Source organism: Enterobacter sp. PL_is379 (genome assembly GCF_055817355.1).
In genome coordinates this window covers 56881-171141 of the sequence record NZ_JBVPGT010000026.1, presented here as the reverse complement: position 1 = coordinate 171141, position 114261 = coordinate 56881, and the positions used below count along the sequence as shown (strand labels likewise).

112 protein-coding genes and 1 pseudogene (2 of these 113 cut by a window edge) are annotated in these 114261 nt (G+C 53.6%); 44 read left to right on the top strand and 69 right to left on the bottom strand.

Translation table 11 applies throughout. From position 1 onward, the window contains the following. The 7 genes from ampG to AC0TOY_RS08735 form a co-directional block, all read left to right on the top strand. A protein-coding gene (ampG, locus tag AC0TOY_RS08765; protein WP_473721724.1) for a muropeptide MFS transporter AmpG crosses the window boundary here: on the top strand, positions 1-1438 show its 3' portion. 38 nt of this gene lie to the left of the window's left edge; the window shows 1438 of its 1476 coding nt (coding positions 39-1476); the start codon falls outside the window, past its left edge; its stop codon occupies positions 1436-1438. 477 nt (positions 1439-1915) lie between these two features. Next, positions 1916-2863, top strand: coding sequence for a cytochrome o ubiquinol oxidase subunit II (cyoA, locus tag AC0TOY_RS08760; RefSeq protein WP_014882770.1), 948 nt, complete (start codon positions 1916-1918; stop codon positions 2861-2863). A 16-nt stretch (positions 2864-2879) separates the two neighbouring features. Beyond that, positions 2880-4871 carry a cytochrome o ubiquinol oxidase subunit I gene (gene cyoB / locus AC0TOY_RS08755; RefSeq protein WP_014168864.1) on the top strand — a complete coding sequence of 664 codons (1992 nt, stop codon included), beginning with the start codon at positions 2880-2882 and terminating at the stop codon, positions 4869-4871. Beyond that, positions 4861-5475, top strand: coding sequence for a cytochrome o ubiquinol oxidase subunit III (locus AC0TOY_RS08750; RefSeq protein ID WP_023334703.1), 615 nt, complete (start codon positions 4861-4863; stop codon positions 5473-5475). The genes cyoB and AC0TOY_RS08750 overlap by 11 nt, the downstream gene beginning before the upstream one ends. Next, positions 5475-5801 (top strand): cytochrome o ubiquinol oxidase subunit IV, encoded by a 327-nt coding sequence (locus AC0TOY_RS08745; RefSeq protein WP_006176899.1) that lies wholly within the window; start codon positions 5475-5477, stop codon positions 5799-5801. Before AC0TOY_RS08750 ends, AC0TOY_RS08745 begins: the two co-directional genes overlap by 1 nt. 11 nt (positions 5802-5812) lie before the next feature. After that, entirely contained in the window at positions 5813-6700 is an 888-nt protein-coding gene (cyoE, locus tag AC0TOY_RS08740; protein WP_157188686.1) for a heme o synthase, read from the top strand. A gap of 149 nt (positions 6701-6849) precedes the next feature. Next, positions 6850-8211, top strand: a complete 1362-nt coding sequence (locus AC0TOY_RS08735) for an MFS transporter (protein WP_069720231.1) — start codon at positions 6850-6852, stop codon at positions 8209-8211. A 31-nt stretch (positions 8212-8242) separates the two neighbouring features. On the opposite strand, the gene AC0TOY_RS08730 is transcribed toward AC0TOY_RS08735, so the two are convergent. Then, complete coding sequence (locus AC0TOY_RS08730; RefSeq protein ID WP_023334701.1) at positions 8243-8734, bottom strand: YajQ family cyclic di-GMP-binding protein; 492 nt, start codon at positions 8732-8734, stop codon at positions 8243-8245. Between the two features lie 121 nt (positions 8735-8855). Between AC0TOY_RS08730 and panE the strand changes: the two genes are divergently transcribed. Together panE and yajL are read left to right on the top strand one after the other, a co-directional pair. Continuing rightward, positions 8856-9767: a 2-dehydropantoate 2-reductase gene (panE, locus tag AC0TOY_RS08725; RefSeq protein ID WP_090418037.1), complete on the top strand. Its 912-nt coding sequence runs from the start codon at positions 8856-8858 to the stop codon at positions 9765-9767. Further along, positions 9730-10320 carry a protein deglycase YajL gene (yajL, locus tag AC0TOY_RS08720; protein ID WP_248272978.1) on the top strand — a complete coding sequence of 197 codons (591 nt, stop codon included), beginning with the start codon at positions 9730-9732 and terminating at the stop codon, positions 10318-10320. The genes panE and yajL overlap by 38 nt, the downstream gene beginning before the upstream one ends. Before the next feature lie 69 nt (positions 10321-10389). Here yajL and thiI read toward each other — a convergent pair whose 3' ends face one another. Beyond that, a complete protein-coding gene (gene thiI / locus AC0TOY_RS08715; protein WP_024906813.1) occupies positions 10390-11838 on the bottom strand; it encodes a tRNA uracil 4-sulfurtransferase ThiI in 1449 nt (482 codons plus the stop codon). A gap of 191 nt (positions 11839-12029) precedes the next feature. Here thiI and xseB point away from each other — a divergent pair, with 191 nt between their 5' ends. The 4 genes from xseB (at position 12030) to AC0TOY_RS08695 (ending at position 16098) form a co-directional block, all read left to right on the top strand. After that, the gene (xseB, locus tag AC0TOY_RS08710; RefSeq protein WP_008503331.1) at positions 12030-12272 is read left to right on the top strand and encodes an exodeoxyribonuclease VII small subunit; all 243 of its coding nucleotides are present in this window, start codon (positions 12030-12032) and stop codon (positions 12270-12272) included. Further along, on the top strand, positions 12273-13172 hold the full coding sequence (ispA, locus tag AC0TOY_RS08705; protein WP_008503332.1) for a (2E,6E)-farnesyl diphosphate synthase: 900 nt from the start codon (positions 12273-12275) through the stop codon (positions 13170-13172). Positions 13173-13196: 24 nt separating this feature from the next. Further along, entirely contained in the window at positions 13197-15059 is a 1863-nt protein-coding gene (gene dxs / locus AC0TOY_RS08700; RefSeq protein WP_024906812.1) for a 1-deoxy-D-xylulose-5-phosphate synthase, read from the top strand. Between the two features lie 64 nt (positions 15060-15123). Continuing rightward, on the top strand, positions 15124-16098 hold the full coding sequence (locus AC0TOY_RS08695) for an aldo/keto reductase (protein ID WP_048992550.1): 975 nt from the start codon (positions 15124-15126) through the stop codon (positions 16096-16098). Between the two features lie 54 nt (positions 16099-16152). Here AC0TOY_RS08695 and thiL read toward each other — a convergent pair whose 3' ends face one another. The 5 genes from thiL to nrdR form a co-directional block, all read right to left on the bottom strand. Beyond that, positions 16153-17124 carry a thiamine-phosphate kinase gene (gene thiL / locus AC0TOY_RS08690; RefSeq protein ID WP_024906810.1) on the bottom strand — a complete coding sequence of 324 codons (972 nt, stop codon included), beginning with the start codon at positions 17122-17124 and terminating at the stop codon, positions 16153-16155. Positions 17125-17201: 77 nt separating this feature from the next. Further along, positions 17202-17621 (bottom strand): transcription antitermination factor NusB, encoded by a 420-nt coding sequence (gene nusB, locus AC0TOY_RS08685; RefSeq protein WP_024906809.1) that lies wholly within the window; start codon positions 17619-17621, stop codon positions 17202-17204. Positions 17622-17642: 21 nt separating this feature from the next. Then, positions 17643-18113 (bottom strand): 6,7-dimethyl-8-ribityllumazine synthase, encoded by a 471-nt coding sequence (ribH, locus tag AC0TOY_RS08680; RefSeq protein ID WP_006176874.1) that lies wholly within the window; start codon positions 18111-18113, stop codon positions 17643-17645. An 87-nt stretch (positions 18114-18200) separates the two neighbouring features. Next, on the bottom strand, positions 18201-19304 hold the full coding sequence (ribD, locus tag AC0TOY_RS08675; protein WP_024906808.1) for a bifunctional diaminohydroxyphosphoribosylaminopyrimidine deaminase/5-amino-6-(5-phosphoribosylamino)uracil reductase RibD: 1104 nt from the start codon (positions 19302-19304) through the stop codon (positions 18201-18203). Between the two features lie 4 nt (positions 19305-19308). Next, positions 19309-19758 (bottom strand): transcriptional regulator NrdR, encoded by a 450-nt coding sequence (nrdR, locus tag AC0TOY_RS08670; protein WP_008503337.1) that lies wholly within the window; start codon positions 19756-19758, stop codon positions 19309-19311. A gap of 152 nt (positions 19759-19910) precedes the next feature. Between nrdR and AC0TOY_RS08665 the strand changes: the two genes are divergently transcribed. Both AC0TOY_RS08665 and AC0TOY_RS08660 read left to right on the top strand, forming a co-directional pair. Beyond that, positions 19911-20450, top strand: a complete 540-nt coding sequence (locus tag AC0TOY_RS08665) for a SadB/YajI family lipoprotein (RefSeq protein ID WP_024906807.1) — start codon at positions 19911-19913, stop codon at positions 20448-20450. A gap of 267 nt (positions 20451-20717) precedes the next feature. Further along, positions 20718-21581: a nucleoside-specific channel-forming protein Tsx gene (locus AC0TOY_RS08660; RefSeq protein WP_024906806.1), complete on the top strand. Its 864-nt coding sequence runs from the start codon at positions 20718-20720 to the stop codon at positions 21579-21581. A gap of 88 nt (positions 21582-21669) precedes the next feature. Here AC0TOY_RS08660 and AC0TOY_RS08655 read toward each other — a convergent pair whose 3' ends face one another. The 7 genes from AC0TOY_RS08655 to queA all read right to left on the bottom strand — a co-directional run bounded on the left by AC0TOY_RS08655 (position 21670) and on the right by queA (position 28337). After that, positions 21670-22350 (bottom strand): helix-turn-helix transcriptional regulator, encoded by a 681-nt coding sequence (locus tag AC0TOY_RS08655; RefSeq protein WP_048992545.1) that lies wholly within the window; start codon positions 22348-22350, stop codon positions 21670-21672. 14 nt (positions 22351-22364) lie between these two features. Further along, positions 22365-22730, bottom strand: coding sequence for a VOC family protein (locus AC0TOY_RS08650; protein WP_032646150.1), 366 nt, complete (start codon positions 22728-22730; stop codon positions 22365-22367). Between the two features lie 143 nt (positions 22731-22873). Further along, entirely contained in the window at positions 22874-23845 is a 972-nt protein-coding gene (secF, locus tag AC0TOY_RS08645) for a protein translocase subunit SecF (RefSeq protein WP_024906803.1), read from the bottom strand. A 10-nt stretch (positions 23846-23855) separates the two neighbouring features. Next, positions 23856-25703, bottom strand: coding sequence for a protein translocase subunit SecD (gene secD / locus AC0TOY_RS08640; RefSeq protein ID WP_473721723.1), 1848 nt, complete (start codon positions 25701-25703; stop codon positions 23856-23858). A gap of 27 nt (positions 25704-25730) precedes the next feature. Continuing rightward, positions 25731-26063 (bottom strand): preprotein translocase subunit YajC, encoded by a 333-nt coding sequence (yajC, locus tag AC0TOY_RS08635; RefSeq protein WP_003859109.1) that lies wholly within the window; start codon positions 26061-26063, stop codon positions 25731-25733. Between the two features lie 22 nt (positions 26064-26085). Continuing rightward, positions 26086-27213 carry a tRNA guanosine(34) transglycosylase Tgt gene (gene tgt / locus AC0TOY_RS08630; RefSeq protein ID WP_003859110.1) on the bottom strand — a complete coding sequence of 376 codons (1128 nt, stop codon included), beginning with the start codon at positions 27211-27213 and terminating at the stop codon, positions 26086-26088. Between the two features lie 53 nt (positions 27214-27266). Further along, the gene (gene queA / locus AC0TOY_RS08625) at positions 27267-28337 is read right to left on the bottom strand and encodes a tRNA preQ1(34) S-adenosylmethionine ribosyltransferase-isomerase QueA (protein ID WP_148769542.1); all 1071 of its coding nucleotides are present in this window, start codon (positions 28335-28337) and stop codon (positions 27267-27269) included. 92 nt (positions 28338-28429) lie between these two features. On the opposite strand from queA, the gene acpH reads away from it, so the two are divergent. After that, a complete protein-coding gene (gene acpH, locus AC0TOY_RS08620) occupies positions 28430-29011 on the top strand; it encodes an ACP phosphodiesterase (RefSeq protein ID WP_024906800.1) in 582 nt (193 codons plus the stop codon). A gap of 127 nt (positions 29012-29138) precedes the next feature. Then, complete coding sequence (locus AC0TOY_RS08615; protein ID WP_008503347.1) at positions 29139-29741, top strand: peroxiredoxin; 603 nt, start codon at positions 29139-29141, stop codon at positions 29739-29741. 43 nt (positions 29742-29784) lie between these two features. Here the strand turns inward: AC0TOY_RS08615 and AC0TOY_RS08610 are convergent, their stop codons facing one another. From AC0TOY_RS08610 to phoB, 7 genes are all read right to left on the bottom strand, one after another. Further along, positions 29785-31170 (bottom strand): DUF3999 domain-containing protein, encoded by a 1386-nt coding sequence (locus AC0TOY_RS08610; RefSeq protein ID WP_024906799.1) that lies wholly within the window; start codon positions 31168-31170, stop codon positions 29785-29787. Further along, positions 31167-33788, bottom strand: a complete 2622-nt coding sequence (locus AC0TOY_RS08605; RefSeq protein ID WP_473721722.1) for a DUF2339 domain-containing protein — start codon at positions 33786-33788, stop codon at positions 31167-31169. Before AC0TOY_RS08605 ends, AC0TOY_RS08610 begins: the two co-directional genes overlap by 4 nt. An 88-nt stretch (positions 33789-33876) precedes the next feature. Beyond that, complete coding sequence (gene malZ, locus AC0TOY_RS08600) at positions 33877-35694, bottom strand: maltodextrin glucosidase (protein WP_473721721.1); 1818 nt, start codon at positions 35692-35694, stop codon at positions 33877-33879. Positions 35695-35856: 162 nt separating this feature from the next. After that, complete coding sequence (gene proY / locus AC0TOY_RS08595; protein ID WP_024906796.1) at positions 35857-37230, bottom strand: proline-specific permease ProY; 1374 nt, start codon at positions 37228-37230, stop codon at positions 35857-35859. 81 nt (positions 37231-37311) lie between these two features. Beyond that, positions 37312-38631 (bottom strand): branched-chain amino acid transporter carrier protein BrnQ, encoded by a 1320-nt coding sequence (brnQ, locus tag AC0TOY_RS08590; RefSeq protein WP_024906795.1) that lies wholly within the window; start codon positions 38629-38631, stop codon positions 37312-37314. 409 nt (positions 38632-39040) lie between these two features. After that, complete coding sequence (gene phoR, locus AC0TOY_RS08585; RefSeq protein ID WP_090418053.1) at positions 39041-40336, bottom strand: phosphate regulon sensor histidine kinase PhoR; 1296 nt, start codon at positions 40334-40336, stop codon at positions 39041-39043. Positions 40337-40357: 21 nt separating this feature from the next. Further along, entirely contained in the window at positions 40358-41047 is a 690-nt protein-coding gene (gene phoB / locus AC0TOY_RS08580; protein ID WP_008503265.1) for a phosphate response regulator transcription factor PhoB, read from the bottom strand. A 187-nt stretch (positions 41048-41234) separates the two neighbouring features. On the opposite strand from phoB, the gene sbcD reads away from it, so the two are divergent. Both sbcD and sbcC read left to right on the top strand, forming a co-directional pair. Continuing rightward, positions 41235-42440: an exonuclease subunit SbcD gene (gene sbcD, locus AC0TOY_RS08575; RefSeq protein ID WP_473721720.1), complete on the top strand. Its 1206-nt coding sequence runs from the start codon at positions 41235-41237 to the stop codon at positions 42438-42440. Beyond that, positions 42437-45568, top strand: a complete 3132-nt coding sequence (gene sbcC / locus AC0TOY_RS08570; RefSeq protein ID WP_473721719.1) for an exonuclease subunit SbcC — start codon at positions 42437-42439, stop codon at positions 45566-45568. Before sbcD ends, sbcC begins: the two co-directional genes overlap by 4 nt. Before the next feature lie 66 nt (positions 45569-45634). Here sbcC and mak read toward each other — a convergent pair whose 3' ends face one another. Then, positions 45635-46540 carry a fructokinase gene (gene mak / locus AC0TOY_RS08565; RefSeq protein WP_061715887.1) on the bottom strand — a complete coding sequence of 302 codons (906 nt, stop codon included), beginning with the start codon at positions 46538-46540 and terminating at the stop codon, positions 45635-45637. Between the two features lie 123 nt (positions 46541-46663). On the opposite strand from mak, the gene rdgC reads away from it, so the two are divergent. Next, positions 46664-47578, top strand: a complete 915-nt coding sequence (gene rdgC / locus AC0TOY_RS08560) for a recombination-associated protein RdgC (RefSeq protein WP_023310540.1) — start codon at positions 46664-46666, stop codon at positions 47576-47578. Between the two features lie 48 nt (positions 47579-47626). Here rdgC and ppnP read toward each other — a convergent pair whose 3' ends face one another. The 5 genes from ppnP to AC0TOY_RS08535 form a co-directional block, all read right to left on the bottom strand. Next, positions 47627-47914 carry a pyrimidine/purine nucleoside phosphorylase gene (gene ppnP, locus AC0TOY_RS08555; protein WP_008503270.1) on the bottom strand — a complete coding sequence of 96 codons (288 nt, stop codon included), beginning with the start codon at positions 47912-47914 and terminating at the stop codon, positions 47627-47629. Positions 47915-47985: 71 nt separating this feature from the next. Further along, on the bottom strand, positions 47986-48663 hold the full coding sequence (locus AC0TOY_RS08550) for an AroM family protein (protein ID WP_024906791.1): 678 nt from the start codon (positions 48661-48663) through the stop codon (positions 47986-47988). 237 nt (positions 48664-48900) lie between these two features. Continuing rightward, on the bottom strand, positions 48901-49092 hold the full coding sequence (gene yaiA / locus AC0TOY_RS08545; RefSeq protein WP_023334675.1) for a protein YaiA: 192 nt from the start codon (positions 49090-49092) through the stop codon (positions 48901-48903). Positions 49093-49136: 44 nt separating this feature from the next. Next, positions 49137-49661, bottom strand: a complete 525-nt coding sequence (gene aroL, locus AC0TOY_RS08540) for a shikimate kinase AroL (RefSeq protein ID WP_024906790.1) — start codon at positions 49659-49661, stop codon at positions 49137-49139. 143 nt (positions 49662-49804) lie between these two features. Then, positions 49805-50263: a YaiI/YqxD family protein gene (locus AC0TOY_RS08535; protein WP_010428006.1), complete on the bottom strand. Its 459-nt coding sequence runs from the start codon at positions 50261-50263 to the stop codon at positions 49805-49807. 97 nt (positions 50264-50360) lie between these two features. Here AC0TOY_RS08535 and proC point away from each other — a divergent pair, with 97 nt between their 5' ends. After that, the gene (proC, locus tag AC0TOY_RS08530) at positions 50361-51170 is read left to right on the top strand and encodes a pyrroline-5-carboxylate reductase (protein WP_024906789.1); all 810 of its coding nucleotides are present in this window, start codon (positions 50361-50363) and stop codon (positions 51168-51170) included. Positions 51171-51186: 16 nt separating this feature from the next. On the opposite strand, the gene adrA is transcribed toward proC, so the two are convergent. From adrA to AC0TOY_RS08500, 6 genes are all read right to left on the bottom strand, one after another. Further along, positions 51187-52290 (bottom strand): diguanylate cyclase AdrA, encoded by a 1104-nt coding sequence (gene adrA / locus AC0TOY_RS08525; RefSeq protein ID WP_473721718.1) that lies wholly within the window; start codon positions 52288-52290, stop codon positions 51187-51189. Between the two features lie 102 nt (positions 52291-52392). After that, the gene (gene psiF / locus AC0TOY_RS08520; protein ID WP_023334671.1) at positions 52393-52713 is read right to left on the bottom strand and encodes a phosphate starvation-inducible protein PsiF; all 321 of its coding nucleotides are present in this window, start codon (positions 52711-52713) and stop codon (positions 52393-52395) included. Positions 52714-52802: 89 nt separating this feature from the next. Next, positions 52803-54218, bottom strand: coding sequence for an alkaline phosphatase (phoA, locus tag AC0TOY_RS08515; protein ID WP_473721717.1), 1416 nt, complete (start codon positions 54216-54218; stop codon positions 52803-52805). Positions 54219-54317: 99 nt separating this feature from the next. Then, positions 54318-54578, bottom strand: coding sequence for an anti-adapter protein IraP (gene iraP / locus AC0TOY_RS08510; protein ID WP_024906786.1), 261 nt, complete (start codon positions 54576-54578; stop codon positions 54318-54320). A gap of 210 nt (positions 54579-54788) precedes the next feature. Next, positions 54789-56003, bottom strand: a complete 1215-nt coding sequence (locus AC0TOY_RS08505; RefSeq protein ID WP_024906785.1) for a multidrug efflux MFS transporter — start codon at positions 56001-56003, stop codon at positions 54789-54791. A 168-nt stretch (positions 56004-56171) separates the two neighbouring features. Further along, on the bottom strand, positions 56172-56855 hold the full coding sequence (locus tag AC0TOY_RS08500) for an extensin-like domain-containing protein (RefSeq protein WP_148768967.1): 684 nt from the start codon (positions 56853-56855) through the stop codon (positions 56172-56174). A 103-nt stretch (positions 56856-56958) separates the two neighbouring features. Here AC0TOY_RS08500 and ddlA point away from each other — a divergent pair, with 103 nt between their 5' ends. Continuing rightward, complete coding sequence (ddlA, locus tag AC0TOY_RS08495; protein ID WP_024906783.1) at positions 56959-58059, top strand: D-alanine--D-alanine ligase; 1101 nt, start codon at positions 56959-56961, stop codon at positions 58057-58059. Here ddlA and AC0TOY_RS08490 read toward each other — a convergent pair. Then, positions 58056-58292 carry a DUF2754 domain-containing protein gene (locus AC0TOY_RS08490; RefSeq protein WP_023334666.1) on the bottom strand — a complete coding sequence of 79 codons (237 nt, stop codon included), beginning with the start codon at positions 58290-58292 and terminating at the stop codon, positions 58056-58058. The two genes, ddlA and AC0TOY_RS08490, sit on opposite strands and share 4 nt — an antisense overlap. A gap of 247 nt (positions 58293-58539) precedes the next feature. Here AC0TOY_RS08490 and AC0TOY_RS08485 point away from each other — a divergent pair, with 247 nt between their 5' ends. Then, entirely contained in the window at positions 58540-58839 is a 300-nt protein-coding gene (locus AC0TOY_RS08485) for a DUF2755 family protein (RefSeq protein ID WP_024906782.1), read from the top strand. Here AC0TOY_RS08485 and AC0TOY_RS08480 read toward each other — a convergent pair. The 3 genes from AC0TOY_RS08480 to AC0TOY_RS08470 all read right to left on the bottom strand — a co-directional run bounded on the left by AC0TOY_RS08480 (position 58836) and on the right by AC0TOY_RS08470 (position 61816). Beyond that, entirely contained in the window at positions 58836-59933 is a 1098-nt protein-coding gene (locus AC0TOY_RS08480) for a DUF1615 domain-containing protein (protein WP_090418075.1), read from the bottom strand. The two genes, AC0TOY_RS08485 and AC0TOY_RS08480, sit on opposite strands and share 4 nt — an antisense overlap. A 14-nt stretch (positions 59934-59947) precedes the next feature. Then, positions 59948-61168, bottom strand: a complete 1221-nt coding sequence (gene sbmA, locus AC0TOY_RS08475) for a peptide antibiotic transporter SbmA (protein WP_157188670.1) — start codon at positions 61166-61168, stop codon at positions 59948-59950. 114 nt (positions 61169-61282) lie between these two features. After that, positions 61283-61816, bottom strand: coding sequence for an isochorismatase family protein (locus AC0TOY_RS08470; RefSeq protein ID WP_290095296.1), 534 nt, complete (start codon positions 61814-61816; stop codon positions 61283-61285). Positions 61817-62020: 204 nt separating this feature from the next. Here AC0TOY_RS08470 and ampH point away from each other — a divergent pair, with 204 nt between their 5' ends. Next, positions 62021-63181 carry a D-alanyl-D-alanine-carboxypeptidase/endopeptidase AmpH gene (gene ampH / locus AC0TOY_RS08465; protein WP_024906778.1) on the top strand — a complete coding sequence of 387 codons (1161 nt, stop codon included), beginning with the start codon at positions 62021-62023 and terminating at the stop codon, positions 63179-63181. 2 nt (positions 63182-63183) lie between these two features. On the opposite strand, the gene AC0TOY_RS08460 is transcribed toward ampH, so the two are convergent. Next, positions 63184-63807 (bottom strand): helix-turn-helix domain-containing protein, encoded by a 624-nt coding sequence (locus AC0TOY_RS08460; protein ID WP_024906777.1) that lies wholly within the window; start codon positions 63805-63807, stop codon positions 63184-63186. Between the two features lie 96 nt (positions 63808-63903). After that, a pseudogene (locus AC0TOY_RS08455) lies at positions 63904-66678 on the bottom strand (autotransporter outer membrane beta-barrel domain-containing protein). Between the two features lie 451 nt (positions 66679-67129). Here AC0TOY_RS08455 and hemB point away from each other — a divergent pair. After that, positions 67130-68104: a porphobilinogen synthase gene (gene hemB, locus AC0TOY_RS08450; protein ID WP_023334658.1), complete on the top strand. Its 975-nt coding sequence runs from the start codon at positions 67130-67132 to the stop codon at positions 68102-68104. Between the two features lie 72 nt (positions 68105-68176). Beyond that, positions 68177-69901 (top strand): bifunctional ornithine lipid synthase OlsF, encoded by a 1725-nt coding sequence (gene olsF, locus AC0TOY_RS08445; protein ID WP_473721716.1) that lies wholly within the window; start codon positions 68177-68179, stop codon positions 69899-69901. Positions 69902-69970: 69 nt separating this feature from the next. On the opposite strand, the gene tauD is transcribed toward olsF, so the two are convergent. The 6 genes from tauD to mmuP all read right to left on the bottom strand — a co-directional run bounded on the left by tauD (position 69971) and on the right by mmuP (position 75915). Then, on the bottom strand, positions 69971-70822 hold the full coding sequence (gene tauD, locus AC0TOY_RS08440) for a taurine dioxygenase (RefSeq protein ID WP_473721715.1): 852 nt from the start codon (positions 70820-70822) through the stop codon (positions 69971-69973). After that, a complete protein-coding gene (tauC, locus tag AC0TOY_RS08435; protein WP_473721714.1) occupies positions 70819-71646 on the bottom strand; it encodes a taurine ABC transporter permease TauC in 828 nt (275 codons plus the stop codon). The genes tauD and tauC overlap by 4 nt, the downstream gene beginning before the upstream one ends. After that, on the bottom strand, positions 71643-72410 hold the full coding sequence (tauB, locus tag AC0TOY_RS08430) for a taurine ABC transporter ATP-binding subunit (protein ID WP_473721713.1): 768 nt from the start codon (positions 72408-72410) through the stop codon (positions 71643-71645). The genes tauC and tauB overlap by 4 nt, the downstream gene beginning before the upstream one ends. 10 nt (positions 72411-72420) lie before the next feature. Next, positions 72421-73383, bottom strand: coding sequence for a taurine ABC transporter substrate-binding protein (gene tauA / locus AC0TOY_RS08425; RefSeq protein WP_473721712.1), 963 nt, complete (start codon positions 73381-73383; stop codon positions 72421-72423). Between the two features lie 212 nt (positions 73384-73595). After that, positions 73596-74528: a homocysteine S-methyltransferase gene (gene mmuM, locus AC0TOY_RS08420; RefSeq protein ID WP_473713227.1), complete on the bottom strand. Its 933-nt coding sequence runs from the start codon at positions 74526-74528 to the stop codon at positions 73596-73598. Continuing rightward, positions 74515-75915 (bottom strand): S-methylmethionine permease, encoded by a 1401-nt coding sequence (gene mmuP / locus AC0TOY_RS08415; RefSeq protein ID WP_008503244.1) that lies wholly within the window; start codon positions 75913-75915, stop codon positions 74515-74517. Before mmuP ends, mmuM begins: the two co-directional genes overlap by 14 nt. Positions 75916-76278: 363 nt before the next feature. On the opposite strand from mmuP, the gene AC0TOY_RS08410 reads away from it, so the two are divergent. Continuing rightward, positions 76279-77388, top strand: a complete 1110-nt coding sequence (locus AC0TOY_RS08410; RefSeq protein WP_024906767.1) for an AI-2E family transporter — start codon at positions 76279-76281, stop codon at positions 77386-77388. 120 nt (positions 77389-77508) lie between these two features. Further along, on the top strand, positions 77509-79293 hold the full coding sequence (locus tag AC0TOY_RS08405) for a GGDEF domain-containing protein (RefSeq protein WP_473721711.1): 1785 nt from the start codon (positions 77509-77511) through the stop codon (positions 79291-79293). A 31-nt stretch (positions 79294-79324) separates the two neighbouring features. Here AC0TOY_RS08405 and AC0TOY_RS08400 read toward each other — a convergent pair whose 3' ends face one another. Beyond that, positions 79325-79834 (bottom strand): hypothetical protein, encoded by a 510-nt coding sequence (locus AC0TOY_RS08400; protein ID WP_148769524.1) that lies wholly within the window; start codon positions 79832-79834, stop codon positions 79325-79327. A gap of 16 nt (positions 79835-79850) precedes the next feature. Next, on the bottom strand, positions 79851-80750 hold the full coding sequence (locus tag AC0TOY_RS08395) for a LysR family transcriptional regulator (protein WP_473721710.1): 900 nt from the start codon (positions 80748-80750) through the stop codon (positions 79851-79853). A gap of 109 nt (positions 80751-80859) precedes the next feature. Here AC0TOY_RS08395 and AC0TOY_RS08390 point away from each other — a divergent pair, with 109 nt between their 5' ends. After that, the gene (locus AC0TOY_RS08390) at positions 80860-82065 is read left to right on the top strand and encodes an L-dopachrome tautomerase-related protein (RefSeq protein ID WP_473721709.1); all 1206 of its coding nucleotides are present in this window, start codon (positions 80860-80862) and stop codon (positions 82063-82065) included. 37 nt (positions 82066-82102) lie between these two features. Here AC0TOY_RS08390 and AC0TOY_RS08385 read toward each other — a convergent pair whose 3' ends face one another. Beyond that, positions 82103-82465, bottom strand: a complete 363-nt coding sequence (locus AC0TOY_RS08385; protein ID WP_248275605.1) for a helix-turn-helix domain-containing protein — start codon at positions 82463-82465, stop codon at positions 82103-82105. Positions 82466-82589: 124 nt separating this feature from the next. Then, the gene (locus AC0TOY_RS08380) at positions 82590-83234 is read right to left on the bottom strand and encodes a TetR/AcrR family transcriptional regulator (protein WP_032646111.1); all 645 of its coding nucleotides are present in this window, start codon (positions 83232-83234) and stop codon (positions 82590-82592) included. 179 nt (positions 83235-83413) lie between these two features. Between AC0TOY_RS08380 and AC0TOY_RS08375 the strand changes: the two genes are divergently transcribed. The 8 genes from AC0TOY_RS08375 to catA all read left to right on the top strand — a co-directional run bounded on the left by AC0TOY_RS08375 (position 83414) and on the right by catA (position 93388). Further along, on the top strand, positions 83414-84910 hold the full coding sequence (locus tag AC0TOY_RS08375; RefSeq protein ID WP_473721708.1) for an efflux transporter outer membrane subunit: 1497 nt from the start codon (positions 83414-83416) through the stop codon (positions 84908-84910). Between the two features lie 48 nt (positions 84911-84958). Then, positions 84959-86101, top strand: a complete 1143-nt coding sequence (locus AC0TOY_RS08370) for an EmrA/EmrK family multidrug efflux transporter periplasmic adaptor subunit (protein WP_473721707.1) — start codon at positions 84959-84961, stop codon at positions 86099-86101. Between the two features lie 13 nt (positions 86102-86114). Beyond that, the gene (locus tag AC0TOY_RS08365) at positions 86115-87659 is read left to right on the top strand and encodes a DHA2 family efflux MFS transporter permease subunit (RefSeq protein ID WP_228117533.1); all 1545 of its coding nucleotides are present in this window, start codon (positions 86115-86117) and stop codon (positions 87657-87659) included. Between the two features lie 489 nt (positions 87660-88148). Next, complete coding sequence (locus tag AC0TOY_RS08360) at positions 88149-89222, top strand: catalase family peroxidase (RefSeq protein ID WP_473721706.1); 1074 nt, start codon at positions 88149-88151, stop codon at positions 89220-89222. Continuing rightward, entirely contained in the window at positions 89219-89806 is a 588-nt protein-coding gene (locus AC0TOY_RS08355; RefSeq protein WP_473721705.1) for a cytochrome b, read from the top strand. The genes AC0TOY_RS08360 and AC0TOY_RS08355 overlap by 4 nt, the downstream gene beginning before the upstream one ends. A 397-nt stretch (positions 89807-90203) precedes the next feature. After that, a complete protein-coding gene (locus AC0TOY_RS08350; RefSeq protein WP_024909477.1) occupies positions 90204-90698 on the top strand; it encodes a putative pterin-binding protein in 495 nt (164 codons plus the stop codon). Between the two features lie 17 nt (positions 90699-90715). After that, positions 90716-92647 (top strand): putative bifunctional diguanylate cyclase/phosphodiesterase, encoded by a 1932-nt coding sequence (locus tag AC0TOY_RS08345; RefSeq protein ID WP_290094505.1) that lies wholly within the window; start codon positions 90716-90718, stop codon positions 92645-92647. A 63-nt stretch (positions 92648-92710) separates the two neighbouring features. Beyond that, positions 92711-93388 carry a type A chloramphenicol O-acetyltransferase gene (gene catA / locus AC0TOY_RS08340; RefSeq protein WP_473721704.1) on the top strand — a complete coding sequence of 226 codons (678 nt, stop codon included), beginning with the start codon at positions 92711-92713 and terminating at the stop codon, positions 93386-93388. Positions 93389-93706: 318 nt separating this feature from the next. Here the strand turns inward: catA and AC0TOY_RS08335 are convergent, their stop codons facing one another. The 10 genes from AC0TOY_RS08335 to AC0TOY_RS08290 all read right to left on the bottom strand — a co-directional run bounded on the left by AC0TOY_RS08335 (position 93707) and on the right by AC0TOY_RS08290 (position 101289). Next, positions 93707-94483, bottom strand: a complete 777-nt coding sequence (locus tag AC0TOY_RS08335; protein WP_069733304.1) for a hypothetical protein — start codon at positions 94481-94483, stop codon at positions 93707-93709. Beyond that, a complete protein-coding gene (locus tag AC0TOY_RS08330; RefSeq protein WP_473721703.1) occupies positions 94484-95311 on the bottom strand; it encodes a hypothetical protein in 828 nt (275 codons plus the stop codon). Positions 95312-95914: 603 nt separating this feature from the next. Then, positions 95915-96424, bottom strand: a complete 510-nt coding sequence (locus AC0TOY_RS08325) for a DNA-binding protein (RefSeq protein ID WP_473721702.1) — start codon at positions 96422-96424, stop codon at positions 95915-95917. A 35-nt stretch (positions 96425-96459) separates the two neighbouring features. Continuing rightward, on the bottom strand, positions 96460-97245 hold the full coding sequence (locus tag AC0TOY_RS08320; protein ID WP_473721701.1) for a hypothetical protein: 786 nt from the start codon (positions 97243-97245) through the stop codon (positions 96460-96462). Continuing rightward, entirely contained in the window at positions 97242-97415 is a 174-nt protein-coding gene (locus AC0TOY_RS08315) for a hypothetical protein (protein WP_014830800.1), read from the bottom strand. The genes AC0TOY_RS08320 and AC0TOY_RS08315 overlap by 4 nt, the downstream gene beginning before the upstream one ends. Before the next feature lie 413 nt (positions 97416-97828). Next, on the bottom strand, positions 97829-99592 hold the full coding sequence (locus AC0TOY_RS08310; protein WP_427032577.1) for a DNA primase family protein: 1764 nt from the start codon (positions 99590-99592) through the stop codon (positions 97829-97831). Beyond that, positions 99589-99903 (bottom strand): DUF4222 domain-containing protein, encoded by a 315-nt coding sequence (locus AC0TOY_RS08305; protein WP_473721700.1) that lies wholly within the window; start codon positions 99901-99903, stop codon positions 99589-99591. The genes AC0TOY_RS08310 and AC0TOY_RS08305 overlap by 4 nt, the downstream gene beginning before the upstream one ends. A gap of 10 nt (positions 99904-99913) precedes the next feature. Next, entirely contained in the window at positions 99914-100117 is a 204-nt protein-coding gene (locus AC0TOY_RS08300) for a hypothetical protein (protein WP_473721699.1), read from the bottom strand. Between the two features lie 115 nt (positions 100118-100232). Beyond that, entirely contained in the window at positions 100233-101108 is an 876-nt protein-coding gene (locus AC0TOY_RS08295) for a tyrosine-type recombinase/integrase (protein WP_473721698.1), read from the bottom strand. Continuing rightward, positions 101101-101289 (bottom strand): host cell division inhibitor Icd-like protein, encoded by a 189-nt coding sequence (locus AC0TOY_RS08290; protein ID WP_071531908.1) that lies wholly within the window; start codon positions 101287-101289, stop codon positions 101101-101103. Before AC0TOY_RS08290 ends, AC0TOY_RS08295 begins: the two co-directional genes overlap by 8 nt. 129 nt (positions 101290-101418) lie before the next feature. Here AC0TOY_RS08290 and AC0TOY_RS08285 point away from each other — a divergent pair, with 129 nt between their 5' ends. Then, positions 101419-101598, top strand: coding sequence for a hypothetical protein (locus AC0TOY_RS08285; RefSeq protein ID WP_163426418.1), 180 nt, complete (start codon positions 101419-101421; stop codon positions 101596-101598). Between the two features lie 48 nt (positions 101599-101646). Here the strand turns inward: AC0TOY_RS08285 and AC0TOY_RS08280 are convergent, their stop codons facing one another. The 4 genes from AC0TOY_RS08280 to AC0TOY_RS08265 all read right to left on the bottom strand — a co-directional run bounded on the left by AC0TOY_RS08280 (position 101647) and on the right by AC0TOY_RS08265 (position 104659). After that, complete coding sequence (locus AC0TOY_RS08280; RefSeq protein ID WP_473721697.1) at positions 101647-102219, bottom strand: BRO-N domain-containing protein; 573 nt, start codon at positions 102217-102219, stop codon at positions 101647-101649. Positions 102220-102239: 20 nt separating this feature from the next. Continuing rightward, positions 102240-102452: a helix-turn-helix transcriptional regulator gene (locus AC0TOY_RS08275; RefSeq protein ID WP_071891605.1), complete on the bottom strand. Its 213-nt coding sequence runs from the start codon at positions 102450-102452 to the stop codon at positions 102240-102242. Between the two features lie 180 nt (positions 102453-102632). After that, positions 102633-103298 carry a hypothetical protein gene (locus tag AC0TOY_RS08270; protein ID WP_063137843.1) on the bottom strand — a complete coding sequence of 222 codons (666 nt, stop codon included), beginning with the start codon at positions 103296-103298 and terminating at the stop codon, positions 102633-102635. A gap of 146 nt (positions 103299-103444) precedes the next feature. Further along, the gene (locus tag AC0TOY_RS08265) at positions 103445-104659 is read right to left on the bottom strand and encodes a tyrosine-type recombinase/integrase (protein WP_320741426.1); all 1215 of its coding nucleotides are present in this window, start codon (positions 104657-104659) and stop codon (positions 103445-103447) included. A 303-nt stretch (positions 104660-104962) separates the two neighbouring features. Between AC0TOY_RS08265 and AC0TOY_RS08260 the strand changes: the two genes are divergently transcribed. From AC0TOY_RS08260 to AC0TOY_RS08250, 3 genes are read left to right on the top strand one after another with little or no spacing between them, the layout of a single operon-like run. Further along, positions 104963-106036 (top strand): site-specific integrase, encoded by a 1074-nt coding sequence (locus AC0TOY_RS08260; protein ID WP_000201381.1) that lies wholly within the window; start codon positions 104963-104965, stop codon positions 106034-106036. A gap of 10 nt (positions 106037-106046) precedes the next feature. Then, complete coding sequence (locus AC0TOY_RS08255; RefSeq protein ID WP_267217165.1) at positions 106047-106994, top strand: hypothetical protein; 948 nt, start codon at positions 106047-106049, stop codon at positions 106992-106994. Between the two features lie 13 nt (positions 106995-107007). Continuing rightward, positions 107008-107208 (top strand): antitoxin VbhA family protein, encoded by a 201-nt coding sequence (locus AC0TOY_RS08250; RefSeq protein WP_064589656.1) that lies wholly within the window; start codon positions 107008-107010, stop codon positions 107206-107208. Positions 107209-107240: 32 nt separating this feature from the next. Here the strand turns inward: AC0TOY_RS08250 and AC0TOY_RS08245 are convergent, their stop codons facing one another. The 6 genes from AC0TOY_RS08245 to AC0TOY_RS08220 all read right to left on the bottom strand — a co-directional run bounded on the left by AC0TOY_RS08245 (position 107241) and on the right by AC0TOY_RS08220 (position 110897). Further along, positions 107241-107453 carry a hypothetical protein gene (locus tag AC0TOY_RS08245; RefSeq protein ID WP_023338107.1) on the bottom strand — a complete coding sequence of 71 codons (213 nt, stop codon included), beginning with the start codon at positions 107451-107453 and terminating at the stop codon, positions 107241-107243. 69 nt (positions 107454-107522) lie between these two features. Then, positions 107523-108917, bottom strand: a complete 1395-nt coding sequence (gene trbL / locus AC0TOY_RS08240) for a P-type conjugative transfer protein TrbL (RefSeq protein WP_074428595.1) — start codon at positions 108915-108917, stop codon at positions 107523-107525. A 2-nt stretch (positions 108918-108919) separates the two neighbouring features. After that, a complete protein-coding gene (locus AC0TOY_RS08235; RefSeq protein ID WP_165761718.1) occupies positions 108920-109093 on the bottom strand; it encodes a hypothetical protein in 174 nt (57 codons plus the stop codon). An 11-nt stretch (positions 109094-109104) separates the two neighbouring features. Further along, positions 109105-109899 (bottom strand): P-type conjugative transfer protein TrbJ, encoded by a 795-nt coding sequence (trbJ, locus tag AC0TOY_RS08230; protein WP_001373492.1) that lies wholly within the window; start codon positions 109897-109899, stop codon positions 109105-109107. A gap of 81 nt (positions 109900-109980) precedes the next feature. Beyond that, the gene (gene traJ, locus AC0TOY_RS08225; RefSeq protein WP_000218774.1) at positions 109981-110334 is read right to left on the bottom strand and encodes a conjugal transfer transcriptional regulator TraJ; all 354 of its coding nucleotides are present in this window, start codon (positions 110332-110334) and stop codon (positions 109981-109983) included. A 281-nt stretch (positions 110335-110615) separates the two neighbouring features. Then, on the bottom strand, positions 110616-110897 hold the full coding sequence (locus AC0TOY_RS08220; RefSeq protein ID WP_000843928.1) for a hypothetical protein: 282 nt from the start codon (positions 110895-110897) through the stop codon (positions 110616-110618). Between the two features lie 728 nt (positions 110898-111625). Between AC0TOY_RS08220 and AC0TOY_RS08215 the strand changes: the two genes are divergently transcribed. From AC0TOY_RS08215 to AC0TOY_RS08205, 3 genes are all read left to right on the top strand, one after another. Further along, positions 111626-111883 (top strand): HigA family addiction module antitoxin, encoded by a 258-nt coding sequence (locus AC0TOY_RS08215; protein WP_001575470.1) that lies wholly within the window; start codon positions 111626-111628, stop codon positions 111881-111883. A 668-nt stretch (positions 111884-112551) separates the two neighbouring features. Then, positions 112552-114069 (top strand): AAA family ATPase, encoded by a 1518-nt coding sequence (locus tag AC0TOY_RS08210; protein WP_000402610.1) that lies wholly within the window; start codon positions 112552-112554, stop codon positions 114067-114069. Then, positions 114069-114261, top strand: the beginning of a protein-coding gene (locus AC0TOY_RS08205) for an HNH endonuclease (protein WP_097751240.1). It continues 665 nt past the right edge of the window; 193 of the gene's 858 nt are visible here — the first part of the coding sequence; the start codon lies at positions 114069-114071; its stop codon lies off the right edge, out of view. The genes AC0TOY_RS08210 and AC0TOY_RS08205 overlap by 1 nt, the downstream gene beginning before the upstream one ends.

Below are 114261 nucleotides of genomic sequence, written 5' to 3'. Positions count from 1 at the left end.
ATCAGCGATTCTGCTGATCCTCGGCTTTGCCTCGGGTTTACCCCTCGCACTCACTTCCGGCACGCTTCAGGCGTGGATGACGGTCGAGAACATCGATCTGAAAACCATTGGCTTCTTCTCGCTTGTGGGCCAGGCCTACGTCTTTAAGTTCCTGTGGTCTCCGGTCATGGATCGCTACACGCCGCCTTTCCTCGGGCGTCGTCGCGGCTGGCTGGTGATGACGCAGATCCTCCTGCTGCTGGCCATTGCGGCGATGGGCTTTCTTGAACCTACCACGCAGCTTCGCTGGATGGCGGCGCTTGCGGTGGTGATTGCCTTCTGTTCCGCCTCTCAGGATATCGTGTTCGATGCCTGGAAGACGGACGTGTTACCTGCGGAAGAGCGTGGCGCCGGTGCGGCAATCAGCGTGCTGGGCTATCGCCTCGGGATGCTGGTCTCCGGTGGGCTGGCGCTGTGGCTTGCCGACCGTTACCTCGGCTGGCAGGGCATGTACTGGCTGATGGCCGCCCTGCTGATCCCCTGCATTATCGCGACCTTATTGGCGCCCGAACCGAGTGACGTTATCCCGGTTCCCCGCTCGCTGGAGCAGGCCGTCGCCGAACCGCTTCGTGACTTCTTTGGCCGCAACAACGCCTGGCTGATCCTGTTGCTCATCGTCCTTTATAAGCTGGGCGATGCCTTTGCCATGAGCCTGACCACCACCTTCCTGATCCGCGGTGTCGGTTTTGACGCCGGTGAAGTGGGTGTGGTGAATAAAACGCTGGGGCTGTTTGCGACCATTGTCGGGGCATTATACGGTGGCGTGCTGATGCAGCGCCTGACGCTGTTCCGCGCGCTGCTGATTTTCGGCATCCTTCAGGGCGCCTCTAACGCAGGCTACTGGCTGCTGTCGATTACCGATAAACATACTATCAACATGGCCGCGGCGGTGTTCTTCGAAAACCTCTGCGGCGGTATGGGCACAGCGGCGTTTGTCGCCCTGCTGATGACCCTGTGCAACAAGTCATTTTCCGCCACGCAGTTCGCTCTGCTCTCGGCGCTCTCTGCCGTAGGCCGCGTGTACGTTGGCCCGATTGCCGGCTGGTTCGTGGAAGCCCACGGTTGGCCAACATTTTATCTCTTTTCTGTCGTGGCCGCCGTGCCGGGGATTTTATTGTTGCTGGTGTGTCGCCAGACGCTGGAATATACCCAGCGGACAGAACACTTTATGCCGCGCACCGAATATCACCGCGCCTACCGTTTTGCGTTACGTCTGTTAATGGTGGGCTGCCTTGCTCTGGCACTGTGGCTGGTGGTGCTCATTATTAATGCCAGCACGTCACTGGCACTCCCCTTCGAAGCCCTTCTGCTGGACGCAGGCGCCCTGCTGGCTATCGCCGGGATCCTGACCGGGGGCCTGCTCGATTTCATGGCCTTGCGTAAAACGCAGATGACCTGAAGAAAAATGCGAAAGGTTATTTCCCGTTGTAATCACTAACCGAAATTATAACGGCGAAATAGCCATCAACCGCAAAAAAAATATTTGTTGTTTTGTGCGGGATAGGATTTGGAAATTATTGGCTCCCATTTCAAAACGCTATTTTTCATTAAACGATTCAGCATGCGAGAGTTTGATTTTTCGTTTTTTAGATGTCTTTTTATTGATAATTAATTGTTAATTTTTTGTTTATTTTCAACAATGGTTATACCAATTGCCCCTTTTAGGGTATGCTTGGGGGTCCTTTCGTTATAAAGCCCATGCCATGCGGCTTCGGTCATAAAAACCGACATAATTTGCAACACTTGTGACACGTGCGGCAGAACCCGGTAACACCTTCCTGACACAGGCCTAATGATGTTTACAGTAATGTAACCTTCCCGTAAAATGCCCGCACACTTTAAACGCCACCAGACTCCGTGGAATTGAGGTCGTTAAATGAGACTCGGGAAATACAATAAAAGTTTGGGATGGTTGTCATTATTCGCGGGCACTGTATTACTCAGTGGCTGCGATTCTGCACTACTAGACCCCAAAGGACAGATTGGACTGGAACAACGTTCACTGATATTGACGGCTTTTGGCCTGATGTTGATTGTGGTTATTCCTGCCATTTTGATGGCTGTTGGTTTCGCCTGGAAGTATCGTGCGAGCAATAAAGATGCGAAGTATAGCCCTAACTGGTCACACTCCAATAAAGTGGAAGCTGTGGTCTGGACGGTACCTATTCTGATCATCCTGTTCCTTGCCGTACTGACCTGGAAAACCACTCACGCACTTGAGCCAAGCAAACCGCTGGTTCACGATGAGAAACCTATTACCATTGAAGTGGTCTCCATGGACTGGAAATGGTTCTTCATCTATCCAGAGCAGGGTATTGCTACCGTGAATGAAATCGCCTTCCCGGCGAACACTCCGGTTCAGTTCAAAGTGACCTCCAACTCCGTAATGAACTCCTTCTTCATCCCACGTCTGGGTAGCCAGATTTACGCGATGGCCGGTATGCAGACCAATCTGCACCTGATCGCGAATGAAGCAGGCACCTATGATGGTATCTCCGCCAGCTATAGCGGCCCGGGCTTCTCAGGTATGAAGTTCAAAGCTATTGCGACGCCGGACCGTGCCGCTTTCGACCAGTGGGTTGAAAAAGCGAAGCAGTCTCCAAACACCATGTCTGACATGGCGGCGTTCGAAAAAGTGGCTGCACCTAGCGAATACAACAAGGTGGAGTACTTCTCTAATGTGAAACCAGATTTGTTCAAAGACGTTATTGGCAAATTTATGGATCACGGCAAGAGCATGGACATGACCCAGCCTGAAGGCGAGCACAGCGCGCATGAAGGTATGGAAGGCATGGACATGAGCCACGCGGAAACCGCTCACTAAGGGGCCGAGGAAGAAAATGTTCGGAAAATTGACACTGGATGCAGTGCCCTACCATGAACCGATTATCGTGGTTACGGTGGCTGCAATTATCATTGGTGGCGCGGCCTTACTGGCCCTGATCACTTACTTCGGTAAGTGGAGCTACCTGTGGAACGAGTGGCTGACTTCGGTTGACCACAAAAAACTCGGTATCATGTACTGCATCGTCGGTATCGTCATGTTAATTCGTGGCTTTGCGGATGCGATCATGATGCGTAGCCAGCAGGCACTCGCTTCTGCGGGTGAAGCCGGCTTCCTGCCGCCGCACCACTACGATCAGATCTTTACCGCTCACGGCGTTATCATGATCTTCTTCGTGGCGATGCCGCTGGTTATCGGTCTGATGAACGTTGTCGTTCCGCTGCAAATCGGCGCACGCGACGTGGCGTTCCCGTTCCTGAACAACCTGAGCTTCTGGTTCACGGTTGTCGGCGTTATTCTGGTTAACCTGTCACTGGGTGTGGGCGAATTCGCGCAGACCGGCTGGCTGGCTTACCCGCCGCTGTCAGGAATTGAGTACAGTCCGGGCGTTGGCGTCGACTACTGGATTTGGGCGCTTCAGCTCTCCGGTGTCGGTACTACCCTGACCGGTATCAACTTCTTCGTGACCATTATCAAGATGCGTGCCCCTGGCATGACCATGTTCAAGATGCCTGTATTTACCTGGGCATCTCTGTGCGCCAACATCCTGATTATTGCATCCTTCCCAATTCTGACCGTCACCATCGCGCTGCTGACCCTGGACCGCTACCTGGGCACCCATTTCTTCACGAATGATATGGGTGGCAACATGATGATGTACATCAACCTGATTTGGGCCTGGGGTCACCCGGAAGTGTACATTCTGGTTCTGCCTGTGTTCGGTGTGTTCTCCGAAATCGCGGCAACCTTCTCGCGTAAACGTCTGTTTGGTTACACCTCTCTGGTGTGGGCAACCGTGTGTATTACCGTTCTGTCGTTCATCGTTTGGCTGCACCACTTCTTCACCATGGGTGCGGGCGCGAACGTAAACGCCTTCTTCGGTATCACCACTATGATTATCGCCATCCCTACCGGGGTGAAGATCTTCAACTGGCTGTTCACCATGTACCAGGGCCGTATCGTGTTCCACTCAGCGATGCTGTGGACCATCGGCTTCATCGTGACCTTCTCCGTAGGTGGGATGACCGGTGTACTGCTGGCGGTACCAGGTGCTGACTTCGTTCTGCACAACAGTCTGTTCCTGATTGCGCACTTCCATAACGTTATCATCGGTGGCGTGGTCTTCGGCTGCTTCGCTGGCGTAACCTACTGGTGGCCAAAAGCGTTCGGCTTCACGCTGAACGAGAAATGGGGTAAACGCGCGTTCTGGTTCTGGATCATCGGCTTCTTCGTAGCATTTATGCCGCTGTACGTGCTGGGCTTCATGGGTATGACCCGTCGTCTGAGCCAGCAGATCGATCCGCAGTTCCACCCAATGCTGATGGTTGCAGCGGGCGGTGCCGTGCTGATTGCCTGTGGTATCGCGTCTCAGCTGATTCAGTTCTACGTGTCTATTCGCGACCGCGACCAGAACCGTGACCTGACCGGTGACCCATGGGGTGGCCGTACGCTGGAGTGGGCAACCTCTTCTCCACCGCCTTTCTATAACTTTGCCATCGTGCCGCAGGTTCATGAACGCGACGCATTCTGGGAAATGAAAGAAAAAGGTGAAGCGTACAAGCAACCTGCTCATTACGAAGAGATCCACATGCCGAAAAACAGCGGTGCGGGCATCGTGATTGCCGCCTTCGCAACGGTATTTGGTTTCGCAATGATCTGGCACATCTGGTGGATGGCGATTGTTGGCTTCGCCGGCATCGTAATCAGCTGGATTGTGAAGAGCTTTGACGAGGACGTGGACTACTACGTACCAGTCCGTGAAGTTGAGAAGCTGGAAAATCAGCATTTCGACGAGATTTCTAAAGCGGGGCTGAAAAATGGCAACTGATACTCTGGCGCACTCAACTGCCCACGCGCATGAACATGCGCACCACGATACAGGACCGACCAAAGTCTTCGGTTTCTGGATCTACCTGATGAGCGACTGCATTCTGTTCTGCTGTCTGTTCGCGACCTATGCCGTTCTGGTGAACGGCACGGCGGGCGGCCCGGCTGGCAAGGATATCTTTGAACTGCCGTTCGTTCTGGTTGAAACCGCACTGCTGTTATTCAGCTCCATCACCTACGGCATGGCGGCTATCGCCATGTACAAAAACAACAAGAGCCAGGTTGTGTCCTGGCTGGCGTTGACCTGGTTGTTTGGTGCTGGATTTATCGGGATGGAAATCTATGAATTCCATCACCTGATTCTGGAAGGTTTCGGTCCGGATCGCAGTGGCTTCCTGTCCGCGTTCTTCGCGCTGGTAGGTACCCACGGTCTGCACGTTACCTCTGGTCTGATCTGGATGGCGGTACTGATGTTCCAGGTATCCCGTCGCGGCCTGACCAGCACTAACCGTACCCGTATTATGTGCCTGAGCCTGTTCTGGCACTTCCTGGACGTGGTGTGGATCTGTGTGTTCTCTGTTGTATATCTGATGGGGGCGATGTAATGAGTCATTCAAACGATCATGGCGCTTCCCACGGTAGCGTAAAAACCTACATGACAGGTTTCATCCTGTCGATCATCCTGACGGTGATCCCGTTCTGGATGGTGATGAGCGGTTCTGCGTCTAAGCCGGTTATTCTGGGTGCAATCCTGGTGACCGCGGTGATTCAGATTCTGGTGCATCTGGTTTGCTTCCTGCACATGAACACCAAGTCCGATGAAGGCTGGAATATGACCGCCTTTATCTTTACCGTGATTATCATCGCTATCCTGGTAGTCGGTTCCATCTGGATTATGTGGAACCTCAACTACAACATGATGGTTCACTAAGAGCGGCGAGTATGTTTAAGCAATACCTGCAAGTAACGAAACCAGGCATCATCTTTGGCAACCTGATCTCCGTGATCGGAGGGTTCCTGCTGGCCTCTAAGGGCAGCATTGATTACACCCTCTTTATCTACACGCTGGTCGGTGTGTCACTGGTTGTTGCGTCCGGTTGTGTATTTAACAACTACATCGACATGGATATCGACAAGAAGATGGAAAGGACCAAAAATCGGGTGCTGGTGAAAGGCCTGATCGCCCCTTCCGTCTCGCTGGTGTACGCCACCTTGCTGGGTATTGCTGGCTTTATGCTGCTGTGGTTTGGTGCTAACCCGCTGGCCTGCTGGCTGGGGGTGATGGGGTTCGTGGTGTATGTGGGCGTCTACAGCCTGTATATGAAGCGTCACTCCGTCTACGGCACGCTGATTGGTTCTCTCTCCGGCGCTGCGCCGCCGGTGATTGGCTACTGCGCGGTCACGAATGAGTTCGACAGCGGTGCGGCTATCCTGCTGGCTATCTTTAGCCTGTGGCAGATGCCGCACTCCTATGCCATCGCGATTTTCCGCTTTAAGGATTATCAGGCAGCGAACATCCCGGTTCTGCCGGTCGTGAAAGGCATCTCCGTTGCCAAGAACCACATCACGCTGTACATCATCGCCTTTGCCGTGGCAACGCTGATGCTCTCTCTGGGTGGTTACGCTGGATACAAATATCTGGCGGTAGCGGCTGCGGTGAGCGTCTGGTGGCTCGGCATGGCGCTGCGCGGTTACAAAGTGGAAGATGACAAAGTCTGGGCGCGCAAGCTGTTTGTGTTCTCGATTGTAGCCATCACCTCGCTGTCCGTGATGATGTCCGTGGACTTCATGGTGCCAGATTCACATAACCTGCTGACTTACGTCTGGTAAGCCACAACAGGTGAATAAAGGGGTGCTTCGGCACCCTTTTTTATTCATAAAATCCATTAATAACGCATGTAATATTTGTTAAATAACCCTTTATTTACCCCGCCCCTTCCCCGCACTACACTATGGCCTGCTTTTGAACTGAGGTGGTAATGAACGATTATAAAATGACGCCAGGCGAGCTACGCGCGACCTGGGGCTTAGGGACTGTCTTCTCGCTACGGATGCTTGGCATGTTTATGGTCCTGCCTGTTCTGACCACGTACGGTATGGCGCTGCAGGGGGCCAGCGAGGCACTGATTGGCCTCGCCATTGGCATTTATGGTCTGGCGCAGGCGGTGTTCCAGATCCCGTTTGGCCTGCTCTCTGACCGGGTGGGCCGCAAGCCGCTGATTGTCGGCGGGTTGCTGGTCTTTGTGCTCGGGAGCGTTATTGCCGCCCTCTCCCATTCCATCTGGGGGATTATTCTTGGCCGCGCTCTGCAGGGCTCCGGCGCGATTGCCGCTGCGGTGATGGCGCTGCTGTCAGACTTAACCCGCGAGCAGAACCGTACCAAAGCGATGGCGTTCATCGGCGTGAGCTTTGGCGTGACGTTTGCGATTGCGATGGTGCTCGGCCCCATCATTACGCACACATTGGGTCTGCACGCCCTGTTCTGGATGATTGCCGTGCTGGCGACCATCGGTATAGCCTTAACCCTGTGGGTGGTTCCGGACAGCAAAAACCACGTCCTCAACCGTGAGTCGGGGATGGTAAAAGGCTGCTTCAGCAAAGTGATTGTCGAGCCGCGCCTGCTTAAGCTGAATTTTGGCATTATGTGTCTGCACATTCTGCTGATGTCGACCTTTGTTGCCCTGCCCGGCCAGCTTGCTGCAGCGGGTTTCCCGGCGGCTGAGCACTGGAAAATCTATCTGGTTACGATGCTGATTTCGTTTGTCTCCGTTGTGCCGTTCATCATCTACGCCGAAGTGAAGCGCAAAATGAAGCGCGTCTTCGTGGGCTGCGTGGCGGTCCTTCTGATTGCCGAGATCGTGCTCTGGGGTGCCGGCCCGCACTTCTGGGAGCTGATTGCCGGCGTGCAGCTGTTCTTCCTGGCATTTAACCTGATGGAAGCCCTGCTACCGTCGCTGATCAGCAAAGAGTCCCCCGCCGGTTACAAAGGCACGGCAATGGGCATTTACTCCACCAGCCAGTTCCTCGGCGTGGCGATCGGCGGCTCGCTTGGCGGCTGGGTGGACGGACTCTTTGATTCACAAACCGTGTTTCTCGCGGGGGCGCTGCTGGCGACAGTCTGGCTGCTGGTCGCCGGTACCATGAAAGAGCCGCGCTACGTGAGCAGTCTGCGCGTAGAAATTCCGGATGATGTGGAGATTAGCGATGTGCTGAAACAGCGTCTTGAAGCTAAAGACGGGGTCACAGAGGTGCTGATTGTTCCCGAAGAGCGCAGCGCTTACGTCAAAATTGACAGTAAGGTGACCAACCGTTTCGAGGTCGAGCAGGCGCTCAAGGCGTGAAAAAAAGCCCGGTTAAACCGGGCTTTTTATATTAATCGCGGAAGTTTTTAAACTGGAACGGCTGCCCCAGATCGCCGCCGCGCACCAGCGCCATCACGGACTGGAGGTCGTCGCGGGACTTACCGGTCACGCGAATCTCTTCGCCCTGGATCTGCGCCTGCACCTTCAGCTTGCTGTCTTTGATGAGCTTCACAATCTTCTTCTGCACCGCGCTCTCAATGCCCTGCTTCAGCTTGGCTTCCACAAACCAGTTCTTACCGCTGTGCACAAACTCTTCCGGCACATCCAGAGACGTCCCTTCGATGCCGCGCTTTAACAGCTTGGCGCGCAGAATGTCGAGCAGCTGATTTACCTGGAAATCAGACTCGCTCAGCACCTTAATGGTCTTATTTGCGTCGTTCAGCTCAAACGACGCCTCAACGCCACGAAAATCGAAACGTGACTCAACTTCGCGGGTTGCGTTCTCAACGCCGTTGCGAACTTCCTGGATATCAACTTCGGAAACAATATCGAAAGATGGCATCTTTTCTTCTCCCTTCACTTTTGTTGCGTTGCATAATACCCGCTACGAGGCATAACTCAACAGAAGCTTAGCTGTATAATTAAGCTGTAACACCTGGCGCAGTTGCAGGTGAGGAGGAACAATGAAAATTACAGTGCTCGGATGTGGAGCCCTTGGTCAGCTATGGCTGACCGCGCTGTGCAAGCACGGACATGAGGTTCAGGGCTGGCTGCGCGTGCCCCAGCCCTATTGCAGTGTAAACCTGATTGGTGAAGACGGAAGCATCTTTAACGAATCCCTCACCGCGAACGATCCTGATTTCCTGGCGCAAAGCGACCTTTTACTGGTGACGCTCAAAGCGTGGCAGGTCTCAGACGCGGTAAAGACGCTGTCCGCCCAGCTCCCCCCCACTTCGCCCATACTGCTGCTGCATAACGGCATGGGGACCCTTGACGAGCTGAAAAGCGTTCCGCAGCCCCTGCTGATGGCGACGACCACGCACGCTGCCCGTCGCGACGGTAACATCATCGTGCATGTCGCCAGCGGGGTGACGCACATTGGACCCGCCAGAACGCAGGATGGCGACTATAGCTATCTGGCCGATGTGCTGCAGAAGGTGCTGCCGGACGTGGCCTGGCATAACCATATTCGTCCTCAACTCTGGCGCAAGCTGGCCGTAAACTGCGTGATCAATCCGCTGACGGCGCTGTGGAACTGTCCGAACGGAGAGCTGAAAAATCATCCACAGGACGTTGCGGTGCTGTGTGCAGAAATCGCGGCGGTCGTTGAGCGGGAAGGCCTGCACACGTCGGCGGACGATTTGCGCTGTTATGTCGATCAGGTCATTGAAAGCACGGCAGAAAACATCTCCTCGATGCTGCAGGACGTTCGGGCATTACGCCACACGGAGATCGACTATATCACCGGTTATCTGCTAAAACGCGCCCGCGCGCACGGCATCGCGGTGCCGGAAAACGCCCGTCTGTATGACCTGGTTAAACGTAAGGAGAGTGAATATGAGCGCGTCAGCCCTGATCTGCCTCGCCCCTGGTAGCGAAGAGATGGAAGCGGTCACCACCATTGATTTGATGGTGCGCGGCGGCATTAAGGTGACCACCGCCAGCGTCGCCAGCGACGGCAGCCTGGCGATTACCTGCTCGCGCGGCGTGAAGCTGCTCGCGGATGCCCCGCTCGTGCAGGTAGCCGACGGGGATTACGATATCATCGTTTTGCCCGGTGGCCTGAAAGGCGCGGAATGTTTTCGCGACAGCCCGCTGCTGGTCGAGACCGTGCGTCAGTTTCATTTATCCGGCCGTATCGTCGCCGCTATCTGTGCCGCCGCCGGCACGGTGCTGATTCCGCACGATATCTTCCCTATCGGCAACATGACCGGCTTCCCGGGGCTTAAGGATACGATCCCGGAAGAACATTGGGTGGATAAACGCGTGGTCTGGGACCCGCGCGTCAACCTGCTGACCAGCCAGGGACCCGGCACCGCAATTGATTTTGGCTTAAAGATTATTGACCTGCTGGTCGGGCGCGAGAAGGCGTACGAAGTGGCGTCATCGCTGGTGATACCGGCGGGGATTTATAATTATTACGAATAGGTGTTTTCTCCCTCTCCCTGTGGGAGAGGGCCGGGGTGAGGGCATCAGGCCGCACTCCCCGGCGAGAAACTACGGGCGATACACCTTCACATTCGCAAAGCCCTGCTCGCGCAGATACAGCGCCTGCAGGCGGCTCATCACCCCGCGCTCACACCACAGCAGGTACGTTTTGCTCTGGTCGAGATCGCCAAACTTCGTGCTCAGCTTGTAGAACGGCAGAGAAACCACGTCGACGCCTTCAACCTGCAGCGGCTTGTCATCCTGCTCATCAATAGAGCGGATATCCAGAATCGCATCGTTAGCGCCGAAACCGCTCACGGTTTCCACTTCTACCACTTCCTGCTCGGTCTGCTGGGCAATCTCGCGGATATCAATGTTGGACGCTTCCGCCACCACTTTTTCCAGAATGCTGAAATCGAAGTGCTCTTCTTCCGCTTCGATCTTCGCCTTCACCGCTTTCACCGTTGGGCTTTTTGAGATCACGCCGCAGTATTCCGGCATGGTGCGGGCAAAATCTTCGGTGCCGATTTCGCGCGCCAGATCGATGATGTGCTCTTTATCGTGGGAGATCAGCGGACGCAGGATCAGCGTATCAGACACGTTGTCGATCAGACGCAGGTTGGTCAGCGTCTGGCTGGAAACCTGGCCCAGCGCTTCGCCGGTGACCAGCGCCTGCACGCCGTAGCGTTCAGCCACTTTGGACGCCGCGCGCACCATCATGCGCTTCAGGATGACGCCCATCTGGCCGTCGTCCACTTTCTCCAGAATCTCGCCGACCACCGGTTCGAAATTAATTGCCACGAAACGCACGCGGTGGGAGCTGCCGAAGCGGTTCCACAGGTAATGCGCGACCTGACGAACGCCGATCTCGTGCGCCGCGCCGCCCAGGTTGAAGAAGCAGTAGTGTACGCGGCAGCCGCGGCGCATCAGCATATAGCTGGAGACGCCGGAGTCGAAGCCGCCGGAGATCAGGGACAATACGTCTTCCTGGGTGCCAATCGGGAAGCCGCCGATACCTTCATAGCGCCCTTTCACCAGCAGCAGGCGATCGTTTTCGATCTCCAGATTGACGGTTACGTCAGGGTTGGTCAGGCGCACGCGCGCAGACTCGACGTGCTGGTTCAGACCGCCGCCGACGTAACGTTCCACTTCAATGGAGCTGAACTCGTGCTTGCCGCGACGCTTTACGCGCACGCAGAAGGTTTTGCCTTCGATCTGGTCGCGGTACTGGACCAGCGCTTTCTCGAAGATGTCGTGCATATCGCTGAACGGGACATCTTCCACTTCCAGGATATGGTGGATACCCGGAATACGGGTCAGGGCGTCGCGAATATCCTGACGTTTGTTTTCGTCTTTGGCACGGACCTCAACGTGGTCCCAGTGGCGCACCACGGCGAGGGTTTCGTCGTAGTGCTTTAATACGTTTCGAATGTTCCCGGTGAGAATTTTAATAAAGCGCAAACGCACAGATTGGCTTTTGATGGTGATTTCAGGGAACAATTTAATGATAAACTTCATGGCGGCAATGTTTCTTAGGCAAGCGTATTAAGGCTTGTAATGGAAAAGAGTACAGCAGCCCACACCCGTGGCTGCATCCAGGCGCGCAAGTATACCACCATCGCGCCGCTCCTGTGCACATTGCGCGTTATTTGATAATTGCCCTGAGTCCGTTACCATGTCGGGGCTGAGAATATAAGAGTCAATTCACTATGCCGAAGAAGAACGACGCACCGGCCAGTTTCGAAACTGCGCTGAGTGAACTGGAGCAAATTGTTACCCGCCTTGAGAGCGGCGATCTCCCGCTGGAAGAGGCGCTCAACGAATTCGAGCGTGGCGTGCAGCTGGCGCGCCAGGGGCAGGTCAAGCTGCAGCAGGCCGAGCAGCGCGTGCAGATCCTGCTTTCCGACAGCGAAGACGCGAAAACCACGCCTTTCACACCGGACGCCGAGTAAATGGATTTTGCCAATGAGCTTCAGGCGCGTGTCGTACGCGCCAACGACGCCCTGCGCCGTTTTATCGCGCCACAGCCTTTTCAGAACACTCCACTGGTTGAAGCCATGCACTATGGCGCACTCTTGGGTGGAAAGCGCCTGCGCCCGTTCCTGGTGTACGCCACGGGCAATATGTTTGGCATCAGCGATAACACGCTGGACGCCCCGGCAGCCGCCGTTGAGTGCATCCATGCCTACTCGCTGATCCACGACGATCTCCCGGCCATGGACGACGACGATTTACGTCGGGGTCAACCCACCTGCCATATCAAGTTTGGCGAGGCGAATGCCATTCTGGCGGGTGATGCCCTGCAAACGCTGGCGTTCTCGATTTTGAGCGACGCGCCGATGGCGGAAGTGGCTGACCGTGACCGCCTGGCGATGATCTCCGAGCTGGCAATGGCCAGCGGCGTAGCCGGCATGTGCGGCGGACAGGCGCTGGATCTTGAAGCTGAAGGACGTCAGGTTAATCTGGAACAGCTGGAGCGTATTCATCGCCATAAAACAGGGGCGTTGATCCGTTCCGCCGTTCGCCTGGGCGCGCTGAGCGCGGGTGAACAAGGGCGCAAAGCCCTGCCGATTCTGGACAGATACGCAGAAAGTATCGGTCTGGCATTCCAGGTTCAGGATGACATTCTGGATGTGGTGGGCGATACTGCAACATTGGGTAAACGTCAGGGTGCGGACCAGCAGCTTGGCAAAAGTACCTACCCCGCCCTGCTGGGCCTTGAGCAAGCCCAACGTAAAGCCCGGGATCTGATTGACGATGCCCGCCAGTCGCTAAATGAACTGGCCGCGCAATCGCTGGATACCTCGGCACTGGAAGCGCTAGCGGACTATATAATCCAGCGTGATAAATAAACTATATATCTCGATGAGCCTTTGATGAGTTTTGATATTGCCAAATACCCGACACTGGCGTTAGTTGACTCCACCCAGGAGTTACGTCTGCTGCCGAAAGAGAGCCTGCCGAAGCTGTGCGACGAGCTGCGTCGCTACCTGCTCGACAGCGTTAGCCGCTCCAGCGGCCATTTCGCCTCCGGGCTTGGCACGGTAGAGCTGACCGTGGCGCTGCACTATGTCTATAACACGCCGTTCGATCAGCTCATCTGGGACGTGGGCCACCAGGCCTATCCGCACAAAATTCTGACCGGACGTCGCGATAAAATTGGCACCATTCGTCAGAAAGGCGGCCTGCACCCGTTCCCGTGGCGCGGTGAGAGCGAGTACGACGTGCTGAGCGTTGGCCACTCCTCTACCTCCATTTCGGCGGGCATCGGGATTGCCGTTGCCGCCGAAAAAGAGAACAAGCAGCGCCGCACCGTCTGCGTGATTGGCGACGGTGCCATCACCGCCGGTATGGCCTTTGAGGCCATGAACCATGCGGGCGACATCAAGCCGGACATGCTGGTTATCCTTAACGATAACGAAATGTCGATTTCCGAGAACGTCGGCGCGCTGAACAACCATCTGGCGCAGCTGCTCTCCGGCAAGCTTTACTCCTCGCTGCGTGAAGGCGGCAAGAAAGTCTTCTCCGGCGTACCGCCGATCAAAGAGTTGCTCAAGCGTACCGAAGAACACATCAAAGGCATGGTCGTGCCGGGCACCCTGTTTGAAGAGCTGGGCTTTAACTATATCGGCCCGGTTGACGGCCATGACGTGCTCGGTCTGGTGACCACGCTCAAGAACATGCGCGACCTGAAAGGCCCGCAGTTCCTGCACATCATGACCAAAAAAGGGCGTGGCTACGAACCGGCGGAAAAAGATCCGATCACCTTCCACGCGGTACCGAAATTTGACCCGTCCAGCGGCTGTCTGCCAAAAAGCAGCGGCGGCATGCCGAGCTATTCAAAAATATTCGGCGACTGGCTGTGCGAAACCGCCGCGAAAGACAACAAGCTGATGGCGATCACCCCGGCCATGCGTGAAGGCTCCGGCATGGTGGAGTTCTCCAGAAAATACCCTGACCAGTATTTTGACGTTGCCATTGCCGAGCAGCATGCGGTTACGTTTGCGGCGGGCCTGGCCATTGGCGGCTACAAGCCGGTTGTCGCGATCTATTCCACCTTCCTGCAGCGCGCCTACGATCAGGTGATCCACGACGTGGCGATTCAGAAGCTGCCGGTGCTGTTTGCTATCGATCGTGCAGGCATCGTCGGTGCCGACGGCCAGACGCACCAGGGCGCGTTTGACCTGTCGTTCCTGCGCTGTATTCCGGACATGGTCGTCATGACGCCAAGCGACGAGAACGAATGTCGTCAGATGCTGTTTACCGGCTACCACTATCAGGATGGCCCAAGCGCCGTTCGCTACCCGCGCGGCAATGCGGTGGGCGTTGAGCTCCAGCCGCTGGAAAAACTGCCGATCGGTAAAGGTCTGGTGAAGCGTCGCGGTGAAAAAGTGGCGATCCTGAACTTCGGCACGCTGATGCCAGAGGCGGCGAAAGCGGCTGAAGCGCTGAATGCCACCCTGGTGGACATGCGCTTTGTGAAACCGCTCGACGAATCGCTGATCCTGAGTATGGCGGAGACGCATGACGTGCTGGTCACGCTGGAAGAAAACGCCATTATGGGCGGCGCGGGCAGCGGCGTGAACGAGGTGCTGATGGCAAATCGTAAAGCCGTGCCGGTGCTAAACCTCGGCCTGCCGGATCATTTCATTCCTCAGGGTACCCAGGATGAAGCCCGTGCGGCGATTGGCCTGGACGCTGCCGGTATCGAAGCTAAAATCCGCCGCTGGCTGGACTGACCCCTTCCCCCTTTTCCGCTCCTGCTATGCTTAAACCTGGTGTTTAAACAGCAGGAGCGGAACCGTGCAATACACTACGTTAGGAAAAACGGACCTTAAGGTTTCCCGACTTTGTCTGGGATGCATGACCTTTGGCGAACCCGATCGGGGAAACCACGCCTGGACGCTGCCGGAAGAGAGCAGCCGTCCGATTATCAAACGCGCCATCGAGGGCGGCATTAACTTCTTTGACACCGCCAACAGCTACTCCGACGGCAGCAGCGAGGAGATTGTTGGCCGCGCCCTGCGCGATTTTGCCCGTCGTGATGACATCGTCGTCGCCACCAAGGTCTACTATCCGGTAGGCGACCTGGCTGAGGGCCTTTCTCGCGCACAGATCCTGCGCTCCATTGATGACAGCCTCAGACGCCTGAACATGGATTACGTCGACCTGCTGCAAATTCACCGCTGGGATTACAACACGCCAGTCGAGGAGACGCTTGAAGCGCTGAACGACGTGGTCAAAGCCGGTAAAGCACGCTACATCGGCGCGTCGTCTATGCACGCGTCGCAGTTTGCTCAGGCGCTGGATCTCCAGGCGCAGCACGGCTGGGCGCGCTTCGTCACCATGCAGGATCACTACAACTTGATCTATCGTGAAGAAGAGCGCGAGATGTTGCCGCTGTGCCATCAGGAGGGCGTGGCGGTGATCCCGTGGAGCCCGCTGGCGCGCGGTCGTCTGACCCGTCCGTGGGGAGAAACCACGGCCCGTCTGGTATCGGATGAAGTGGGAAAAAATCTGTATGGCGGTACGGAAGCCAGCGATGCGCTAATTGCCGAACGCTTAGCCGGAATTGCCGACGATACCGGGGCAACCCGCGCCCAGGTGGCGCTGGCCTGGCTGCTGGGTAAACGCGGCGTCGCGGCGCCGATTATCGGCACATCCCGGGAAGAGCAGCTTGACGAACTGCTGAATGCGGTGGATATCACGCTGACGCCGGAGCAGGTTGCCGAGCTGGAGACGCCGTATCAGCAGCATCCGGTTGTGGGATTTAAGTAAGCACGTAGGCCGGGTAAGGCGGAGCCGACACCCGGCAATACAGAGCGCACAACATCACGCGAAGTGATCGTACCCTTTCCAGTCCAGCGTAACCGGCTCACCGTCTTTCACAAACTTCAGCCCTTCACTCTCCGGCATGATCTGACCGATGCAGGTAAATTTCGCGCCGAGATGCGCTAACGCCACATCCAGCGTTCCGCGATTGAGCTCAGGCACCGTGAAGCACAGTTCGTAGTCTTCACCACCGGACAGCGCCCAGCGCAGGGCCAGCTCAGGCTCTACATGGCGAAGCAGTTGCTCAGACAGCGGGAACAGGTCCAGGTCAACGCGCGCGCCGACGCCGCTAGCCTTCAGAATATGGCCGAGGTCCGAGATAAGCCCGTCAGAGAGATCGATAGCCGAGCTCGCCCGTTCGCGCAGCGCCTGGCCGTGCAAGATACGCGGTGTTGGCCGCAGATGGCGTTTTACCAGATATGCCGCATCATCAGCATCTTCAACCGTTAAACGGTTCTGAAGGATCGCCAGCCCTGCCGCACTGTCGCCCGGCGTACCGGTCACGTAGATCCAGTCACCGGGTTTTGCGCCTGAGCGCTTCAGCGCGCGGCCAAGCGGCACATAGCCGTGGATCGCCAGCGTCATCGACAGCGGACCGGCAGTGGTATCACCGCCAATCAGCTGCATATCGTAGTAGCTAAGCTGCTCAAACAGCGCATCGCTAAAGGCTTCCAGCCAGGCTTCATCCACCTCTGGCAGGGTCAAAGCCAGCGTCAGCCACGCAGGATCGGCACCCATCGCCGCCAGATCGCTGACGTTCACCGCCAGCGCTTTATACGCCAGATCGGCAGGATCGATATCCGGTAAGAAATGACGGCCGCACACTAAGGTGTCGGTGCTGATTGCCAGCGTCTGTTTTTCGGGAATATTGAGAAGTGCACAGTCATCGCCAATGCCGGTTTCAACATCAAGACGAGAGGTTCTGACACGGTCGAAATAACGGGCAATCAGGGAGAATTCGCCGCATGCCATACGTTATGCCTCAGCAAATAAAAGAAAAAACCGGAGCCGCACTGCCCGTCAGGCAATGCAGGACTCCGGTTTGCGGATCACTTTTTGTGGGGACGGATCGCAGGTGCTGCTTTATCAAGTACGCCGTTTACAAACTTGTGGCTGTCTTCAGCGCCGAAGGTTTTCGCCAGTTCGATCGCTTCGTTGATGGCCACTTTATACGGCACATCATCACGTTTAGACAGCTCAAACAGCGCAATACGCAACACTGCTTTTTCTACCTGGCCCAGCTCTTCGAGCAGACGGGACAGGTAAGGCTTCATCAGACCATCGAGATACGCGCTATTAGTCGCCACTCCCGACAGCAGTTCACGGAAGTACAGAACGTCAACGTCTTTCACGTCCTGTTCTGACAGGAACTGGTATTCAACATCAGAGATGTCGTTCTGGGACAACTGCCAGGAGTAAAGTGCCTGGACGGCACATTCACGGGCGCGGCGACGAGCAGCAGGTTTCACGGAATTCCCCTTACAAAAAAATCAGGCCTTGATGGCTTTCAATACATTGATCATTTCAAGCGCGGTCAGTGCAGCTTCTGCACCTTTGTTACCGGCTTTGGTGCCAGCACGTTCGATGGCTTGTTCAATACTTTCGGTGGTCAGCACGCCGAACGCGACAGGAATTTCAGCATCCTGCGCAACGTGTGCCAGACCGTTGCTTGCACCGCCCGCAACGTATTCGAAGTGCGCAGTGCCGCCACGAATAACGGTACCCAGTGCAATCACCGCGTCATATTTACCGGTTTTCGCCAGCGCGCCCGCCGCCAGTGGCAGTTCGTAAGCGCCTGGAACCCAAACAACGGTAATATTGTCATCTTTAACCTGGCCGATACGTTTCAGGGCGTCAATAGCACCTTCCAGCAGGCTGTCGTTGATGAAGTTGTTGAAACGCGCAATGGTGATGGCGACGCGAGCGTCCGGGGTAGCTACAGCAGCTTCAATAATGTTCATACTCTTCCTTTACGGGTTCATTTGGCCCCGCAGGGGGGCGGATCTTATCATAATACTTTGCGCACTGCTTCCCTATTTCAGGAGCAATTACGCTGTCGTTAAGTGGAGGCAGACATCCGGACCTACCGGACGAATCTCGCTAAATTTGAGTTGCGGTGCGTCGGCCAGTTTTTCAAGGCCAGGCAGCACAAACAGGCCGCGCGCATCGTGACCTAACAGTTTAGGCGCAACGTAAACAATCAATTCATCCACCAGTCCGGCCTGTAAGAGCGCACCGGCGAGCGTTGGCCCGGCTTCGACCCAGATGCTGTTCACCTGCTGCTTGCCGAGCAGCATCATCAGCACCACCAGATCCAGATGACCGTTATGCTCCGCCACCATAATGCTGCGCACGCCTTCCGGCCATTCGCGCGTATCTTCTTTAGTACGGGCAATCCAGGTTTCACCCGGCTGCTGGACGATGCGGTGCTCCGGCGTCACCCGGTTCTGGCTATCAATGACAATACGCAGCGGCTGACGCAGGTTCTCCTGCGGGTAAAGCGCCTGAGTATCGGCATTCAGTTCGTCCCAGCGCACGGTCATAGCCGGATCGTCAGCCAGAACGGTTTCACTGCTGGTGAGAATAGCATGGCTTTGCGCGCGCAGACGTTGCACATCGCGCCTTGCCTGTGGCGACGTGATCCACTGGCTTTCGCCGTTTGCCATCGCCGTACGACCGTCCAGCGAGGCGCCCAGCTTGAGCTGAATATACGGGAACCCCGTGCGCATGCGCTTCAGAAAGCCTTTGTTGAGCGCTTCCGCGTCCTGCATCATCAGGCCATGGCTGACGTCAATGCCTTCCTGCTGCAGGCGATACAGACCGCGTCCGGCTACCTGCGGATTCGGATCCTGCATCGATGCGACCACGCGCGAAACACCTGCCGCGATAAGCGCTTCGCAGCACGGCGGCGTACGCCCGTGATGGCTGCAGGGCTCCAGTGTGACGTAGGCCGTAGCACCGCGCGCCTTCTCGCCGGCCATGCGCAGCGCATGAACCTCAGCATGCGGTTCGCCGGCACGATAGTGAAACCCCTCCCCCACGATCTCGCCATCTTTGACGATAACGCACCCGACGTTCGGGTTAGGATGGGTAGTAAAACGACCGCGCTGCGCCAGCTTCATGGCTCTCGCCATGTAAATCTCATCCTGCATGAGCTTAATCCTGTAAGCGGGCGATCTCTTCGCCAAACTCTTTGATATCTTCGAAACTGCGGTAGACCGAAGCGAAGCGGATATAGGCGACCTTATCGAGCTTTTTCAGCTGCTCCATCACCAGGTTGCCGATCATTTTGCTCGGCACTTCACGCTCACCCAAACCACGAAGGTAAGATTTTATGTGGTTTAACGCCATTTCAACGTCGTCCGCGCTGACGGGACGTTTTTCCAGGGCCTTCAGCATCCCGCTGCGCAGTTTCTCTTCGTTAAACGGCTCTCGCACGTCGTTGCTTTTTACCACGCGCGGCATTACCAGCTCAGCAACCTCAAAGGTCGTGAAACGCTCGTTGCACACCAGACATTGCCGACGACGGCGTACGGATGACCCTTCGCCCACAAGACGAGAGTCGATGACTTTGGTATCCACAGCGGAGCAGAATGGGCAATGCATACGGTATCCCTGTTATCCGGTTAACTAATTTTCATTTTACCCTGATCTGGCCTGACAACAAAGGAAGAGCTTTTTGAGACAAAGGATCTATGTCTGACACGATGATGCTGGCTACCATTAGGACGATCCGTTATTTCAAGGAAATAAACGCAATGACAAGACGTTACCTGAAAATTTTGCTGGTGGGGAGCCTCTTCACCCTTAGCGCCTGTGCACAGCAAACCGAAGTCCGTCAGATGAAACAGAGCGTGAATACGCTCAATACGGCGATGGACAAACTGAACAAAGAAACGGTGAAGATCACCCAGCAAAACGCGCTGAATGCTAAATCCAGCAGCGGGGTTTATCTGCTACCGGGGGCGAACACGCCCGCGCGGCTCAATAGTCAGATTGGCACGCTAAAAATGTCTCTGGTAAACGTGGCGGCGAATGCAAATGGTACTCGCGCAACATTACGCATCCAGGGAGAATCCAACGATCCGTTGCCAGCCTTCAGCGGCACCGTCGAATGGGGACAGATCCAGGGCACCACGGAGAGCTACCAGGAGGTGAATGTTAATCGTCAGCTGTTCACCGCACCGGCCAGCGTGCTGGCTCCGAGCGATGTTGACATTCCACTGCAGCTTAACGGACTGACTCCGGATCAGTTAGGTTTCATCCGCATTCACGATATCCAGCCCGCCGCTCAGTAACCCCTCTTTTAGCGGAGTGAAATGTCACTCCGCTAACATTTACATTTAGTATGGATTGGCAACATAAATGATTGCCGCTACAATCCCGGCCGTTTAAAGTACGCAAACGTGAACGCAATCGATTACGTGTGTGAGAGATATGTGAAACAACACATATTTTTGTGAGCAGGGATTCCTATAATAGGCACCGCAGAAACACGAAATATTTAGAAACGCAATTCGCGCATTTTTCACTCCCGGAAGGGAATTTCAATCAGTGGCATGATTATGAAAAAAACATTACTCGCAGCTGGCGCCGTGCTGGCACTTTCTTCCTCTTTCACTGTTAACGCAGCGGAAAACGATAAACCACAATACCTCTCCGACTGGTGGCACCAGAGCGTTAACGTGGTCGGCAGCTACCACACGCGCTTTTCTCCGAAGCTGAACAACGACGTTTATCTGGAATACGAAGCGTTTGCTAAAAAAGACTGGTTTGATTTCTATGGCTATATCGATATTCCTAAGACCTTTGACTGGGGTAACGGTAACGACAAAGGTATCTGGTCCGACGGTTCCCCGCTGTTCATGGAAATCGAACCGCGTTTCTCTATTGATAAACTGACGGGTACCGACCTGAGTTTTGGTCCGTTCAAAGAATGGTATTTCGCCAACAACTATATCTACGATATGGGCGATAACAAAGGCAGCCGTCAGAGCACCTGGTACATGGGTCTGGGTACAGATATCGATACCGGTCTGCCAATGGGCCTGTCTCTGAACGTGTATGCTAAATACCAGTGGCAGAACTATGGCGCTTCAAACGAAAACGAGTGGGATGGCTACCGTTTCAAAGTAAAATACTTTGTGCCAATCACTCAGGTTTGGGGTGGCCAGCTGACCTACATCGGCTTCACCAACTTCGACTGGGGCTCAGATCTGGGTGATGACAAGAACCGCACCAGTAACTCTATCGCGTCCAGCCACGTTCTGGCCCTGAACTACGATCACTGGCACTACTCTGTCGTCGCGCGTTATTTCCATAACGGCGGCCAGTGGAAAGGTGGGGATACCGTTAACTGGGGTGAGGGTGACTTCACGTCTAAATCAACCGGTTGGGGTGGCTACCTGGTTGTAGGTTACAACTTCTAATCAGTGTGGGTTTCGCCCGGTGGTGCTACGCTTACCGGGCCAACGATCCGAATGCAGGCCGGGTAAGGCGTAGCCGCCACCCGGCTTTTTACTGCTTAACCTTCCGCAAAAAATCTGCCAGAGACCTGTCCGCACTCTCGCTAAACCGCCTTTCCGTAGTCACAATATTGAGGCATCTGTCGAGCCGGAAACAGCGATAGTCATCGCGCCGTTCACACCACGCCGCCAGCAGCCAGCGCTCTCCCCAGAAGAACAGCCCCAGCGGCTGAACCTCACGATTAGACAGCTGTCCTGCTTCATCACGGTAATGCAGCGCCAGCACCTGTTGGGCGGAAATCGCCTGATGAATCCTGTCAAAATCGCTGCGGGAGTGGCTTTGCATGCAAAAATCCGGGGCGTAGATCCGCGTCTGCTCCGCCTTTCGACGACTCTCCTCGGGCAGAATCGCCAGCACCTTTTCCTGAGCCGACTCCAGCTCGCGCGACAGCGATTCCCCTCCCCAGGTTTTGAGCAGGCGAATCGCGACGATCAGCGCCTCAGATTCCTTATTTGTCAGCATCAGTGGCGGCAGGTCAAAACCCGACATCAGCCGATATCCGCTCCCTGCCTCACCTTCCACCGGCACACCGGAAAGCGACAGGTCGCGGATATCGCGGTAGACCGTACGCTCGGACACGCCAAGCCGGTCCGCCAGATGCGCTGCCGTTGTCAGACGCCTGCCCCGCAGGATCTGCACAATCTGAAACAAACGGTCAGCGCGTCGGGTCATATCTTATTCCGCTCTCAGGCAGGTTGATGGAGACCGACGCGGTTACCCTCGCTGTCGGTAAACAAGGCGATAGTGCCAATGCCATGCGGCAGTTCCAGCGGGCCAAACACGCACTCGCCGCCCGCAGAGGCGATGCGATCGAGCGTGGCCGCCAGGTTGTCAGTATGCAGGTAAATAATAGCGCCCTGCAAAGACGGTGTAACGCCGTCAAATTTTGCCAGAGCCCCGCCGGTACCCGGATCCTCATGTGGGAAAACGGCCAGCTCAGCGCAGTCCATTTTCTCGCGACGCAGCGCGAGCTGCATCACTGGCTCATAAAATTTGATGGCGCGATCCATATCCGTGACCGGAATTTCAAACCAGTTAATGACGCTTTTCATACATCCTCCTGACTCTTGTTTGGGTTCGAAAAGAGTCTACGACAGGGCTCCTGACAGCATACTGTCAGGAGTGTTTGTCAGGAGCAGATAAAAAAAAATCCCGGTCAACAGACCGGGATTTCGATAACGCGCTAAACGTCGCTTTACGGCAGAATGGACGGCTGATCCGCCCCTTCTTTCTCCACTTTCTGCTGGAGCAGGTGCTCGCGCTTCATGCCGAGTTTCAGAGCCAGTGCAGACGCAACGTAGATAGACGATGCCGTACCGATGGTGACACCAATCAGCATGGTCAGCGAGAAGCCTTCCAGTACCGGACCACCGAAGAGGAACAGCATCAGGATCACCATCAATGTGGTACCGGAGGTGATCAAGGTACGGTGCAGCGTCTGGGTCAACGACACGTTAAAGATTTCGTACGGCGTACCGCGACGGATCTTACGGAAGTTTTCACGGATACGGTCAGATACCACGATACTGTCGTTCAGTGAGTAACCGATAACGGACATCAGGGATGCCACGATCGTCAGGTCAATCTCAATGTGGAACAGCGACAGTATGCCCATGGTGATCACCACGTCGTGCGCCAGGGCGATAACCACACCGGCCGCCAGTCGCCACTCAAAGCGGAAACCGACGTATACCAGGATGGAGATCAGCGCCACCAGCAGCGCCATCGCGCCGGTCTGGGCCAGGTCAGCACCCACGCTTGGGCCGACGAACTCAATACGCTTAACCGCCGCGTTCTGGCTGGTTGTTTCGTTAATCACGCTAACAACCTTACTGCCCAGCTCCTGGCTGCCGTTAGCATCGTGCACCGGCGGCATACGCACCATGATGTCGCGGCTGCTGCCGAAGTTCTGCAGCAGCGGCTCTTCAAAGCCCGCTTTCTGCAGAGACAGGCGCATCTGGTCCATATCGACCGGTTTTTCCAGGGAGATCTCGATAACCGTACCACCGGTGAAATCGAGACCCCAGTTAAAGCCTTTCACGCCCATAATGACGATGGACAGAATCAGCAGGAAACCTGAAATGCCGAAGGCCCAGTAGTCCCAGCGCATAAAGTCCCAGACTTTACGGCCGTGGTTCAATTGTTCAACAGTATATTCCTGTGCCACAACGCACTCCTCAGATAGACAGCTTTTTGACGCGCTTGCCGCCGTACAGCAGGTTCACGATGGCACGGGTGCCGACAATAGCGGTAAACATTGACGTTGCGACACCGATACCGGTTGTAATCGCAAAGCCTTTGATCGCGCCAGTACCCACTGCATACAGGATAAGAACCTTAATCAGTGTTGTTACGTTCGCATCGAAGATGGAGCTGAACGCCCCTTTATAGCCTTCGTCAATCGCCTGCTGAATAGAGCGACCGTTGCTCAACTCTTCTTTGATACGTTCGTTAATCAGTACGTTGGCGTCGACCGCCACCGCAAGGGTCAGGACGATACCCGCAATACCCGGCATGGTCAGCGTCGCCCCCGGCAGCAGGGACATAATGCCGATGATCAGCACCAGGTTGGCGATCAGCGCGGAGGTCGCAATCAGACCAAACTTCTTATAGAAGAAGATCATGAAGAGGATAGAGACAACCAAACCGGCCAGACACGCTTCCAGGCCCTGCTGGATGTTTTGCATACCCAGTGTTGGACCAATGGTACGTTCTTCAACAATCTGAATTGGCGCAATCAGCGCACCGGCACGCAGCAGCAGGGAGAGCTGACGCGCTTCGTTCGGGTTGCTAATACCGGTAATGCGGAAGCTGTTACCCAGACGAGACTGGATGTTGGCGATGTTAATCACCTCTTCCTCTTTCACCAGCACCGCACGACCGTTTGCATCTTTCTTACCGCTGTCTTTGTACTCCACGAACAGGGTCGCCATCGGCTTGCCGATGTTGTCCTTGGTGAAGTTAGACATGATGTTACCACCCGCGCTATCCAGCGAGATGTTAACCTGCGGCTGGTTGTATTCGTCCTGGCTCGAGGTGGAGTCGGTGATGTGATCACCGGTCAGAATCACGCGTTTGTACAGCACAACTGGCTGACCTTCGCGAGTCTGTTTCACTTCGGAGTCACCCGGAATACGCCCTGCGGCTGCAGCGGACTGATCGACGTTGGAGTTCACCAGACGGAATTCCAGGGTTGCGGTCGCACCCAGAATCTCTTTCGCACGCGCAGTGTCCTGGATACCCGGCAGTTCAACCACGATACGGTCAGCACCCTGACGCTGTACCAGCGGCTCAGCCACGCCCAGTTGGTTTACACGGTTACGCAGAATGTTGATGTTCTGCTGAACGGCATATTCACGCGCTTCTTTCAGACGCGCATCGGTCATCACCGCGCGCAGCTGGTTGCTGCCCTGCGAGGAGATCACCAGGTCACGGTGACGTTGGGTCAGGTAATCTACAGCCTGATCGCGCGCCGCGCTGTCGCGGAACGTGATGCTCATGCCGTAGTTATCTTCTTTACGCACGGTGGTGTAAGCGATGCCTTTATCACGCAGATCGCTGCGCAGGCTGTCGATATTCTGTTCCTGCAGCTTGCCAAGCGCGGTATCCATATCCACTTCCATCAGGAAGTGAACGCCGCCACGCAGGTCAAGACCGAGTTTCATTGGCTCTGCTTTCATCGCAGCCAGCCAACGCGGGGTTGCAGGGGCAAGGTTAAGCGCCACGACGTATTTGTCACCCAGCACGCCCATCAGCGCTTCACGTGCGCGGAGCTGCGTGTCGGTGGTGTCGAAGCGAGCAAGAATTGCACCCTCTTCCAGAGCCACAGACTTAGCGGTAATTTTTTCTTCTTGTAACGTTTTCTGGACCTGGATCAGCGTTTGCTCACTGGCGGCGACACCGCGCGCGCCAGTGATTTGAACAGCCGGATCCTCACCATACAGGTTGGGAAGCGCGTACAGCAGGCCGACGAGAATCACGACGACCAGCATGATGTACTTCCACAAAGGATAACGGTTTAACACGGCAGTTCCCTTTGGGAAAAGTTGGGATTACAGCGCCTTCATGGTGCCTTTCGGCAGAACGGCAGCTACGAAGTCACGTTTGATGACCACTTCAGTGGTGTCGTTCAGGGCGATAGCAATGTAGCCGTTTTCAGCCACTTTGGTTACGCGACCGACCAGACCACCGTTAGTCAGTACTTCATCGCCTTTCGCAATGGAGTTCATCAGGTTTTTGTGCTCTTTGGTGCGCTTCTGCTGGGGACGCAGGATCATGAAGTAGAAGATCAGACCGAACACAACCAGCATCAGAATCAGAGACATCGGGCTGCCCTGCGCTGGAGCACCTGTTGCCGCTACCGCATCAGAAATAAAAAAGCTCATTCAAATTCCCTCATTATTAAAATTAATCAACGTTCAACGGTGGAACATCCCGCCCCTGACGTTGGTAGAAATCGGTCACGAAGCTCTCTAATTTACCCTCTTCGATAGCCTTACGTAAACCAGCCATTAAGCGCTGATAATAACGAAGATTATGAATGGTATTGAGACGCGCGCCCAAAATCTCGTTACAACGATCGAGATGATGCAGATACGCGCGAGAATAATTGCGACAGGTATAGCAATCGCACTCGGAATCGAGCGGGCTGGTGTCACTCTTATGCTTCGCGTTACGGATTTTCACCACGCCATCGGTAACGAACAAGTGGCCGTTACGCGCGTTGCGGGTTGGCATGACGCAGTCAAACATATCAATGCCGCGGCGTACGCCTTCAACCAGATCTTCTGGTTTACCCACGCCCATCAGGTATCGTGGTTTATCCGCCGGGATTTGCGGGCAGACATGTTCCAGAATACGGTGCATGTCTTCCTTCGGCTCACCCACAGCCAAACCGCCGACAGCGTAGCCATCAAAACCTATCTCTACCAGACCTTTAACAGAGATATCGCGTAAATCTTCGTAAACGCTGCCCTGGATAATGCCGAACAGCGCATTTTTGTTCTGCAGAGAATCAAAACGGTCACGGCTACGCTTCGCCCAGCGCAGGGACATCTCCATGGAGCGTTTTGCGTAGTCCCAGTCCGCCGGGTACGGCGTACATTCGTCGAAGATCATCACAATGTCAGAGCCGAGATCGTACTGAATCTCCATCGACTTTTCGGGATCGAGGAAAATCGGATCGCCGTTGATCGGGTTACGGAAGTGTACGCCCTGCTCGGTGATCTTGCGGATATCGCCCAGGCTGAAGACCTGGAAGCCACCGGAATCGGTCAGGATGGGGCCTTTCCACTGCATGAAATCGTGCAGATCGCCGTGGAGCTTCATGATCTCCTGACCCGGACGCAGCCACAAGTGGAAGGTGTTGCCGAGGATAATCTGTGCGCCAGTGGCTTCTACTTCTTCCGGCGTCATCCCTTTTACGGTGCCGTACGTGCCCACAGGCATAAACGCGGGGGTTTCCACCACGCCGCGATCAAACACCAGGCGACCGCGACGCGCGCGACCGTCGGTGGTATCGAGTTCAAATTTCATTTTTTCTCCGACGTCAGAAAAACAGTCCAACGTTGTAAAACGGTGCCGCGGACTTATTCCCCGACACGCTCATTCAAAGCCAGCGGATTGTACGTGATAAACATCGCGTCCCCGTAGCTAAAAAAGCGATATTTTTGTTCTACCGCAGACTTGTAGGCATTCATCGTATGCTGATAGCCCGCGAACGCGGAAACCAGCATAATCAGCGTCGATTCAGGCAGATGGAAGTTGGTCACCAGCGCGTCAATCACTTTGTACTGATAGCCCGGGTAGATAAAGATCTGCGTATCGCCAAAGAACGGCTCGATAAGACCGTTTTTCGCCGCCTGCGCGGCGCTCTCCAGCGAGCGCACAGACGTCGTCCCGACCGCCACGACGCGGCTACCGCGCGCTTTCGCCGCCAGCACCGCGTCCACCACATCCTGAGGCACTTCGGCATACTCAGAGTGCATGATGTGGTCTTCAATGCTGTCCACGCGTACCGGCTGGAAGGTCCCCGCGCCGACGTGCAGCGTCACGAACGCCATCTCCACGCCCTTCGCACGCAGTTTTTCCAGCAGCGGCTCATCAAAATGCAGGCCCGCGGTCGGCGCAGCGACGGCACCCGGTTTCTGGCTGTAGACGGTCTGGTACAGCTCGCGGTCGGCCTCTTCGTCCGGACGCTCAATATACGGCGGCAGCGGCATGTGGCCGATGGCGTTCAGGATATCAAGCACCGTGCGCTCGTCGTTGAACTCCACCTCGAACAGCGCGTCGTGGCGCGCGGTCATGGTCGCCTTGATGCTCTCATCATCGCCCAGCAGCAGCTCCGCGCCCGGCTTCGGCGCCTTAGAAGCGCGAATATGTGCCAGAATACGTTTATCATCGAGCATACGTTCGACCAGCACTTCAATCTTACCGCCGCTGGCTTTACGGCCAAACAGGCGCGCCGGGATCACGCGGGTATTGTTAAAGACCAGCAGATCGCCAGGGTTGAGCTTGTCGAGCAAATCGGTGAAAGTACCGTGCGTCAGCTCGCCCGTTGGCCCATCCAGTGACAGTAAGCGACAGCTGCTGCGCTCAGGCATGGGATAGTGAGCAATCAGGGATTCAGGTAGTTCAAAGGAGAAATCGGCGACGCGCATGACGTATACTCGTGACTTAAAAACAGGCGGCATAGTCTAGTGCTCACACCCTTTTGCTGCAACAACTAGCCGCCCCCGGACAAATAAAACGCATGAATTTTCTCGCTCACCTGCATCTCGCGCACCTTGCTGACAGCTCCCTCTCGGGCAATTTGCTGGCCGATTTCGTACGCGGTAATCCCGCAGAAGACTACTCCCCTGAGGTTGTCGACGGGATTTTTATGCACCGCCGCATCGACGTGCTGACGGATAAGCTGCCGGAAGTGACGGAAGCCAAAGCCTGGTTCCGCCCTGAAACGCGCCGCGTTGCCCCGATCACGCTCGACGTGATGTGGGATCACTTCCTGTCGCGCCACTGGGAACAGCTGTCGCCGGAGATGCCGCTGCCGGCGTTTGTGCGCTATGCCCACCAGCAGGTGTCGATTATTCTGCCCGACTCGCCGCCGCGCTTTGTGAATCTGAATAACTATCTGTGGTCGGAACGCTGGCTGGAGCGCTATCGCGAGATGGACTTTATCCAGAACGTGTTGAATGGGATGGCGAGCCGTCGCCCGCGGCTGGATGCGCTGCGGGATTCCTGGTATGACCTGGATGAACATTACGATGCGCTGGAGACCCGATTCTGGCAGTTTTACCCGCGCATGATGGCGCAGGCGAAAAACAAACAACTTTAATGGAGATTGGATTGATAGGTAAAAGCTGGCGGAACGATTGTCACCACCTCTTTGTCTTATCCATGAACACTCTCTATACTGGCTCGCGTTGCGTTCCAAATAACCTTAGTATCTACAGGAGAATCATATGGTTCTGGTAACTCGTCCGGCTCCGGATTTTACAGCTGCAGCAGTTCTGGGCAACGGTGAAATCGTTGAAAACTTCAACTTCAAACAGCACACCAACGGTAAAGCGACCGTTCTGTTCTTCTGGCCAATGGACTTCACTTTCGTTTGCCCGTCTGAGCTGATCGCTTTCGACAAACGTTATGAAGAATTCCAGAAGCGTGGCGTGGAAGTTGTTGGCGTCTCCTTCGACTCTGAATTTGTACACAACGCATGGCGTAACACCCCTGTCGACAAAGGCGGCATCGGTGCGGTGAAATACGCAATGGTTGCGGACATCAAACGCGAAATCCAGCAGGCTTACGGTATCGAACATCCGGACGCTGGCGTTGCGCTGCGCGGTTCCTTCCTGATCGACGCGAACGGCATCGTTCGTCACCAGGTTGTGAACGATCTGCCGCTGGGTCGTAACATCGACGAAATGCTGCGCATGGTTGACGCGCTGCAGTTCCACGAAGAGCACGGCGAAGTGTGCCCGGCTCAGTGGGAAAAAGGTAAAGAAGGTATGGCTGCTTCCCCAGACGGCGTGGCTAAATACCTGTCTGAGAACGTATCCAGCCTGTAATCGGCACGGTTTACGAGAAAGGCCCGCTTATGCGGGCCTTTTTTTATGCCTTACGCTGCGTTTCACGCCAGATGCGCCAGGCCATTCCCGCCAGCAGAAGCACGCCCGCAATCAGCACGCCCCACACCAGCAGGGCGTTCATCCAGCTCGCCCGATCGACCGCAGAGGTGGCGGTCAGACGCCCCTCGCCGCCTAACGCAACGTCATCCACAATGTCGGCCTGCGGCAGGTTCGCCATAGCATAGGTCTTGCGCAGGTCGGCTGGGATCAGCATGCCGGGCTCCACGCTGGCAGGCTTTGCGGCACCGTTGCCCCAGGCGAGCACATACGGCGCTTTCCCCTGGGCGTTAAACACCAGATCGTAGCGGTCGCGATGTCCCGTGACGCTCGGCAGGTATTCTGGCAGACGCGCATTCAGCGTCGTGATTTTCACTGCCTGCACCAGGCCCCCGTTAAGCGAAACCGGTGGCGACGTTTTTCCCTCAAGACGGTAAAGGACCTCTTTTTTCAGGGGGTGCCATGCGTCTTTTTCCGTACTCCGCCACGCTATCTCCACGGGAAGGACGCCATCGCCATTCAGTGAGATGCTGACAGCACTCAGCGGCTGCGGGCGCGCCCAGCGCCACTGCGCTTCGCTTGTCGATAGCTGCTCCCCTTCCCCCTCAAGCTCGACCGCTTCCGGGATCGCCTGGGCAGGTGCGATGATTGCGTTAACGCCGGTCAAGGTTATCCCCTGGCTCTGCGCGTTCAGCACCACCATGAGATAGCGATTCGCATCGGGAGATAAAACCGTATCGGTATCGATCCGATCGAGCTTAAGACGATCCTGGCCGCTGACGGCGTCAAGCAATGGCATATCCTCGCGCAGGGTATACCAGCGCTTAAGATCCTCGCTGTAATAGACCGACGCCGTTCCCTGCCACGGCGTCTGAGGAGAATTCCAGAGCAGCTGCAGCTGGGATATGGCCATCTCCCCCGTAGCCTGCTCCGGCAGGGTCAGCAGATAATGTTGCCCGGCTGCGGCGGCTTTTTGCCCCTCCAGCACAATCTCAACGCCGTTTCCGGAGCGGAGCAGGATCTTATCGCTATCACCGGATCCTTGCGAAGCCGCAAGCGGCGAGGCATCCAGCGGGAAGAGGCGCAGCGCCGTGGATTGCACTGACGCCTGCGGACGCGTCGCGCTGACCAGGCTGAAGGGAACCGGCTCGCCCGACTGGTTAAAGACGCGGACATCATGCAGATCTGGCGACGTGCTTTGCTCATAGACGGCGAGCGGCAGCATCACCCGATACCACTGGGAAGGAACAGACGTATCGAGTGAAAGACCAAAAGCATAGTCCCGGGGCGATTCCGTTTGTCCCTCGTCGCAGAACGCCGGGCCGGAAAGCGCCAGCAGCGCGGTACACGCTACCGCTTTCATCCATTTCATTTTTCATCTCCTGTTTTGGGCGGTAGCGGTGAGAAATACCCCACAATCAGAACCAGTATCGCCACGCCGATAAACGCTATCGCGCGCGACAAACCGCCTCCGCCCGCGCTGTCCACCAGCATCAGTTTAACCATTACCACACCCAGCAGCGCGGCACCGCAGAGCCACTCCTGCCGGGAAGCCCGACGGGTGGCATGGATCATGACCACCAGCGCGCTCAGCATCCAGAACAGGGCAAAGCTGGTCTGGATAAGCCGCGAATCCCACAGAGATGCCATATTCCAGGCCACGTCGCCGTACCAGGCCAGGGCGCGCATCAGCGCACCGTTAAGCCACCAGAAGCCAAACGCCATGAGCGCGACGGCAGGCCACGGGCGCGCTTGCGCAAGCCACGCCGGGTAGTAGCGATCCACCGCCCGATAAAAGACGACCAGCCCCAGCAACGCGAACGCCGCGCCTTCCTCAAGCGGGTTCACCAGCGGCAGCCAGGTCTGACGATAGACCACGCCGTCCTGGAAATTGGTCACCACCAGCAATACCAGCAGCGCCACGACTACAGGAATCGGTGCCAGGCAGGCGTAGAGCGCAGGCCACTCCCGGAATGGCCACACGCGACGCCGTACCGCAGCAGAGAGCGCCATAATCACCCCGCCGCCTGCGGCCATCGCTAAACCGCTACCCCAGGCCGCCATGCCCCAGGGCAGAGACCGGGCAAACCAGTAAAGCTCGGCGGCCAGCGCCAGTAAAATCATCCAGAAGAGTGACAAATGCAGCCCCATCGCGATGCGTGGCAGGAGTCTTTCACCGTCGCGCCGCAGCAGCATTAGCGAGGCAGGAAGCGCAACGCACCAGGCCAGGTTTGACCAGCCGGCGGAGACGATCTGCTGGTGCCAGAGCTGATAACCCACCATCAGCAGCATAACCGGCCAGAGCAGCCATTTGCTGGCGTCCAGCTCTCGCCACGCCAGACGAGCGGCCACCTGCCGCCAGCCCCAGACCGACGCCGCCGTCAGCGCCAGCACGCCCGCCAGAATCGGTAATTCCTGCGTCAGCGCCAGCCGCGATGCGCCCAATAGCGCCACGAGCCAGAACAGCAGCCCGCCTGCCAGCAGCGCCCAGCTGACCGGCATAAAGAGAGTCCGCCACAGCCAGGCCGCAGCCAGCCAGCAAAGGCTGAGGATGGCGAAGATAAGGAGCAGACTCAGCGACGTAACGCCGTTCGTTTGTGCCCACAGCGCGCTGCCGAGCGCCAGCACCAGCAGCGCCGTCCCGCTATAGCTCATGCGACGCTGGTGCTGCTGCACGCCCAGCCAGAGGATACCCAGCCCTTCCAGCGCCCAGGCCATCGCCGTCCAGCGCGCTGACAGCGCCAGCGGAATGGCGAGCGTCGCGAACCCGCCGCCGATGGCCAGCGCCGCCATGACCAGCGGTCGTCCGACGGAGGGATAGCGCCGCAGCGCAAGGAACGCGAGGGTAAGATAAAATGCGCCGTATCCCAGCGCACTCAGGGCCGGACCATATTCCCAGTGCCGGGTCATGCCGTACTGCATCCCAAAACCGATTAGCGGCGGGGCAAACAGCAGCACGCCGTCAATAATCTGCTTCCCTTTCTCCTGCGCCCGCAGCGACAGCGCCAAGCTCAGGACGCCGAATATCAGCGTATTGGCAATCAGGAACAGCTGGCAGATCCAATAGTCTTCAGGCTGGTAGTCACTCAGCCCCCACAGGCCGCCGACGCCGAACGTGAACAGCAGCCCAAGCAGGTTCAGCTCGCGCCAGTGTTGCCAGATGCTGATAGCGAGAATGCCGATAGACAGCAGGAGATAGAAAGAGAACAGCGCGACAAAGCTGCCGCCCCCGGTAGACAAGAGGAGCGGCGCAAGATAGCCACCGAGGCTCGCCAGCATGGCAAGGCTCAGTGCCTTCTGCAGCACCGCCAGCCCGACGCTCGCCGCGCAAATCACCACCAGCAGCGCAAAGGCCAGCGTCATCGGCAACATTTGCCAGAGCCGGAAGGCGCCAAACACCGTCAGGTAGAGCACGCCGGTCGCCCCGCCCTGGAGGATCAGCGCATAGACGCGCTGCCTGTGCCGCAGCCGCCACCCGACAGCCAGCAGAACAATGGCAAACAGCGCCGTTGCCACGAGGCGCAGCTCAAGCGGGAACAGGGAATGTTCCACGGTATAGCGCAGCAGGAATGAAAGACCAAGGAAAAGCAGCAGGATCCCAAGCTTCGCCAGCGGATTACCCTGCATAAACCAGCGTACCAGCGACGTCAGGATGCCGCCAAAGGCAGAAGGTTGTTTTGCCGCAGGCGCCGGGGCCGGGGCCGGGGCAGGTTCTGCCACGGCAGCGGGAGTATCGGGGCGCCAGGGGTCGACAGGCGCGGGAGCGTCCTCAACCACCGGCGCGGTCACAGGCGACGGCGCCGTGGTCTGCACCGGCTCCGGCGCGTCCTCAGGCACGCCGCGCTGCTCAAGCGCCTCAATGCGCTGGCGCAGCCGGGCGATCTCCTGTCGCGCCGCCGTACTTCGATTAAAGCCTATAACCGCAAGCACGGGTGCCACCACCAGCGCAAATATCAGGAACAAACAGCCAAGGATGTAAAGCTCGTCCATGTTTCCACCTTCACCGTAAACGATCCGTTAAGATTGACACAAATCGTTGCATTTGCGCCATCTTAAAAGGTGGAAACATTAGCAGGTCTTAGCTGCCGGACCAGATCGTTGCGGATACCGCAGGCAGCGCCAGCACGCCGTCCTGTATCGTCGCTTTGCCCTCTTTATTCTTCCACATAGCCACCTTCAGCAGAGGTGAATCATCCAGCACCACTTCGCAGGCCTCGCCCCGGTTGATGGCCACCAGCACGCGCTGCTGGTTATAGACGCGAGCAAATACCACCACGTTATCGTGGGCGTACACCACCTGACAGCCGCCGTAGCGCAGGGCGAGACTCTGCTTACGCAGCTTTGCCAGCCGCTGATACAGGCTGAACAGCACCTTGTCCTGTTTCGCTGGCTCCCACGGGAAGGTTTTGCGGCAGAACGGATCGTTGTTGCCGTCCAGCCCCACCTCGTCTCCGTAGTAGATGCACGGTACGCCCGGCCAGGTGAAGAGCCAGGTCACCGCCAGCGGCAGACGCACGACATCCTTGCCCAGCAAGGATTTAAAGCGCGCGGTATCGTGGCTATCGAGCTGGTTAAACATCCGCAGCTGCTGCTGATGCGACAGGCCGGCGCGGTAGTTCTCCATCCACGCCATGCAGGTTTCAGCGTCGATATGATTCGGATCGTAGGAGATATCGGTGTTAGCGAGGAATCCCCACAGCGGGAAGGTAAAGCCGCGATAGTTCATCGCCGCATCTTCCGCATCGTTCTGCAGCCACTGGCGCGCGTCGCCAAAGTGCTCGCCAAAGACGAACGCCTCCGGCTGGGCCGCTTTTGCCGAGCGCGTAATCCCGGCGACGTGCTGAAGGTTTTCCCGCGCCCCGCCCGCTTCGCCGAGCATATGCACCACGTCCAGGCGCCAGCCGTCCATATTCCACGGCGCCTTCAGCCAGTGACGCACGATGCTGTCTTCCCCGCCGTAAATCTCATTCACAAGCGTTGGCGACTGGAAATCCAGCTTCGGCAGGCTCGGGTAGCCCAGCCAGTCCAGCGCACGGCCCTCCTCGTTAAAGCTGTACCAGTCGCGCTGCGGCGAATCCGGGTTATGACATGCCCCGCCCATCGACTGATTATGACGGTCAAACCAGGCGTGCGAATCTCCGCTGTGGTTGAACACGCCGTCAAGAATGAGGCGCATGCCTTCGTTTTGGGTGTTCTTCCGCAGGCGCAGCAGCGCCTCGTCACCGCCAAACTGCGCGTCAACGTGGCGATAATCTTCGGTATCGTATTTGTGTACGCTCGGGGCCTTAAACACCGGGTTGAGATACAGCGCCGTCACGCCCAGTTTTTTCAGGTACGGCAGCTTTTCGCTGATTCCGTCGAGATCGCCGCCGTAAAACGTCGATCCGCCCGCATGCGCGGTTAATGGCTCGTCCCACGCTTTCAGGATAATGTCATGGCCCGCCGCATGGTGGTGATAGACCTTATCCTGGTCGGCAGTGCGTTTTTCGCTGCGCGCAAAACGGTCCGGGAAAATCTGGTAAAAGACCTGGTCGTTAACCCACTGCGGGCCGTTATCCGGATAATCGACTGCAAACTGCTCCAGCCGTGCGGGCGGGAAACGGCTAAACCCCTGCGGGGTAAACCACAGCTGGCGGTTATTCCACAGCAGTTTGAAGCTGTAACGGCGACGCGGCTGCCCGCTGCTCAGGTCGATATTCGCCCGCCAGGCGGTGATCCCCGGCTGCGGCTGGCTGCGCAGCTTGTGCATTTTCAGCCCGGTCTCTTCGTTATCGATTTCGGCGCGGAGCGTCACGCGTTCAGGCTGATTTTCCCCCGCCAGCCAGAGCGTAATCACAAGGTTGTCTTTGTTTGGCTTAACAAATGGGGCAACCGGAAGGTGCCAGGCGTTTAACATCACGAATCCCCTTTGATGAAATTGACGTCACCTTGCCACAGGGTGGTTAAGGATAGCTCATCACGATCGGGATTATTGGGGGAGGAGAAAGGAGGAGGAGGCATCAGTGCGGCCTGATGCCCTCCCCCCAACCCTCTCCCACAGGGAGAGGGAGAAAAAAGATTACTGCGCTTCTGCCAGCTGACGGTCGCGACGGCATTTAAACACCCAGCCCACCAGCAGCAGGACGATCCACGCGCAACCCACGTACAGGGAAATGCGGGTATCCGGATGGTAGCCAATCAGGGCAATGATAAACACCAGGAAGATCAGCCCGACGACGGTCGTCGCAACGCCGCCCGGTACTTTGAACTTCAGCGCTTTCGCCTCATCCGGCGTCAGGCGACGGCGGAAGGCAATCTGCGACAGCAGGATCATGATCCACACCCACACCGTCGCGAAGGTCGCCAGCGATGCAATCACCAGGAAGACGTTCTCCGGCATGATGTAGTTCAGGTAAACCGAGAACAGCAGCGCCACGGTCATCACCACAACGGTCACCCACGGCGTGCCGCGGCGTGAGGTTTTGGCGAACACCTTCGGCGCACTGCCCTGCTCCGCCATGCCGTGCAGCATACGGCCCACGCCAAAGACGTCACTGTTGATCGCGGAGAGCGACGCGGTCAGCACCACAAAGTTCAGAATGCTGGCGGCAAACGCAATCCCCATGTGCTGGAAGGTCAGAACAAACGGGCTACCGTTGGTACCCACCTGATTCCACGGGTAGATGGACATGATCACGAACAGCGTACCCACGTAAAACACCAGAATACGCATCGGCACCGAGTTGATCGCGCGCGGAATGGACTTCTCCGGGTCTTTCGCTTCCCCGGCGGTGATACCGATAATCTCGATACCGCCGTAGGCGAACATGACCATCTGGAGCGACATGACCATGCCGAGCCAGCCGTTGCTGAAGAAGCCGCCGTTGCTCCAGAGGTTATGGATGCCGGTCGGCTGCCCGCCGTTGCCGATTCCCCAGATGATGATGCCAAAACCGGCCACAATCATGATGATGATGGTGGCGACCTTGAAGAAGGAGAACCAGAACTCCAGCTCGCCGAACACCTTCACGCTCATCAGGTTGACGGCGCAAATGATCAGCACCACGCTCAGCACCCATATCCAGTGCGGCACCGCCGGGAACCAGACGCCCATATAGATGCCAAACGCCGTCACGTCGGCAATCGCCACGATCAGGATTTCAAAGCAGTAGGTCCAGCCGGTGATAAACCCGGCCAGCGGGCCGAGGTTTTCCTGAGCGTAGCGGGAGAATGAGCTGGCAGACGGGTTGTGAACCGACATTTCGCCGAGGGCGCGCATGATGATATACGCCGCCACGCCGCCGATGATGTACGCCAGCAGCACGCTGGGACCGGCCATTTTGATGGCATCTGCCGAGCCATAAAAAAGACCGGTGCCGATAGCAGAGCCCAGCGCCATAAAGCGGATGTGGCGCGTGCTCAATCCACGTTTAAGTTTGTTAGTGCTTTCCATTTAAATCTTGCCATTCAACACGAAAAAAACAAAAAACCACGGGGCCTTAAGCCCCGTGGTTAAACAGTTTGTTGCCGTTGATTAATGGGCGTTCGATGCGACCTGACGCCCTGCAGCACGGTCCCAGATAATGGCCAGAACCAGTGCAACAACGGTAGGCATCAGCCAGGCCAGACCCTGCTCGGACAGCGGCAGACGCTGTGTCCACGCCGGCAGTATGTGCGCGAAAGCTGATGCTTTAATCCCGTCAAGGATACCAAAAATCAGGCTGATAAACATGGCTGGCGCAATAATTCGTGAAGAGTTGTTCCACCACGGGCGAGTAAAGCTCAACACCACCAGCACGATGCACGGCGGATAAATCGCCGTCAGCACCGGAATAGAGACCTGAATCAGGTGGCTCAGACCGAGGTTTGACACCGCCATAGAGAAGATGCCGAGGATAAACACCAGGGTGCGGTAAGAGAGCGGCAGATACTGTGCAAAGAACTCTGCGCAGGCGCAGGTCAGGCCAACCGCGGTGACCAGACAGGCCAGGAAGATGAGTGCCGCCAGCAGCATACTGCCCGCACCGCCGAAGGTGTGCTGAACGTAGGCGTGCAGGATAGCCGCACCGTTGGCGTTCTGATCGACCAGCATGGCGCTGTCGGAGCCCAGACGGAACAGCGCCAGATACAGCAGCGTCAGACCCACACCGGCCATCAGGCCAGCCCAGATGGTATAGCGGGTCAGCAGGCGCGCTTCGGTCACACCGCGGGAACGCGCGGCGTTAACGATAACGATACCAAACACCATGGCGCCCAGCGTATCCATCGTCAGGTAGCCGTTCACAAAGCCGTTAGAGAACGCGGCGTTTTTATAGGCGTCCATCGCATCGCTAATCGGGCCCGCTGGCCAGACGATGGCCGCTACCGCCAGAACAATCAGCGCCACAATTTTGAGCGGAGCCAGGAAGTTACCCACGGTATCCAGCAGTTTGCCCGGATAGAGGGAAACCAGAATCACGATCGCGAAGTAGATCAGGCTGTAGATAAACAGCGGCATCGCGCCGTCACCGGTCAGAGGAGCAATACCCACTTCGAAGGACACGGTGGCCGTACGCGGGGTCGCAAACAGCGGGCCAACGGCCAGATAGCAGACGGTTGCCAGCAGAACGCCCGCCACTTTACCAATCGGGGTGCTAAGGCTATCCACACCGCCACCGACTTTCGCCAGCGCGACGACGGTGAGAACCGGCAGACCCACGGCAGTAATCAGGAAACCAAACGCGGCGGTCCAGACGTGTTCACCCGCCTGTAGGCCAACCATTGGAGGGAAAATGATGTTGCCTGCGCCAACGAACAGCGCAAATGTCATAAAGCCCAGCGCGATGATGTCACGCGATTTTAAGTGATGGGTCATAAAACCTTACTGCCTGTGGATGTGGTGTTGAAAACATTGAGATTTTCGATATCCCTGACGGGACGATACAGCCGAAAATTTGCTCAATTTCAGCGGGAAATGCTCCCGTCCTGGCGTGGAGAAGAATAGTTTTTCGATTTACCACGCAAATACAGTCGGTCTGACAGTATCTGGGGCGCAATTTAAACGCTTATAACGTTTAAAGGCAAGGTGGGATCGCAAAACCAGAACAATATGCCAGCATGAAAACACACGTTAGAATAATACGCTGTTTATAAGAAAAACCCATGGCTAATCATGCGAACAAAAAACAGACAGCCGTATAAAATTCATCCGCGTTTCGCTTGACTGCAAAGCAAACGGGCCAGCGATGGCTGACCCGTGGAAAGGTAAAATGACACGCCTGCCGTCAGGCGATCTTTTTGGCAATTAATCGTTCCGGAATAACGAAACTGAAACGGGTTCCTTTACCCAGCGTACTTTGAATATCGAGACGGCTTTCATGGTGATTCACCGCGTGTTTCACAATTGCCAGCCCCAGGCCGCTTCCGCCCGTCTGCCGGGATCGCGCTTTATCCACACGGTAAAAGCGCTCGGTCAGACGCGGAATGTGCTCCGGCGCGATCCCCGGCCCATTGTCTTCCACGCTAAACTCCGCCCCCGTTGGGGCATGGTGCCAGCGCACCACGATATTTGTCCCCTCAGGCGTATGATTCACCGCGTTATACACCAGGTTGGAAATGGCGCTACGCAGTTCATCTTCGCTGCCCAGCACCTTCAGCGTACTGTCGACCTCAAAGGTCAGGTGATGCTTTTTGTGGCTTAACGTCTGCGCTTCACGCTCCACGACCCGCAGCATCATCGGGACATCAATGGTGTCATTTAGCGCCAGCGTTGGCGCCGCTTCAATCTTCGAGAGCGTCAGCAGCTGCTTCACCAGCCCTTCCATCCGGTGCGTTTGCTCGCGCATGGTGTGCAGCGCTTTTTCACGCGGCGCGCCTTCCAGCGTTTGCTCCTGCATCATCTCCAGGTAGCCCTGCAGCACGGTCAACGGGGTTCGCAGTTCGTGACTGACGTTGGCGAAGAAGTTGCGCCGCGCCCCTTCCAGCTGGTGCATCTGGGTGACATCGCGCGCCACCATCAGCCACTGCTTATCGCTGTAGGGCATCACGCGGATCTCCAGATGGCGACCATTATTGAGCTTCAGATTGTGCGGACGGGTAAAATCACGCTTTTTCAGGTACAGCGTAAACTCGGGATAGCGCAGAAGGTTGAGGATATTTTGACCGTTGTCATCCGGCCAGCGCAGGCCCAGCAGCTGTTGAGCCAGGCCGTTACACCAGAAGATCGTCCCTTCTTCGGTCGTCAGAATCACGGCATCCGGCAGCGACTCTGCACCGCTGCGGAAACGCTTAATCAGGCTTCCCAGCTCGCGGCGACGCTTTTTATTACGCATCTGCATCTGATGCAGACCGTACAGCAGCGGCTCCCAGCTGCCGCTTCCCGGCGGCGGCGTCATACTTCGGTCAACCCACAGCCACCAGGAGAGGCGCAGCAGGTTCCAGAAATGCCAGATCAGCAGCCCGGTGACCGACGCCAGCAGAAACCACGGCAGGTGTCCAAGAAAGGCCCCAAGAAGGAAGGCCGGAATACAGCATAAGATCAGTTCAAAGACGAGCCTTTTCCATGACAGACGTTCCAGCACGCGTCACACTCCTGTCATTGTTCAGAAACGGGTAGAAAAACGATAACCCGTGCCGCGGACCGTCTGCACCATGCGATCGTGGCCGCTCAGTTCCAGTGCTTTTCGCAGGCGGCGAATATGTACGTCAACCGTCCGGTCTTCGACATACACGTTAGTTCCCCAGACGTTATTCAGCAACTGCTCGCGGCTGTACACGCGTTCCGGGTGGGTCATAAAGAAGTGCAGGAGTTTAAATTCGGTAGGCCCCATGTCGAGGGGATTTTCACCAGTCATCACGCGGTGTGAGGTGGGATCAAGGCTCAGCCCCTGCATCTCAATCACCTCTTCCACCGCCATTGGCGAAATACGGCGCATCACGGCTTTAATGCGGGCGACCAGCTCTTTTGGGGAGAACGGTTTGGTAATGTAATCGTCCGCACCGGTCTCAAGACCGCGCACGCGATCCTCTTCTTCTCCGCGCGCCGTAAGCATCACAACCGGGATGTCGCGGGTCAGCGCCTCACGCTTCAGGTGTTTGATAAACTGCAGTCCGGAGCCGCCAGGCAACATCCAGTCCAGCAGAATCAGATCGGGCCAGGGTTCATTCAGCTGGTTCACTGCGCTGTCATAATCTTCCGCTTCAACCGGCTGGAAACCGTTTTGCTCGAGCACGAAGCACACCATTTCACGAATTGGAGCTTCATCTTCTACGACCAGAATACGTCTCGCCATACTTTGCCCTGTCTTATCTTATTTAAGTTACAAGTTTGTAATTCGGCGCCATTATGCGTCAGATTTATGACAGATTTATGAAAAACAGTACCACGATAACGGGCAAACCGTTGTTTTATTACAGCGGTTATTTTCCCTTCTCTGAACGTTTATAATCCTGCTTTCTCTTTTTTGCCACGGATCAGCTATGCGCATACTTCACACCTCGGACTGGCATCTGGGTCAAAATTTTTACAGTAAAAGCCGTGCGGCTGAACATGAAGCGTTCCTGAACTGGCTGCTGGAAACGGCCCGGACGCACGAGGTGGACGCGATTATTGTGGCGGGTGACATCTTTGATACCGGCTCGCCCCCCAGCTATGCGCGTGAGCTGTATAACCGCTTCGTGGTGAATCTGCAGCAAACCGGCTGTCACCTGGTGATTGTCGCCGGCAACCATGATTCCGTCGCCACGCTCAATGAATCCCGCGATATCCTGGCATTTCTCAATACCACCGTGGTCGCCAGCGCCGGGCACGCCCCACAGATCCTGAAAAAACGCGACGGGTCGCCGGGCGCTGTGCTGTGTCCGATACCGTTTTTACGTCCGCGGGACATCGTGCAAAGCCAGGCAGGGCTGTCGGGTGCAGAAAAGCAGCAACATCTGTTACAGGCCATCACAGACTATTACCACCAGCAGCACGCCGAAGCCTGTGCCCTGCGGGGTGAACAGCCTATTCCGGTGATTGCGACCGGGCATCTCACCACCGTCGGGGCCAGTAAAAGTGACGCCGTGCGTGACATCTATATCGGCACGCTGGATGCCTTTCCGGCGCAGAACTTCCCGCCAGCCGACTACATTGCGCTCGGGCATATCCACCGCGCGCAGGTTATTGGCGGCAGCGAGCACATCCGCTACTGCGGCTCCCCTATTTCGCTCAGCTTTGACGAAACGGGCAAAGCCAAATCGGTGCATCTGGTGAGCTTTAGCGAGGGAAAACTCCGCGCCGTCGAGACGCTGGAAGTACCGGTCACCCAGCCGCTGGCGGTGCTGAAAGGCGATCTCGATGCCATCACCGCCCAGCTGGAACAGTGGCGCGGTGCTGAACAAGATCCCCCCGTCTGGCTGGATATCGAAATCACCACCGATGACTACCTGCACGATATGCAGCGCAAAATCCAGGCGCTGACGGAGGATTTGCCCGTCGAAGTCTTACTGGTCCGCCGCAGCCGCGAGCAGCGCGAGAAAATTCTGTTAAGCGCTCAACGTGAAACGCTCAGTGAACTGCGGGTTGAAGAGGTGTTTGAACGCAGGCTCTCGCAGGAAGAGATTGACGACGCGAAGCGCGCAAGACTCAGCGAACTCTTCAGCCATACCCTGCATGCGCTCAATGATGAGGAAGAAAACGCATGAAAATTTTGAGCCTGCGCCTGAAAAATCTCAACTCCCTCAAGGGCGAGTGGAAAATTGACTTTACCGCGGAGCCGTTTGCCAGCAACGGGCTGTTTGCCATCACCGGCGCGACCGGGGCAGGAAAAACTACCCTGCTCGACGCCATCTGTCTGGCGCTTTATCACGAAACGCCGCGACTGCAGAAGGTCTCTCAGGCGCAAAACGATCTGATGACGCGCGACACCGCCGAATGCCTGGCAGAAGTGGAGTTCGAGGTAAAAGGCACCGCCTATCGCGCCTTCTGGAGCCAGAACCGGGCCCGCAACCAGCCGGACGGGAACCTGCAGGCACCGCGCGTGGAGCTGGCGCGCTGTGAAGATGGCAAAATCCTGGCCGACAAAGTGTCGGATAAGCTGGAGCAAACCGCCGCGCTTACCGGGCTGGACTACGGGCGCTTTACCCGCTCGATGCTGCTGTCACAGGGGCAGTTTGCCGCCTTCCTTAATGCCAAACCGAGCGATCGTGCCGAGCTGCTGGAAGAGCTGACCGGCACCGAGATCTACGGCCAGATTTCCGCCATGGTGTTTGAAAAACATAAAGCCGCCCGCAGCGTGCTTGAAAAGTGCGAGGCGCAGGCGGCGGGCGTCGTTCTGTTGAGCGAAGAACAGCAGCAGCAGTTACAGCAAAGTTTGCAGGCACTTACTGACGAAGAGAAAACCCTGCTGGTTCAGCAGCAAAGCCAGCAGAAAGATTTTCAGTGGCTTACGCGTCATGATGAGCTCGTGCGCGAGCAACAGCGCGTCACCGCGACGCAGCTGCAGGCGCAACAGGCGCTGACGAACGCTGCGCCAGAGCTGGCAAAGCTCCAGCTTGCTCTGCCCGCCGCCCAGCTTCGACCGCTCTGGGAACATCAGCAGGAGCAAACCGCGCGTCTGGCACAGACTCAGCAGCGAATTATCGAAGTAAATACTCGCTTACAAGCCAGAACCGCGCTGCGCTCACGTATCCGCAATACCGCCCTGCGTAACCACGAGCAGCTTCAGACCGAACTGACGGCGCTGGCGCAGTGGCTGGCGGAGCACGAGCGCTATCGGCTGCTGGGCCAGGAGATTGCCGGCTGGCGCGCCCAGTTCTCGCAGCTTAACCGCGATAAAACGCAGTTAGCCTCGCTTGCTGCGCGGATGAGTGAATTACGCAACAGGCTGGCTGAGATGCCGGAAAATGCGCTGACCCTGACGGCGGATGAGGTTAGCGCGGCCATGGAGCAGCAGTCCCGGTCACGCACGCTGCGCCAGCGGCTAACGTCGCTGCATGCCCGCTATCAGCCGCTGCAAAAGCGCCTGCGCCAGAGCGGTGAAAGCGTGCAGAAGGCCCAGGCCGAACAAAATAAACTCAATGAAACGCTGATGCTGCGCCGCCAGCAGTACAAAGAGAAACACCAGCACTATCTGGACCTGAAGGCCCTGTGCGAACGCGAAGCGACGATTAAAGACCTGGAAAGCTATCGTGCCCAGCTTGAGGCGGGTAAACCCTGTCCGCTGTGCGGTTCCAGCGAGCACCCCGCCGTTGAGCAATACCAGTCTCTTGAGCTGACGGATAACCAGCGCCGCCGTGATGCCCTGGAAAAAGAGGTCGCCGCCCTTAAAGAGGAAGGCCTGCTGGTGCTGGGACAGATTAATGCCCTGGCTCAGCAGATCCAGCGCGAGACAGACGAAGTTCAGACGCTCTCTCAGGAAGAGCAAGCACTCACTAAAGAGTGGATAGAGGCCTGTGCTTCCCTGAATATAGCGTTGAATATTCAGGACGATATCGCGCCATGGCTGAACGAACAGGAACAGTACGAGCGCCAGCTTTATCTGCTCAGCCAGCGTCTGACCCTGCAAAACCAGTTGAACGAGCAGGAAGCGCAGGAGCGACAGTATCAGCAGCAGCTGACGGCCGCGCGCCAGGCGCTGGAACACACCCTGCTCTCGCTATCACTCAACGTACCTGAAGACGGTAATGAAGCCGCCTGGCTGCACGCCCGCGAAGCGGAATTCTCGCAGTGGCAGGAGAAGCAAACGCAGCACGGCGTGCTTCAGGAACGCATAAACGCCCTGAAGCCGCTGCTCGACGCGCTTCCGGCAACGAAAAGCGCAGACGCCGAACCGGTTATTCCTGATAACTGGCGCGACATCCACGACGAGTGCGTGTCGCTACAGAGCCAGCTGACCGCGCAACAGCAGCAGGAGACGCTGGAGCAAGAGCGTCTGCAGCAGTCGCAGACGCAGTTCACCGCGGCGCTCTCGGCAAGCTGCTTTGCCGATCGGGACGCGTTCCTTGCCGCGCTGTTGGATGACGACGCTATTCGCCACCTCGAACAGCTGAAACAGTCGCTGGAAAGCCAGATACAGCAGGCCGCGGCCCTTTCCGGCCAGGCTAACCAGCAGCTGCAGGCTCATCTGGCGCTGCGGCCGGAAGGGCTCGACGCCGATGCACCTGCGCTGCAAAGCCAGCTGCAGCAGCTGGCGCAGCGGCTGCGCGAGAACACCACGCATCAGGGCGAGATCCGCCAGCAGCTTAAGCAGGACAGCGATAACCGTCAGCACCAGCTGGCGTTGATGCAGCAAATTGAAGAGGCCGCGCGCCAGGCGGACGACTGGGGGTACCTGAACGCGCTGATCGGCTCCAGCACCGGCGACAAGTTCCGTAAGTTCGCCCAGGGGCTGACGCTGGACAATCTTGTCTGGCTCGCAAACCAGCAGCTTAACCGTCTGCACGGGCGTTATCTGCTGCAGCGTAAGGCCAGCGACGCGCTGGAGCTGGAAGTGGTCGATACCTGGCAGGCGGATGCGGTTCGCGATACCCGTACGCTCTCGGGCGGCGAAAGCTTCCTGGTCAGCCTGGCGCTGGCGCTGGCCCTTTCCGATCTGGTGAGTCATAAGACGCGGATCGATTCCCTGTTCCTGGATGAAGGGTTCGGCACGCTCGACAGTGAAACGCTGGATACCGCGCTGGATGCGCTCGACGCGCTGAACGCCACCGGGAAAACCATCGGCGTGATCAGCCACGTTGAGGCGATGAAAGAGCGCATTCCGGTGCAGATTAAGGTGAAGAAGATCAACGGCCTGGGGTATAGCAGGCTGGATAAGGTGTTTGCGGTGGAATGAATGGGGTGATCGTGCGGTCTGATGCCCTCACCCTAACCCTCTCCCACAGGGAGAGGGAATAAACGTTTATTCTGGCCATAACCACGCCGCGCCGCGCACGCCGCTGGAGTCCCCGTGCAGCGCTTTGCGGATCGGGGTTTCGCATTCACCGCCGAAGACCCACTGTTTCACCAGGTTCGGCACCGTGGCGTACAGCCGATCGACGTTGCTCATGCCGCCACCCAGCACTATCACGTCAGGATCGAGAATATTCACCACGTGAGCCAGCGATTTCGCCAGCCGCATTTCGTAGCGGCTAAGCGCCAGTTCGGCGACAGGATCCTGTTCTTCGACCAGACGCATGATTTCGTTGCCCTTGAGCGGCTGGCCGCTCAGACGGTGGTAGTCGGTCGCAAACCCGGTGCCGGAGATAAACGTCTCGATACAGCCCTGTTTTCCGCAGTAGCATGGGACTTCAGCGCGGTATTTAAGCTCGTCTTCATCCATCCACGGCAGCGGGTTGTGTCCCCACTCGCCCGCCGTGCCGTTGCCGCCGATATGGGCGCGCCCCCCGAACGCCACCCCCGCGCCGCAGCCAGTGCCGATAATAACGGCAAACACGGTCTGGGCACCCGCTGCCGCGCCGTCGATGGCCTCAGAGACCGCCAGGCAGTTGGCGTCGTTGGCCAGACGCACGTCCCGGTTCAGACGCGCGCTTAAATCTTTATCAAACGGCTGGCCGTTGAGCCAGGTGGAGTTAGCATTTTTAACCACGCCGGTATACGGCGAGATCGACCCCGGGATCCCCATCCCGACGCTGCCGGTTTGCCCAGTCGCCTGCTCTGCCATCTCAACCAGCCTGGCAATCGTCTCGATAGTCTGGTGATAATCATCGCGCGGCGTCGGCAGACGGTGGCGAAACAGCTGCTCCCCCTGCTCGCTCAGTGCGATAACTTCTGTTTTGGTGCCGCCCAAATCGATCCCAATACGCACAAGACTCTCCTCATTATTTTGATTATCAACAGAGTAGAAGCACGCTTCCCGATTAGCAATGCAAGCGATGCGACAATTCGTTATCATGCCCGCTGATTTAACGACAAGGCCGTGGAAATTATCATGCTGTGGTTCAAAAATTTGATGGTTTACCGTCTCAGCCGCGACGTTTCGCTGCGTGCAGAAGAGATGGAAAAACAGTTAGCCGCTTATACCTTTTCCCCTTGCGGTAGCCAGGATATGGCGAAAACCGGTTGGGTTCCGCCAATGGGTTCACAAAGCGATGCACTGACCCACGCCAGCAGCACGGGTCAAATCATCGTCTGCGCCCGTAAAGAAGAGAAAATCCTGCCGACGCCGGTGGTTAAGCAGGCGCTCGAAGCGAAAATTTTCAAGCTGGAAGCCGAACAGGGCCGCAAGCTGAAAAAGACCGAAAAAGATTCGCTGAAAGACGAAGTGCTGCACTCCCTGCTGCCGCGCGCCTTCAGCCGCTTCAGCCAGACCATGATGTGGATCGATACCGTTAACGGGCTGATCATGGTGGACTGCGCCAGCGCCAAGAAAGCAGAAGATACGCTGGCCCTGCTGCGCAAAAGCATCGGCTCGTTACCGGTCGTGCCGCTGGCGCTGGAAACGCCAATTGAGTTAACGCTGACCGAATGGGTACGCAGCGGTGCTGCGGCACAGGGTTTCCAGATCCTTGATGAAGCCGAGCTGAAAGCCCTGCTGGAAGATGGCGGCGTAATCCGCGCGAAGAAGCAGGATCTGGTCAGCGACGAGATCGCCGTACACATTGAAGCGGGTAAAGTGGTCACCAAGCTGGCGCTCGACTGGCAGCAACGTATTCAGTTCGTGATGTGCGACGACGGTTCAGTGAAGCGTCTGAAGTTCTGCGACGAGCTGCGCGATCAGAACGAAGATATCGACCGGGAAGATTACGCCCAGCGTTTTGACGCTGACTTCATCCTGATGACCGGCGAGCTGGCCGCGTTGATTCAGAATCTGGTGGAAGGTCTCGGCGGCGAAGCGCAGAGATAACGGGTAAAACGTAGGCCGGGTAAGCGTTAGCGCCACCCGGCTAATTTTTTATTTCAGGTAGCGGCACAGATAAGAGGTAGGCTCAGCCACCTGCAAATGAAATTCGCTGTGGCCAGGGACGTTGAAAACTTGCCCGGCAGCGTAAACTTTCCATTCCGTTTCACCCGGCAGCAGGACGTTCAGCGCGCCGCTGACCACCGTCATTTCTTCCGCTTCCGCGGTGCCAAAGGTGTATTCCCCTTCAGCCATTACGCCGACACTGGCGCGGCCAGTGCTGCTGCTGGTAAAACCAATGGATTTCACTTTACCGGAAAAGTATTCGTTACTCTGAAGCATGAACTGGCCCTTATATTTTTAGATAAAAATTCACTATAGGGGCCATGCTCATCACCTGTCACGCAAAATCATTACATGAGGAGTTCCGAGGCCAGTCGAGCCATCAGAACGTTGGATAACAGCACGGGCACATCCAGCGCTTTTTGCAGCAAATCACGATGATGCTGATGGAAACCCAGGCAGTCCAGGATCAAGACATCTGCCCCTCTCTCCAGCAGTTCCTTCCCGGCAGCAATGAGTTTGGCGTCACTGTCCCAGAACGGATTTGCCAGCGCATACAAGGGCACTTTTTCCAGCACGTGCCATTTTGCCTCCTGGTTATCCATGAGCTCCTCAATGGGAACAATCACCCCCACCTGATGACCATCAACGATAGAGGCCACCAGCGGCGGAATGATGCGCATCGGTTCCAGCAAAATCGCATTACGCGCCGTGAGACCTTTAATGGGGGCAGTACTCATCAGCAAAATAACGTCATAACCTTGATTATCGAGCACTTCTATCACGCCCTGCAGCGAGCGCTCGATTTTCTGGCGTGAAACGTGCGCCAGTTTACCGTCACTTAATAACGTCGCCAGGGGATCCTCCCCCGCCTCGACAGCGTAGTCTTCCATGACCTCTTCCCGACTCATCTTCCCCAGCAGGCTGAGATGCGTTATCTGTTGTTCAGATACGTGCTCGGTTAAGAGCGGTAACACTTCGCTTACAGGGACCACACCAATGGTGAGGATCGCCAACGTTGCCTTCATTTTTATCGCCTTCCATTACTCCAACATCGTGTACACAGGTACAGGCTCACTACGCTGCACAGTTCATTTTTTCAACAAAACAGCACCAAGCGTAGCAGGTGATCCCGACATCGAAATGTAAAGATCGCCTGCCGATACCGGAGTTACTTGTAATAACTAAATATTAACTCCTGCTTAACTTTCCCGATGAGTAAAAAGTGTGATTCAGGCACGATCCTGGAGCGTTTAGGAAAACATTCAGGTTATGTCGGGATCTTCATAGCGCCGTTTCGCATCCAGCGCTTCCTGCTCAGTCTCGTGTTCACTGATCAGCGAGTCCGGTTTTGGGTGATCCGCACGCAGTTGATACCAGGTCACGGTATGACCCGTATGGCCTTTTTCAACGGTAACAATGCGCGCTTCACGCGGATAGGGAGGTCTGGTTGGCATAGCTCATCCTTTTTTTATGTCTGAGCTATAAGTATAGACGCCGCTTAGCTGGCACACGCCAAACGCAGGGCGGTAATAATCTGAATCACAACGTCTTCGGGAGTGGCTGACGCATCCACCACGTGGTGAGCCGCTTCGCGGTATAACGCATCGCGTTCGGCCAGCACTTCACTCACCTCTTCGTTGAGTGGCCTGGAGGTCAGCGCAGGGCGTTGCCCCTCTTCCGGAAAAGCTTCCAGACGCCCTACCAGAGCCGACACCGGCGCGCTGAGATAAATCACGATCCCCTTTTCGCGCATAAAGTGACGATTACACTCCGCCAGAACAATGCCACCCCCGGTCGCGATCACGGCAGACGGGGTAGTGACCGCTTTCAGTGCGGCGGTTTCGCGTGCGCGAAAGCTCTCCCATCCCTCTTGCTCAACGATCTCAGCGATGGTTTTTCCGGCCTCGGTTTGCAGCCAGTGGTCGGTATCAACAAACTGGCGATGACACACGCGTGCCAGCTCCAGGCCAACGGTGGTTTTCCCACAGCCGCGGGGGCCAACTAAAAAGATGGGTTGGGTCATGCCAGGTGTTCCCCTTGATGCCGAATGGCTGAAGAGTGTAAAGAAATAATTGCAGAAGATGTTTCGATTACTTTACTGCAAAGCGGTACGGGATGACAACCCTGTGGAGGCCACACTGTACCACAAATTGACAATAATTATCATTACGCTGTGCGGCGCTTCACTTCCAGCAGCCATTTATCCAGTTCGGCAGCGAACTGCTGGCGATCGCGCTGGGACAAGCTGTCCGGTCCACCGGTCTGCACGCCGCTGGCCCGCATCGTATCCATAAAATCGCGCATGGTGAGCTTTTCCCGAATGGTCGAAGGCGAGTAACGCTCCCCGCGCGGATTGAGCGCCGCCGCCCCTTTCTCGAGCACTTCAGCGGCCAGCGGAATATCCGCAGTGATCACCAGATCCTCCGCGCTGCACAGGCGAACAATTTCGTTATCCGCCACGTCGAACCCGGCCGGCACGCGCAAAGAGCGGATGAACCGCGAAGGCGGTACGCGAATGTTCTGGTTTGCCACCAGCGTTAGCGGCATCTGAACGCGCTCGGCGGCGCGAAATAAAATCTCTTTAATCACATTCGGACACGCGTCCGCATCAACCCAAATCGCCATATTGTCTCCCCATAATGACTCTGTCGACTATTGTCGCCTGCATTTCGTTGTTAAGCTATCAATCAGAGAAAACAATGCATAATGACGGAGAATCGTGATGGACAAGAAAATCGGGTTTATCGGCTGCGGTAACATGGGCAAAGCCATCCTGGGCGGTCTGATCGCCAGCGGGCAGGTGCTGCCGGGTCAGATTTGGGTCTATACCCCGTCACCGGACAAGGTCGCCGCATTGCGCGATCAATACGGGATCAACGCTGCCGAAAGCGCGCAGGAAGTGGCCCAGGTCGCCGATATCGTCTTTGGCGCCGTCAAGCCGAACATCATGATCAAAGTGCTGAGCGATATCACCTCCAGCCTGAACAAAGAGACGCTGGTCGTGTCGATTGCCGCGGGCGTCACGCTCGATCAGCTGGCGCGCGCGCTGGGTCACGATCGTAAAATCGTCCGCGCGATGCCCAACACCCCTTCGCTGGTCAACGCCGGCATGACCTCCGTCACGCCTAACGCGCTGGTGACCACGGAAGAAGTGGCCGATGTGCTGAACATTTTCCGCTGCTTTGGTGAAGCTGAAGTGATTGCCGAATCGATGATCCATCCGGTGGTCGGCGTGAGTGGCTCAGCCCCTGCCTATGTATTCATGTTTTTAGAAGCGATGGCCGACGCCGCCGTGCTTGGCGGAATGCCGCGCGCGCAGGCGTATAAGTTCGCCGCGCAGGCCGTCATGGGCTCCGCCAAAATGGTGCTGGAAACCGGCAAACACCCGGGTGAGCTGAAAGATATGGTCTGCTCCCCGGGCGGTACCACCATCGAAGCGGTGCGGGTGCTGGAAGAGCGCGGGTTCCGCTCGGCGGTCATTGAAGCGATGGCAAAATGCATGGAAAAATCAGAGAAGCTGAGTAAATCCTGATACTCTCCATCGGGCGTCAGGCCGCCACTTCGGTGCGGCCGCGCCCGGCATTTTTCGCCCTGTAGAGCGCCACGTCAGCCGCCTTCAGCCATTCCCGATAATGTCCAAACTGCGGTCCCCAGGGGGCAACGCCTACGCTGATGCGCAGCGCTTCTTTTGGCGCGCACGGTAACGTCAGTTTTTCCAGCCGCTCATGCAACCGCGACATCACGGCGATGGCGCTTTCCGCTGCTGTCTGGGACATGATCACCGCAAACTCATCCCCACCAAACCGGCCGATAGCATCGCCTGACCGTACTGACCGCTGGAGCTGGCGCGTAATAGCAATGATCGCCTCGTCGCCCACGTCGTGCCCCCAGGTGTCGTTGATGTTTTTAAAGTGGTCGATATCAATCAGCAGTATCGTGGCGGTGCTGTGGTCGCGCCGACAATGCTCAAATTCATTTCGCAACAGCATTTCCCAGTGTCGGCGGTTAAAGACCCCGGTCATGCCGTCGCGGGTGCTCATCATTTCCAGCCGCTGCTTGTGCTCCGCAAGCCTGACGGCAGTGCGGTGGCTGAGCCAGGCAAACAGCATAGGATAAAATACGAGAACAGGCAGCGTTAAGCCCCACTCCACGGGGTCGGGGTTGAAGACGGCCACCTTCCCGACGAGTGGCAGGGTCACCAGCGCGGAGAGCAGCGTCAACAGGATCCCCGGAATAAACAGACGACAGCCTCCGGAGCCCATCATATTCATCCCCACCATCATCACCAGCGCTGCCGTGGGTAACGCATTCATCCCCATCACGCCGATCCAGAGCCCGGCAATAATGGCATCTACTTTAAGATTGAAAGTTTCCTGCTGATGAGGTGACGTGGCCCGGCAGGATAGCTGCCAGGCGAAATGGGGCCAGACGAACGACCACCCCACCAGTAAAAGCCACCAGCCTCCGGGTAAAAAATGGGTGACCAGCATTCCCGCAACCGGGAAAAACATCGCCGCAAGCCCCACGGCGCGCGCCAGCCTAACTCGCCGGGCAAACTGAATGCCGGCGCGGTGAGGGTCATCCTGAGAAAGGGTTAAATTCCACTCTTCCCGAATGCGCTTTTTGTTGTAATACGTTTCATCATTCATCATTTTTGGGAATATTCTGAAACATTTTCCCAAATTATAGAGAGGGGGTCTGCGGGGAAAGTATGAAATTTCGGGTGAGCCGCCGGAGCCGCTCACCCGTTAGAACTACACTTTTTTCTTCAGGCAGGCACTCATGAACTTGCTGCGGTCGTCCCCTTTCAGGGACTGTTCGGTTGCCTTCGCATTACACTCGCGCATTTTTTGCTGCTGCGGGGTCAGGCTTTTTTCAGCCGGCTTCGCGGCGCCGTTTTTGAGGCAGTCGCTCATGTAGGTCTTGCGAGCATCGCCCTTCAGACTCTGAGACGTCGCCTGTTGATTACAGGTGGTCATACGCTGCTGCTGCGGCGTTAACGTTTTCTCTTCCGCGTTCGCCGAGGCGACCAGGAACAGGCCGGAGAGCAGAGTAACCAGTAATGTTGTTTTCATTGCACCATCCTTTTGTGAACATTCCCTGTAAGTCTGGTTCGTGACAGGAAAAAAACCAGCCGACAGATGTGATTTCCGCCGGGATTTTATCATTTCAGACCCAGCGCCGCCTTCATGGTGTAGAACAGATCCGTTTGATCGGTCAGGCCTACCACGTTGGCCGCATGCGGACCGTAGGCGGCAATGCGCAGTTGGGTGCCCGTGTGCTCCATGGACTCTTCTTCAGAGTTACCGTAGCTCATCACCATGACGGCGCCATCTTTGGTGTTCAGCGCCTGCGTCAGGCCAGGGGCCTTGGTATCTGGAGGAATGATCTGGCTGGCGTGCGCGTGGTCCGCGGTGACGATCACCAGGGTGTTACCGTCTTTTTTCGCGAACGCGAGCGCCTTCTGCACCGCTTCGTCCAGATCGACGGTTTCGCCAATCTGGCCGCACGGATTCGCGGCATGATCCTGTTTATCGATCGACGCGCCCTCAACCTGCAGGAAGAACCCTTTTTCGCTCTTGCTCAAAAGAGAGATCGCTTTATCGGTCATCGCCGCCAGCGTCGGTACGCTGTCCGTGCGTTTCGGGTTCGGCGTACAGGTCACAGCAGGCTGATCGATGTTGCCGTGATAAGAGGCTTTTGGTCCTTCCCAGCGCACGGGCATGTTGCCGTCAGAGAACAGCCCCAGCAGCGGCTTGTCCTGGTTCGCCTCGCTTATCGCCGCCAGAGCATTTGCGTCACTCACCAGTTGATAGCCGCGAGCCTGCGCCTGCTCGCGCAGCGTTTTGCCCTGCCATTCGCCCGCCGTCGCGGTTTCCGCGAAGGTTTTCGCGCCGCCGCCCAGGGTCACGTCAGGACGCGCGTTCAGCAGCTGTTCCGTAATCGAGCCTTTGCCGCCTTTTTCCAGCGCATTCGTTGGGCATTTTTCGCTGGTCACTGACGGGCCGTAGCATTTACGCGATGTAACGTGCGCCACCAGCGCCGCGGGCGTTGCATCCTGGAGTTCAGCGGTGGAGACGTTGCCGGTCGCCAGGCCCGCCGCTTTTGCCATCTCCAGAAGGGTTTGATGATCTTTTTCGTGAATATCCACGCCCAGCGCACCATTATAGGTTTTCACGCCGGTGGACCACGCCGTGGCAGAGGCCGCGGAGTCCGTGACGTAATCCGGTTTACCGGTTTTTTTATCCAGCGCGTAATGGGTATATTGTCCGGTCAGCGGTAAGGCATCGATACCTTTAAAAACGCCGCCCGCTCCCTCGGCATAATTTCGCGCCGCCGTGATTTCGGAATCGCCCATTCCATCGCCAATCAGCAGAATAATATTTTTCGCCGGCTTATCATTCAGCGAAGCGCGAATAGCGGCAGTTTGATCTTCTGATAAACGGCGCGCGCCGCCAGGCTGGGTGATATCCCCTTTTGCCGCACGATTATCCGGCACGCTGGTTTGCGTCGTATCAGCATAAATGGCAGGGGTAATTAACAGGGGAAGTAATGCAATGAAAAGTGCGCTCTGTTTCAATTTATTTTCTCCATGTACAAATACATAAAAATAAAAACAGAGCGACTATAGGCATCCTGCATGACAATTCTATGACACGTCGTTACGTCCTGTGACGGTTTAGCTGCGCGGATGCCTTAACAGCTTCTTTACGTACTGGTGGAGCATCTCGGCATCCTCAACCGGAACCTGCGATTCAGGCCTGACGCTGTCCAGCGCACCTTCCACGCTCTCTATCAACGCCTGTTGATCGGTTTTTGCCATTTGTCGCAGCAGCGCGGTGACCACAATTTCAAGCGCTTCGACCTGAGCCACTAGCTCTTTTGACTCTTCTTCCTTTTGTGCCAGCTTAACCAGCAATTCAGCAATGAGGTTTTTCATCGTGCCAGTTCCTTTTTCAGTTTTGTCTGACGTTATCACTCTGAATCCCTATTGCAAAGAGAAGAAATTAATTATGGTATGCAAAAGTGACACAGGAACAGAAATAAAGAGGTAGCGCCGTGATCGAAACGTTTTTCTATAAAAAGACGCCGCATTTTGTTATATAAAAATGCGGCGACCATAAGAATATATAATACATCTGCGAAAGTGTTATCTCGCCGATTTGGCCTCCGCCATTTGTCTGCGGCGTCGCAGCGCAATAGCCAGCTGGATAATATTGATTAAAACAACAATCGCCGTCGCCGCAAATACCCAGCGAAAACCGGCCATCGCGGAAACGGATGCGCCAATAAGCGGACCGGCAACATTCCCCAGATACATAAATGACTGGTTATATCCAAAAATACGCCCCGTCACCTGGTCGCTGGAATATTTAACCAGCAGGGTCTGCACCGCAGGCAACATGGCGCCATCAGCAAACCCGAGCAGAAATCGCAATACGCCAAGCTGAAGCGGAGAGGTGACAAACGACATCGCGAAGAAGAGTACCACCGCAAAGATCAGCGTCGCCATCAGGATGCGCGCCGTGCCGATCCTGTCACCCAGTTTTCCCAGACGCGGCGCGGAAATCAGGGCGGATACGCCCGGCACGGCGGCAATCATGCCGCTCAGAAAAGCGATATTGGTGCTATCCGGCTCCATCGACTTGATAAACAGCGCCAGAATCGGACCGACCGAACCGTTACAAAGCTGGATCACCATGGTGGTTACAAACAGGCTGATCATCAGTCCCGGATAGGGCAGCGAGGCGAAGACGGCCTTGCCGCTGAGGCGTTCAGATTTACTGATAACCGGACGGCCGCCCTCTTTAATCAGAAAGAGCGTCACCAGAAAACTGACCACCAGCAGAACCGCAGTGATGATAAATACCGCGCGCAGTCCGACGTGGTCCGCCAGAAAGCCCCCCAGCAGCGGACCGCCGATGACGCCGCTGATCTGTGCCGTGGAAAGCGTACTCAGCGCCCAGCCGCTACGCTCACGCGGCACCTGAGAGGCGACCAGTGCCATGGCATTCGGAATGTACCCGGATGTCAGCCCCATCACCGCGCGCAGGAAAAACAGCTGCCAGACGTTAGTGGCGAAGGCCTGCAGCAGAATGGCAATCGCCATCCCGAGCGAGGCGCGCAGCAGCATCAGTTTTCGGCCTTTCCGATCCGCCAGGCTGCCCCACATCGGTGACACAATGGCGGAGACCAGAAACGTGACGCTGAACGTCAGACCGGACCACATGGAGAGCGCTTCATGCGAAGTCACCCCCAGCTGCGAGACGTACAGCGGCAGGAACGGCAGGATCTGGCTGATGGCCAACCCGGTGAAGAAGCAGCCGAACCAGACCGAGATGAGATTAACTTTCCAGGATTCCATAAAGAAATAGTCTTCATTTTTAGGCGAATTCGCCGTCAGATTAGCAAGTTACGCGTTTTGACGTCGCACCAGAGATGCGGCTTGACTGACTTTGGTGTTTTATCTTCCCAGTCATCATATTTGTGAAATAAGTCACAATTTATCCATTTTCTGGCGGAATATTATGCTTCACCGACAGAGTCCGAAACCGCGCATGCCCAGATGAAAATGGTTGGCATGCGCCGCGTTATACTCCGGCCCCAGGCCGTTTCCGTAGTAGCCGCAGCTCGCCGCCAGCATGGCTTTCAGCCAGGGCTGCGTTGTTGCCGCCTTCCAGCCGTTCATCACCGTGACGCGTTCACCGTTCGCCAGACGAAAAGCGGCAATATCCAGCGCCTCAGCCGTAGCATGTTCACTGCGTCGCGCGTCAGGGCGGTGGTAAATATTGCGGCAGGCAAAGCTGCCGAGATGATCGATACGCGCCAGGTCGCTGCCCGTATAGCGTTTTGTCAGCGGCCGGGCCTGCTGGCTGATAAAGAGGGCTGAGCTGAGCGCCAGCGGACAGCTGGCGAGAAAACTGCTGTTCAGGCCGACCGGACCGAAGTCACGCACGCGTACAACGTTATTAAGCGGACACGCGCCGCCGCTGTCAGCCACCGGCTGGGTGCGGATGAGATCTCTTTGGTTAGCCTGCGAAAGCAGGCTCGCGCACGCCTCGGGGGTTAAGCGCCGAAGCTTATACTGGGTGATTCGGCCCGGCGGGTCGTCAAGCGTCAGCGGCATGAAAGGGTTGTAGTAAGGCGGCAACCAGCGGTAACCCACCGTTGCGATGGCCAAAATGATAAATACGGTCAGCAGCGTTTTTCCTTTCACTCTCCCCCCTCAACATTCCCCAAAACATTATGGCAGAAGGCCGCGAAACCCGCCGGGCATCGTGGTATGTTATTGGCTTTTCGTCAGACTGGAAGAGAGTGAGATGGCTAAGCAGCGCGTAGGTATTGTCTTTGGGGGAAAATCAGCGGAGCACGAAGTGTCATTGCAATCGGCCAAAAATATCGTTGATGCGATCGATAAAAGCCGCTTCGACGTGGTGCTGCTGGGCATTGATAAACAGGGCCAGTGGCACGTTAACGATGCCAGCCAGTATCTGCTGAATGCTCACGATCCGGCACACATCGCCCTTAATCCTTCGGAAGTGAGCGTCGCCACCGTACCCGGCGTCGTGAAGGGGCAGCTTATCGACGCCGGCAATGCACAGGCTCTCGCCCAGATCGACGTTGTCTTCCCTATCGTTCACGGCACACTGGGCGAAGATGGTTCCCTGCAGGGAATGCTGCGCATGGCCAACCTGCCGTTCGTCGGCTCGGACGTCCTCGGCTCTGCCGCATGCATGGACAAAGACGTCACCAAACGCCTGCTGCGCGATGCCGGGCTGAACATTGCACCATTCGTGACCCTCACACGCGCCAACCGCGACAAACACAGCTTCGCGCAAATTAGCGGAGAGCTGGGTCTGCCGCTGTTTGTGAAGCCTGCAAACCAGGGCTCCTCCGTGGGCGTCAGCAAAGTGACCAGCGAAGCTGAGTTCACGCAGGCCGTCCGCCTGGCGTTTGAGTTCGACCATAAAGTGGTGGTTGAGCAGGGTATTAAAGGCCGTGAAATTGAGTGCGCCGTGCTGGGCAACGATTTTCCACAGGCGAGCACCTGCGGAGAGGTGGTGTTAAACAGCGACTTCTACTCGTACGACACTAAATACATTGATGACAAAGGCGCCCAGGTTGTCGTGCCTGCGGATATCGATCCGGCGGTTAACGATAAGATCCGGGCGATCGCTATTCGCGCTTATCAGACGCTCGGCTGCTGCGGCATGGCGCGCGTGGATGTGTTCCTGACGGCGGAAAACGAGGTGGTGATCAATGAAATCAATACGCTTCCGGGGTTCACTAACATCAGCATGTATCCGAAACTGTGGCAGGCAAGTGGCCTGAGCTACCCGGAATTGATCACCCGCCTGATCGAACTGGCGCTGGAGCGTCACGCCGCCGACAGCGCGCTTAAAAGTTCCGTAAACGGTTAATCGGCGCGCTTCGCCGACTCCGCCTCATCCGCTGTCGTCTCTTCAGGACGACGGCGGATAATCAACCCCGCCAGCCAGAAACTGATCACCCAGGTCACCAGCCCAACGGCATACGTTTGCCAGCCTTTTGCCTCAAACCCCAACAGGCCCACAACACCGTTAAGAATAAAGATCAGCCCGATAGCGAAGGCGTAGTAGTGCCAGTCTCGGCGTAGTTTGGACGTGAGCTTCATAACAACTCCGGCAGGAAAAAAAGACATCCTCTCACAGATTTACGGCCAGGTCTGTGGCAGATACGGAAATTCTGAAACGCGACGCAATTTCAGTTAAGTCATGAAATTGTGATGTGCTGCAGAAATCAACAATCCAGGAGGATTCCGGCGCGTAAATTACCACGATTCTGATATTGACAAATGCGATGACCTGTCAAACTCCCCCTGTACGAAGCGTATTAACAGAGCGATTTATCCGGAGGTCATCATGGCTGACTTTACATTGTCGAAACCGATTTTTGGCGGAAAACCAAAAACCTCCACGGCGGGTAATATCGCGTATGCCCTGTTTGTCCTGTTCTGCTTCTGGGCTGGCTCACAGCTGCTCAATATGCTGGTCCATGCGCCAGGCGTTTATGAACACCTGATGCAGGTACAGGATAACGGACGCCCGCGAGTTGAGATTGGCTTTGGCGTCAGCACACTGTTCGGCCTGATTCCCTTCCTCGCGGGATGTATGATTCTGGGCGTGGTGGCATTAGCGCTGCGCTTTCGCCGTCGCCGTTAAAGCCCCATACAGCGAGCCCGGCGATCGTCCACGCGTTTTGCGAACCACGCGGTGGTCAGGTTACGCGTGATCTTCGGGCTTTCCAGCTGAATGCCCGGCAGGATAGCCCTCGGTAACGTTTTCCCGCTTTTCTGCTCTGCGAGCGCAAACACCTTCTTGTACAGATCCGTTTTCTCAAAGGCCAGGCTATCGCCTTTCTCAAGCTGACGGCGAATGTCGCTGTTGCTCAAGCCAAGCGTTGTCGATAATTTCCGTACGGCAAGCTCAGTGCTTCCCGCCTCGCTGCTGCCGTAAGCGATGAGATCGCCGTCCAGCGCGAGCTTAACGCCGCTTGCGCGGCTGACCGCACTCTGGAATGCCGCATTACGGCTGGCATACCAGCCGGCGTTAAAGTCGGCAAAGCGGTACAGCGGCTCATCGTAGTTCGCCGGGTAGTTCAGCAGGTGATACGTGCCGAACCACAGCCCGCCGCGCAGGGAGAAGACCTCCTGGCGCACCGTACCGTCGATTTTCCACGGGTAGCCATCGGTATGCTTCTCCGCGAACGCGATGCTTACCTGCATTGGGCCTCCGGTGTGGACCGGGTTCAGTGAGCCAAACAGCTTCTGCCCCATTGGGACCATGCTGATGAAATCATCAAAGATGGCGCTAAGCTGTTTTTCGGTTTTCACCGTATCGAGCCGCTCGCTGTAGCTTTTGCCGTTCGGCGAGGTGATTTTAAGCGCGGTATGCACGAGGAACAGCGGGATATGCATGGACTCCGCGCGGCGGTCGATCTCTTTCCAGGCGATTTTATTCAGCCCCGGCACAGCCGGGTCTGACTGGTACATCGACTCCTGCTGCGCCACCGCCAGCACCGAACAAATGTTCTCCTCGGTCGGCGCGATCTTTTGGCTTTCAAAAGTTTTTGCCAGCGCGTCTGCCCACGCATTGCGATCCTTCACGCTGGCGGGCATTTTCTGCCGCACAACGCTCGCCACATCAACGGGCTTCTCGCCCTTTTTGAGCGGAGCGGCTCCCTTTTCGGCACAGCCTGCCAGCACAAAAGCGGCCAGAATGGTCAACGGTAATGCGCGCGGTACGGCAAAAGGCATAGCAACGTCCTGTATTAGCTAAATGTGTTGGTGACTTCCTGCAGGTCACGATCGTCCAGCTCGCGTTCAAAGCTGCGCAGACGTTTGTAGATAGACATCAGTTCTACCAGCGTGGTCCAGGAGCTGATCAGGTACTGGAACGACCCACGAACCTGACCGAAAACGTTAGTGATCTGCGTCATCAGACCGAGCGTAATCGTACCCGCAACAATCGACGGGAACAGCAGGAACAAACCGAAAACGTTATCCACCTGCAGATACAAAATACGGGCAATGTTGAAATACATATAGTGGAAGTAGAGTCGGAAGTAGTTACGGCGTACGGCGCCAAACAGCTCGCGGACGGTCGGCGGCGAGGCGCGGTTGGCATCATCTTCGCCGTAAACCAGCTCTTTACGGTACGCGGCTTCGACGCGTTGATTTTTAAACTCCAGCCCCGGCAGTTTGATCCCCACCACCGCCAGCAGGCCCGTTCCCATCAGCGACCAGACGATCGCGGCAATCACCAGACCATACGGAAGATGACCGACAATAGGCAGATCCGGCACGTGCGCAGAGAGCGTCACCAGCACCGGCAGGAAGGCAATCAGCGTCATGATGGCGTTGATAAAACTGACGCCCATGTCTTCAAGGGTGGAGGCAAAACGCATGGTGTCTTCCTGCACACGCTGCGCGGCGCCTTCGATATGGCGCAGATGCTGCCAGTGCGCCATATAATGTTCGTTCATCGCGGTACGCCAGCGGAAAACGTAGTGGCTGACGAAGAAGTTGTTCATCACGCCGATGATCACCGCTATCAGGGCGATACCGAGGAAGATCCCGACTTCATGGTAGAACTGGGTAATGGTCACCTTATGCGGCGAGCTGAGCGCGGTCTGGATCAGATCGTAGAACGGCGCATACCAGGCGTTAACCGCCACGCCCACCTCCACGAGGAACCAGGTCACAAAGATAATCAGCGATGTGCCGAGGATAGACCAGTACTGCCAGCGATGCGGGGAATAAACAAACCAGAACAGCGCAAACAGCCCTACGCACACCGTGTAGTAGGCGTAAAACAGCAGGTAGCTCAGCGACCAGAAGCGCGCCGCGCTAATCGGCACCTCACCTGTCGCCCCCGTGATGCGCGTCAGCCATGCGCCGCCGCCCGCCTGCCAGAAAATGACAGCGATCAGTGCCCAAATAAATGCCGACAGGAAAAAAGGCCCCGGCTTTGGGAAAAAAGACTTAAACATAATGCTTCCTTCTTGTTGTTATGGCTGTTGCTGTGTACAACACGTCACCACACGAAAACCTGCCCGAGCCAGCCTCCCGGCTCCGGCAAAAAGGTCAGACCCGAGCGTTAATTATTAGTTCGCTTTCCAGTTTTCAAGAATTGTTTCGGTGCGTTTCACCGCGAGAGGATTCGCCGGCGCAATGAAGTTACGCCAGACATCGTTGTGATGGTTAATCAGGATCTGCGCATCTGCCGCCGGGCGATTGGCTGTAGTATGGGCATCTTCCGCCACGGTGATGTGATAACCCCGGCTGACGCCGTTCTTAACCGTCGCATCGACGCAGTAATCGGTGGCGCAGCCGCAGATAACAAACTCGCGAATGCCCTGCTCACGCAGCAGCGCCTCAAGCACGGTGTTGTAGAAGGCATCACAGGCGGTTTTGGTCACGTAAAGCGCGTCAGCAGGTTGATGGAGTTCAGGCAGTAGTGCAAACCCCTCACTCCCCTCTTCCAGGCCACCAGCCTCAGTATGCTGAATAAAAATCACCGTGTCGGCTGCCTGCGTAAGCTGGTTGATCTGAGAGACACACTTTTCACGCTGATGACGAGGGGTTTCAAATACCCCGTTCTGCATATCGACAACCATAACCACACGCTTCTCAGACATACCGTTCTCCGTAAGATTGAGTGAAACTGGTGCCTATCATAAGCCCGATGTCACAAAATGGGAGATGGCTCGTAAGTAAATTGTTCATATTTACCCATGGTTACGTTTTTCTCGCTATCGTTATGCAATTCGGGGCATTGCGCGGTTCCGATTAGTAGTATAAATACCCATTACTTTCCTCATTCACTTCATGGATGCTTTTCGTTGAAACGTTGTCTGCTCTCTTTTGCCGCGCTGTGTGCGGTGAGCTTTTCTACCGCCCAGGCAGCCCAACCGCTGACGGCACCCGTTTTAGCTTCAGATATTGCCGATCGCTACGCAAACCTTATCTATTACGGCAGCGGCGCGACCGGGATGGCGATGGTCGTCATCGACGGCAACCAGCGTGTGTTCCGCAGCTTTGGCGAAACGCGCCCGGGAAATAACGTTCACCCGCAGCTGGATTCCGTTATCCGCATCGCATCCTTAACCAAGTTGATGACCAGCGAAATGCTGGTGAAACTGCTCGACCAGGGCGTGGTGAAGCTTGACGATCCGCTCAGCAAATACGCGCCGCCAGGTGCCCGGGTACCTACGTATCAGGGGACGCCGATCCGGCTTGTGAACCTTGCAACCCACACCAGCGCCCTGCCGCGTGAGCAGCCAGGCGGAGCGGCGCATCGTGACGTATTTGTCTGGCCAACGCGCGACCAGCGCTGGAGCTATCTGAGTACCGCCACGCTGAAAGCGGCACCGGGCTCGCAGGCCTCTTATTCAAACCTGGCGTTCGACCTGCTGGCGGATGCCCTCTCAACGGCGGCTGGCAAACCCTATACGCAGCTGTTTGAAGAGCAGATCACCCGTCCGCTCGGCATGAAAGACACCACGTTTACTCCGTCCCCGGATCAGTGCCGTCGCCTGATGGTGGCAGAGAAAGGCGCCAGCCCCTGTAATAACACGCTCGCGGCTGTGGGCAGCGGCGGGGTTTACTCCACGCCTGGCGACATGATGCGCTGGATGCAGCAGTTCCTTTCTTCAGATTTCTACGCTCGCACCAGCCAGGCCGATCGCATGCAGACTCTGATTTATCAGCGTACTCAGCTGCACCGCGTCATCGGGATGGACGTGCCGGGTAAAGCCGATGCGCTCGGCATGGGGTGGGTCTATATGGCGCCGAAAAATGGGCGTCCGGGTATTATTCAGAAAACCGGCGGCGGCGGTGGATTCATCACCTATATGGCCATGATCCCGCAGTCAAACGTGGGCGCGTTTGTGGTGGTCACCCGCTCCCCGCATACGCGTTTCGTCAATATGAGTGACGGGATTAATAACCTGGTGGCAGAACTGAGCGCCAATAAAGCCCAGGTGCTCACCGCGTCTAACTGATCTTAATATTCCGTGGGCAAGCGGTTGATGCTGACCAGCTTGCCCCGGCTCATATTGATGTAGTTACCTTGCCGCAGGGCAGCGAGAACCTCAGCAACCACTGAACGTGAAATACGCGTACTTTGTTGAATATGATTCATCACACCGATTTTTGAACGCAACGTTTCATCCCACTCCGCCATATTCAACAGCATGGCGCGGATCTGATGATAGGAATTATTTCCCACCAGCTGCATATCGCGTTTCTCAAGAATGTAGTTTATCCAGGATAACCAACCGAAGGCCTCTTTCCATAGCGCGTTCTGTTGTATAAGTTGACGGGTGGTTTCAGTGGGCAAATAAAAACCCGTGCAGGATGTTTTGGCTATCACTCTATATTCCTGGCAGTGATTAATCATCACTGTGGACAAACCCATAATAAACGGCGCTGTCGCGATGCCCACAAGCAGTTCATCTGAATGTCGATAGATTTCGATAACACCGGTTTGGAATACGATGGTGCGGCGCTCATTACATTCACCGGATATAATTAATTGTTTTGGAGCAGATTTAAAAGGGGTACTGGCTGATTTCAAACACTGTTCGAGCCGGCGTAATTCAGAAAGTGGTTTCGCATTAACCTTCATGCAGACCTCAAGGCATCCGTATTTGTCGGTTCAATATTATTTTTATTACTTCTGTAAAAAGCGGGGGGAGGTAACGCCTCCCCCCGCTTTTATTTATTACCAGGTATATTTCACACCCAGGTTTGCGCCCCAGTTCTGATCAACGTCGCCGCCGCCCAGATAAGTGGCATCAGTGTAAGCACTGAAGTTCTTCGTGAAGCTGAACTGGGTGCCCAGCCCTACGCGCACAGCGGAGCCTTTAACGCCGTTATCAATGCTGTCACCGTTAATGTCGGCATTGTTATCAGCATCGTCATAGACCCAGGCCAGTTTGAAGTAAGGCGTCAGAGCCTGATCGCCGCCGTAGTTGAAGGTGTAACCCGCATCAACACCGAGTTCATAACGCAGGCTATCGTAAGATTGCCCATCCATGCGCATGTCATTGCTGAGGCGATAATCATCGCCAGACTGGAACAGGCCAGACACGGCTGCGTATGGTGTGACGTAGCCGGACAGGTTTGGTTTCCAGTCATAGCCCAGTTTCAGCCCAAAACCAACCGCGTCATTGGTGGTGTTGCCGTCAACATACTGGCCGTTGCTCATGTTAGCAGAGAGATCGCTGTTGAAGCGGGTGTAGCTCAGGGAACTGTCGAGGAAAAGATCGTTCATGAACTTCGCCGACGCGTAGATCATCGCCGTCTGGCTGTCCTGATCGACCTGACCGGTACGATCGCTGATATCCCCCTTCGCGAAACCTGCCGCACCACCGACGATCCACTTCGCATTATTACCGTCAATCTGGGTATCCAGACCGACCATAATACCGCTCACGTCCTGATCGTAGCTGATAACGCCATTATCACCGTCGAAATTGCCGCCGAAGTAGCTCACCCACGCCCCGCCGTTATCCGCCAGGCCGTGACGGCTGTTGGTCAGACGCGTACCAACGGTATCCTGCTGCAGATTCCAGATGTTGGTGTTGGCAGATGGGATGCTCAGCGCCATATTGGCGTAGTCGGTCAGCGCTTTCTGCTGGAGGACAACGGCGTCACCCTGCTGCTGCGCCTGGTAGGTGTAGGCACCTAAATCGGCTTTGTTTGCAGCAGTAAAGCTGGCTGCAGTATCCGCGTTATTGTCATAGACGCGAATAATCTCTTTGTTTTTGTAATCGGCGACGGAACCAGCTCCGGTCGCGTTGTCGATACGGACCTTTTAGTTACCGGCGACGTCACCGTTCACTGACAGATGACCATCAGAATTAATCGCCACAACGCCGTAGTCGTAATCGGCATTGTGCTTATCGTTGGTGATATAGCGTGCGTTGTTCAGATCGCTGTTCAGCACGTAATCACGGCTGGCAACGTTCAGCACACCACCATCGGTCAGTACCATATTGTGCGTATCAACCTGTCCCAGCCCCAGCGCCAGCTCTGCACCGTTATCCACGGTGATGGTGTTGGCATACAGATCGGCCGTTTCTTCCGTCAGTGCCGCACGGCTATAGCTGTCCAGATACAGATGGTCGGTGGCCACGCCGCCGCTGTCGCCGATATTCAATGAGGAAGCATTGGTCAGGGTGATGGTATCCGCCAGCAGACCTGAGTTTTCAACATTGACCTGAGACTGGTTGTTGACCGTCAGCGTGTCGATGTTAGACACCTTGCGGGTATCCCACTCGGAGCCGTTATCCAGCGTGATGTTAAAGAGACCGCTCTGATACACCGCTTCGCCCGCAACATGTCCGTTGCTGTCATAGGTGGAGTCTGGCCAAATGCTGTTTGGGGACAGAGCGCTCCAGTCTACGTTGCTGTAGCCCAGGCCATACATCTGCGCCGTGCCGATAGCCTCGACGCTCGACTGCGCTGCACCAACCCATTTGCTGCCATTGGTCAGAGTAACGTCCAGCTTATCGGTACCGTCCCAGCCGTTGGTAGTTGGGTTATAGACACCGTCTGCACTGGTATCCGTTGCCGGATCGCCGTTCGGATAGAAGTTGTTGTCGAAGGTACTGGAGAAAAGAATGTCGCCAGTCACGGTGGAGTGATCGAACGTGGCGCTGGTCTGCATCGCGTTATCAGACGCGCTGGCGGCCACAATCAGCGCCGCATCATCTGCCGCTGTCGCGTTGGTTTCACCATAGTCGCTCGGCTTCGCGGTTTGACCGTAGAATCCGCTGGTACCTAAATCGCTGTACGCACCAGAAGTCAGTACCGAATCTTTCACCAGTAGCGTGTCGGTAAAGACGTTGCTGCTGTTGGCTACGCCTTCAACGCCGTCGTACGGGGTATTATCCAGCTCCTGATACCCCTGCGTCAGGGTAATACCCGCGACGTGAGAGTTATTCTGGATAACAATATCCGATTCAACATCCAGGGTAATTGCATTGCCCAACCCATAGGTATCAAGATAGTGGGTTTCGGTATTATCGCCATTTACCACATTGTAAGCATAATGCTCATAGGTGTCGTTAATGGTGGAGTGATCAACGGTCAGGCTAAAACGATCGTACTGAGAATGGGTCGTGCCGTCGGTATCTATACCATCAGCACACGAGGTGGTCATACACTCAGAGGTAATCATGCCATTAATGGTACTGTTGGAAATGCTTAATGCATTAGCCCGACCATTGATACCATCATCCAGATAGTATGTTGAAATAATACCATTCACGGTGGATTTATTAATCACCGGATAAATATCACCGTCGTGGGTAACGTCTGAGTAATCCCAGTCGGCATAGCCATAATACCAGGGGGTGGACGCTGTATTATCGTACCCGAAGGTATTATAAGTTGTACCGGAAATATCCTTCGCACTGGCCTGAGAAGCGATAGCCAGGGTGCAGGCTAATGCAAGTTGAGATACAACGAGTTTCTTTTTCCATGTTTGCATTGGGTCATCCCTCCTCAGGGACGTAAGCAAGTTTGTCCATCAATGAATTTGCAACATTTAATTGCGGAGGGAATTATGCAGTTTCATTTCGAAAAGGTTCAATGAATGTTTCCATTAAGTCCGTATCCAGACCAATAACACATCAAAAACAACAAACGCAGGGGGCACTCAAGATAAATATTATAAAAACAAAACGTTAAAATACAGACAAGCGAAGGAGAAATATATAACAAAAAATAATAAATCACTTTTAATGATGCATCCCACTTAATATAGAAACAATACGAATATCTCACCCCCAATCAGTAATATACTAACCAGTATTAAATATTGATGAAATGAAACCTGACCTGCCGCATTTCGCAAAAAGCAAAATGCCCACTTTAGTAAAACACCCGTCTTCACTTTGAGGTACACTAGCCTTCTTTGTTCCACAAACATCAGGCATACCATGACCGATTTAATTGCACGCCCACGCCGCCTGCGCAAGTCACCTGCACTGCGCGCTATGTTTGAAGAGACAACCCTGACCTTAAACGATCTGGTGTTGCCGATTTTTGTCGAAGAAGAGATCGATGACTACAAAGCCATCGAAGCCATGCCGGGCGTCATGCGCATTCCGGAGAAATATCTGGCGCGTGAGATTGAACGCATCGCCAACGCGGGGATCCGCTCGGTGATGACCTTCGGCATCTCACACCATACCGATGCCACCGGCAGCGACGCGTGGAAAGAAGATGGCCTCGTCGCCCGCATGTCCCGCATCTGCAAAGAGACCGTGCCGGAAATGATCGTCATGTCCGATACCTGCTTCTGTGAATACACCTCACACGGCCACTGCGGCGTGCTGTGCGATCACGGCGTGGATAACGATGCGACCCTGCTGAACCTTGGCAAGCAGGCTGTCGTCGCGGCCGCGGCAGGTGCAGACTTCATCGCCCCATCTGCGGCAATGGACGGACAGGTTCAGGCGATTCGTCAGGCGCTGGACGCGGCGGGCTTTACCGACACCGCCATCATGTCTTACTCCACCAAATTCGCCTCCTCCTTCTACGGCCCGTTCCGTGAAGCGGCGGGCACGGCGCTGAAAGGCGATCGTAAAACCTATCAGATGAACCCGCTGAACCGTCGGGAAGCGATTCGTGAATCCCTGCTTGATGAAGCCCAGGGCGCAGACTGCCTGATGGTGAAACCGGCTGGCGCGTACCTTGATATCCTGCGCGACATCCGCGAGCGCACCGAGCTGCCGCTGGGGGCTTATCAGGTGAGCGGCGAGTACGCGATGATCAAATTCGCCGCCCTGGCGGGTGCCATTGATGAAGAGAAAGTGATCCTGGAAAGCCTGGGGGCGATCAAACGCGCAGGCGCGGACCTGATCTTCAGCTACTTCGCGCTGGATCTGGCCGAGAAGAAAATCCTCCGCTAATCTTCACCAAACTGCAATACAACCGACATCTGCTCCTTCTACTGTCTTCGCAAGACGGCAGGAGGAGTAATCATGTTTAGCCTCGATAGCGTTCTCGACGATCTTTGGCCTCAGGCGAGGCCTGCACCCTGGCAAAAAAGTCTGTTAAAAAGACTGTTTTACGAAGACGAATTTCAGCAATTTGCCGCAGCACACCGCCACCTGAAAGGCCTGGATATGGTGGAGCAAGTTCTGGAGCACCTTGATATTCTCTGCACCGTTTCCGCCCGCGATCTTGAACAAATCCCCGAACATGGCCCGCTGGTCATTATTGCCAACCACCCGACGGGTACGCTGGACGGGCTGGCGCTGATGTACGCCGTCTCCCGCGTGCGACGCGATGTGAAAGTCGTGACCAACCGGATGCTGACCCACCTTGAGCCCCTCAGCTCGCTGTTTATTCCGGTGGACAATATGGGCGGCAGGACGGCGAAAACATCCCTGGTGCAGATGGAACAGCATCTGCAAAACGCAGGCGTGCTGATCTTCTTCCCGGCCGGAGAAGTTTCCCGCCCTACGCGCAAAGGCATTCGCGACAAAAAGTGGCACTCCGGCTTTATCAAACTCGCCGGCAAGCTGCGCGCCCCGCTGCTGCCGGTGCATATTCAGGCCCATAACAGCCTGCTCTTTTATGCCAGCACGCTGGTCTCCCCGACGCTGTCGATGCTGTTGCTCATGCAGCAGATGTTCCGCCGCCGCCACAGCCAGCTGCCGATCAAAATCGGCCAGCAGATTGCGTGGCATCACTGGCACAGCGCCACCCTTTCGTCGCGTGAGATGGCCGAGCAGTGCCGCCAGCACGTGATGCGTCTTGGCAAGGGAGTGCCCGGCGTCTTTAAAACCCAGTGCGCGATTGCCCGTCCGGAAGATCGGGCCACCCTGAAGCGCGCGCTGGCGCAGGCCGAATGTCTGGGCAAAACCAGCGACGGTAAAACCATCTATCTGTGGCAGCGTAACGGTCAGGAAGACGTCCCGCTGCTGCGCGAGCTGGGCCGCCTGCGCGAGATTGCCTTTCGCGCGGTGGAGGAAGGGAGCGGCAAACGCCGGGATACCGACAGCTACGACGATGATTATCTGCACCTGATCCTGTGGGATGAGGACGATCTGGAGATTGTCGGGGCGTATCGCTTTATGCCGACGGCCATGCAGATCGAAAAGCGCGGCGTTGAGGGGTTGTACAGCTATAGCCTCTTCCACTACGACGACAAAATGCAGGACGTGCTGGAGCACGGCATTGAGCTGGGGCGCAGCTTTATTCAGCCGCGCTACTGGGGGCGCCGCGGCCTGGACTATTTATGGTCCGGTATTGGGGCCTATCTGGCGCGTTATCCGCACTACCGCTACCTGTTTGGCCCGGTCTCCATTTCCGGTGGCTTACCGCCTGCTGCGCGGGATCTGCTGGTCGCCTTTTACCGCCTGTGGTTCCCGGCGACGCATCCGCTTGCCGCCTCGCGCCAGCCGTATCCCGCCTCCCTGCCGGACGTGCTGGCACAGTTTGGCGGCGTGGATTACGTGGACGATCTGACGAAACTGAAGTCCCTGCTCGGCAATCTTGGCTGCGGTATTCCACCGCTCTACAAGCAATATTCCGAGCTGTGCGAGCCCGGCGGCGTGCAGTTTATTGATTTTGGCAGCGACCCGGCGTTCAACAACTGCGTTGACGGGCTAGTGCTGGTGGATTTGTGTTACCTGAAGGCGAACCGCTATCAGCGGTATATTGAGGCGCATTTAATACCCTCACCCCAGCCCTCTCCCTAAAAGGGAGAGGGTGAAAATCGCACCGGGCAGTCCCCTCGCCCCTTTGGGGAGAGGGTTAGGGTGAGGGGATCAAGGAGCACGATAAAACGGCTTATCGCCCAAAATCGTCGCCCGCTGCATAATCCGGCGCTGCGGCAGATAGTCCGCATTGGCATAATGCTGCGTTACGCGGTTATCCCAGATCGCCAGGTCGTTCTCCTGCCAGCGCCAGCGCACCTGGAACTCCGGCTTGGTGATATGCGCAAACAGGAAACCTAACAGCGCCTCACTCTCTTTTTCCGTCACGTCCACAATGCGCGTGGTGAACCCTTCGTTCACAAACAGCGCCTGTTTGCCCGTCACCGGATGGGTCCGCACCACCGGGTGCAGCAGCGGAGGATGTTTCGCCACAGCCTCCTGCCAGCGCTGATGTTCCTCTTCCGTTTTACGGTACTTGTACTCCGGGAACGATTTTTTGAAGTCGTGCTCCGCCCGCAGCCCGCTCAGCAGCGTCCTGAACGGCTCTGACAGCGCCTCATACGCCGCAATCCCGCTGGTCCACAGCGTATCGCCGCCGGTTTCCGGCAGCACCTTCGCCGCCAGAATGGCTCCGGCAGGCGGCGTCTCGATAAAGGTCACGTCGGTGTGCCAGTTATCGTTATCCGGCGGGTTATCGTTGTGGGTGTCGAGGACGATAATCTCCTCCACCCCTTCCGCATGCGGATAGACCGGGTGGATATGCAGATCGCCAAAGCGCAGGGCCAGCGCGCGCTGCTGCTGCGGGGTGATCGCCTGCTCGCGCAGGAACACCACCTGATGGCGCAGCACCGCGTGGTACAGCTGCTCGAACTGGTTATCACTCAGCGGACGGGTCACATCCAGGCCCGACACCTGTGCACCAATGTACGGCCCCAGCGGGGTGATGGTCAGACGTTCACTCATTGTATTTCTCCATGCCAGGGCGTCAGACGGCGCTGTAACGCGCGCAGCCCCAGTTCTAATCCGAAGGCGATCGCGGCGATCACCGCGATCCCTGCCAGCACCACGTCAGTCGCCAGGAACTCTCCCGCCGACTGCACCATAAACCCAAGGCCGCGCGTGGCCGCAATCAGCTCCGCCGCCACCAGCGTGGACCAGCCCACGCCAAGGCCGATGCGCAGCCCGGTTAAAATCTCCGGCAGCGCGCCCGGTAAAATCACGAACAGCAGCACCTGCGTACGGCTGGCTCCCAGCGACTGCGCCGCGCGGATCCGCACCTGCTGAGCGCTCTTCACGCCCGCCAGCGCCGACATGGCAACCGGGGCGAAAATCGCCAGATAGATCAGCAGGATTTTTGACGTTTCCCCGATGCCGAACCAGATCACCATCAGCGGCAGATAGGCCAGCGGCGGCACCGGGCGGTAAAGCTCAATCAGCGGGTCAAGGATGCCGCGCACCGTCGGGCTTAAGCCCATCGCGATCCCGACCGGTATCCCGATAATCACCGCCGCCAGCAGCGCCACCAGAATGCGCGCCAGGCTGGCACCTAAGTGCTGCCAGAGCGTGGCATCCATAAAGCCCTGCGGCCCGGCGATGGTAATGAGTTTGGCCAGCACCTGTCCCGGCTGCGGCAGAAACAGCGGGCTGACCCACTGCAGGGCAGCAACTGCCCACCACACCGCCAGCAACACCAGCAGCGTACCGACGCTCAACGTGATTTGACGTGAGAAAGGCCAGCGCAGCGCCAGACGCGTGCGGCGCGTTTTTTCACTGAAGACGATGCTCATGAGAAGGCCTCCCGCTGTTCAAACACGCGGCTTAAAACGTATTCACGCTGTTCGATAAACAGCGGATCGGATTTGATGCTGCGCACGGGTTCCCCCGCGACGTAGCGGCGGGCGAAATCCAGCGGCAAGCGCTCCAGCACGCGGCCCGGCCCCGGCGAGAGCAGCACCAGCTCGGTGGCCATAAACACCGCCTCTTCGATATCGTGGGTAATCAACAGCACCTGCTTGCCGGTCTCATGCCACAGGTGCAGGAGCAGGGTTTGCATCTGCTCGCGGGTGAAGGCGTCGAGCGCCCCGAACGGCTCGTCCAGCAGCAACAGCTGCGGATTCGCTGCCAGCGCGCGGGCAATCCCGACACGCTGTCGCTGGCCGCCGGAAAGCTGCCAGATAAAGCGTTTTTCCGCGCCTTCCAGCCCCACTTTTTTCAGCATCGCCCGCGCCGTTTCCAGCCGCTGTTCACGATTGATGCCCGCAAGCTGCAGCCCAAACGCCACGTTTTCCTGCACGTTACGCCACGGGAGCAGGCCTTCATTCTGGAAGACCACGCCGCGCTCGGCGCCGGGGCCTTCCACCTTTTTGCCTTCCAGTTGAATGGTGCCATGCTGATAAGGGACAAACCCGGCGATCAGATTCAGCAGCGTGGTTTTTCCGCACCCGGACGGACCCAGCACCACCAGCAGTTCACCGCTGTCCAGCGTCAGGTTGATCTCCTCCAGCGCGGGTTTGCCACCGTAATCAGCAGACAGATTTGTAATATTCAGCATGGCGGACTCCTTATTTCACAAAACGATCGGTCACGTACTGGCTGTAATCCGTCGCTACCGCGGGCACTTTGCCCTGCTCTTTCAGGAAGGTGGCGGTATCAACAATCGCTTTGTTTACCGGCCCGGTCAGCTGCTGCACCTGCTGCGCGGGGGTCAGATAGGTATTGCCCTTCACCAGCCCCGGCACGTCCGCTTCCGGCACGCCGCTCAGACAGGAGAGTTTTTCCAGGTTGGCGGGCTGCTTCAGCCATTCATCCGGGTTACTGATGTACGGCTGCTGGGCGTCAATCGCGCTTTTCGCGAAGGCTTTCACCACCTCAGGATGTTTCTCAGCGAAGTCTTTACGCACGACCCACACGTCGAGCGTTGGCGCGCCCCACTGGCCCACCTTTTCGGAGTCGGTCAGCACGGTGCCGTCTTTTTCCAGCTCGTTCACGGCAGGCGCCCACACATAGGCCCCGTCTATATCGCCGCGCTGCCAGGCCGCGATAATCGCCGGCGGCTGGAGGTTAATAATTTGTACCTGCCCCGGCTTGATGCCCCAGTGTTTGAGCGCCGCCAGCAGGCTGTAGTGGGTGGTGGAGATAAACGGCACGGCGATGCGTTTGCCGATCAGGTCTTCCGGTTTGGTGATGTTTTTCTTCACCACCAGCGCTTCAGAGTTACCGAGCTGCGAGGCGAGCAGGAACACCTCAATCGGCACCTGCTGGCTGGCCGCGACCGCCAGCGGGCTGGAGCCGATATTGCCGATCTGCACGTCGCCGGAGGCTAACGCACGCACGACGGAGGCCCCGCTGTCGAACTTGCGCCAGTCAACTTTCGCGCCGCTCTCTTTTGCAAAGGTGTTATCCGCCTGCGCGACTTTCGCCGGTTCCGCAGAAGTTTGATACGCGACGGTGACGTCCACCGCCTGCGCCTGAAATGCCCACAGCGCCAGTGCGCCGAGAAGTGTGATTCGCGATGAAATTGCCATAGTGCCTGCTCCCCTTGTTGTTATGAGGGCAGTATTTCCAACGCGAGAATTTTGATAAAGGAATAAAAATGAATCGCTCATAACGATTCGTTTTTAGATAAAAAGCGGGAAAGGATAGTTGGTTTTGTGCGCTTGTTTTTTCCCCTCTCCCCGTGGGAGAGGGTCAGCGATCCGTAGGCCGGGTAAGGCGTAGCCGCCACCCGGCAAAGCACTCAGCGCTGCGCGTTCAGCTCAGCAATATCCTTCGGCGTGGTCCGACAACAGCCGCCAATCAGCTTCGCTCCGGCGTCCAGCCACTGGGGCAGATACCCTGCCAGCGTCTCGCACGCTTCGCCGTGGTGATGCCAGGTTTTGGTTACCGCGTCATAATGCTCGCCCGAGTTCGGGTAGACCACCAGCGGCAGCGACGTCAGGCTTTGCAGATGCTTCAGCGCCGCCGTGGTGTTTTCCAGTGCGATGCAGTTAATGCCCAGCGCAACAATGCGCGGAGAGTTTGCCAGCACGCTGACCACGTCACGCAGGGGCGTACCGTCGCTCAGGTGCTCGCTGTCCCGCAGGGTAAAGGAGAACCACGCCCGGGCGCGGGGATATTCAGACAGCAACGCCGCCAGCGCCTTAATCTCCTCAAAGGACGGTAGGGTTTCGCAGGCCAGCAGGTCAGCGCCCGCATCCAGCAGCGCTTCCACGCGCGGGCGGTGGAAGTCGGTGAATGCTTCCGCACTGCGCACGTAGTCGCCGCGATACTCTGAGCCATCCGCCAGATACGCGCCGTACGGCCCAACGGAGCCCGCCACCAGCAGCGTGCCCGCATGCGGATTTTCAGCCAGATACGCTTCGCGCGCCTTACGCGCCAGCTCCACGCTTCTGCCGATCAGCGCCCGGGACTGCGCCTCGTCCAGGCCGCGCGCCGCAAAACCCGCAGGCGTGGCCTGATAGCTGGCGGTGATCGCCACCTGCGCGCCCGCGCGATAGTAATCAAGATGCACTTCGCGGATAAGCTCCGGGTTTTCCATCAGCACTTTGGCAGACCAGAGGCTGTCTGCCAGGTTGCAGCCGCGCGCTTCCAGCTCCGTCGCCATCGCGCCATCCAGCACCACAAACGGCTGCTTTTCAAGGAGGGCGGTAAGCGGATTATTCTGCGACATGTTCGGGCTCCTGCGATGTCATATTTCGGGTCAGATAGTAGGCACCATAACACAGGGCGACAAACGGAATCCCGCAATAAAGGGCAATGCGCTGGCTTGGGTCAAACCACAGGCCGACACAGGCCACCACGCAGAGGATAAAACCGAGCACCGGCACCAGCGGATACCACGGCGCGCGGTACTGCAGCGCAGAGAGCGGTTGCCCGGACTGCAGATGACGACGACGGAAAACGAAGTGCGACGCGCAGATGCTGATCCAGACGGCCACCACCGCAAAGCCTGAAATCGCCGAGAGCGCGACAAACACCGTGTCCGGCGCCACGACGCTTGAGAACAGCGCCAGCACGCCACCGAGCATAGAGACCGAGAGCGCCGTCAGCGGCACGCCGTTTTTGTTCACGCGGGCAAAGCAGCGCGGGAGCGTTTTCTCATTAGAGAGCGACCACAGCATGCGCCCTGAGGCGTACAGCCCGGAGTTCGCCGCCGAGAGGATCGCCGTCAAAATCACAAAGTTAAAGATATCCGCCGCGTAAGGAATACCGACCTTTTCAAATACCAGCACGAACGGGCTCTTTTCCACGCCCGCCTGCTGCATCGGGATCAGCGCCGCCAGCACAAACACGGTGCCGATAAAGAAGATAATCAGGCGCGCAATGGTGGTGCGGATCGCGACCGGAATCACCTTGTGCGGATTTTCCGTTTCTCCCGCCGCGATGCCGATAAGTTCGGTCCCGGAGAAGGCAAAGTTCACCGCCACCATGGTCATCAGGATCGGCAGTCCGCCGTGCGGGAACCAGCCTTCGGCGGTGATGTTGCTTAAGCCCGGCGCGGGTGAACCGTCCTGCATCGGGATAAAGCCAAAGACCGCCGCACCGCCAAGGATAATAAAGGCGATGATGGTGATGACTTTCACCAGGGAGAACCAGAACTCGCCTTCCGCAAAGAAGCGCGTTGAGATGACGTTCAGGCCAAAAATCACCACGCAGAAGACCACGCACCACGCCCAGACGGGCACCTGCGGGAACCAGTACTGCATGCAGAACCCGGCGGCGGTAAAGCTCGACCCGAGCGCCACCGTCCAGGTGAGCCAGTAGAGCCACGCCACGGTGTAGCCCGTCGCCGGGCCAAGATAGCGCGCGGCATAGACGTGGAACGCGCCGGTTTCCGGCATCGCCACGGAAAGCTCGCCCAGACACTGCATCACCAGCCAGACCACCAGCGCGCCTATCAGGTACGCCAGCAGCGTGCCCGCCGCCCCGGTCGTGGAAATGATGTAGCCGGTATTGAAGAATAACCCTGTCCCAATCACGCCACCCAGCGAGAGCATAATCAGGTGGCGTGTTTTCATGGTGCGCTTAAGCTGCCCATTTTCTTGTTGTGTTTGCATATTACCTTCTATACGTATGGACATCTAAACATCCAAAGAAGGTGTGTTATACCGCGATTGTTAATAAAAAGCTAGATGACCAGACGCAAACGGGCGCGCCGCGCGCTGAGTCTGGGGTGGGTTGTGAGGATCACATAGAGAATCGGACGCCAGGCCATAAGCACCTCCGCAAGCAGATACTTACAGCATGGTGCGGGAAAAGGCGCTCTTCGGTCAGTCGAAAGTGGTATCCGTAAAGCGCGAAGTCATACCGTAACACTGCCCGCAGGACGGGTAAGGCGCAGCCGCCACCCGATGCAAGGTTGGTAATTCTCACAATCAGTTCTATAGTCGACACAGTTTATGAGTAACCAGGACTGACTGATGCGCTTTAACGGACTGACTAAAGGTTTCTTTATTTTCATTCTCGCCCTTGTGACCTGGGCCTTCTTCGACGTGCTGTCGCCCTACTTCTCCGCGATACTGTGGGCCGCCATTCTGACCGTCATCTTCAACCCGGTAAAAAACAAGCTGCGCGCCGCGCTGGGGGATCGCAACGGGCTGGCCTCGCTGTTGACCATCGGTATTATCTGCCTGATCGTCTTTATCCCGCTGATGGTGATCCTCTCCTCGCTCGCCATTGAGCTTAACGTGGTTTACACCAAACTGCAGGAGAACAACACCCAGTTCCCGGAGGTGGTGGCAAGCATCTTCAATCACCTGCCTGACTGGGCCAGCGGCTTCCTCGCGGATCACAACCTGACCAACGCGGCGCAGATCCAGAAAAAACTCTCCGACGTCGCCCTGCAGGGCGGACAGTATCTCGCCGGCAGCGCGTTTCTGATTGGCAAAGGAACGTTTGGCTTTGCGATTAGCTTCGGCATCATGCTGTATCTGCTGTTCTTCCTGCTGAAAGACGGCCCGTATCTGGTGCGCCAGATCCTCGACTCCCTGCCGCTGTCTGATTTCGCCAAGCAGCACCTGTTCGCCAAATTCGTCGGCGTATCGCGCGCCACGGTAAAAGGGACGGCGGCAGTGGCCGTGGTTCAGGGCATACTCGGCGGTATTGCGTTTGCTATTGCGGGTATTGACGGCAGCGTGCTCTGGGGCGCATTGATGGCGTTCCTCTCTCTCGTGCCCGCCATCGGCTCGGCGATTGTCTGGGTGCCCGCCGCCATCTTCCTGTTCGCCACGCACCAGATCTGGCAAGGGCTGTTTATTGTCGGCTTCTTCGTGATCGTCGTCGGGCTGGTGGACAATATTCTGCGCCCGCTGCTGGTGGGGAAAGACACCAAAATGCCGGACTACCTGATTCTGATCTCCACCCTCGGCGGCATGGAGCTGTACGGCATTAACGGTTTTGTGATTGGGCCACTCATCGCCGCGCTGTTTATCGCCTGCTGGAACCTCTTCTCAGGGCGCGATCACGAAGGTAACGCCGAAGAGCTGGACCCCGATTTCATCGAAGAAGGAAAAAACCCTCCAGATTTGTAAGGACGTGACGATAAAGACCACACCAGGCGGCGCTGTGCCGCCTTTTTTTTACGCCTTAAATCAAACGTTTTCTATAATTTAAAGAACGCCATCCTACTCATGTCGTAAAAGGATCATCTGGTGCGAATCGCGACGATAACAAACTGGGCCTATGGTGCCACGGTCTGCCTCACCATCGCCTCCGGCATTATCATGCTGTTGGCATCCAATGCTGACACGGCAGAGCGCCAAGCCGTTGAACAGCGACAGCGATTTGATCAGCTCACAGAGGATGTTGAGACAGACGCCTGGGCACAGTCCGATTTAGCACGCCTCTATGTCATCAAAAAAGATCCCCAAACGTTAAAAGAATACAATCAGTCAGAGAATTACCTTAAGAACATTGAAATACGGCTGGAAAAACTGCGGGACAACGGCGCATCGGATGATGAGCTCTCCCTGCTGCGCGAAGGCATAAAAATCATCGATGAGCTGCAGGACGAACAGCAAACCGCCCTCGTCAGCCTTGAACGCGGAGAAGACGCCCAGGCCGTTGCCTTACTCTATGGTCAGCCCTATGAGCAGGAGCTGGATCGCGCGCAGAATCAGATCGATCACTTTCGCCAGATACTGGACAAGCGCGTTATCGGCTCCGTTAAAGATGCGACAAAAAAATCGAAAGCGCTGCGTACCGCCTCTGAGCTGACGGTCGGCCTGACCGCCCTGCTGTTCCTGTTTGTGCTCGGCTTTATATTGAAACGCCGCGTGCTGCGTCCCGTGGTGCGCCTGAGCGACGTGGTGCACCGTCTGGCATCCCAGGATTACGCGGTTGAAACGCCCAATTTCAACCAGATCGATGAGATAGGCGATATGGCCCAGGCCATCAGCATCTTCCGTGAAAACGGCCTGGCACGACAGCGTCTGGAAAAAGAGCGCGATGCCGACTGGGCCATCCGCGAGCTGCTGGCGCGCATGACCCAGCGGCTGCAGGGGTGTGAGAACTTTAACGATGTGATTAACGTGGCGGAGCTGTTTGCCCCCAATATCGCGCCAGGGATCGCGGGCCGGCTCTACGTCCTTGACCGCGAGCCGTGGCAGATGCGCTGCGTCGCGCAATGGCTTTCGCCGGTTGGTGAAGAGACGACATTCCATCCGGACGAGTGCTGGGCCGTGCGACGCGGGCAAAGTCACCCGCCGGTGAACGGTGAGCCGGATATTGCCTGCTACCATCTTCCGGCATCCCAGGCGGAAAGCGCGCTTTGCGTGCCGCTTATCGCTCAGGGCGAGGCCATTGGCCTGCTCTCCTTCCAGAATATCACGGCGGACAATGCCCCTTCCCGCGCATATCTGGAGCTGATGGCCGAGGCGCTCGGGCTGGCGCTGGCCAACCAGCGTCTGCGCGACGCGTTGCTGGAAAAAGCGTTGTTTGACCCGCTCACCGGCCTGCGTAATCGTCACCATCTGGAAGATACCCTGCAAACCCAAACGGCACAGGCGATACGCACTGGCGTGCCGTTAAGCTGCATGATGATTGATATCGACCACTTCAAGAGCATTAACGATCGGTTCGGCCATGAAGCGGGCGATCTGGTGATCAAAAGCGTGGCGTCAATTGTTCAGCGGGCCGCGCATGACAACGGACTGGCATTCCGCTACGGCGGCGAGGAGTTTCTGGTGCTGCTTTCCGGTGCCGATGAAGCAGAAGCGTACGCCTGCGCGCAGAAAATTTACACCGGCGTGCATGAGCTGTCGATTCGCTACGGGCTGACCGAGATTGGGCCGGTGGACGTGTCGATTGGCATTGCGAGCTACCCGCAGCATGCCCAGACCGACAACCTGCTGCGCGCCGCGGATGTGGCCTTGTACCGGGCGAAAGAGCTGGGCCGCGCGCGGATTGTGAGTTTTGGGATGCTGGAGGCGGGCTGACGCTGATTCTCGCGCCCTGACTTTCCCCGGTTCAGGCGCGCGTGATAGCCCAAAGCACCACAATCCCCAGGGCATTGCTCCGCTTTTCCACATACAGGGTGGTATCGGAATAAACGTGACCCTGCGGGTTACAGATACGGATCTCTTTTTTTAATTCCGGCTCGTAGACTTCCGCACCCGAGCAGCTGTGGCGGGTACTGGACTCATACCGGTAAGGTTTGCTCCAGGCCGAATAGTCCCCCTCCAGCAGCCAGGCCGTTGTAAAGACCACGAACATGGCAACCGGCAGGCTGCAAATAAAGAAGCCGAGGTAGATTTTTACCGCGCCAGCAAGGCGCTTACCTTTCAGTCTCCCCTTTCTGATGAAATAGACCATCGGCACCAGCGCCAGCAGCAACGCCCCACAGGCAAGGTACTGCTCCCCGCGGATCGAAAGGTATGTCACGCGGTAAATGTTGACTGACCAGACCACAAAACCCGATATCAGTGCTATCCCGCTCACGATGAGTGGGATCCAAAAGGAAAAACGCGCTTTTTTCATGGTGGACTCGTCCTTGTCATTCTTGTCGGGTCAGAAGGTCAATCATTGCCCGGGTGGCTGCTGACTGACGTCGGTGCGGGGCAAACAGCACGGAGAAAGGTCGCGATCGTCCCCGAAGGTGCGGCAGCACCTCAACTAACTGGCCGCCCTGTATTCTGTCGCGAACGATAAATTCATAGCTCTGGCAGATCCCCATCCCCTGCTCCGCCAGCGAAACCACGCCGAGTACATCGTCTGATATTTCGATAGTTGAACCCGGCATCCAGTCAATATCGCGCCCTTCATCATGAAATACCCAGGGGGCGATACGACCGGTACGCGGCATGATAAACGGCAGGCACTGATGGCCCTGCAGCTCTTCCAGCGTCTGAGGCTTTCCTCTCCGATGCAGGTAGTCCGGAGAGGCGACCAGAAGCAATGCCGCGTCTTCCAGCTTACGCGCCACAAGTCCACTGTCAGGCAACTGTCCCAGACGGATCGCCAGATCGAACCCTTCTGCGATCAGGTCAACATTGCGATTGGTAATGTTCAGCTCCACCTGTACGCGCGGGTAACGTTGATTATAGTGCGCCAGCAGCGGCGGCAGGCGGTAGTGAGCATAGGTGGTCGGGACACTCATTCTCACTCGACCGGTCAGATCGCCCTCCTGACCCCGGCCAACGCGTTCGGCGTCATCGAGCAGAGAAAACGCTGAGCGCGCCTGCTCAAGATAGACGCGTCCGGCTTCAGTCAGCCCCACCCGGCGGGTCGTGCGCTGTAATAGCTGCCGTCCAAGACGCGCTTCCAGACGGGTGACCGCGCGGCTCAGTACCGAAGGGGTGGTTGAAAGGGCAACCGCTGCGGCAGTAAATGAGCCGTGCTCAACCACAGCAATGAAGACTTCAACGTCGCCGAGGTAATCAAATTTCCGGCTCATTTTGCTCTCTCAGGAACAAATGTTTTTCAATTTGGCTAATTTATCTCCCGTTGGGCGATGAGTAAAGTGGCCAGCATTCATCACCTGAACGCGCTACTGGAGCCTGTCAATGTTCAACCGCCCCCTAATTCTGCCCGCCATCGCAATGGCGGCGTTGTTCTCTTTCCCGAGTGTTGTCAACGCGGCGAACCACCCGCCTCTGGAGCGCTGGCGAAGCTACGCCGGTGTGAGCTGGGATACCACTCAAGACGGAAAGATACCTGCGACGTTTTCCGGTTCGGTCAATGCCCCTATTGCAGGTATCCACTTTGATGCAATGGACCGGGCCTTTGTCAGCACGCCCCGGCTGGTTTCCGCCGCAGCACCCGCCACGTTAAGCATTCTGGATACGACGGCGCACTCTGGCCCTGCCCGCCTGACGGCATTTCCCTCCCGCGAGGGGAATGCGGTGAATACCGATCCCGCTCAGAGCCTGCGCAACGTGCTCGGTTTTTATATTGACCGTAAAAACGGCTGGCTATGGGCGCTGGACATGGGGTTTGTTGCAGGCGAAACAGAGTCCCCCGCGGGGGCGCAGAAGCTGCTCGTACTGGATCTCCACTCTGGCCGCACCATCAAACGCATCGCCCTGGACGGCGTAGCGGACCGCAAGGCCAGCTTTCTGAATGATGTGGTGGTCGATGAGAACCGCCGTGTCGCCTATATCTCCGACAGCGGCTCGCGGAGTGCGCCTGAAAACCAGGTGGGACTAATTATCGTCGATTTCGCTACCGGTACAGCCCGGCGCGTGCTCGATCGTCACCCTGCGCTGCAGATTGAGCCAGGCGTTAACGTCGTCTCGCACGGGGTTGAAGTCTGGCCTGGTAAACCATTACTGATTGGTATCAATGGCATTGCGCTTTCACCCGATGCGGGTACGCTGTACTGGACGGTGACAACCGGCACGCGCGCCTATGCGGTACCGACTGCGATACTGAGGCAGCCTGCGTCAACCAATGCGCAAATTGCCGGGCAGATCCGCGATCTGGGTCGCGTGGGGGGCAACACCGACGGAATGGTGACAGATGTAAAAGGTAACCTCTACATTACCGATGTCACACGCAATGGTATCGTCAGATACGATCCTGAAACCCATGCCATGTCGCTGATTGCGGCAAGCGAAGAGGTGCGATGGCCAGACACGCCGGCAATCCGTCCGAACGGAGACCTGGTATTTACCTCGAGTCGCCTCAATGACCACTTCGCGGGAGCCGTTAAACCGGGAGAAGAACGCTATGATTTGTGGCGCTTGCGTCTCGATGCTTCAAAGGATTAGTCGCGCGTCACCTCTGTAATCAATATCGACAAGCCATTCATGTCATGACTTTTTTAGCCATCTCACGGTATTTGGTTGGGGAGAGTCCATATTGGTTTGAGAACGCTCTGCTAAAGGTGGACGGCTCTTCATAGCCTAGCATTGTAAATATATCTGAAACAGAGAGCTGCGTGTGTCTGAGCATATGCGCGGCTTTTTCAAGTTTCCGGCTGCGGATATAGAGACCGATACTTATGCCACACTCCTGGCGAAAGTTTCGTTGAATATAAGCCAATGAATAACCGGATTTTCGCGCCACATCCAGAACGGTAATAGGTCTGTATAAATTCGAGTCAATCCAGTGAGTCAGGGACTTAATTACAGTTTCACGATCTTTTAAAAGAGTAAACTTTATACACATAAGTATCCACGAAATTTTATTTACAAGAAGTCCGCTGGCAATGTCATCCAATGACAATTGAAAATAATATTTCCAAAAAGAAAAAATCACCCTAATAATAGGGTGAGAGAATGCTTACTGTATTTTAGTGAGATGTCTTTGCAACATCCTCATTTTGTTCAGGACCATACAACTTCATAAACGCATTAACGGAGGCCTGCGCTTTCATGACAATTTCACTTTCGTCCGGCTGATCCTTTCGTGCTTTTAAAAGCAAGGGTTCAAGGATACCGGCCTGGAGAAGAGAGCGAAAATACTCAGCGGCCAGCACTGGGTCATCTTTTCTTAAAATATTTTGATTCATTAAATCGGTGAAAAGCGCCGATACGTTTGAACGAAGTTTTTGCATTCGTTCATAATACAACTCTCCAATTCCCGACCTTCCGGCTTCGGAAATCATTAATCTTTGCAAGTCCACAATATCCGGTGAACAAATATAGCGTAAAAAGGCAACGGCAAATTGCTCGATGACCAGCTGTGGTGATTTTCTGAAAAGGCGCACCTGCCCTGCAGTTTCAATAGTCATGCTCTTTATATACTGTTCAGTTTCTGAAGACATGCATTCTACAAATAGCTCTTCTTTCGAAGAAAAGTGACTGTAAATTGTTGATTTTGAGCCACCCACAATCGCGTTAATCTCTGAGATAGACGTGGCATCAAATCCCTTTTGTCGAAACAGTCCGGATGCGACTTCCAGAATCTGTTGCCGTTTAAGCGCTCTTTTATCCATATGTTTCCTCGTTAGTTTAGGTGTCTGACCGGGGCCAACACTTTTTGTTCTCTGATTTCGGAATCACGTCTGGTAGTAGGGTTCGTAATCGTACTGACGAGTACATTTTCATTTGACGGCGCTCAGAAGTCAAGATATAAAGTGTACCGTACTGTACGGTACTGTATTTGGACTTCTCTATGAACAGCATGACGAGCGTACTGATGAAAGGTTTTCAGGAGACACTACTGGGGTGTCGTATTTCCGGTTTAACCCGGTCCAGGATAGTGATGGGCTGTGTTGTCATTTCCGCCATCAGTATGAGCGGATGCGCCATGATCCCCGACCTTGGCACCCCACCGCCTATGAAGACGGTCACACAACTTAAAAGCGATCAAAGTTTCCCACATCAGAACGGCCAGTGGCCGAAAGATGACTGGTGGAAGAAATACGGTGACGAGCAGCTCAACGGGCTGATTGATGACGCGCTTAAAAATTCCCCTACGCTTAACATCGCCGAAGCTCGCGTGAAACAAGCGCAGGCGATGACGCAAAGTGCGAGCGGTTCGCTTTTCCCTGAGGTCACCGCAAACGCCAGCTTTATGCGGGACAAAATGAGTTACAACTATGTGACGCCTGAAAGCGCAACGCCTCAAAACTGGAACAGCTATGGCCGTACCACGCTGGATATGAGCTGGGAAATAGATTTTTGGGGTAAAAACCGCGCCGCGCTCGCGGCTGCAACGTCAGGTGAAATGGCGGCTGTAGCGGAAGAAGCACAAACAAGGCTGGTGCTCTCTTCTTCTATTGTTACCGTTTACGCGGAGCTGGCGCATTTATACACCGTACGCGAAACGCTTAACGATACCCTCACTATACGAACCAGTACGCTCGCGTTGTTCCAGCAACGACATGATGCGGGGCTTGAAGATTTATCCAGCCTTCAACAGGTTGAGACGCGTCAACTCAACGCAAAAGCAAACCTGGTGGCAATAGATGAAGCGATTGCGATCAAAAAACATGAGCTCGCTGCATTGATCGGTGATGGGCCTGACAGATCGCTGGCCATAACCGCGCCTAAGGCAACGCTTTTAGCGCATGAGGAACTTCCTCCCAATATTGCGCTGGATCTGATTGGTCGACGTCCTGATATTGTCGCGGCACGTTTACGCGCAGAGGCTGCAGCAGAGCAAATCAAACAGAAAAAAGCCGGTTTTTACCCCAGCGTTAATCTGGTTGCCTTTGCCGGGTTCCAGTCACTGGGTATTAACAACCTTACCCGGAGTGGCTCAGCAATTGGCAGTTTTGGTCCGGCCATATCGTTGCCAATATTTAATACGCAAAAGCTACAGGGTGATTTGAAATACGCCAGCGGTGAATATGATATTGCGGTGAACATTTATAACGCCACGTTAACGAATGCACTTCGTGAAGTGAGCGATGCACTCACCAGCAGAGTCTCTCTGAAAGACGAGATACTTTATTCTCAGGGTGCAGTCACGTCGGCAGAAAAAGCGTATTCGCTCACCAGACAAAGGTATGAAGGAAAGGTCGCTGATTATCTCGACGTTTTATCCTCGGAAGATGAGCTGGTTGCGGCCCGCAGAAAATTAGCCGATGTAAATTCCCGTGCCTTTACGATTGACGTCGCATTAGCGCGTGCATTGGGCGGCGGATATACCTCGAGCAAACAGTGATTTTTAACACCAGGTTAATTACTAAATAGTGGAAAGAAAGGAAATAAAATGAGTCATTCTGCAGCTATTGAAAATCAAAATATTGAATCATCCGATATCAAAAAGAAAAAAAGAAAACGTTTATTCTCTTACCTTGCATTAAGCATCGCGCTGGCTGGCGCAGGCTCGTTCGCATATTGGGAATTAGTGGGTTCTCGCTATGTTGAGACCGATAACGCCTATACCGATGTCGAGTCCGCGCAGCTCTCTTCCGCGATCACCGGTACGGTAAGTGCCATCCTCGTCACGGATTCTCAGGTGGTAAAAAAAGGTGATGTTCTGATCCAGCTGGATCCTACTGATGCAGAGTTAGCCCTTAATCAGGCGGAAGCAAACCTGAACCTGTCCATTCGGCGGGTAAATGGATATAAGGCCACCGACACAAAACTCGGCGCTGAAGTTGTGGCAAATGAAAAAGAGCAAAAACGTCTGCTGGCCCAGGTTGATGCCGCAAACGCTGACTTCCAGCGCGCGACGATTGACCTCAAGCGACGCGAGGCGCTCATGCAGACAGGCGCGATTTCAGGCGACGAACTGACGCGTATTCAAAACGTTTATGCTTCCGCTCTGGCAAACCTGAATGCCGCTAAAGCCGCCGTGGCGCAAGCCGATGCAGCAAGACAGGCGGCAGTGGGTGCAAGACAGGCGAATGCCGTAATGATTGAGGATGCAAATACCGAGACCAACCCAGAAGTCGCTCTCGCCAGAGCAAAGCGCGATCAGGCCAGACTGGATCTGGAAAGAACCGTGATCCGTTCGCCAGTTGATGGCGTGGTTGCTCGTCGCCAGGTCGAGCTTGGGCAACGTGTCCAGCCTTCCACGCCGTTATTGTCCGTGGTGCCGGTACAGCAAATTCACGTCAATGCCAACTTCAAGGAAGTTCAGCTCCAGCATGTGAAAGTGGGGCAGAAAGTGGAACTGGTGAGCGATCTGTATGGCGACAACGTTCCTTTCCATGGAACGGTAGAAGGCTTTGATGGCGGCACCGGCGCAGCGTTTTCAGTTATTCCTGCGCAGAACGCAACGGGTAACTGGATTAAGGTTGTTCAGCGTTTGCCCGTGCGCATCAAACTCAATGCTGATGAGCTTGCAGCACATCCGTTGCGGGTTGGACTGTCCATGAAAGCGACAGTTAATTTAAAAAGTGAATAACGGAAACCAGGCCATGTCTACATTCGTTATCGATAACCAGCCGCCTTCGCTGAAGGGCGGTATGTTATGGGTGGGTGCCCTGGTTCTTGCAATGGCGAACTTTTTAGCCGTACTCAATATGACCATTGCAAACGTCACTCAGCCCAACATGGCTGGCGCCCTGGGCGCAGGAACCAGCCAGGGAACCTGGATCATCACGGCCTATGCCGTGGCTGAAGCCATAACGGTGCCGCTATCAGGATGGTTAACCACCCGGTTCGGCGGCGTGCGCGTTTTCTGCATTTCCGTGTTCATGTTTGGCATTTTTTCTTTGCTTTGCGGCCTTTCCACTTCTCTGGGAATGCTGCTGATGATGAGGGTTTTTCAGGGCATGGCGGGAGGTCCCCTGATGGCCCTATCACAAACGTTGCTCCTGCGTATTTTCCCGAAAGAAAAATCCATGCAGGCGACGGGATTATGGGCAATGACGACATTGCTGGCGCCCGTTATAGGCCCGGTTCTCGGTGGCTGGATTTGCGATCATTACAGCTGGTCGTGGGTGTTTATCATCAACGTTCCGATGGCTATCGCTTTTTCAGTCATCGCGTGGTCAGTATTAAAAATCTTCGAAGATGAGCTGGTTAATAACGCTATTGATATCGTTGGGTTTGTTTTACTGGTTATCTGGGTTGGCGCACTGCAGATCATGCTGGATGAAGGGAAAGACCTTGACTGGTTTGCCTCAGAAGAAATTTGGGTTCTGGCGATTGTGGCCTGTATCGGCTTTTTAAGTTTCTGCATCTGGGAGCTGACCGCTGACCATCCGATTGTCGATATCAGCGTTTTTCGCCATCGTGGTTTTTCGGCCAGCATGTTTGTGCTCGCGCTTGCGTTTGGATGCTTTTTTGGTCTGAATGTTCTCACGCCGTTGTGGCTACAATATAACTTAGGGTATACAACAACATGGGCAGGGATTGTGGTTGCCTGGGGCGGCCTTCTGCAGGTGGTCTTCTCTCCGGTTGCCGCTAACCTTTCCAACAGAATCGATCCGCGCATTCTTATCTTCTTTGGCTGTGCCTGGCTCGGTCTCGATACCTTCTGGCGCTCCTATGCAACGACCGATATGGATTACTGGTCCATCTGTGTCCCTTTGTTATTCATGGGCGTTGGCATGCCGTTGTACTATGTCCCGATTACGGGGCTTGCAATGGGCTCTGTAGATGAAGCGGAAATGCCCTCGGCGGCCGGGTTAATGAACTTTGTTCGAACGTTATCAGGCGCGTTTGCCACATCGCTCGTGACAACGTCCTGGCAAGACCAGCGCTATATTGCGCATGACAGGCTGGCGTCCGTTGTCGATCCTACCGGCGATCTTTCACAGTACATCAACTCGGCACCTCAGCAAGGTGGGCAATTTGTGCGCGAGCTTTTTGACAAGATGGTTAACAGCCAAAGCATGATGCTTTCAACCAATAATCTGATGATGTCGATAGGCGTCATATTCTTTATCGCTGCTTTTGCTATTGCTTTAGCACCGAAACCCTCTCGCGTTGTTGATGCCGCATCTGTAGGACATTAATCGTTATTCAGCACAGGGATGTGAGCGTCAAATAAAAGAGAACATTTAATGGAAGAAATACCAGGACTTTCTGTACAGGAAAAGCGTTGCTTAATATCAGAAATATATTTTTCAATATATAAAAAAGTGGACGCTTCCCAGTGGAAGAAGCGTCCTAAATCAGGCAATTATTCAGACACAGATTGAAACCGTTAACTGACGATCTCAGCGATAATATCGCATACTCCCTTCTGTTCATTATTTACATTTTCTGCCATCGCCTACCTGTTTCGCCACTCTTTCTCGCTGGGTCACCGACTCGGTCACAACTTCCGACACGATGAGTAACCCGGCCTTTTTGACAGCGGAAAGGTTTAAACTTTTCGTGATATTCTTTCTTTACGCCCCTTAGTTCCTATACTCGAGCCATATTCGCCACTGTATTAACACCTGTCACGCGCAATACATAGCGCATGACAGGTGAAGATATTTTGTTCTGGAAAAACGTCTATGTCGAAACTGGATTTGAGGTCCAAAAAAACCTGGGGCGCGCTGGCAGCGATCGCCGTTGTCGCCGGTACGCTGGCATCTGCTTTTGCATGGACGGCGGGCTGGCTTGGGTCACGCACGGTCAGCCAGGCACTGGTGGGTGAAACACCGAAACCCTTCCCACCGGGTTTTCGCCGCGCGCATGGAAAAGGCATCTGCTTTGCCGGCACCTTTACGCCAAACGGCTCGGCGGATTCCCTTTCAACCTCCCGCCTCTTCTCACAGCAGGAAGTGCCCGTAGTGGGTAGATTCTCTATTGGTACCGGCGATCCGCATGCACCGGATAGTACGACCAAAACCCTGAGCATGGCGCTACTGCTAAAGACAGATGACAGGCAACAATGGCGAATGGCGATGAACAACGAGCCTTTCTTCGCCACGCACAGCCCGGAAGGTTTTCTGGCCTTGCGAAAAGCCACGGCCGTTGATGCGTCCACCGGGAAACCGGATCCGCAGCGTCTGGCAGACTTTTTGAAAGCGTACCCGGAGGCGGAGAAATACCTTAAATGGGCGGCACAAAAACCTGCGCCCGGCAGCTTCGCGGGCGCGACGTTTTACAGCATTAACGCCTTTTACCTTGTGAACGCGCAGGGGGATCGCCAGGCCGTTCGCTGGATGATGCGTCCGCACGAGCCTTTCCTGTCGATAAGCGATGAGCAACGACAGAAAGCCGATGACAACTTCCTGTTCGAAAACCTGCGTCAGCGCCTGGCGCAGAAGCCACTCTACTGGGATTACGTTTTGCAGCTCGCACAACCGGGCGATCCGGTGGATGACCCATCCCAGCCGTGGCCGGACGATCGCAAAAAGGTGGTGGCCGGCACGCTGGAAGTGACGCGGGTCGAAGCACAATCCACAGGCGCGTGCCGCGACGTTAACTTTGATCCTTCTGTCGTTCCCGCAGGCGTTGCGGTGTCTGATGATCCTATCTTAAACGCCCGCTCCGCGGCCTACTCCCACTCTTTCAGCCGCCGTGAGCGGGAAATCGGCTACGGCAAGGCCACCGAAGCCGTGCAAAAGCAGGAGGTAAAATGAGCTCAAATAAAGATATGCGAGCGCTCACGCCGCAGCATTTCAATACCCTGGCGCGAAGCCTGCACTGGCTGATGGCGGTGATGATCCTGTCCATGCTTTTCATCGGTGCCGCGATGATGACGTCGTTACATCACCGGATTTGGTTAATCGACCTCCACCGGCCGCTGGGGATCGCCATTTTACTGCTGGCACTGGTTCGTCTGGTCAACCGCCTCCTGAGCCGCACGCCCCCACTTCCTGCCGATTTGCCCGCCTGGCAGGTGCTTGCCGCAAAGGCATCACACTGGATGCTGTATGGGTTAATGCTGGCAATGCCGCTGCTGGGCTGGGCGCAACTGTCGGCAGCGGGCCTGCCAATTGTCATGTTTGATGGCGTCAACCTGCCGGCGATTGTCCCGACCAGTCCAGCACTCTATGCCTGGTGCCACGACGCCCATAGCCTTCTGGCAAAGTTGCTTTTTGCCGTGGTGCTGGTCCATCTCTCCGCCGCACTCGTTCATGCGTGGATCTACCGGGACGCAGTGTTTGCCAGCATGGCGAAAGGGGGTAAGTCGGCGTCAGCCATCCGGGATGACGTGAAGTAAGGCAAGCGGTAGGGGACACGCACAATCAGAATGTTCGTGTCCTCGCTTATCATCATCCTGAAACAGCGCACACAACCGGGGCGCGTATTTCGTCGCCAGATTCGCGCGCCAAAAAGCCACGGACACCCCGCAATTATCGTGGAAGATAATATCTCTCAATTAAAGCGATTATTTTTTAAACAGAAGAGCATTTATGCCCGCAATTTTAGCTTTTATCAAAAAGTTAAGCGTCGCTCTAGTATCAAACACCCAGACACCCGCAACACCTAACTCATTGATTAAAATGAGTTTACATCAATAAAAACGATAAAACCCCCTACTCCCCAACAAAATATATCAACTCGTGTGATATCTAAATTATAATTCTTATACTTCTGTTAAAAAGGTGGAGGTCAAAATGCGATTAACCCTACTGCTGTTATGCTGTCTGGTACAAAGTGTAACCTGGGCTGGCGACCTGCCAAAACCAGTTGGTAAACCCATTTTAACGATTTACGGTAATATAGAAAATACCAATGAAAATGGAAAAGCAGTGTTTGATCTCGCCAGCCTTGAAAAACTCGGAGTAGTGAGTTTCGAGACGACTTCCCCCTGGTATAACGGTCGTACGAAGTTTGAGGGTGTCCCCATGAGCAAGCTCATGGATTATGTGGGTGCAAAAGGTACGAACGTTAATGTTATTGCGCTCAATGATTACTCAACCGTCATCCCTCTCAGCGACTTTAAAAAATACAACGCCATCCTTGCCTTAAAGGTCAATGGCGAATATATGCGCATCCGCGATAAAGGCCCATCGTTCATTGTATACCCCTATGACAGTCTTCCTGAGTTGAATAATCAGATTTATTACTCACGATCAGCATGGCAGGTAAGCAAAATGAAGATTGAGTAGTCGTTCAGGAGAACATAATGAACAGGATACTGGTTGGTATCATTTTTTCTCTTTTTATCACGACAGGATATATTGCATACCTTGTTTATGATCGACAGCAGGAATTGCAAAAACTGACTCAATACACTGAGTCCTGGTCCGTGGCACAACTGGTATCAGAGTATTACCGTTTTGAATCATGGCTTGGTCTATACGCAACCGATACTGATGACGTTACGATAGACCAGGTCCGCATGCGCCTCGAAATTATGCTCAGTCAGGGCGATTTAATGAAAGGGGGCGATTTAGGTCGCTACATTGATAGCGATAAAACGCATCAGGAGCTCGCTTTACGCTTAGAAAAAATACTGGCCTATCTGGATAGTCATCTTGAAAAAATGAGCCACCCGGAGTTACAGGCATACCTGACAAATATGCATGAGCTCGACGCACCGCTCAGCCAGCTGTCTGCAACAGCATTAACAAAAGATATTAACACTGTTAATGAATCCAACAACAAAATACAAATCCTGTATTATATTTATTCCGCACTTTCTTTGCTTCTGGTGATTTTAAGCTTTATTCTTGGCTTCTTAATGATCTACCAGAATAAAAACATTCTGAAAGCACACATGCAGGTTAAAAGCCTGGCTGACGAACTTCAAATATCAAAAGAAAAACTGCAAATTCAGAACTCGAAGCTGGAATATGATGTTTATCATGACTCCCTCACCGGCATGAAAAACCGCCTTTTCTTCTGGGACGATCTCAACAAAATTAATCTTCAGGCAGATAAAAATCACGTCCCCGTCACGGTGATGTTATTTGATTTAGACCGCTTCAAAGAGGTCAACGATACCTATGGCCATGATACGGGAGATTTGCTGCTGAATCAGGTATCCCGACGGCTGACCTCGATGAGCAGCGCAACGGATACGTTTTACCGCTTGGGCGGCGATGAATTCGCCCTTCTCTCCAGCGGACTCACGGAAACCGCCGCCGTTTCGCGCGCCAAAGAAATCAGCGATCATATCAGCCAGCCCTATACGATTAATAATCAGCTGATAAAAATTGCCACCTGCGTAGGCATCGTTTTATCTGATAATGAACGACGCTCTGATTATCTTTACAAATTTGCCGATCTGGCGCTCTACGAGGCGAAAAAAGAAGGTTCGCAGCAGATCAAGGTCTTCCGTCAGTGGATGCTGCAAAGACTACAGGAAAGCAGGTCCCTTGAACATGATATGGCTCTGGCGATCGATCACAATGAATTCGTTGTGTATTACCAGCCTATTGTCGATGCATTCAGCAATGAAATTTACGGCTATGAAGCGCTTATTCGCTGGATACACCCGGTGAAAGGGATACTCGCGCCAGATTATTTTATTTCCGTCGCTGAAAAAACGGGGATGATCAATGAGATCGGCAAGTCGGTGCTTGAGATGGCCTGCCGGGAAGCGGTGTCCTGGGCGGTGCCGGCCAGGATCTCGGTGAATGTCTCACCCGTTCAGCTAGGCACTAAATCGTTTACCACGATGGTACAGTCCATTCTGAAAGAGACGGGGCTACCGGCCAACCGACTCGAGTTAGAGGTAACAGAGTCTTCGCTCTTCAGTGACAGCAACATGCCGATCACTATTCTCAAAAAGCTCCGGGCACTGGGCGTAAAAATTTCCATCGATGATTTCGGAACGGGATATTCCTCGCTTTCACGACTGAGTGAACTTAATTTTGATAAAATTAAAATCGACAAATCCTTTGTGAACCCGATATCCACGCAGGATGATGCCCTAAATATCGTTAAGTTGATTACCGGCATGGCGAAGAGCCTCAATATGCGGGTCATTGCTGAAGGTGTTGAAACCGAAGCGCAGCTTGAACGTCTTCAGGCGCTTGGCTGCGATCTCGTGCAGGGATACCTGTTCGGAAAACCACAGGCTGAGATTGACAGGAAGATTAGATACGGTTGAAATGGTTGTGCGGTTGTTTCTGGCCCAAAATCATGTAGACGATTGATAATCAAAGGTTAAACAATGAAAAAAACAGCCCCGGCCTATACGCCTGTTGATTTATCTCGTTGGCCAAGGAAGGAGCATTTTGAAATCTTCCAGTCATTTGCTGAGTGCACAATTAACCAAACCGTTCTGATCGACATTACCGCGCTGCGAAAACATATCAAAGCGGTGGGTTGGAAGTTTTACCCCACGATCATTTTTCTCCTGTCTAACATCATGAACCGGCATCCGGAATTCCGTATGGCCATGAAAGATGATGAGCTCGTCGTCTGGAATGAAATTCATCCAAGCTATACGATTTTCCATCCCGAAACGGAGACGTTTTCGTCGCTATGGAGCCACTATGACGGCAATATTCATCACTTTCAGAACACGTATGCAGAAGATACGGCCCGCTATGGAAATAGCCTTTCTTACTGGCCGAAGGAAGAGTCCCGGGAAAATGTCTTTTTCGTGTCGTCGATTCCGTGGGTAACGTTTACGAACTTTAATATGAACATTGCGCACATGAAGAACTTCTTTTCGCCTATGTTCACGTTTGGAAAATACTACGAGCAGGATGGAAAAGTGCTGCTGCCGCTCGCGGTGCAGGTCCATCATTCGGTGTGCGATGGCTTCCATGTGGCAAGGATGTTTAATGAGTTGCAGGAGATGTGTGATGGTTTGTCGGGGCTGTCAGAGGAGAGGAATGGCTGATGCACAAGGGACAAATGTTGTTTATTTGATAGTCGGAAGACTACGTTTAAAGATGGTGCGATAATAGGAACAAAACACCCAACTCAAACAATTGATTTATAACACATTTAGCTTATAACGTTTAACTTGATACCCCCAAAGATACCCCCATTTGAATTTCCTATCCCGGCGGCGAGCGATGCCCAATAATTATGATCTAGTTCTTATAATTCTATAAAAGTTAAAAATCATGATATTAAACAAAATATATGTAACATTGCTTTTATAATATTATTTATTAATTATCACATTTAAAACAAACATCAGAAATTATTTTTATTAATGAAGACCCTTCCAGGTATTTATATATTTTTTCACTGCTTCATTATCCGAAAATCCTTTTCCACCATCAACGATATATTTTACGTTTTTCCAGTCCATGTACACAGAAATAATAGCCACTAAATTTACCAGTTTAACTGGTAACATATTCATAAAGATATCCAAGTAGTAATCTTGATGTTCTTCAGGGCATTTATCCTTAACAACTTTAAAAACAACATATACACATCGCACCATAGAAAATATTGCCATGGATGAATCCTCATCAATTTTATTTATGTGATTTTTAACATCCTCAATTTCGCAAGCTCCTTTTTCATCTATTTGTTTCTCAATAAAGGCCCAAATTGCTTCTTCCAGTACACTTACAGCAGCAGATGAGCGGTATTCTTTTCCGTTAATGTTAATAGTAAAACAACTAAACTCCTCTCTTTCTGAAGAGATAAGGTTATAAAAACCGTCTTCAAACCGTTTTAGAAGAACGTCTTTCTCTTGTCTTCTTTCGTCTTTAATTAGTTGCTCGTTTGCTTCTCGTTGAAGTTTCAAGGAATTAATGAGCATAACAATTGTAATGAAGGTTAGGATAGGATTAAGCACACCTCCTACAAAATCCCCGAAAGTGCCCCAATCACCTTTATCATTGGAAAACCCCATCCATTTGCTAGTCTTAAAGATATCTAACGGGCTATCCCAATGATTGAAATGAGAAAAGTAAAAATACCATACAATAGCTATTAATATAAGTGAAATGACTTTGATTGAGGGCATCTTCATCTACAATATTTCTCTAATTATATAAGCCTTAAGCTCTCCAATATGATCGCGTAACTCATAAGCAGAAATGGTTATAGGTATAAAAGCGTCTTTACCACCTCTGTTATTCCTATCAAGATTCCTGGAAAATTTATTTTTCTGAGACTGTAACACATGCTCCCAATTAAGATGGTGCCTAAAGGCTACTGAATCTGCCTGTCTATCTAATAACAGCCGACCAGTTCCTGTTAACATATTGAACCTAGTTATAATAACATCTTCTTCTACTGGTTGAGCAGATTCATGCTCTACATTTATATTGAAAAGCGTCTGCGCATCCATTTTAGCAACAACTAATTCTTTATTTGCTGTTCTCCTTCTCAGAAGTACATTATATTTTTGTTTCTCAACTGTTTTATGTAAATTCTGTATAGGTTCCTGAATTCTTATCAAAAGTTGTTTTTCAAGCGGTTTAAGACGTTCTACTAAGTCGATTGCTTTCTTGCTCTTAAGATTATGAGCTATCCCCATTCCTTTAGAGATGTAATATGACATAACATCAAAAAAAACAACCCGGCCAATTTCGTTAAATCTTTTTATCTTTTCAGGATCATCGATTCTAAGATTAAAATTTTGTCCAAACGACCCATCAAATGTATGTTTGAACATATTCCTAAGCCCATGTATAGATGTTGATTTTTTTGGGACTGAATCATCTAAAATAGTGCTTGTTGTAATTTGGGTGATGTCAGAAGCTCCAGCAAAAACCTTTATGCCGGAATTCATTTCTAATTCTTCAAAATCGTTCTGCCCATGCCCAACCACAACATCCATATCTAAGTTTATCATATGTTTCTCTTTCAGAATTATTGTTTGTTATTTAAACAGCATGCTATGTCCTTACATTATGTAGAAAACTTGAGTAGACGGCTATAGACAAATTCATACTATTCTGACTTTGTCTCAAAAACTTGAGTTATAACACTTCCTACATATGTAACTTATTGATGCAACTGTAACTTAGAGCGCGTTCTGTCAAAAATCCCCACTGGCGCTGCCGGCGGGTGACAACTTTTGACAACTCAACCTGAACGCCAGCGTCCGGGCAAACCAGAACAGCGATCTGAAAGAGGCTCGAGGATGGTTGCAAAGGGGGAGTGCTTAACACCTTCCCTTCGCGAGTTCGTGTACCTGAAGTTTTCTGAAGCGGTAGCGGTTGACACTTCCCCCCTAGTTTTCCCTAGTAAGGCATAACAAACCATAACAGTCTGACACATGCCCTGCTTCGCATCAGGATTAACAAAAGCTAACAGCCAAGGCTCAAGAAATCTCAACGCCAGCCCTTTACACTTCTGCTGTAGCTGCTGTTCGTAGGCGTCAGGATCCGTTAGGTTGGGTTGACACTTTTCCCAGTTTCTCGCGAAAAAGTGTCAAGTTTGAGGGGGTGGGGGTTTACAGTTTTTCGCCGTCCAGCAGGCAGAGTGACATTAAACCAGTTTTGTTCCAGTCATCCAGCGTATCGGGGTGCATTGTGGCAACGTAAGCCAGCTCAGAACGAAGAAACCGTAAAGCGCCTGCTGCACGGTCTTTGCCATAGAAGCTGTGGGTTTCTTCATCCGGCCGGAAGAGAATCAGCAATTGTTCATCGGGCTCGTGCTGAACATCAAAACCCAGCTCAGCGGCTGCTGCTTCTATTCGCTGGCGAGCATTAATATCAGCCGGCAGCTCTTTCCAGCCGTCATGCCCCCATACCCACGCGGCGGCCTGCGCCCACGTCATTGCATTGTGATGATCACCAGCACCAGCACCAGCACCAGCACCAGCAGAATTTTGTTTAGCCTGCGATGCTTCGACATCCACTTTATCGCCTGAAATTACAATTTCACCGCGGGCTATCCAGCCGTAAACAGTTTGCCGGCTGACGCCCATATGCCTGGCGTAGGCTGATTTACTTAATAGCATTCTGGTGTATCCCTCCGGGCAGAAAAAAGCCGCCCTCAGGCGGCCTGCTTCTCTTCTGAATGTGTCTGCCGCTGGCTGCCTTTGAGCATCGCGTTGACATGTTCGCTTAACTGGTCAAGGCCGGTCATTCGTGGCTGTACGTCTGATGGATCGTCGTTCTTCCCGTAGACGAGATTGTTATACCAGGTTCGGACAGCTGTAATTTGTGCGACGTCCTTCCTTACCGCATCGACCAGGTCGGCAACCGCGTTAATCACCTGCCCGTTCTCTGATGCAATACGGGAGAAGCCGAGACGTTTTAGCTGTTCCGTATCGAGTCCCGAACACACAGCGTGCGCCCTCAGTAAGGCGTCCGCCAGCTCCTGATGCTTTCCACTGTGCATCGACAGCAGCATTTTTTCCTGGCTGCGGCGATCCAGTCGGGCGAATGCCTGACGCATTTCGCTGTCACGCATGAATCCCTGAACATCATCAGATGCCAATGGATTAACCGGAGCGAGCTTGTTCTTCAGGTAATCGAGAATGTTTGCGGCCTGCTCGCTTACGCCTGCCACCCCGCGGGTAAAGTCTTTGAGCGTATCCGGGTTCCGGGCTTCACCTGCCCTGCGGTTTTTTGCCTGTTCGTTCAGATCCGGATCGTTGCGGATAACATCCAGCAAATCCGCCTCAGCTTCGGCCTGCTGCGCCGTTGTCCTCAGGCTGGTGAGTTCGCCCGCCATACCACGGAATAAAGCGGCCATCTGAGTATTTGGCGCAACAACCTTACCGGCATAACCCGCCAGCTCGATACTGTGTTTCCCAATTTTGATTGAGTAGCTCATTGCCCTGCCTCCATTTTTGATAGCCCCGCATCAAATACCTTGCGCGCAACAGCATGGATTGACGGCGCGATCCCCATGCCCGACTTCTGGCGCTCCCTCTCCTGGATGGTTTTCAGAGCCTGAATCTGCTCCCCGTTCAGCAGAACGGGCTTAACGTTAACCTTGCTCATAATGCCCCCTGTTATAGCGACCGTTAAAATCCCATTAATCGCAACAATCGAATAATCAATTGCGATTTATGAAACGATGTTAATGAAATTGCAGGGGGGTACAACGCGAAAAGAGCGGATGCGTTTTAAAGAATTTGCCCTCAAGGTGTTCATGGTGTTCATAAACGCGATAAATTACATACAAAACAATAAATTAACCTATGAACACCGGTCTACATACAGGGGTTATAAGTGTTCATGGTGTTCATATTTCTGTTTATTTTATGAGCACATAGTTAAAGTGACCTATGAACACTATGAATACCCTATGAATACCTTACACAAAGGTGTTCATAGTCAATCTTATTGATTTAATTGAACTTTAATCAATCAATGAACACTATGAACACCTTTCGCCATATTTAGCTAAACATTCATCTTTTTTCCTCAGCTAACGGGTGCGCTTGCGGCAGCCAGTCCTCCGCACTCTCTGAAAGTTCGACGTTAGTCACCACGCCGCGGGTCTTTCTCTCCTTGCGGTACTCGTGATTAAACTCCCGCATGGCGCTTTCCATTCCCTCAGAGAATTTATTCAGCGTCAGCGGCTTCTCGAAACCGTTCGCCTCAAGAAACTTCAGATAAGCGTGATAGAGGTACATGCGGGGGCGATGAGGCGGGTTACGGTTACCCACCAGCATTCCCACACAATCAGCCAAACGCTCCAGATGCGCGCAGAAGGCATATAGCGGATCCGTTTTCTGCTTTACCTCCAGTGCTTCTTCGCTGTTCCGTTGCTCCAGCAGCAGCGCCCGCGCTTTTTCCGGATCCGCAAAGTTCGCCAGCAGCCGGCGAACAACCACCGGAATTTCAGCGGATATCTTTTCTGCCAGGTCTGGATCTTTATCCTCTTCGCTGACGCGCCGGTTAAACTGGAAAATTACGCGGCGCCGGGAAACCCCGCCGGCACGTTCGGTGAAAATCATCGGCGTGTTGTTCGTGGCCACAACCACAGTCCGCAGAACGGCTGTGTACTGGTGCTCGTGTTTCGGGTCTATCTCCACCGCATCCCCGCCGGTTATCGCTTTTATCCCGGTGCCCTCTCCTGAATATTTGGGCTGATCAGGAAGCGTTATCATGCTCTTGCCGACGAACTGCGCCCGCCCGCGCGCGCTGTCGAGCGCCGCCATATTCCCGCTGGCGGTGTTATGCGCGCCGGCCAGCATCGTGGCGATATGGGTAAAGACGCTTTTCCCGCTGCCGCCCTCCCCGGTTATCTCGAGGAACAGTTGCCAGTCGTACCGGTTCGCCAGCACCATAAAGAGCGCTGCAGCGATGCGCTGCATCTTAATTGCGTCTCTATCTGATGCGTAACTTAGCCACTTATGGAAGTTCGGCGCGTGGTCGCGGAGGTTTTCGCCCGGCACCGCCGGCGTGTAGGTCACGCCGTTATGGTTGGTCAGCCAGTTATCCTGGCTGTGTTCGGAGAAAACGCCGGTTTCCATATCGTAGACGCCATTAGCAAAGGGGATCAGGCTGCGCCGCGGCTCCCCCATTACCGGGATAACGATTTTCAGGGCGTCGATAACGTTGTTGATCGCGCGCTTGCTGAAGTTGGTTTTGTTCTCGTTGTAGATAGCCACCATTTCGCGGCTCAGCTCGAGCAGAGACGTTTTCTCCCAGATGCCGGCGCGGTAGACGTACACGCCTTCGCTGTTTTCATTGATCGCAATGCCGGTGTAACGCGCGGCCAGTATGAGCGCCTTTTCGTTATCAGCCAGGTCGCGGAGGTTTACATCCGTCAGCGGTTTGCCGATCACCATGCTTTTGCCGGCTTCCGCATCGGCTTTGAGGCGCGGCAGTTGTGGCGTCCAGTCCTCCAGAAGCTGATAACCTTCTGAGTAGAATTGAGCGCGCTCCACGCCGGCCACCGCCAGCTTTGTGGCGAGAATGGTTATCTGTCGTTCGGTCAGATGCCCGCCGCGGCATACCCGGGCATAGAGCCGGCCATCATCCACAATGCGGATATTCTCCAGCTCTGCCAGCTGCTTTTTATCCAGCACAACCGGCGGCACCGTATCGCCAATCGGGTTCATTTCCTGCCATGCTTTGGCGAACGTCCAGGCATCGGCGCCGGCAAAGATGATTGACTCCTCCATAAGATCCGCCGGCTGCTTTTTAAGGTTTGGTGCATTCTTCATTTTCTGCTCCCTCGCTCCCTGATGATTTCCCGCATAACCCGAATTCGTTCGATGCCCTGCACCCGCATAATTCGATCGATATCTCTTCCACCGGTGCCCGGCGCGGAAGAAACAAATTCAAATTCCCGCACCAGTCGTTCTGGCGTGCAAAAACACGGTGAGCTGTACCCCTCGCGGCAAAATGTCACTCTGTCGAATCGGTAACTTTCGATAATTACGATATTGCCCCGACTGTCCTTCCATTTATCGCCCGGCCTGATTTCAGGGTGAGCGCGGCCATCAGCAGCTAAGCCGGAATTTTTAATCGTCATATTTTTTACCTCACGCCGCTGGCGGGATTACCTGATAACCAATTTTGCTCAGAAAGCGCGCGGCACTCTCCACCGTAAAAATGATTTCGTCGTCCATAAGGGGGCGCATCGACTGAAGACCATTTGACGTGTCCACCAGATAGCGGCCGCCGGCCGGGAAACTGAAAACGTTTTTGCCGTCGGCCCGGCGAACCAGATCGTAAACAGGAGTCATAATTTCACCTCCCCTTCCCTTAATGACTGGCTGGCAAAACAATATCGCGCACTATTTAATTGCTCAGATACGTGATCGGCAAAAGCGCCGAGACGGCAAAATTGGATAACCATTTTCATACAGATACCTCCATGGCCAGACGGGATTGAATGGCGGAGGCCTTACTGCCCAACTGAAGGTAAGTTCGGGTGATTGCCGGGTTACTGTGCCCGAGCATTTCAGAGGCAACCAGCAAACCCTGTTCGCCGCCGGCGGACATGAGATTAAAGGCGGCAATTTTGCGGCTGGAATAGGCGCTAAGGCGCAGACGCGTGTTTACAACGCGGGTAAACCACACCATAACGTTGTGCAGTTTCTTCCAGATTGTCTGGCGACTCACGCTACCTTCCAGAGACTGGCAACGGTTACTTTCGATCTGGCTGCGGGAAAATACCAGGTCGTCACCGATAAGGTTGCGCTCCATGCGTTCGCGCAGTCGCTTGATAATGCCCGGCGGCAGCTGTTTGGTGTCGTGCTTAACTTCAGCCTTTGCCACCAGCTCAAATACGATCGCCTGTTCTTCTTCCGTCATGCCGGCGGCCAGCTCGTCGCAGCTCACGCTATCCCAGTGCATGTAGGCAATGTGATCGCCAGCAAGCCGGGCAGCGTCCTTACGCTGCTGGCGAACAATCTCGAGCCCCTTCCGGGTCGCCCTGGCTTCCGCTGCTTTGGTCTGCTTCGCTACGATGATTGTTGCAATGCCGGTTTCCCAGTTGATGCACGAGTAACGGAAGTTGCACACGTCACTGGTACGCCAGCCGGTAACGGTCGCAATATCCCACCAGAGTAAAACCCAGTCCGGCTGGGTCTGCTGGATGCGCTCGCGCAGTTTGCGCTGCTCTTCCCGTTCGTAAACGGGCGTCATGGTGCGAGTGCCTTTCGTGGTAGTGGCTTTTACCACGTTGCCGCGCAGCTCGCGGGCTTTAGCTGTAAGGGTCTGGAGGTTAAACATGCTGCACCTCCTCAACACGAAATCGACACGCCAGAATACAGACACATCCTTCTGGCGTTTTTTCGCGGGCTTCGCGCTCGGTGGAAGCAGTAACATTGACGATCTGATTTGTGAATTCACCCAAGGTGAGAAAACGCCATGTAAATTCAGGGCGTGTTTGGGTAGACTTAGTGCAAGCCATAATGTTACCTCAACTAACGTTTTGGTTAGACGCCCTGAAAGTGTTCCCGCACTTCGGGGCGTTGTCTTTTTCATTTCCTGTGTGTAATGTGTCATTACACATAAACACATTACATCGGGTGTAATTGACGTGTCAACACACAAAAACGAGAGACGAGGCAATCCTCCATTCCAATTTCGGCTTGATCCAGAGCTTCGAGAGATGATGGAACGAGCGCAACAGCAAGATGGTGATGAGTCTCTAGCCGCATGGCTTAAGAGAATTATTCGCAAGGAACTCCAGCAGCGTGGTATCGAGCCAAAGAGCTGATTAAGCATGCTCTCTGCCGGGTAAAAATCCCGGCTTCTTCCTGCCTTTTTATTCATCGCTATCTTCCTTCAGTAACTCGGGTTGATACTTACGCCACAGCTGAATCTCCTCTTGTTCAAGAGCTTCTTTTGCCCCCTTACACTGCTGCAACTTATACCCGCGTTTGCTGGCCTCCTGCTGATAAGCCGCCATGCGCCGGCTAAAGTCGTTCAGGAACGCGAACGGCACACCATAAGAGCCAGTTTTGCGGATAGAAGGGATAACCTCGCGAAATACCCAATTACTGAAACGATGGGCGAATGTGCCCGGCGTAATAGCTTTACGGCTGCGGGCGATCAGCTTGTAGAAACCAGATTCAGAGACAGCGCTATGATTTGGGTTCCCGCGAATACCGTAAGTTAAAGTTACGGTATTTCTCTCGTCATCATCCAGAGCCTGCAACGCCATGCGCGAATTGGATAGTTCCAGCACCGCGCAAACATCTTTTGCAACGAACCACGGTTCACCGTTGATCTTAACAATACGGACTTTCGCGGCCTCAAATTTAATCACCGAAATATCATCGCTGCTGTTTTCAGGTTGAGCGAAACCCTGCCCGGCTAGGGCATTTTTGTTAGTCATAATAAATTTCCCGGGCTAAGTTACAGTTGAGGTTTTGTGGAAATTAATGCATCACGTTCTTCGATACGCTGGCTTATCCAATCATCAACTTCACTTTCAACAAATGCGATGGCTCGAGAACCAATCTTGACCGATTTAGGAAAGCGATTGTCTTTAAGAAGACGATAGATCCAAGCCTTGCTATATCCAGTGCGTTTTTGTACTTCAGCCAATCTGATTAAAGAGTGGGACATATTTACCTCATAACGTCTATTGTGGTGTACGAGATAAATTCAACCAGATATCAGATTAGCTGTGTGGAAGTCGGTATGATTTTAATTGGAAGTGACAACTGCGAGAGTGGATCCGTTTTACAGGTTTTTTTAGAACCTGTAAAACAAGGTTTGGAAGTGCGGCGTCAGTTTTGGAAGTCTTTACTTCGAAATTTTGGAAGCGTGAAGCTCAAGAGCTTCATCTATCAACATAATCAGTGCCTTACTGGTTACATCGATACCGTCTCCATGGTCATTGATCAGTTTAGTCGCAGTCCTTGCCACCTCAGATTTGTTTAATTTGCCACCACGTAGATATTTCCCCTGACTTTTCTCGAGAGCAATTGCCATTCCGGCTATCAATTTGAGTGCTGTGTCTTTGCCAGCGAAGTTGCCCCACTGGGTGGGTTCGTGTAAATCTTCATTGCACTGCTCGGAATCTAAATCAGCGGAGTGGCTATCAATCATCCTTAAACCACTCTCAATTTCATTAGCAACCCAAGGCCAGATATCCTTTGCGAGGAAGGTTGCATTAACAATCGGAGTATCCAGAGTTATAGATTCAACATCTACTTTTAATCTGACGGCCTCAGGTAGACCATATTTATAATCAGCTAACTTGAAAGCTTGAAGTGGCTTTAATTCCTTTAGCTGAATGGCTTGTATGATGGTTTCCTTGTAAATAGATGCCTGTTCATGTCCTATATAATTCCCTTCTACTGCTTTTTGGACGCTATCAACCTTTTCAGATATTCCAGCCATAACTAAGGCTGCCTGATCCAAAGATACAATTCGCAAGCGTCCAATATGCACCGGTAAATCGAACATTACGTCACCTCACGCCCTCTATTAATTGAGCGGCTATGCCAGCCCGCAGAGGTGTACGGGTTTTCGGGGATCAGCCTAGACATAGCCTATTCTTTGTTCGTCTACCGAAGTCTACTACTGTCAATTAGCACTGTCTATACATACAGTTAAGCGCTTTTCCCGAACGTTCCATGCACTACATTTTCGCCGTTTTCCAACGCCTCCATATAGTCGGCATACCATTGAAGCATTTCACGGCGGCCGTCTATGTATTGAGCATGGTTGTAAGTACCTCGAATAGAGTTTTTGTCGACGTGTGCCAGCTGCGTTTCTATCCACGAGGTGTTGTAGCCCTGTTCGTGCAGGATGGTACTCATGGTGTGCCGGAAACCGTGCCCGGTGACTTTTCCGTCATAGCCAATCCGCTTAAAGACTTGGTTTATGCTGGCTTCACTCATTGTTTTTCGCGGATCGTTACGGCCAGGGAACATAAGCGGGTAATTGCCTGTCAGCTCCTGGAGCTGGCCAATAAGCGTAAGAGCTTGCCTGGACAACGGCACCACGTGAGGGCGACGCATTTTCATACGTGAGGCTGGTATTTCCCAGACCGCCTTACTGATTTTGATTTCATCCCAAAATGCCCCGCGGAGTTCGCCGGTACGCAAGCCGGTGATAATCAGCAGACGAGCGGCCAAAACTACTAACGCGCTTCCGGTATATCCTGACAACGCCTTGAAGAAATCAGGCAATTCTTTCGGTGTGAGGAAAGGATAATGATTGGACTCATGCCCTTGCATGGCGCTGGTGAGATCCGGAGCGGGGTTATACTCAGCACGGCCGGTGACTATTGCGTAACGGAAAACTTCCCCGCAGCGTTGCCTAACTTTTTTGGCCTTTTCTGTAGCGCCGCGCCCCTCAATGCGCCGCAGCACATTCAACAGTTCAAGCGGTTTGATATCGGCTATTGGTTTTTTGCCAATGTAAGGGAACACATCTTTGTTGAAAGCTTCCAAGATGTCTGAAGCATACCCAGAAGACCATTTTTTTAATTTGCTGCTGTGCCACTCAAGGGCAAGATCTTTGAAGGTATTGTTTAACTGAGTTTCACGGGCAATCTTCTCTTCCCGTTTCGCTTCCATAGGATCGATACCCCCAGCGATACCCCTTTTCGCTTCTTCACGTTTTGACCGAGCATCGGCCAATGTGACTTCAGGATACACACCCAGCGCTAACAGCTTCTCTTTGCCGGCTACACGATACTTGAGCCGCCAGTATTTGCCGCCATTAGGTTTAATCAGGAGATACAAACCACCACCATCAGCCAGCTTGTAGGGCTTTTCTTTAGGTTTGGCGGCGTCCACCTGTCGGGCGTTTAGTTTCACTTGGGGGTACCTCCTCTAGACCGAACAGCATATACCCCCATAAGTACCCCCAAATGACCGTAGATTTCAGGGAACTTTAGTAGACGTAGAAATACTAAAAGGGGCTGTAAAGCGCAGAGTATAAGGGGTTTCAGTGAACTTTAGTAGACTTGGGGAGACGTTAGAATGGTGCCGATAATAGGAGTCGAACCTACGACCTTCGCATTACGAATGCGTAAATTGGTCCTTTGAAATCAATACCTATCGAATTTAAATAGATTTTTTGCCACAATATTGCCACAGTTCGTTAGGAATCAGACAGAAATGGCGACTATACGCAAACGTGGTAACTACCAATGGGAAGCTCAAATCCGTAAACGTGGTTTTCCCTCTCAAACCAAAACCTTTAACACCAAAGTAGAAGCAGATGCTTGGGCCAAAATGATCGAGTCAGAAATGGCGAGAGGAGTTTGGCTTAGCCGCAGCGAAGCGGAATCTACGACATTGTATGAAGCCCTAACGCGCTATGAAAAAGAGATTGTTCCCGACAAAAAAGGAGCTGTGCAAGACCGATCATTGGTGCGGATACTAAAAGGCACTCAGCTGGCAAAAAACTATATGGCCAGCATCAGGAGTGCCGATGTCGCCAAGCTAAGAGATGAATGGTTGAAAATTTATGCTCCTGCAACCGTTTTAAGGCGTTTGGCCTTACTTTCTCATGTATTCAATGTTTCGCGGAAAGAATGGGGCATGGAGAGCCTGCTGAACCCCGTAGAGGCCATTCGCAAACCCCAACCCAAGAACTCAAGGACCAGACGCCTGGAAGCGCTGCCTTTAGTTTCTGAGCAAACCGGTGTTACGTCAGGAAAGGAATTAGCCAACGAGATCGAACATATCATTGCCGCAACACATTCATTAGTATTGCCAGCAATCATTCTTCTGGCGTTAGAGACAGCCATGCGCCGTAGCGAAATTGCAGAACTTCGATGGCGCTTTATCGATCTTGATAGGCGAGTTGCACATCTGCCGGATACTAAGAATGGTAATGCTCGCGATGTCCCCTTATCCACAAAGGCTGTTATGGTACTATCCAATCTAAAGGAGCGTTCTAAACAAGCTGATGACAAGGTTTTTGGAATGCGTGCCGATGCGATCACCCGCGCTTTTGATCGAGCTGTAAAGCGCGCCAGAGAAAGATATGAACAAGCTAAACCTCAATGTGATGACACCTTCCTCAAAGATTTAAGATTTCACGATCTCCGGCATGAAGCGACCTCTCGCTTGGCTGAGATTTTCCCCATGCACGAGCTGACAAAAATCACGGGGCATAAAGACCCGAGAATGCTAATGCGGTATTATCATCCAAAAGCTGAGGATTTAGCGTTAAAGTTGAAATAAAGGATATCTTATGCGTTACATTAGAAAACACATTGCAAATTTTGATTTCAATATTGTATCCATTATATATTTGCTGATTGCTTGCATTGTAATCATGAAGTTCCCATTATTACTTCAAGATAAAACCTTCTTAGTTTGTGGATTATTCCTCTCGGTAGCATTCATTTTTTGTGCCTATAACAACAAAAAAACAATCGTCAATAAAATGATTGAGCACAGCATCATTAAATGGATTGGAACAGTATTGATTTTTTCAATTTGTATGTGGTATGCAAAACATAAAATTAATTTTGATTACGATATTCAACCGGAATACTTAATATACTCATCTTATGGTTATGCTTTCGCAATGGCCATTCCTCTATCTCTATCCATTTATGGCCTTAGCATTTTCATATACTTATACTTTGGAAGAATTACTGCTTATCAATGCTTTTACGCGGCAATTTTGACCCTCCCTTTTTCTGCAATGCTAAGAGAGACGATTAAAAAAAACCAAGAGGTTGATTTCAAAGTTATTATGTTGTTAGTTTTCGGGTTAGCTTTCGGTATCGTAACCATGTTCAAAGCAATGCAAAAAACAAATAAAAAATCAACTTCATCCAATAAAAAGAATCTATTATACATTGCAAAAACAATGGCACAAGATATTAATAGAGCAAAACTAATTTTAATGATATGGTTTAAAAAAATACTTATATGTTCGAATAGCTACTTAAGAGTTGCAGATCTATTATCGACAGCAATTGCATTATTATTCATTGGTGTTTTTTCAATAAAGATAATACCAGAGCATCAGAAGTCTTTTCTTTTACTTGATGCTTTTTCTAAGACAGATTGCAATACAAAAAAAGATTCATTTTCATACATCAGGAAATCGAAAAACGAATGCTACAGAATTAATTCTAAAGGAATAGAAGTTATCGAAATGATATCATTTACCTCATCAACTGACTAAAACATAGGTAGTAATGAAAATGGATGAGACCACGAAGAGAAAAAGGATTGAGGCATTTAGGAAAGCAGAGGCTAGCTTATATTTATCAGGTAAAGATCCTCGCGGGTCAGAATTTTACCAGAAAATAAAGGATGAAGTTATAAGAGGTAAGCTAACTTATGAAGAGGCAAAAGCAGAGATTTTAAATCACCATTTAGAGAAATCGAAAAAATAAGAAAAAGGCTAACATTATGTTAGCCTATCTTCTCAATGATTATTCCTATAACTAAAAATTGCTTTTTTCAATAACTCCGTTTGCTCATCAGCATCATCATAATTATAAATTCCCGTAGCAGAATAATACTCTTCGATGCATAGAATATTTATCAATGGTTCACAAATCTCTTTAATAAACTCCTTGTTGTTATCGGCAAAAATAATTTTTATTCCTTCCAAAACAAAGCTATTATAATCAGCCATTATCCACCTCCTTACAGGTGTTTAGTGGAAGCGTCAGTTAACGTTACCGCGCTAACTGACGCGCCTAAATCAAGATTTTTTACTGCCAGTTAAACTATCACCCTCAAACTCATCCTGTTCGTGGTTAGTCTGACGATCGGCTGTGTGTTTACGTATTTGATTCGCTATTTCCCCACCAACGGTCTGTTGTCTTCGGATAGAATTAGTACTTCCCTTCATCATCTGATACTCCGAAGCTCCGTTAGACAGCCCGCTCGCCATGTGAGAAGCCATGCGGCCAGCTCGTGAGAATGATGAAGCAAACCCCTGGCTTCCTCCGCTGACACTACCTGTATTACTCCCTGCAGAAGAACCACCGGAACCGCCTGATGGTTGTCCTCCAGAAGTATCTACGGAACCGGTATCTTCCCCTCCGCCAAATCCTCCACCTGAACCACCTTTATCACCAGAACCAGATTCTTCTGCCATCGCCGCTTGTGCAGATTCAAATGCTGCTTTTAGAGCGGAAGCACCACCACTGACTTGAGCTGTAGCACTCATTGCCATTGCCCCAGCGCCACTGATTGCAGTAGTAGCAGCGCCAGTAATCATACCTGCTCCAAAACCACCGATCCCTTGTAAGGACGCTCCTCCAACAACGCCTGATAACAACAACGGTAATTTATTCGTCAATACTAAAAGAATAATTGACGCCAGAAGTAAAACAATAAGACTATTAAGATCAGGAATATCATTTTTAATAATAGAAAAATACTGATCTATAAATGATTGCCCAATCCCAATGATTAATGTCATCGTAAATAACTGAATACCAATCGATAATACTGTGCGTAAGTAATTTATTGCTATATCAGAAGTCCATTTCGAGCCACCAAACCCAAGCAAAATAACTCCTGCATAACACAACACCCATGCAGAAACTAACATTATTAGCATATTTATCGCGATAAGCGCCATTACTACTAATACTATTATCGCGACGGTTATCATAATGGTCGAAATCATTGGAGACCAAATTGATGCTGCTGAACTGACCTTTGTTAATATCACAAATGCCATATCCACTATGCTGGAGGGTGAAATACCAGTACTTGTTCCTAAAGCATTTGCTGCAAGTTGTCTCATTGAGTTAATTATAGATTGTGATATGGCTGGGCCGTTGATTAAAAGATAATAAAAAAAACCAATCACGGCAAAAAAACGAACTATTTCTGCAAGTGCACTGATTAAACCTTCCCCTTGCATCGCCAACATACCAAATGTCCAAACCATACTTATTAATACCAGCCCCCAGAAGAGCCAATTTGCATAATCACCAATTACTAATGACCATGTGCTGGCTACTTGCTGAAACTTATCTAATAACGTATCAAGTAATCCGCTACTATCTAATTGACCAGCATAAGCATTTACAGAAAACAAAAAAACCATTCCTAAAAAAGTGAGCTTGCTTACTATTCTCATAATTACCATTCTCGCTTAGGGCTAGGATTGTTATTGCCACGCAGGGCACATTTATCGTAGTTATGTTCGTTCAATTTATTCTCTGGCGTCGATAAACAACCTTCATCTTTTTTATCGCAAGAGCATAGAATTAATGAAATTATTAGAATAAAAATGACCAAAAGTTTATCTTTCATTCAGCTCTCCCTCACCAAATTCGCTTCGGGCTTGGTGTGTTCTCGCCAGCTAACGCTTTTTCATCAGCGACTATTTGTTGGGCTTCTTTATCAGCCTCAGCCTGTGCCAGTGTTGCTGCAGCGTTTTGCTGAGCTACCAGAAGCGAGCGGATTTGCAGCAACTGGTTCGTTTGAGCACTGGCAAGCTGGTTAGCGGCCTGAATAGCTTCCATTTGCCCTTGTGCGCCGGTTGCCTGCGTTTGCAAATCTGCAAGGTTGTCAGCATCGCTTTGCAGTGTTTCCTGCTGTTCGTCAAGAGCCTTAAATACAGCGTCATTGGCCTTTTTACGTGCCTCAGAGCTGTTCTGTTCAGCTTTGCGCAGTGCGCTAATTTCATCCGCAGTACATTCAACATTACTGTTAAAGCACGGTGATGAGCGGTAGTAATTCACGTCCTGATAACGTTTCAGATATGAATCAAGACTCCCGGCCTGGTTTTTGTAGTAATTAAGGGTGTCCTGCGCCTGCAACAATTTGTTGATGGTCGAATTGGCCTGATCCCAGATATAGGCTGCAGGTGCGACTGTATTTTTGAGCATGTTTTCATACTGCTGCAGCTGCGTCTGGTACTGCTGGATCTGTTTTGCCACAGCCTGAACGTTGTTGACTGCGCTGATTGTGGTCTGCACCACATTAGTACCATCGATTACAGGGATACCGGCTGTCGCCGGTAATGCCATGATGGACGCCAGAAAGGAAGCTGCTAATGATTTTTTAGCTGCTAAAATCCCTCTCAGTGATGAAAATACTCGGAGCATTAACTTCATTTGCCCACCTCAAATTTAACTGATTATTAATATTGAAAACTCGTACTTTTAACAAATACAGATATTTAGGAAACCATAAATTTATTTATCCAAGATTCTATCCATAATATTTCTTAGTTCTTGTCTGGTTGATTCTATTTTAGCAAGCAACGTTTTTATCAATGAGGGTGAAAAATCAACTGTGCGTGGATCGTTAGCTAACCACAGTTTAAGTAACCCACCAAGTCGACCAAGATCAGCATTTACTCGGCTAAGCTCTACAACCTGTTCAATATCTACCATAGACTCAACCTGATAACCCATTGCTACTTTACGAATGAAACTCGCTACACTTAAGCCAGATGCTTCTGCATTTTCCTGGATTTGCGCTTTTTCATCTGGCAAACAATAAACTTTAATTGGTGTACTATTTTTTCTAGTCTGAGAAACGGTCATATCATTCTCCATACAGGCGGTAGCCGATCAGCCTCGCAGAGCAGGACTCCGTTGAGCAGCTCAGCTGCGAATAAGGGAAGGTAAAGTAGAAGCACCGTTTACGGTGGGCCTACTTTACATGTCCTGCCCTACATTTGCCGTTGTGAATCTGTGTACGTATTGTGTATTCCTGTGTACTCAGTGTGTTTTCGTAAAGCATTTGTGCAGTATTAGTCGTGTAAAAGTGTGCAGCATATGTGTTTATTGAAAGGAAACTTATCTGAATACCCCAAGGAATATTTTTATTCTCGCGGCTTGGGTTTTAGCGGCCTGCCACGTTTCCTTTGAAACCTATTTATCTCTTTCGCTATATCGTCATTTTCTGTCTTTGACTCAACAGATTTATCTATCCAGTCCTTAACATCCTCTCTACGCCAGAGAAGACGTTTATTACCGGGAAGACGGCATCTTGGTGGAAGACATTTTGGATTTCGCGTTGCATCACTGCGGATACTTTTTACAGTTTTCTTTAATGCAAAAGCCAACTCTTCAACGGTTATAAGTTCTGGCATAACTGATTTCATCGAAGAACCCATCTCTCAGTAGAAATTTGAGGATTTTAGCGGCTAAAATTTTAGGCGCTAAAGTTTGCTAACCAACGTTATGAATTGAGAATAATTAAAACTTACTGCCAAAAAGAATAATGTCAACAGGGTTTTTATTCATCGGGTTCTAACTTCATATGAAATTGGTTTTATTGACCAATTTCTGAATCACAGTAAGGTTTTAATAATTCCTTTAATCTTTTTGGTTATATATAAGGTTAAAGATCTGGTTAGAGGGGTGTGCAAAACTCAATTAAAGCAATGATTATTAAGGGGAAAAATATCCACATGCGCCCCTCATATGTCATAAAGTAGCCCCTCAAGTGTCATGAAATCGCCCCTCATATGTCATAAAGCAGCCCCTCAAGTGTCATATAATAAAAAATTAACAAACAAGTTATGCACAATATTATCAACAGAATCTGTGGGTAAATACACAGATTATACATGATGAAATAGATTGTTTAGCTAAACTAAATAGCAATAAATAAAATGAAACAAAATGTAAATAACAGAGGATTGTAGATGACTTATAAATTTGGTTAGCTAACCTTTATAAGAACTACTGTTTGCAAATGATTCATTCCTGACAGCGGATATATCGAATTTGAGTAAGAAAAACACTTAAACCAACCTTACTCTATGATTTGTTTAGCTAAACAAATTACTATAATGAATCCGATGACGTTTAAAAAAAAGGAGGGGGGATGAGGACGATAAATGCTGCACCTTCAACTGTCGGAGAGATTTTATACGAAGAATTCTTGAAACCATTGGATATGCCTCCCGCAAGACTTGCTGAACTGATGGATACATCATATGAAAAAATTTTGGAAATAATAAAAAATGAGCGAAATATAACTCTTGAGGAAGCTTTTCAACTCGCGATAATTTTCAATACAGATGCATATTTTTGGGTGAAACTGCAAGAGCTACATGAGGCATGGTTTAATAAAAAAAAGTAATGGTATTCAATTAGATTGCTTAGTCCTAATACATAATATGCTTTGAATAATACTCATGTATTACTAGTGACTCATTAAAACATGATAACACCAGGAGGACTGAGGATTGAGAAATTTGACCCTGGATGATGGGACACAGTCCTGACCGGACAAATCATTTTAGCCGTGGTACAGGCGACACTGAAAACCGACATAAAGAAGCCCGACTGGTAAGTTCGGGCTTTGTTTGACGCTCTGGCCTGAATGGAACATTCCTACATTAGACGTTAATATCTTACATCTAATTAGCCGCAAATACTAATGGATACATAGTTCCATTTGACTTGACTACCCATTTGCAGATTACTCCACCATCACTAATAAAATTCGACCACTTAGATTCGGAAGTGTCAGGCTGTAGGTCTTAAACCCGAAAGACTGCTTTTGGCCAGAAGCTGCCTTTGCTAGAATCTTATTATGTCAAAAGTCCAACTGCGTCTCATATGTAAATTATTTCAACTAATAATTAGAACTCCTGAAGATACTTCTTTTAATTAGTAGCGTAACCGCAAAAACAATTTTTGAGTTTTCTTTTATATTTAAATTTCTCGCAGAAGATATTTACACATCTGTTGTTGTTTTTGATATAATTAGGTGAATCTAAACAAAAAAAGGTTTTCGGAAATTATATGGAAATCATTATTGTACCCCGAGAGCAACGTATTCCTGCCGCAGGTATTAGTACGGCTTACCTGCATGTGGATCGTTGGAATGACTTTTCATTCATTACAATGTTTTACATGTATCTGTTTGATCAGAAAGGTGAACGGCATGATATTGGGAATGTCAAGATTGGCTTTCAAGGACAAACTACTGAAAAATCAACTTACTCCACGTTAGGAAGCAGGTTTAGAATTCTCCCAGAAGGATATTTTTCCGTTGGTCAGGATGTCGACTATTATCAGAAAATTTCGAATTTACCAGAATCCGTCAAAGTTTCATTACTTGAGGCGCTCAAAGATATTGCTTATGCGCCAGAACTTATAGATCTTGTTAAGGATGAGGAGGTCTTTAAAACGTCTTTGCTTCGGTATGTTAGTTTGTCTGTTATTAAAGGGCAGTTTGCGCGAGTACTTGAGGGAAAGAATCCACTGACTAATTTTGAGTTCAAGTTCATTCGCCCTGCACAAGACAAGATTTCCGATATCGAATTATCATTTAAGGTGAAAGTAGGAGAAAAACCAAGCACCAATATTCACGCGATCATAGGTCGTAATGGTGTGGGGAAAACGACAATTCTAAACGGAATGATTGAAGCTGTTACCAGTAAAGGTACGTCGAATGCAAAATTTTATGATCTGGAGGGGTGGAGTGATGATCCGATTGATAATGATTACTTTAGTAGTTTAGTCTCTGTGTCATTTAGCGCATTCGATCCATTCGAGCCACCAAGTGAACAGCCTGATCCATCAAAGGGAACTTGCTACTTCTATATAGGTTTGAAAAAAAAAGGAGAGTCGCTGAAAGGACTAAATGATATTCATGAAGACTTTCTACAAGCTTTGACGCTATGCTTTAGCCAGATTCCTAAGCGTGAAAGATGGCTGCAGGCTATTGATACTTTGGAGTCTGATGAAAATTTTGCAAGCATGGAGCTGAAAAATCTAGCAGGATATAATGGTGAGATGCTCGTTAGTAATGCACGGAAACGTATAAAAAGAATGAGCTCCGGTCATGCGGTAGTGTTATTAACACTTACACGTTTAGTTGCAACGGTGGAAGAAAAAACGTTAGTGCTAATTGATGAACCAGAGAGCCATCTTCATCCACCGTTGCTGTCTGCTTTTATTCGTGCACTGTCTGATTTGCTACTTGATAGAAATGGTGTTTCTATTATTGCAACTCACTCACCTGTGGTACTTCAAGAGGTCCCTAAACGATGTGTTTGGAAAATCAATCGTTCAAGATTGTCTACCGAATCTCGCAGGCCAGACATTGAAACATTTGGTGAGAATGTAGGAATCTTAACAAGAGAGGTATTTGGTCTTGAAGTAGTTAAATCCGGTTTTCACGATTTATTAGTCCAATCTGTTAAGTCAGGTGGAACATATGAGGATATAGTCGATGAGTATCGTAACCAGCTTGGTGTTGAAGCCCGAGCTCTATTAAAAGCGCTTGTCACACACAGAGATCGGAGTGTTAAGTGATGTTAAAACTTAAACAACCTGCTTATACATATGCCGATATGCTGACTAGCTGCCGCGAAGGCATAACTGGTAATCCGGGCTTGTTGCTGAAAGTGAATGAAGCAATAACTGATTTGCAAACATTGGCAGCTTCATACAATGCATCGGCATTAACTGGTGAACTTTATACAATACAACCACTGCAAATAAAAA

Excerpts from the sequence above, each read along its gene's own strand:
- cyoA (WP_014882770.1), top strand. The coding sequence starts at position 1,916 with ATGAGACTCGGGAAATACAATAAAAGTTTGGGATGGTTGTCATTATTC.
- cyoB (WP_014168864.1), top strand. The coding sequence starts at position 2,880 with ATGTTCGGAAAATTGACACTGGATGCAGTGCCCTACCATGAACCGATT.
- AC0TOY_RS08750 (WP_023334703.1), top strand. The coding sequence starts at position 4,861 with ATGGCAACTGATACTCTGGCGCACTCAACTGCCCACGCGCATGAACAT.
- AC0TOY_RS08745 (WP_006176899.1), top strand. The coding sequence starts at position 5,475 with ATGAGTCATTCAAACGATCATGGCGCTTCCCACGGTAGCGTAAAAACC.
- cyoE (WP_157188686.1), top strand. The coding sequence starts at position 5,813 with ATGTTTAAGCAATACCTGCAAGTAACGAAACCAGGCATCATCTTTGGC.
- AC0TOY_RS08735 (WP_069720231.1), top strand. The coding sequence starts at position 6,850 with ATGAACGATTATAAAATGACGCCAGGCGAGCTACGCGCGACCTGGGGC.
- AC0TOY_RS08730 (WP_023334701.1), bottom strand. The coding sequence starts at position 8,734 with ATGCCATCTTTCGATATTGTTTCCGAAGTTGATATCCAGGAAGTTCGC.
- panE (WP_090418037.1), top strand. The coding sequence starts at position 8,856 with ATGAAAATTACAGTGCTCGGATGTGGAGCCCTTGGTCAGCTATGGCTG.
- yajL (WP_248272978.1), top strand. The coding sequence starts at position 9,730 with ATGAGCGCGTCAGCCCTGATCTGCCTCGCCCCTGGTAGCGAAGAGATG.
- thiI (WP_024906813.1), bottom strand. The coding sequence starts at position 11,838 with ATGAAGTTTATCATTAAATTGTTCCCTGAAATCACCATCAAAAGCCAA.
- xseB (WP_008503331.1), top strand. The coding sequence starts at position 12,030 with ATGCCGAAGAAGAACGACGCACCGGCCAGTTTCGAAACTGCGCTGAGT.
- ispA (WP_008503332.1), top strand. The coding sequence starts at position 12,273 with ATGGATTTTGCCAATGAGCTTCAGGCGCGTGTCGTACGCGCCAACGAC.
- dxs (WP_024906812.1), top strand. The coding sequence starts at position 13,197 with ATGAGTTTTGATATTGCCAAATACCCGACACTGGCGTTAGTTGACTCC.
- thiL (WP_024906810.1), bottom strand. The coding sequence starts at position 17,124 with ATGGCATGCGGCGAATTCTCCCTGATTGCCCGTTATTTCGACCGTGTC.
- ribH (WP_006176874.1), bottom strand. The coding sequence starts at position 18,113 with ATGAACATTATTGAAGCTGCTGTAGCTACCCCGGACGCTCGCGTCGCC.
- ribD (WP_024906808.1), bottom strand. The coding sequence starts at position 19,304 with ATGCAGGATGAGATTTACATGGCGAGAGCCATGAAGCTGGCGCAGCGC.
- nrdR (WP_008503337.1), bottom strand. The coding sequence starts at position 19,758 with ATGCATTGCCCATTCTGCTCCGCTGTGGATACCAAAGTCATCGACTCT.
- AC0TOY_RS08665 (WP_024906807.1), top strand. The coding sequence starts at position 19,911 with ATGACAAGACGTTACCTGAAAATTTTGCTGGTGGGGAGCCTCTTCACC.
- AC0TOY_RS08660 (WP_024906806.1), top strand. The coding sequence starts at position 20,718 with ATGAAAAAAACATTACTCGCAGCTGGCGCCGTGCTGGCACTTTCTTCC.
- AC0TOY_RS08655 (WP_048992545.1), bottom strand. The coding sequence starts at position 22,350 with ATGACCCGACGCGCTGACCGTTTGTTTCAGATTGTGCAGATCCTGCGG.
- AC0TOY_RS08650 (WP_032646150.1), bottom strand. The coding sequence starts at position 22,730 with ATGAAAAGCGTCATTAACTGGTTTGAAATTCCGGTCACGGATATGGAT.
- yajC (WP_003859109.1), bottom strand. The coding sequence starts at position 26,063 with ATGAGCTTTTTTATTTCTGATGCGGTAGCGGCAACAGGTGCTCCAGCG.
- tgt (WP_003859110.1), bottom strand. The coding sequence starts at position 27,213 with ATGAAATTTGAACTCGATACCACCGACGGTCGCGCGCGTCGCGGTCGC.
- queA (WP_148769542.1), bottom strand. The coding sequence starts at position 28,337 with ATGCGCGTCGCCGATTTCTCCTTTGAACTACCTGAATCCCTGATTGCT.
- acpH (WP_024906800.1), top strand. The coding sequence starts at position 28,430 with ATGAATTTTCTCGCTCACCTGCATCTCGCGCACCTTGCTGACAGCTCC.
- AC0TOY_RS08615 (WP_008503347.1), top strand. The coding sequence starts at position 29,139 with ATGGTTCTGGTAACTCGTCCGGCTCCGGATTTTACAGCTGCAGCAGTT.
- AC0TOY_RS08610 (WP_024906799.1), bottom strand. The coding sequence starts at position 31,170 with ATGAAATGGATGAAAGCGGTAGCGTGTACCGCGCTGCTGGCGCTTTCC.
- AC0TOY_RS08605 (WP_473721722.1), bottom strand. The coding sequence starts at position 33,788 with ATGGACGAGCTTTACATCCTTGGCTGTTTGTTCCTGATATTTGCGCTG.
- malZ (WP_473721721.1), bottom strand. The coding sequence starts at position 35,694 with ATGTTAAACGCCTGGCACCTTCCGGTTGCCCCATTTGTTAAGCCAAAC.
- proY (WP_024906796.1), bottom strand. The coding sequence starts at position 37,230 with ATGGAAAGCACTAACAAACTTAAACGTGGATTGAGCACGCGCCACATC.
- brnQ (WP_024906795.1), bottom strand. The coding sequence starts at position 38,631 with ATGACCCATCACTTAAAATCGCGTGACATCATCGCGCTGGGCTTTATG.
- phoB (WP_008503265.1), bottom strand. The coding sequence starts at position 41,047 with ATGGCGAGACGTATTCTGGTCGTAGAAGATGAAGCTCCAATTCGTGAA.
- sbcD (WP_473721720.1), top strand. The coding sequence starts at position 41,235 with ATGCGCATACTTCACACCTCGGACTGGCATCTGGGTCAAAATTTTTAC.
- sbcC (WP_473721719.1), top strand. The coding sequence starts at position 42,437 with ATGAAAATTTTGAGCCTGCGCCTGAAAAATCTCAACTCCCTCAAGGGC.
- rdgC (WP_023310540.1), top strand. The coding sequence starts at position 46,664 with ATGCTGTGGTTCAAAAATTTGATGGTTTACCGTCTCAGCCGCGACGTT.
- ppnP (WP_008503270.1), bottom strand. The coding sequence starts at position 47,914 with ATGCTTCAGAGTAACGAATACTTTTCCGGTAAAGTGAAATCCATTGGT.
- AC0TOY_RS08550 (WP_024906791.1), bottom strand. The coding sequence starts at position 48,663 with ATGAAGGCAACGTTGGCGATCCTCACCATTGGTGTGGTCCCTGTAAGC.
- yaiA (WP_023334675.1), bottom strand. The coding sequence starts at position 49,092 with ATGCCAACCAGACCTCCCTATCCGCGTGAAGCGCGCATTGTTACCGTT.
- aroL (WP_024906790.1), bottom strand. The coding sequence starts at position 49,661 with ATGACCCAACCCATCTTTTTAGTTGGCCCCCGCGGCTGTGGGAAAACC.
- AC0TOY_RS08535 (WP_010428006.1), bottom strand. The coding sequence starts at position 50,263 with ATGGCGATTTGGGTTGATGCGGACGCGTGTCCGAATGTGATTAAAGAG.
- proC (WP_024906789.1), top strand. The coding sequence starts at position 50,361 with ATGGACAAGAAAATCGGGTTTATCGGCTGCGGTAACATGGGCAAAGCC.
- adrA (WP_473721718.1), bottom strand. The coding sequence starts at position 52,290 with ATGATGAATGATGAAACGTATTACAACAAAAAGCGCATTCGGGAAGAG.
- psiF (WP_023334671.1), bottom strand. The coding sequence starts at position 52,713 with ATGAAAACAACATTACTGGTTACTCTGCTCTCCGGCCTGTTCCTGGTC.
- iraP (WP_024906786.1), bottom strand. The coding sequence starts at position 54,578 with ATGAAAAACCTCATTGCTGAATTGCTGGTTAAGCTGGCACAAAAGGAA.
- AC0TOY_RS08505 (WP_024906785.1), bottom strand. The coding sequence starts at position 56,003 with ATGGAATCCTGGAAAGTTAATCTCATCTCGGTCTGGTTCGGCTGCTTC.
- ddlA (WP_024906783.1), top strand. The coding sequence starts at position 56,959 with ATGGCTAAGCAGCGCGTAGGTATTGTCTTTGGGGGAAAATCAGCGGAG.
- AC0TOY_RS08490 (WP_023334666.1), bottom strand. The coding sequence starts at position 58,292 with ATGAAGCTCACGTCCAAACTACGCCGAGACTGGCACTACTACGCCTTC.
- AC0TOY_RS08485 (WP_024906782.1), top strand. The coding sequence starts at position 58,540 with ATGGCTGACTTTACATTGTCGAAACCGATTTTTGGCGGAAAACCAAAA.
- AC0TOY_RS08480 (WP_090418075.1), bottom strand. The coding sequence starts at position 59,933 with ATGCCTTTTGCCGTACCGCGCGCATTACCGTTGACCATTCTGGCCGCT.
- sbmA (WP_157188670.1), bottom strand. The coding sequence starts at position 61,168 with ATGTTTAAGTCTTTTTTCCCAAAGCCGGGGCCTTTTTTCCTGTCGGCA.
- AC0TOY_RS08470 (WP_290095296.1), bottom strand. The coding sequence starts at position 61,816 with ATGTCTGAGAAGCGTGTGGTTATGGTTGTCGATATGCAGAACGGGGTA.
- AC0TOY_RS08460 (WP_024906777.1), bottom strand. The coding sequence starts at position 63,807 with ATGAAGGTTAATGCGAAACCACTTTCTGAATTACGCCGGCTCGAACAG.
- hemB (WP_023334658.1), top strand. The coding sequence starts at position 67,130 with ATGACCGATTTAATTGCACGCCCACGCCGCCTGCGCAAGTCACCTGCA.
- olsF (WP_473721716.1), top strand. The coding sequence starts at position 68,177 with ATGTTTAGCCTCGATAGCGTTCTCGACGATCTTTGGCCTCAGGCGAGG.
- tauD (WP_473721715.1), bottom strand. The coding sequence starts at position 70,822 with ATGAGTGAACGTCTGACCATCACCCCGCTGGGGCCGTACATTGGTGCA.
- tauC (WP_473721714.1), bottom strand. The coding sequence starts at position 71,646 with ATGAGCATCGTCTTCAGTGAAAAAACGCGCCGCACGCGTCTGGCGCTG.
- tauB (WP_473721713.1), bottom strand. The coding sequence starts at position 72,410 with ATGCTGAATATTACAAATCTGTCTGCTGATTACGGTGGCAAACCCGCG.
- tauA (WP_473721712.1), bottom strand. The coding sequence starts at position 73,383 with ATGGCAATTTCATCGCGAATCACACTTCTCGGCGCACTGGCGCTGTGG.
- mmuM (WP_473713227.1), bottom strand. The coding sequence starts at position 74,528 with ATGTCGCAGAATAATCCGCTTACCGCCCTCCTTGAAAAGCAGCCGTTT.
- mmuP (WP_008503244.1), bottom strand. The coding sequence starts at position 75,915 with ATGCAAACACAACAAGAAAATGGGCAGCTTAAGCGCACCATGAAAACA.
- AC0TOY_RS08410 (WP_024906767.1), top strand. The coding sequence starts at position 76,279 with ATGCGCTTTAACGGACTGACTAAAGGTTTCTTTATTTTCATTCTCGCC.
- AC0TOY_RS08400 (WP_148769524.1), bottom strand. The coding sequence starts at position 79,834 with ATGAAAAAAGCGCGTTTTTCCTTTTGGATCCCACTCATCGTGAGCGGG.
- AC0TOY_RS08395 (WP_473721710.1), bottom strand. The coding sequence starts at position 80,750 with ATGAGCCGGAAATTTGATTACCTCGGCGACGTTGAAGTCTTCATTGCT.
- AC0TOY_RS08390 (WP_473721709.1), top strand. The coding sequence starts at position 80,860 with ATGTTCAACCGCCCCCTAATTCTGCCCGCCATCGCAATGGCGGCGTTG.
- AC0TOY_RS08385 (WP_248275605.1), bottom strand. The coding sequence starts at position 82,465 with ATGTGTATAAAGTTTACTCTTTTAAAAGATCGTGAAACTGTAATTAAG.
- AC0TOY_RS08380 (WP_032646111.1), bottom strand. The coding sequence starts at position 83,234 with ATGGATAAAAGAGCGCTTAAACGGCAACAGATTCTGGAAGTCGCATCC.
- AC0TOY_RS08375 (WP_473721708.1), top strand. The coding sequence starts at position 83,414 with ATGAACAGCATGACGAGCGTACTGATGAAAGGTTTTCAGGAGACACTA.
- AC0TOY_RS08370 (WP_473721707.1), top strand. The coding sequence starts at position 84,959 with ATGAGTCATTCTGCAGCTATTGAAAATCAAAATATTGAATCATCCGAT.
- AC0TOY_RS08365 (WP_228117533.1), top strand. The coding sequence starts at position 86,115 with ATGTCTACATTCGTTATCGATAACCAGCCGCCTTCGCTGAAGGGCGGT.
- AC0TOY_RS08360 (WP_473721706.1), top strand. The coding sequence starts at position 88,149 with ATGTCGAAACTGGATTTGAGGTCCAAAAAAACCTGGGGCGCGCTGGCA.
- AC0TOY_RS08355 (WP_473721705.1), top strand. The coding sequence starts at position 89,219 with ATGAGCTCAAATAAAGATATGCGAGCGCTCACGCCGCAGCATTTCAAT.
- AC0TOY_RS08350 (WP_024909477.1), top strand. The coding sequence starts at position 90,204 with ATGCGATTAACCCTACTGCTGTTATGCTGTCTGGTACAAAGTGTAACC.
- AC0TOY_RS08345 (WP_290094505.1), top strand. The coding sequence starts at position 90,716 with ATGAACAGGATACTGGTTGGTATCATTTTTTCTCTTTTTATCACGACA.
- catA (WP_473721704.1), top strand. The coding sequence starts at position 92,711 with ATGAAAAAAACAGCCCCGGCCTATACGCCTGTTGATTTATCTCGTTGG.
- AC0TOY_RS08335 (WP_069733304.1), bottom strand. The coding sequence starts at position 94,483 with ATGAAGATGCCCTCAATCAAAGTCATTTCACTTATATTAATAGCTATT.
- AC0TOY_RS08330 (WP_473721703.1), bottom strand. The coding sequence starts at position 95,311 with ATGATAAACTTAGATATGGATGTTGTGGTTGGGCATGGGCAGAACGAT.
- AC0TOY_RS08325 (WP_473721702.1), bottom strand. The coding sequence starts at position 96,424 with ATGCTATTAAGTAAATCAGCCTACGCCAGGCATATGGGCGTCAGCCGG.
- AC0TOY_RS08320 (WP_473721701.1), bottom strand. The coding sequence starts at position 97,245 with ATGAGCTACTCAATCAAAATTGGGAAACACAGTATCGAGCTGGCGGGT.
- AC0TOY_RS08315 (WP_014830800.1), bottom strand. The coding sequence starts at position 97,415 with ATGAGCAAGGTTAACGTTAAGCCCGTTCTGCTGAACGGGGAGCAGATT.
- AC0TOY_RS08310 (WP_427032577.1), bottom strand. The coding sequence starts at position 99,592 with ATGAAGAATGCACCAAACCTTAAAAAGCAGCCGGCGGATCTTATGGAG.
- AC0TOY_RS08305 (WP_473721700.1), bottom strand. The coding sequence starts at position 99,903 with ATGACGATTAAAAATTCCGGCTTAGCTGCTGATGGCCGCGCTCACCCT.
- AC0TOY_RS08300 (WP_473721699.1), bottom strand. The coding sequence starts at position 100,117 with ATGACTCCTGTTTACGATCTGGTTCGCCGGGCCGACGGCAAAAACGTT.
- AC0TOY_RS08295 (WP_473721698.1), bottom strand. The coding sequence starts at position 101,108 with ATGTTTAACCTCCAGACCCTTACAGCTAAAGCCCGCGAGCTGCGCGGC.
- AC0TOY_RS08290 (WP_071531908.1), bottom strand. The coding sequence starts at position 101,289 with ATGGCTTGCACTAAGTCTACCCAAACACGCCCTGAATTTACATGGCGT.
- AC0TOY_RS08280 (WP_473721697.1), bottom strand. The coding sequence starts at position 102,219 with ATGACTAACAAAAATGCCCTAGCCGGGCAGGGTTTCGCTCAACCTGAA.
- AC0TOY_RS08275 (WP_071891605.1), bottom strand. The coding sequence starts at position 102,452 with ATGTCCCACTCTTTAATCAGATTGGCTGAAGTACAAAAACGCACTGGA.
- AC0TOY_RS08270 (WP_063137843.1), bottom strand. The coding sequence starts at position 103,298 with ATGTTCGATTTACCGGTGCATATTGGACGCTTGCGAATTGTATCTTTG.
- AC0TOY_RS08260 (WP_000201381.1), top strand. The coding sequence starts at position 104,963 with ATGGCGACTATACGCAAACGTGGTAACTACCAATGGGAAGCTCAAATC.
- AC0TOY_RS08255 (WP_267217165.1), top strand. The coding sequence starts at position 106,047 with ATGCGTTACATTAGAAAACACATTGCAAATTTTGATTTCAATATTGTA.
- AC0TOY_RS08250 (WP_064589656.1), top strand. The coding sequence starts at position 107,008 with ATGAAAATGGATGAGACCACGAAGAGAAAAAGGATTGAGGCATTTAGG.
- AC0TOY_RS08245 (WP_023338107.1), bottom strand. The coding sequence starts at position 107,453 with ATGGCTGATTATAATAGCTTTGTTTTGGAAGGAATAAAAATTATTTTT.
- trbL (WP_074428595.1), bottom strand. The coding sequence starts at position 108,917 with ATGAGAATAGTAAGCAAGCTCACTTTTTTAGGAATGGTTTTTTTGTTT.
- AC0TOY_RS08235 (WP_165761718.1), bottom strand. The coding sequence starts at position 109,093 with ATGAAAGATAAACTTTTGGTCATTTTTATTCTAATAATTTCATTAATT.
- trbJ (WP_001373492.1), bottom strand. The coding sequence starts at position 109,899 with ATGAAGTTAATGCTCCGAGTATTTTCATCACTGAGAGGGATTTTAGCA.
- traJ (WP_000218774.1), bottom strand. The coding sequence starts at position 110,334 with ATGACCGTTTCTCAGACTAGAAAAAATAGTACACCAATTAAAGTTTAT.
- AC0TOY_RS08220 (WP_000843928.1), bottom strand. The coding sequence starts at position 110,897 with ATGAAATCAGTTATGCCAGAACTTATAACCGTTGAAGAGTTGGCTTTT.
- AC0TOY_RS08215 (WP_001575470.1), top strand. The coding sequence starts at position 111,626 with ATGAGGACGATAAATGCTGCACCTTCAACTGTCGGAGAGATTTTATAC.
- AC0TOY_RS08210 (WP_000402610.1), top strand. The coding sequence starts at position 112,552 with ATGGAAATCATTATTGTACCCCGAGAGCAACGTATTCCTGCCGCAGGT.